Genomic DNA, 96310 nt, shown 5'->3' on the forward strand with positions numbered 1-96310 from the left:
CCAGTCTCTCTTTCGTATTGCCTTATGTGGTATTCTTCCTGTTTCGTTACGAAAGATACAGCTACTCCTTCTTTTCCCGCACGTCCTGTCCTTCCGATCCTGTGAAGGTAGTTCTCGGAGTCCATGGGGACGTCGAAGTTCACCACGAGGTCGATATTGTTGATGTCGAGGCCTCTTGCGGCGACGTCCGTCGCTATGAGGACCTGGAAGCGGTTGTTCCTGAAGCTGCGTATGGTCCTTTCCCTCTTGGCCTGGGGCATATCGCCGTGAAGGGTGCCGACCGTGATTTTATGAGACATATCGTCCGCGAGTGTATCGACCATCCTCTTGGTCTGACAGAAGACTACGGTTTTGGGGGACCCGTTCGTGACTATATGTTCGAGTACCTCTGCCTTGGCCCCTCTGGACATTGGGATCCAGTACTGAGTGACCAGGTCCGATACGGGCTCGTCCCTGGAGACGCTGATCTCCATCGGGTCCTGCATCCTGTTGAAAGCGATGCGCTTTATGCTTTCAGCCATAGTGGCCGAGAACAGCAGCGTGTGCTTTTCCTTTGGAACGGCGTCCATGATGAAGTTGAGCTCATCGGCGAATCCCATGTCTAGCATGCGGTCCGCCTCGTCGAGGACGACCTCGGTTATCTCGGAAAGGTCCAGAGCGCCGCGTGTGATCATGTCTTTGAGCCTTCCGGGGGTCCCTACAACTATGTCGGCCCCCCTCCTGAGCCCATATGTCTGATCGCTTATGCTTGCTCCCCCGTATATGGAGATGCTCCTGTGGCCTGTGTATTTTGACAGCTTATAGATTTCGTTCTCCACCTGAGTGGCGAGCTCTCTCGTCGGGGCCAGAACGAGCGATGTCGGCTTTTTGGACCCGGGTTCGGTGCGCGCCATGATTATGAGCGCGTAAGTTCCCGTTTTCCCCGTTCCGGTCTGCGCCTGGGCGAATATGTCGCGTCCGGCCAGTCCAGCGGGCACCGCCTCGATCTGTATCGGGGTGGGCAGAGTCCAGCCCATGTCCGAAATTGCATTCAAAAGTGTTACGTCCAAACCTAAATCTTCAAAACCTATCATGATCCTTTATCCCTAAATATTAAAAGCCCGCAAAACAAAGGACCCGTATATTTCAGCCGCTCTAGCATGGACTGTTATTTAAAACCTCCCAACTAACGGCGCTTATAAGTATGAAATGTTACCCGACATCCGCATTATCGTACCAATGTTGATGATTTAAGAGGTTTGAAAACCTATTATGTCCAAGTTTTGGGACCGTCGGTACGAGCCTCACATCTTCTTAACGATTTCGTCCAAAGACTTCCTCTTTTTGGGCCTCTGGGGATCTTCGGCCTTGCGGTACCCGAAAGCGACGACCAGCATTATCTTCTTCTTCGCCCCTATGATCTCCTGGACCTTCTTGTTGCTGAAATACCCCATTATGCATGTGTCCAGGCCCTGTTCTGTAGCTTCTGCGGTCAGATATGCGCAGGCTATCCCTACGTCTATCGACCTGTAATCCAGCCCCGTTATCATGGATCCGGCCTTCGCCGTAGCGTTGTAGCTGTCTTCGACAAAAATGACAAAGGCAGGACAATCTTCGACGAACTTGCCCATTCCCGAATTCTTGTGGTCCGAGAGCTCTTTCGATTTGTCACCCGTTACGGCATACATGGTGAATGGCTGTGCGTTGCATGCGGAAGGCGCGAGCCTCGCCGCTTCCAGACATGCATCCAGCTTCTCCTTCTCTACTGCCCTCGCCGGATCGTAAGAACGGCAACTTTGTCTTTTCTCGGTTATCTCGATGAAGTCCATGATCACAGTATGCTTCACGGATATTTTAACAAAGACCGTATGGATTTTGGTGCTTATTCACTATATAATAAGGAACAGCGACGGGATCGATCTCGACAATGACGATATCCGGACGCGTATCGATCGGCGCACGCATGAAGCGGGGTAAACCTGAAACACAGAAACGAATGAACATGATCGGAACGGCCGGTCATGAGACGAACATCGATGTAATCCCGAAACCTCGAAACACCGCTGATCATCGGTTCTGACGATCTCGAACATCTCCCGCGACATTGGTTTTTGTTCACTGATGCCTGTTGATGAACCTTTCCAGCTTGTCATAGGCTTCCTCGAGCGTCTCGAGGGGCGGCAGCAGTATGGTCCTGAAGTGATCGTTGCCGAACTCTTTGCAGAAACCCGATCCGTGAACCAGCACCACGCCCTCTTCCTTTATCAGGTCGAGGACGAAATCCTTGTCGGACTTCCAGCGTCCCCTGAGGTCGATATGCGGGAACATGTACAGCGCACCGTGCGCCCTCCTGGTCTCGATGCCGTCTATCTCGTTAAGCCTCTTGTATGAGAAGTCCGCGCGCGCCCTCAGTTTGCGATTCATATCCTCGATATAGTCCTGAGGTCCCTGCAACGATGCCTTGGCCGCCTCCTGGCACGGGACGTTGGAGCATATGCGGGCACGGAACTGCTTCATCACGCCCTCGCGTATCTCGTCCATAAGGCCGGTGTCGTCCATGATGTAGAAGTAGCCGACCCTCCAGCCGGGCATAAGGTTCACCTTCGAGAACCCGTTCATGATGATCCTCGGCACGTCGCTTTTAAGTCTCGATGCAGAGAAAAAGTCCCCGTCGAACGCCAATTTATCGTAGATCTCGTCGGATATGAGCGGTATCTGGTATTCCGCACAGATGTCGCCTATCTCCCTGATATCCTTCTCCTCGTACTCCGCGCCCGTCGGGTTGTTGGGATTGATCATAACCAGCGCCTTTGTGCGGTTGGTGATCCTCTTGCGGATCATATCCAGGTCCGGGGCCCACTCTTCTTCCTCGATCTGCCTGTAAGGAACGGTGCGGCCTTCATAGAATCCGATGTACTGTGAATATGAAGGATATCCGGGCCCGGGGACGAGGACCTCGTCACCCGGTTCCAGCAACGTGCCCATGAGGGCGTTGATGCCTTCGCTGACTCCCGCGCTGACGTAAACGTCGTCGGAAGTTATTCGGACCCCGTGCTTCTCGAACTCACGCTGTACGATCGCTTCCCTGAAGTCGAGATTCCCCTGGGAGTTCCCATATCCGTTATCGGTCTCGTCCACCGCGCGCCTCAGCTTCTCCTTGAAGTATTCGGGGGTCTGAAAATCCCATTTGTTGGGATCCCCTATGTTCAGGCCGATGATCTTCTTGCCAGCCTTTTGGGCCTCTTCTGCCGGGACGTTGACCTCGCGTATGGCGTAGTCCATGCCCATAGCCCTTCTCGAAGCCCTTATCATCTTCCTCATCGCGGTACCTTCTTCCAGTGCACGACGTTTTTAACTATTAACATTAACGTTCGATGCACCTTCGGCGAGCGTCGCTTTTTTATCGGCCATCCTCAGCAGAAGCACCAACACGAACGCTATCGCGCACGTGACCGCCGCCACTGCGAACGCGGGCGTCATATCGCCGGAGCTGGAAAGTATCTTGGAAAGGAAGGGGAATATCAGCGCGGAAGTTCCGAATCCCAGCGTCACCAGGCCATAGTTCGTGCCCATGTTCTTGGTTCCGAAGTGGTCCGCCGTCACGGCCGCGTATGTGCCTGAGGCGCCTCCGAACGCTAAAGAAATTATGGCGACGCATACGAGGAACATCATTCCGTTCGCGAATATCATCATCAATATTCCCGCCGCAGTCATGAATATTATCAGGAATAAAGCGTAGGTGCGGCCTATCCTGTCAGACAACCAGGATATCAAAAGACGCCCGGTGGCGCTGAAAAGACCGGTTATCATCACTCCCGTGACGGCATAATCTGCGAGACCGCGCTCGGTCGCAAGCGTAATGAGCTGAGGGTTCAGGATGAAGTACGCCGGGAGCACGAAAAACATCGACAGCGAAATGAGATAGAATGTGCGGGTGCCGAGCATCTCCCGTGGGGTGTACTGCTTCTGATTGGTGTTCTTCTTTGCCACAGCGCCGGGCACCGTGTATCCCTCAGGCGGGTTCGCCAGCATCAGGGACGAGGCCACGCATATTGCCAAGAACGCCAACCCGAAGATCATGAACGTCTCCGGCACCCCCACATCTGCGAGCAGACTGTTAGCCAGCGGCGAGAATATTACTAGAGAGAAGCCGAACGACCCTACCATCGCTCCCGTGGCGAAACCGCGCCTGTCGGGGAACCATTTCTGTACGCATGCCACGGTGCAGGAGTAAACGATACCGACCCCGAGTCCGCCGATCATTCCGTACGTCAGGAATATCAGGTCCGCAGAAACGGGGGTTATGAACGACGTCAGAAGTATGCCGCCGGACATCGTGAGGCTGCCCAGGACCGCAATGAATCTGGGCCCGAACCTGTCTTGCAGAATGCCTCCGAAGAGTATCCCTATGACGAATGCCGATAACATCACCGACGAAACAAGGGCTATGTCGGCCGGAGACCTTTCCAGATATTCGGCAACGGGTGCCTTGAAAACCGCCCACATGTATATGACCCCGGCACATAGTTGCACTATCATTCCTGCAATCAGTATCGCGTATCGTTTCCTCAACTGTGGTGCGTTGCTTTCCATAGGTATCCCGCTATTTTTTACAACCTTCAAGTGAGTTGTAGTATAATAAATTGCGTACATTAATGTATTATAATGTACATTGTATTATAATTATAATCATCGTGTGACGCTCAGAAAGTGATTGTCTCCTGTATTGCGTGTCATTAGGGCCGCATATGGACGATGATTGTTTCAGATTTCGCCAAAGTCGATATCGATTGCGGTCTCGGCCTCGGTTCACCGCGAGCTTGCTGGCATCTGAAAGATGTTTGATTGCATTTTGTATGCTATTTCGATGTATGTTGCCCGAGACCGGATCATAGGATCTACCACTTCGTTTTCTTCATCGATCGGACTTTTTCCCGAGAAAGAAAAAGCTCTGCTTCGCGAGTAATGCGCCGACGACCGAAATTGCATACGATGGGCTCATCGAACCTGGAAAATAAAAGCAAATTAATACGTCCGCTGTACTGGGCAGATACATGGCGGCCGTGAGACTTGGTAAAAATCATCTCAGATGGTGCGGGGGATGCAACCTCCCGATAATGGAAAGCAAAAACTGTCCCGTATGCGGTTCTCAGACGGATGAAGTTGTCCTGACCCCGCCTGCAGACTCACGCCCAGCGTTCGACCAAGACATCGAAAAAATACGCGGAATAATCGATGCGACCTACGGAGAAGGTTCGGGAAACGCGGTCATACCTGACGATCATATCGTAATTCTTAACAAAGTACCCGGTCTCGACCGCATGGACGAGGTCGTATGCGACGGTACAGTCATAGCGACCATGAGGTTCGACCTCGGCGCCGGATGGAAATGCATATTGAGGATGCAGGGCGCGATGCGCCTAGAAGGGACCCTCAGCAAAGGGTATGTGATCTGCGACGACGGCGCCGTCAAGTTCGTCCAGGAAAGCAAAAACCTAATGGCCCCCGGCGTTAACTCCGTACATCCGGATGTAAAAACAGGCGACGAGGTCGTCATAATTACTGCGGACGGCAAAGTCATAGCTGCAGGCAGCGCCAAGATGCCGGCCTCGGAGATGGTCGGAGGGAAAGGCGTGGCCGTCAAACCGAGATGGTACAAACCCGAAGAAAAGCTTCAGCGCCCTGCAAGGCATGATTGGAAAGAAGTCGTCGAAGCCAACAGGGAAGTTATAGGCAAAAGGGTCGAAGAAGCTGTCGGATTCATAAAGAACACGATTGAGAAGAACCAGATTCCCGCCATTGTCTCTTTCTCCGGCGGCAAGGACAGCCAGGCCTGTCTGCTCCTGACACTGGACGCGGGGCTTAAACTGCCTGTGCTTTTCGTCGACACCGGACTAGAGTTCGACGAGACCGTTCTGTTTGTTCACGATACCGTAAAAAGACACGACCTGGAACTTATCGAAGAAAAGGCTCCGACCGATGCCTTCTTCGGGAACCTCGTGTATTTCGGACCTCCCGCAAAAGACTACAGATGGTGCTGCAAGACGAACAAGCTCGGGCCTACTGTCGGAGCTATCAACAAGAACTTCCCGAACGGTGTGCTCTCATTCATTGGACAAAGAAAATACGAATCCGAGGCCAGGAACGCCAAGCCCCGCATTTGGAGGAACCCCTGGACACCGGGGCAGCTCGGAGCGTCGCCGATACAGAACTGGTCCGCGATGCACGTATGGCTATACATCTTCAGCAAAGAGGAACCGTTCAACGTCTGGTACACCAGAGGGCTTGACAGGATCGGATGTTTCCTCTGCCCCGCATCGGACCTTGCAGAGTTCGATGCGATAGAGGGAAAAAGCGCAAGATTTACACAATGGGATGAATATTTGGATAAATATGCAGAGGACCACGGCCTACCGCCCGAATGGAAAAAGTTCGGCCTATGGAGATGGAAGTCGGCCCCTGCGTCCATACGCGAGGAGATCGAGAGGGTGACAGGCAAAAAGGTTTCCGAAATCGTAAAACAAAATACGTCGGGAGACGGTGGCCCGCTGAAGATCAAGATCCAAGAAGGATATTCGCCGTGCTCCATGGGATACAGCGTAGAGGCCGCGCTTTCCAGGCCGATAGATCTGAAGAAGGTCAAACCGTTCTGCCACTCGCTCGGCTGGGTGGTCGAGGAGGACCCCGACGGCGAATACCTCTCCGCAAACTACGTTACGATATACCGTGAGGGCGCGATCTCGTCGAAGGCCAATGTGGAGAGTGACGCAAGGAAACGCGTTCACCAGGCCTGGCAAGCGGTAGTCCGCGCAGAACAGTGCGTGGGATGCGGCCTGTGCGCCACGAGATGCAGGCCCGGGGCGATGTATATGGAGAATGGAAAAGTGCAGATAAACGAGGATAACTGCATATTCTGCAGGGAATGCTTCGGCCCCTGCCCGTCGGCCGACTTCTCGGAGGGCGCCGACACGGACTTCGAGCAATGATGTCCGCACAGGAATAATAAATAAACCAAATCCATTCTGGTCAACCATGATTATCGACCCGGAGGACTTGGCCGCCGCAATGGAGCTAGATCCTGCCCTCATTGACGAAGATGACGCCGTAAGATTCCACCACGGCCTGCACGCCGTTTCCATGTACAGAGAGAGTCACAAACTCTGGCTCCAGGGCAAGCTCAAGGATGCCCGTGAGATAAACTACCGGGCCCACCAGCTCACCGGATGCGACATACACCCCGGCGCTACGATAGGCAAGAGGTTCTTCATCGACCACGCCACCGGAGTCGTGATAGGCGAGACCGCGGTGATAGGCGACGATGTCGTGATCTACCAGGGAGTAACTCTGGGAGGAGTCTCTTTCTCCAAAGGCAAAAGGCACCCTACAGTGGGAAACCATGTCGTCATCGGGGCCAATGCCACCGTCCTCGGAGACATAAAGATAGGCGATAGGGTGCGCATAGGCGCCGGGTCGGTCGTCCTTAAAGACGTCCCCAACGGATGCACGGTTGTCGGTGTACCGGGCAAAGTGATCAGAAAGGCAGGCGTTGCCGGATGCGAGGACGAACTGAAGCACAACGAGCTTCCCGATCCCGTCAAGGACCGCTGCAACGACCTGGAGAGGGAACTTGACAGCCTGAAAAAAGAGGTGTCGGAGCTCAAGAAGCTGATCAAGGGCTGATTGGGTCCGATTTATCTATTACCTACGACATAGAGGTCCGATCCGATGTCGATACTGATCAAGAACACGCTTTCTGGAGCAAAAGAAGAATTCGTCCCCCATGAGGACGGAAAGGTGAAAATCTACGTGTGCGGCGTCACCGTGTACGACGACATCCATATGGGACATGCTCGCAGCATGATCGTTTTCGATATGATCGTCAGATATCTGAGGCACTGCGGTTACGAAGTTACGCATGTCACCAACTTTACAGATGTTGACGATAAGATCATCAGAAGGGCCGCCGAAGAGGGCGTCGAAGCATTAGAGCTCTCCGCCCGTTACGTAAAGCACTATTTCGAGGACGCTGCCAAGCTGGGAGTGCACAAGGCCGACATCTACCCAAAGGCAAGCGAGGAGATGGGGCCCATAATAGAAATGGTCAAAGAGATCATCGATAAAGGTTTCGGTTACACCACCGAGGACGGGAGCGTTTACTTTTCGGTGGATAAGGTCAAAAACTACGGAAGGCTCACGAAACAGAAGATCGAGGACATGGAATCCTCGGGAAGGGTCGCCCTGGATGAGCAGAAGAGGAACCCCATGGACTTCGCGATATGGAAGGCAGCTAAGCCGGGAGAGGTGTCCTGGGACTCCCCATGGGGATCGGGCCGCCCTGGCTGGCACATCGAGTGTTCTGCTATGATACGCAAGTATCTCGGCGACGAGATCGATATCCACGGCGGAGGCAACGACCTGATATTCCCGCACCATGAGAATGAGATCCTCCAGACAGAGGCCGTGACGGGGAACCCGCTTTCGAAATATTGGATGCACAACGGGATGTTGCAGGTCCAGGGCGAGAAGATGTCGAAATCCCTGGGCAATTTCTTCAGGGTACGCGACGTATCTCAGAAATTCGACCAGTATGCCATACGTTTTTACTTCCTCAATACGCACTACATGAGCCCGCTCCTCTACAGCGAGGACATGCTGACCGAAGCGAGAACGTCTTTGGACAGGCTTACCAATAACTACACGGACCTTAAAGCGTACGTTAAACAGGGCCCATCGGGCGATGGGGATGTTTGCGACCTGACGGACGAATACAGAAGCAATTTCATGGATTCGATGAACGACGATTTCAACACCAGGGCCGCCATCGAAGTGATGTTCCAGCTTGCGAGGGTCACCAACAAGTCCATGTCGGAAGGCACACTCAGCAAAGAGGGTGCGGCTAAGTTCGTCAAGCTACTGGGAGAATTCAACGGAATCTTGGGGATATTCCCCGAGGACGACGGAGGCGACGACGGAACCCTCGATTCGATAATGCAGATACTCATAGACCTTAGAGCAGAGCTCAGGAAGCGCAAAGCGTACGATCTGTCAGACCTTATCCGCGACAGGCTTGGGGATGCAGGCGTCCGTCTTGAGGACGCCGGGGACGGAGTAAAATGGAAAAAGATCTGATAGTTCGTAAAAAATCAGAGCTGGCACTCGGCGGTCCCGTTAAACTGCCGGAGGGTTATGTGCTGCCTTGGAGGCTTTCTCGCTCTACGGCAGGACCTGGAGCGGGTTCCGCCGGAGCCGTGTTCTCTTTCGAAGGTGTCCGGGTAAAAAAGGCAGTAAAGTACGATTCGGGAGATTTTGAACTCCACGACGACGGAGATACCATGTCGCTGACCCGTGGCGGCAGACCTTTCCTTGAAAGAGTTAAATTAGAGCCTGTGGTCTATCATTGCCCCGAACAGGCATTCTTCAATCTGGACCAGCGTTGCATATATCATTGCGCTTTCTGCGCCTCCCCGAGACTTGGTAACGATGTTACAAAAAACCTGACCGATGATAAGATCGTATCGATGGTCAGGAAGGCCTTGGACGACGGAATGACCATCAATGCCATTTCATTGACAAGCGGTGTGGTTGGAAGCCCCGAAGAGACCGTGGGAAGATTTGTCTCCTGTGTCAAAGCGCTCAGAGCGGAATTCCACGACATACCCATAGGCGTAGAACCTTATGTCTCTTCTAAAGAAGACGTGCTGAAATTAAAAAATGCAGGCGCGACCGAGATAAAACTGAACATTGAATCGCCAAGCCGCGATATATTCGAAAAGGTGTGTCCCGAACTAGGATTCGACGAGATACTGGCACATTTGAGCGACTCGGTTAAGATATTCGGAAAGGGCAACGTTCAATCGAACATGATATACGGAATGGGCGATACGGACGAGGAGGTGCTTTCGATGGTTGAAACCCTATGTTCCATGGGAATAATACCGGTCCTAAGAGCGCTGAGGATCGGAGACCTGAGCCGCAGCAGCTTGGAGTCTGCAATAGGCAAGACTGTGCCAGTGACCGCGGACCGCTCAATATATCTAGTTTCTGAACAGAAGAAGATAATGGAGAAGTACGGGCTGTCATCGGCACGTTGCCTGACCATGTGCAACAGGTGCGGATGCTGCGACCTGGTTCCTTTCAAAGACCTTTGATATTCCGGAACAAGGTACGTATCCGGAGCGATACGCCGTTCGCCGGAAAGACATCTCTCGAACTCATATTCAGCGGAGCTGATGTTGTGCCAGCGGCATCAACGCATCGATCAAATGTCCGATATGCGGCTTTTAAGCATCTTTTCGTACTCACATGCCTTGCATACCTTGCCCACGCAAGGCTCCCCGCATGTACAGGTGTTAAGCTCAACCGATGGGTATTTCTCATAAAGCATCGGTTTTATCTCGTCGTACGAAGCGAGGATGCTGAACTTGATTCCGGGAGTCCTGTATTCCAGATTGTCTATGGTATCGCGGTACTGGTTCCTCAGCGCCTCTGTCCAGTATGGACACTCCCCGTCCCAGAACGGTATCCCGGCCACAATGGCATATAGGAGCGATTCCGATTCCGGAATCGTCCTCAGGGGATGGAACCTCGGTATAAGTCCCGCCCTTATCCTTTCATGAGGGCCGAGCCTTGCAAGGCGTTCCACGTCTCCGCGGGCAAAATCCATCATGATCGATTGTGCCATATCATCGAGGTTGTGTCCCGTAGCTAAAAATCTGGCGCCCATCTTTCTCGCCTCGTCGTTCATCAGCTTGCGTCGGAACACGCCGCAATACGTGCACGGGCTATTCTCTCCCGTTACAGAAGAAACGGAGTCCATTGTCAAACCCAACTCGGAGAACGAACGGATGCTGAGCGGGATGTCGCCCGCGGTGCAGTATTCCTTTACGATCTCGACGCTTGGCGGGCGGTAGCCTTCTATCCCTTCGTCGATTGTTATCACATGAATTTTGACATCGGGACGGCGCCCGAAAACATCGTTCAGAATTTTCAACGTGACCATACTGTCCTTACCGCCGGATACTGCAACGGCGATCGTGTCCCCGGACCTTACATCGATCTGCTTGCGTATCTCCTTCTTAACCCTCTTCTCTACATATTTCATGAAGTGCTCGCCGCAGAGGTGCGAACCGTTGTAGACGATGAACGTCACGGCTTCCGAGGAGCAGAGGTCGCATCTCATTTTATCATATCTCTTCCGCCGATGCCACCGTTCTTCCCTCCAGCAAAGCCTCGAGCTTCTTGGCCAGCACCTTTGAAGGGATATCGGGCAGCGAGATGTAGGTCGAGCGACCCCCTTCCTTCTCGCTTCTTACAACCGTCTCCAGAATGTTCTGCCGGTCCATGTCCTGCACGTAGGTCCAGAACTGCGTGTGCTTTCTAGGCTCGTGGCCATACTCTTCGCACACGACCGCATACGTCTTTTCGGCGACTGTGATGCCGATGTAGAGATTACTCTTCATGGCCCTTGCGATAGCCAGGAGCGCAAGCTTCCTATTGGTGTCCAGCCCTGTGAGTTTGCTTTCTGTGACGACGCTGTTTATGTTGGCCTTCGCTTCTCTGACATCCTCGGTGTCGATAAACCCCTGCGGATGGCCCTCGGCTATGGCGGCCGAGTCTCTGAGAAGTTCGATGGCGAACCTCGCGTCCCCGAATTCGGAGGCCACGTCTGCTATCAGTTCGATCACATCGTCGGAGTATCTTCCGCCGATAAGAGACTCTTCCGCCCTGACCTTGGCTATTGAATACAGCTCGTCCCTGGCGTACTTGTCGAAAGTTATTGCGTTGCCCCTCCCAAACGTAGACATAGACGCTTCATCGAGCATCCCATAAATGGAATGCTGCGATATCAATATCAGGGATATTCCCGCTTTACCTCTGGCCACATCGGAAAAACGTGTAAGCTGATAAACCAGATCGACGTTGTTCTTCTTCAAGAGCACATCGACCTCGTCCAGCACTATGATCACAGGAACGCTTCCGGATTCGATGTGGGCGGTGAACGCCCTCATCATCTCGTCTGACGAGAATCCTCTTTCCGGAAAACCTTTATCGAAATGCCTCAGAAGCTCAAGTATCACTCCGGCCTCGGTATTTCTGTTCCTACAGTTGACGAATATCACATCTATCGGCCTTCCCGACCTGGATAAATGCCTGGCTGTGTTTTCGCAGAAACGTTTCGCGGTCGCCGTTTTACCGGTACCGACGTTGCCTGTCAAAAACGCATAGCTGGCCGTTCCGCTCTCGGCGAGAGGGCGGAAGTACATCTCCAGACGGGACATCTGCCCTTCTCTGTGGACCAGCCTCTCCGGTACGTAATTGAAGGAGAGCTTATCCATATCGCGGATGACCGTAGATGCCTTGTCGAACATTTCAGTTCCTGCTGTGGCGTATCAGGCCCGAGCATCCGAAGACCTCGATTCCTTTCTCCTCCCACACATCGCATATCAGGTTTATACCTATAGAATCGGACGCCATGTGGCCCGATATTACAAGATTGATGCCTGCCTTCCTGGCTTCTTCTATGTGGCTCTCCGGGAAGTGCATCCCCACTACAGTACCGACCCCGGCCTGCGAGAACTTATCGTATATCTCCTTGGGCCCGGAGGTTCCGCCGGTCATCTTGGCAACCGCTCTTCCGCACCTGTTGTCTTTGCTCCCTACTATGATCGTGGGAGGATTGTTATATTTAGCTGCCTGGATCATCTCCGGTTCCTTGAGTAGTCTGTCGACTATGTCCCCCAAATTCCTGGGCTGGAGGTCTTCCAGCAATCTGTCCATATGCTTCTGCACCATATTATCGGCCGGAGAATGGATATTGAACATCGGGATGCCCAGAAGAGTTGCGGCGTCCGAGGACTGATTGAAATTGGAGCCCATTACGTTCCTGAGAACCTCGTCCATCCTCGGCTTCATCAGCGATTCACAGACATTTATCGGCACCCCCTCGGAGGCGTACATATCGGTCTGCATGCGCATGACCTCCGGGAACGGGACCTTGGACATGCCGGTCGGGTGGTGTGCTACGACAGCGGATATGGTCTGTCCTTTCTCCCTGAGCCTGTCGGCCAGGAGCATTTCTCCGGTACCTATGTCGATGCCCCACATGAACCTCTCGGCTTCCAGTTCCTTCGATTCCTCGATAAGCGCTGAAAATCTCGAATCGGCATATGGGTTCCAGAGCCTCTCCTGATCGTACAACTGCTTCTTATCGTCGGAAAGCGAGTCGAATTTGGCCTTCTCCTCTTTTATGGCTATATCCACTTCGGCCTGGGAACGAGGGTCGTTCTTCTTACCTGTCTCGATAGCCAGTTTGTAGGCCTCGTATATCTTCATGAGTTCCCGAATGTAAAACAGACGTATAATCTATTCTTACCTGCGCTATGAAACCTTTTTGTCCGCTCAAGAAAAAAGCAGGGTAAATTTATCATAGAATGAACAGATTGACCATTGATAAAATGAATGAAATCTGGACGGAGAAGTACAGGCCGAAGGTCTTGAAGGATGTTGTAGGTCAGCAGAACGTCACCGAGAGGCTCTCATCATATGTAATGTCCAGGAACATGCCGCATCTGATGTTTACAGGCCCTGCCGGCACAGGAAAGACCACCTGTGCCCTGGCCCTAGCAAGGGAGATGTTCGGAGACCAGTGGAGGGGCAACTTCATAGAGCTAAATGCCTCGGACGAGAGAGGCATCGATGTGGTGAGGGGGAAGATCAAGGAATTCGCCAGGACATCTCCGCTCGGCGGTGCCGACTTTAAAATAATATTCATGGACGAGGCAGATGCGCTCACGAACGACGCCCAATCCGCTCTGAGAAGGACAATGGAAAAATATTCCAAGATCTGCCGTTTCGTACTGTCCTGCAACTACTCATCGAAGATAATCGACCCCATTCAGTCCAGATGTGCCATATTCCGTTTCAGGCCACTGACCAGAGAGGATGTGGAGAAGTACTTGGGAATGATTATCGACAAAGAAGGCATCAAAATCCAAGATGACGCACTTCAGGGACTGGTACATGTGGCCAGAGGAGATATGAGGCGCGCGGTGAACTCGCTCCAGGTCGCCGCATCCCTGGGAAGACAGATCGATATAGATACGATATACCAGACCACCGGAATAGCAAACCCGGACGAGGTCAAGAAAATACTGGAGACCGCACTGGCAGGCAACTTCGTACTGGCCAGGGACATGCTCGACCAGACGATGATAAACTTCGGGCTGTCCGGACAGGACATAGTCCGCCAGATACATTCGATGTTCTTCGAGCTCAGCATCTCCGATGCAGAGAAGGTCCGTCTTGTGGACAAGACCGGAGAGATCGAGTTCCGGATCGTCGAGGGAAGCAACGAGAGGATACAGCTCGAAGCGTTGCTGGCCTACCTCGTAATGATCGGCGGAGCCAAGCGGTGATTTTGACATCTGGAACTTAATTATCAGTACCTATTGTCGAACATCCTGCTGGTCTTCTTCTCGCTGCGGGGGAGATCTCCTACATTGACGGCTTTCGGATTGATAGTCGCACCGACCTTAACCCTGAAACGGTCCTGAACTTCCTTCTCGAGAACCTCGCGTTTAGACTCTGGCACTGCTGTCTCGAAGTACAAGGTGAGGATGTCCTTGCCATCAAGATGGTCTATCATGACCTGATATTCGGATTCAGGGCCTTCCGTCTCGCTTAGGACCTCTTCGAACTGTGCAGGGAACATGTTCACGCCTTTCACTTTGACCATGTCGTCCGTGCGTCCGGTGATGATGTCGATACGAGGGAACCTGGAACCGCAAGGGCAGTTACCCGGAATTATGCGGGTCAGGTCATGCGTCCTGTACCTCACCAGGGGGGCCCCTTCTTTCAGGAGCGTGGTGATAACAAGCTCCCCTACTTCTCCGTCCGGAAGGTTCCTTCCCGTCTTCGGATCGACTATCTCAAAATAGATGTAGTCGTCCCAGAGGTGTATTCCGTTGGCGTAATCGCAACTTATGCCTATTCCAGGGCCGTATATTTCGGTGAGCCCGTAAATATCGTAAAGCTTGACGCCGAGATCGGACGCGATCCTGTTGCGCATCTTCTCTCCCCATCTCTCTGATCCGATTATGCCTTTCTTGAGGGACAGCTTTTCCTTTATCCCGCGCTTCTTTATCTCCTCGGAAAGAAGAAGAGCATAGGAGGATGTGGCACATAGGGCTGTCGAATGGAAGTCAATCATAAATTGTATCTGTTTCTCCGTGTTCCCGGGACCCATTGGCAGCGTCATCGCACCCAATCTTTCGGAACCGTTCTGAAATCCGATACCGGCGGTCCATAGCCCATATCCCGGCGTTATCTGTATGCAGTCCTCTTCTGTCAGCCCTGCCATCCTGTAACAGCGCTCGAACATAATGGCCCAGTCGTCTATGTCGTGCTGGGTGTAAGGTATTATGACAGGGGTACCTGTGGTCCCGGAGGACGAGTGTATCCTGACTATGTCTTTTTCAGGTACGGCGGCAAGCCCGAGAGGATACGCATCGCGCAGATCGGCCTTGTCCGTAAAAGGCAGACCTTCGAAACTTTCCTGGTCGACCACTTTGGATAGGTCGATCCCTGCGAACTTTTTCCCATAGAAAGGACTGTCCGTTTTTATGGTAGAAAGACGGCGTTTTACCGTTTCCAGCTGATACTCGTTCATCATCATGGTAATAAGCGATTAACACTAACTAAGAATATAATAATGATGATTATTTTAGGTAAATGGTGTACATAAATACACAATCAAATTGATTCATATTCTTCTGCTCCGAGCAGCTTTTGGATGTCATTGGGATCGTCCAGCTCGATCTCGGCAAGCCATCCGTCAGAATATGGGGACGAGTTCATGAGTGCGGGTTCGTCCTCCAATGTCCGATTGATAGAAGCGACCGTACCTGTCACAGGTGAAATCACCGGTGAGATCGCTTTGAAGCTCTCTATAGCTCCGATCTCATCGTTCCTCGATATGTGCCTGCCGACAACCGGCGGCTGAACGTAGATGACTTCCCCCAGTTCCTCCTGGGCACGGTCAGATATTCCTATTTTAGCTCTGGAGCCGGAAATCCCGACCCACAATCCTTCTTTGGTGTATAGAAGCCCTTCCTTGACTACGGTCATCATCCCTCAAGGGCATTGGATGATAAAATCGCTTTCGCTTCCTCACTGCCCCTGGCCGCAGCCTTCGAAAACCATCTTTTTGCGTTTCGGACGCTCTTTACCATACCGTCCCCCGACAGTGACATCTTACCAAGCTGGCACATTGCTTCCTCTGATAGAAGTTCCGCCGCTTTGATCAATGTTTTCGCGGCCCCTTCCGGGTCCTTAGCCATGCCCCTTCCCTCGAGTTGCATAAGTCCCAGGCGGTATCCGGCCTTTGAATATTCCTCAGAAAAACAGGCACGGTAAATCTCTGCGGACATTTCATAATCGATATCTGCTCCCCTTCCGAGCTCGTACATAACCCCCAGCCTATAGTAGGCCGGAATAGAACCGTGTGCGGCCGCCTTTTCGTACCAGAAGCGGGCCTGTTCCCAATCCTGTTCCGTACCTCGGCCGTCGGAATAAAGATCGGCAAGATTGAACATCGCCCTGGGATACCCTAGCTGAGCAGATTTCTTGTAAAGTTCAAAACCTTTCTCGAAGTTGCAGGAAAGTCCTTCACCATGGACCCTCATGTAACCAAGGTTGCAGATTGCCTCTGCGTTACCTTGGTCCGCGGCCTCACCGAACCATCTCGCCGCCTCTCTGCGGTCGCGCACGACACCGTTACCTGTAAAGAAAAGATATCCCAGCGCGGTCTGCGCGTTCTGGTCGCCTGCCCGGGCTGCCTCCAGCTGCTCCTTGAAACCCACGGCCTCACCTGTATTTTCCTATGGACCTTCTCACATGAAGCTCCGGGTGCTCCATGAACATCCCCAGGTAATACAATGCGGAAAGATACCCTCCGGCGGCGGCCATGGTGTAATATTTTATGGCATCGACCTCGCTCTCCGCGAGACCTCCGCCCACATCGTATAGGCGGGCAAGCATGAACTGTGCGTCCGCAGATCCTGCGTCCGCAGCCCTTGTGAGCATTCCAAGAGATTTCTGCATATTGCGTCTGACATACATTCCTTCACGATACATCAGAGAGAGAAAGAACATTGCGTCCGGGCTGCCCAGTTCGGCAGCTTTCTCGAAATTTTTAAACGATTTCTCATAATCTCCCTCGTCGAGATATTTATTGGCAAGAACTAACGCGGAATCCCTTGTGTCGCGCTCTATCGCGGAGTCCGTTTCGCTGAGCTTTTTCATCCTGGAAATAAGGGTGTCTTTCTTTCCTCCCTCAAGGCTCAAAAGAACGAGGTTCCAGCATAGTAGGCATCCCTCATGTCCCATATCTGCACCGTACTTGTACCATCTTTTGGCCTCCACTTCATTGTGTATTATACCGTTAATACCGAATTCGTACTGCAAACCTATCTCCATGAACATGTCCGCATTGCCCGTTATGGTAGCGGAGGAGTACCATAGCTCTGCCTCGGTTCGGCTCTTCTCCGTGCCGATGCCGCGGCCGTACATGTACCCCAGATAGAACTGGGCCATTGGAACACCTTGCTTGGCGGATGTTGACATCCATTTGAAAGCTTCCTCATAGTCCAAAGAAACGAGGATCCCTCTGGTGCATTCCATAGACAGTGTAAGCTGGGCCTCCGGGTTGCCCATCTCGGATGCATTGCGCAGATGCCTGAGATATTGATAGATATCCTGGTCGAAGATTATGCCGTCGCGGTACATCTTGGCAATCTCCCACTCGGCCCTCGTGCACCCTGCCTCGGCTGCACGGAGATACCAAGTGATCGCTTTGTCGAGGTCCTGATCGAGACCTTTGCCGTAGTGATACATGTATGCGACACCGAGACAGGCGTAGGGGTCTCCGTCACTTGCATCCCTTAGGATAGGATCTTTCACGCCCCCGTAAGGTACCCATTGATTTATTTAGTTTTCATCTGAGCCTTTAATTCAGAGGAAAACTGTTGGAATCACGCCCGGAGTTGCTCCAATAGGGATGAGGCGTCAGGATCGCCCTGCTTTGCTGCGAGCTTCAAATATTTTTTTGCAAGCGGCATGTTCTTCTTCACGTGCTTGCCTTCCATTAAGAGCCTGCCGAGATAGAACTGTCCGTCCGAGAAACCGGCGTCCGCCACCTCTTTGATCAAAGCCATTCCGGCTTCCGTATCGGTTTCCGTTCCTACGCCGGTCACCATCATCATGCCGTAGAATGCCTTGGCTGCAGGATGCCCCTGTTCCGCTGCGGCGCTGAACCACATCGCAGCCCTCTTTTCGTCCTTCGGCACCCCCCTGCCCTCGTAACAGAAGCAGGCAAGAGCATACTGAGAATTGGGCTCCCCGGCCTCGGCTGCATCGGTGAACAGCTGGACAGCTCTTTCATCATCCTTTTCAAAATATGTGCCGTTGCCGTACATGCATGCGAGACAGTATTCGGCTGTGGCGTTGAACTGTTCGGATGCCTTGCTAAACCATTTCGCCGCTTCCGCGAGGTTCTTTTCCAATGCCTGGCCCTCAAAGCGCATGTTCGCATAATCCAGCATCGCCTGGGAATGACCTTTCTCGCATGCTTCGGTCAGTAGCGCTATGGCCTTGGCAGGATCTCTTGAAACACCCTGCCCGTAAGCGTAAAGCATTCCTAGCTGGTACATGGAGTCCATTTCTCCTTGGTCCGCGGCCTTTGCGAAGAGCGTCGCCGCCTTTTTGAAATCGGGACGTCTGTCTGACAGGTAGAGGACAGCGAGATCGTGCTGTGCCTCCGAATGGCCTGCGGCCGCAGCTGATTCATACCATCTCAGCGCCTCCTTCGGATTCTGTTTCACACCGTTTATACCGCGTTGATATGCATCGGCGATGTGGAACATTGCTTCTGCGTTCCCTGCCTCGGCCGCCGACATAAGCCAGTATTTGGCCCTATCTTTGTCCTTGGGGACGCCTTTACCCATCAGATACATGAATCCGATCTTGTTCTGGGCCGAGGCATCGCCCTTCTCCGCGTTAACCGTATACCAACGAACGGCCTCGGAATGGTCCTTCTTAACGCATTTCTTACCATTGTCATATATGTCGAAAAGCTTAGCACACGCATCTGTGTCGCGCTGTTCGCCTTTGAGCTTGAGCATTATGAGCGCATCTATCTTTTCGTTGCCCCCGTCCCCTATCTCTGCCAGGGTGCGGGCCGCCTGTTCGTTCCCTGATGCTGCAGATACGGACATCAGTTCCATGGCGGCAGACCGGTCCTCAAGAAGTATTGTTCCGGTGTAAAGAAAAAGCGAGAAAAGATAGGAAGCATCGACATCGCCGCCGGAAGACAGGTCCTCCAACATGGAACATGCCTTCCTGAGATCGTATTCTCTGCTCCCAACGTCCATAAAGCGGAGTGATATGCTCTCTGCTGAGAGACGATCTGCGGTAACCTCTGACATATTTCACCAATTATTGACTTTGCCTTTATTCCTTTCGTTTGGGATATTCGACGATCAACTAGGTTTTCTGTTAAGTAAAGAATATATCCGAAACCGCGCTCTACTTCCGTATGGGCGATATCCGGTCTGGTCCTAACGATGACCCAAGAGAATCTCTTGAGTGGGCCAAGGCTGTCCTTAGGGGCAGGTCCGAGAAAGACTATGCGCTCGCTTATTCCGTCGTGGTCGACGCCGCAAAGGAAGGTTCCGAGGATGGAAAGTTCTGCCTCGGCCTCATGTATGCACGCGGCCAGGGTGTTACAAGGGACCTTTCGGCTGCGGCAGAATGGTTCTCTCGCGCTGTAGAAAGCGGCAGCCGCAGCGCAATGTACTATCTGGGCAAGATGTACTTCCGCGGTTACGGCGTAGGAAAGAATATAGCCAGGGCTGCAGAATTATTTGCGGTGCCTGCCAAAGAGGGCGATGCCCGGGCCCAATACTCCTTAGGACTGATCTACTTCGAAGGCGATACCGTGGCAAGGGACCTCGATGAATCTGCCAAATGGGTAACTCTGGCCGCAGAGCATGGACATGCCGATGCGCAGTTCGTGCTGGGCCAATTCTATAAGACCGGTTGCGGCGTAGACCGCGACATTAGCACATCCGTCGATTGGCTCGTCTCTGCCGCAATGAACGGCAACAAGGGCGCACAGATTCTTTTAGGCAACATGTACACAACTGGCGACGGAGTTCAGGTCGACCGCGACGAGGCCGACCGCTGGTACGATATGGCCGACGGCAAGTGATCTCACTTCAGTCCCACTATCTTTCCGTCCGGCATGAGGTCCATGCGCATTGCGGCGGGAACCGACGGCAGGCCAGGCATGAGGGTCATAGAACCGCATACCGGAACGACAAAACCCGCTCCTGCAGAGAGCTGTACTTCCCTCACGTTGAGGTCCCAGCCCCTTGGTGCACCCTTTATCTTCGCATTGTCGGTAACGGATGCCTGGGTCTTTGCTATGCATACAGGTAGTCTCCCAAAACCGCGTTTCTCCAGTTCGGACAACATCTTCTCTGCAGCGGCAGAGTATGAAACCGTTCCGGCGCCGTATATTTTCTTTGCCACGGTCTCTATCTTGGATTTTAGAGTGGCGTCATCTTCGTAAAGGAGGCTAAATTTCTTGGGCTTGGCACATTCTTCGACGACTGTCTCCGCAAGATCTATGGCACCCTCCCCTCCTTTCAAAAATGCCTCCGATTGGACGCAACGGACGCCAAGACTCTTGCACCTGGCACTTATGATATCCATTTGTTCTTCGGTGTCCGAGGAAAACCTGTTGATGCTGACGACCAGTGGGATGCCGTAAAGCCTCATATTCTCCACGTGCCTGTCCAGGTTTATCAGCCCTTCTCTAAGATTATCGAGGGTCATCGTGCCATCGTCCTTCAGGTCTGCACCGCCATGCATCATAAGGGCGCGCACGGACGCAACTATGACCACGCAGTCGGGGGACAGCCCGGACTGTCTGCAGACTATGTCCATGAACTTCTCCCCTCCCAGGTCCGAAGCGAAACCGACCTCGGTCACAACGTAATCTCCGAGCTTCAGCGCCGATCTCGTAGCCAATATGCTGTTCGCACCATGGGCGATGTTCGCGAACGGAAACCCATGAACGAACACGGGCTCGCCTTCCAGAGTCTGGACCAGGTTGGGGCATATAGCGTCCTTGAGAAGAACCATCATACCTCCGACACAACCGAGGTTTCCGGCAGTTACCGGATCGCCTTCCATGTTGTACGCTACTACGACCCTCTCCAGTCTCGCTCGTAGATCTTCATATCCTGTGGAAAGTGCCAGAATGGCAGAAATTTCAGATGCGGACGTTATTAGAAAACCGCTTTCGTGAGGGATGCCCCCGACCGTACGGCCTCCGAGCCCGACAACGATGTCCCTTAGCTCCCTTGCGTTCATATCCATCGTCTTCTTCAGCACGACCCTTGTGGGATCGATGCCGAGATTGTTCCCTTTCACAAGGTGGTTCTCTACGACCGCGGATAATAGATTGTGAGCGGCCGAAACCGCATGGATATCGCCGGTAAAGTGAAGGTCGATGTTCCACATGGGATATACTTGGGACATGCCTCCTCCTGTGGCTCCTCCCTTTATACCGAAAACCGGGCCCAACGAAGGTTCTCTCAGGGCCCCGACAACCTTTTTGCCTATCTTTCCGAGGCCTTGTATAAGCCCTATCGTGGTGACCGTCTTACCTTCCCCGGCCGGAGTGGGCGTTACGGCGGTGACCATGATGAGCTTGCCGTTTTTGTTCTCCTCGAAACGCTTGAGCACATCCAGCGGCACTTTGGCCATGTACTTACCGTAAGGACTGATATCCTCATTGCCGAGTCCGAGTTTAAATGCGATTTCTGAGATCGGTTCTGCTTCCGCCTCATAGGCAATCTCTATGTCGGTTTTCATAATATAAAAAATCGAATCGGGTCTGCCGTTAATAAAAGGTGCGCGGAACGACCATCTGCTGGCACCGGGATTTTAATGCGTACTGTTTGTTCCATATGATAGAATTCAATGGTATTTTCGGGCTCCGCATTAATAAAATTGTACAAATATGTCCTACGATGATGTTAAGTATACCTTTTACTAATGTGGAACCGCAGTTACGGAAAAAGTGATTTCATGGATAATAACAGGCACGAGATTAACAAGGAATTCGCAAGGAAACTGGCCGGCGGCGTGATAATGGACGTCACCACTCCTGAACAGGCAAAGATCGCAGAAAATGCGGGCGCCTGCGCAGTTATGGCCTTGGAGCGGGTACCTGCGGACATCCGAGCCGAGGGCGGGGTATCGAGGATGAGCGACCCGAAAATGATCAGGTCGATACAGGAAGCAGTATCTATACCGGTGATGGCCAAATGCCGCATCGGACACTTCGTCGAGGCCCAGGTCCTTGAAGCGATCGGCATAGACTGCATCGACGAAAGCGAAGTCCTTTCGCCCGCGGACGATATCTACCACATAAACAAGACTGCATTCAATTCACCGTTCGTCTGCGGAGCCAGAGACCTCGGCGAAGCCCTTAGAAGGATATCCGAGGGAGCCGCCATGATCCGGACGAAGGGAGAGGCGGGAACAGGCGACGTCGTCCAGGCCGTAAGCCACATGCGCATGATAAACTCCGAGATACGCTATGTAAAAACCGTGCTGGAAGACGAGCTGTACGAAACCGCAAAAGAGATGCAGGTCCCATTGGACCTGGTGAAGTACGTGCACAAACACGGAAAGCTGCCGGTCGTGAACTTCGCCGCAGGCGGAGTGGCAACTCCTTCGGACGCGGCTCTGATGATGCAGCTCGGCTCAGATGGTGTCTTCGTAGGCTCAGGCATATTCCGGTCCGGAGACCCGGCGAAACGCGCCTCGGCCATCGTGAGGGCGGTGGCCAACTTTGACAAGCCCGAAATAATCGCCGAAGTGTCATACGACATCGGAAAGGCGATGGTCGGAATAAGCATGGAAGAGCTGTCGCTCCGCGGTACAAAGATGGCAGACCGCGGTCAGTGAACGGACACATGTCTGCAGCCGTCGGTGAGCTCGTGTCCCGAGAATGTATAGCGGAGAGCATGTTCGATAGGAAAATCTGAATAATGGCTAAGTCATCTCTATCGAAAATGAAGGGATATTCGCTATACATTTTCGACCTCGACGGTACGCTCGTCGATTCCGCCAACGGACTCGTCGTATCCTACAGGAAAGCCCTTGATAAAATGGGGCTATTGTACGACGAGTCTTGTCTGGCTGAATTCACCCGTGAGCCGCTCTACGCCACGTTCAGCAGGTTCGAACGCCCTGGAATAGACTATAAGACGTTCGAAGAGGTCATGTTCGACGAGTACCGGCTTTCGCTCGACCCGAACAGCTTCCCTTTCCCCGACACCCGTTATGCGCTGCAGAGAATCGCCGACGAGGGCCTCCCGATGTGTGTGGCCACCCGCAGCTCGAGCAAAAGGGCCAGGAACGTCATGACGATCCACAAGATCATACAATACATCGACCACACCGTGGGATATGACAACGTAGCAAGACAGAAACCCGACCCGGAGTGTCTGAAGGTTTGCATGGCGCATTACAGCATACGCAAGGACGGAGTCCTCTTTGTGGGGGACGGGGAGACCGACATGATGGCGGCGGAAGCGTTCGGGATAGACGGAGCGCTGATTGACCGCAACGATTTAGGCGGGGACTGCAGGTGCACATACAGAATAAAGAGCCTGAGGGAACTGTTTTGAAATACGGCACCTACATTTTCGATTTTGACAATACTCTGTTCGACACCCGAGGGGGATATGAAGCATGCTACAGGAAAGCGTTCGGGATATTCGGCATCGCCTATGACCCTTCGAAATATTACCAGTATATCAGAACGCCTCTACATGCGATATTCGAAAAACACTATCCTGGATGTCCGTGCAAGTACCGTGAGTTCGTGGCCGAGTTCATGAAGGAGGCGGAGAACTCCGTAGTCGATACGGCCATTCCTTTTCCGGAAACGATAGAATGCATCGAAAGGCTGGCGGACTCGGGAAAGAAGATGGCGATCGTGTCCGGTTCGTCCGAGTCGTATATCAACGACATTCTGAATAACAACGGCCTTAGGGGCCACTTCGGGACGGTCGTCGGGTACGAGAACAGTTTGCGCCCTAAACCTGACCCGTATCCGATCAACCTCTGCCTTAAAAACCTCAGCACCGGGCCCAACGACTGTGTTTATGTAGGGGACAGCCCGGACGACATCACGGCGGCGAAACGCGCCGGCATCGGCAAGATACTCGTCAACCGCCATGGTGGCGATTGGGAAAGCGAAGCGGACCATATAATTTCGGACCTTATCGAACTATTGGGATGAGATTGACCAGTCAATATAATATAGCACAACTCGGTTTCAAATTTTTATGGGTGAGCCGTCCGTACGTTCCGAAAAGCTTCTGCTTCTGGCTGTTGCCGTAGCGGTGCTGATGGACGGCATGGACGGCAGCATAGTGAACGTGGCCCTTCCGTCGATCGCAATAAGCCTCGGGACGGATACCGCGTCCGCATCGTGGGTGACCGTCGTATATTTCATGATGCTCGCCGGGCTTATCCTTTTCTTTGGAAGGATCGCGGACCGTGGCGCCGTACGTAAGGTCTTCGTATCCGGCTTTGCCATATTCACATTGGCGTCGCTCTTTTGCGGAATCTCGGATTCGCTTAACATGTTGCTGGTTTCCAGAGCCGTACAAGGCGTAGGCGGGGCGATGATGGCCGCTGGGGCACCGATGTTATGCGTCAAATATGTGTCCAGGAGCAAATTGGGCCTCGCTCTGAGCGTGGCGACCCTTGGCAGTGCAATGGGATATGCCGTAGGTCCGGCATTGGGCGGCATCTTGACAGATATGCTTTCATGGCACTGGATATTTCTCATAAACATCCCCATCTGCGCCCTGGCGATACCCCTTGCCATGTACGTCATACCTAAAGACGGCCCTGTGGAGAAAAGGTCCCTGGATTTCCCCGGCACTGCATTTCTTTTCGGCGCTATAATTACAGGAATATATGCCCTGGAAATAAGCGGGAGTCCGGGCTCGGGAGACTTTTTCTTCATTGCGCTTGTGGCATGCCTGATACTGCTTGTGCTTTTCATCATACGGGAGCTGAAGTTTCACAGACCGCTCATCGACGTGCGGATCTTCAAGTCCCGGACATTCGACTTTATGTTTTTGGCTTTCATGCTTTACAACCTTGCCTACATGGGAATATTCTATCTCTTGCCGTTCTACATGGACCTTAGCTTGGGATTCTCGTCCAGCAAGACGGGGCTTTATCTGTTGATACCTTCCGCCATAACTGCCATAATTTGCCTGCCGCTCGGCAGGTGGTCTGACCGCAAGGGCAGAAGATGGTTCGCCGTGGCTGCCTGCCTGTGTCTCGTAGCTTTCAACGTCCTGCTGTGGCTGATGAATGTGACCCATGACCTCTGGACCCTTATTCCCATAGTGGTCCTGATGGGCGTATCGTGGGGATTGGCCGGCGGACCGATGGGGGGGCGCGTCGTCGAGCACGCCCCCAAAGGCAACGATGGAATGGGTTCTTCGGTGATGTCCATGTCCATCTATCTGGGAGGTGGCCTGGGAACGGCTCTCTTCGCGGCCTTCTTCTCGATCACATCCGGGGCCCCGGGCAAGAGCTTCTCGTTGCTAAGCATTCCCGAGTTCACCAGCGGATTCTCCGCAGCTTTGCTGCTTGCCATCGTCATCTCCATGATAACAGTGCTAATGTCCTTCGCCGTAAAGGACTCGGACACCGTTCCTTTGGAAGCCGATACATCCGAAACGGACGACGGGAAAAGAACCGTCTGAACTGCTTCAAACGGCGCTCTCGCATACTAAAAATAAATAAACAGCGAATTCCATGGATGCCCATGAAGTACGAGTGCTTGCTCTGTGGCTATATCTATGACGATAGCAAGGAAGACGTTCCGTTCAGCGAACTTCCCGATGATTGGGTCTGCCCGGACTGCGGTTCCCAGAAATCAGATTTCGAATACTGCGAAGACTGATCAATCCTTACCGTTACCGTCGATGCAGATGAACTGGGTGTTCTGTGCCCTCCGAAGCTCTTCCAGCAGTTGCTTTGCCTCCTCGCTACCTTGCTCGGCGGCCTTGGACATGGACTTTAGTCCCCTGTCGGGGTCGCAGTCCGTTCCTGTGCCCTGGATCTCCATCCTGCCTTTAAGGAACGATGCGTCGGCATCTCCTTCATCGGACGCTTGGGAATAGAGCTCGTAAGCCTTCTCCAGATTCCTCTGGGTGCCTCTGCCCTCGTAGTGCAGGGTCCCCAAACTTACTTTCGCAGTGGTAATACCGGCATCGGCTGCCTTGGAATACCATCTGAAAGCCTCATCTTCACCTCCCGGGATCCTGCCTGAAAACGAGAGTTCCGCCATCTTCATCTGCGCCTCGGGAAGGCCCTCTTCCGCTGAACGTCTGAAAAGCTCGGACGCCTTATCCTGGTCCTTTTCCGTACCGACCCCTTCCTCATACATGTAGCCGGCCTTGAACATCGACACCACGTCATTGGCCTCTGCCGACCTTAGGAACCATCTGAAGGCTGCGCGCATGTCCCTCTCTGTCCCGTAGCCGTTGAACAGATACTCGGCTACATAAGCAAAGGCCTCGAGCATCCCTGCCTCGGCGGCCACCAAAAAATGCTTGTAGGACGCCTCGGGGTCCGCTGGAAGCCCGTAATCGCCCGTGTAGATCATACCCAATCTGAAGCTGGATTCTACGTGCCCCGTTGAAGCCGCCTTTTCATACAGCCCCTTGGCGCGCTCTTGGTCTTGGGTGGCTCCGTAACCTACCATGAGTATCTCGGCTAGACCGAAGATCCCCTGGGAAAATCCCTCATCGGCGACCGCTGAGAAGATACGGGCCGCCTCGTCCGGACGTCTCTCGTATCCTCCTGTTCCCGTCATATACATTACAGCTTCGCGGCAAAGCTCCGCTGCTTCTTCGGAATTCATATCCGCATAATACGTTTTATATTCATCATACTTCGCATGTCGATTTTAAAAATACAGTATTTAAATGTTCTCATTAGTATAATTACTAAAAAATAGAATTATTTGATTTATTATCGAATCAATTATAAAGTTAATCGATATCTTAATAAGGCATGGATGTTGCATGGATATATCTTATCGCAGCCAGTCTGCTTGAGCCCGTTTGGGTGATATGTTTAGAAAAATCTGATAATTTCAAAAACCTTAAGTGGAGCTTTTGGTTCATTGTTTCAATATTCCTCTGTCTTTGGCTACTCGCACTCGCCGTCGAAGATATTGGTCCCGGAATATCTTACACGGTCCTTGCCGGAATCGGTTCCGTTCTTACGGTCGCTGCCGGAATAACGCTCTATAAAGAGACCGCCAGTTTCAAAAGAATAATATTCATCGTCATGATAATAATCGGTATAATTGTCGTCCGCCTCTCCACGGGAGGAGTATTATGAAATTCTCCAACGAGAAGAACAAGGGCTGGACGCTCATCCTGATCTCGGCAGTGTGCGAGATAATCTGGGCAATATGCATCGATTTTACGCAAGGCCTCAGAGTAATGACATGGAACGCGGTCGTTGTGCTGTTCCTGGCGATCAGCGTGGTCCTTCTTTCGATGAGCATAAAGACCGGTATCCATCTTAGCACTGCCTACGCAGTCTGGACGGGCATCGGAATCGTAGGCACGGTCGTAATATCGGCGATCATGGGGCTGGACGTTATCACCGCCATGACGATGGTAGGACTTGTGCTGATAATAGCAGGCTCCGTGGGACTGAAAACTGTGGACTGACGTCTTCGGCAAACCTCTTATCTTTATCTTTTTATAATTGAACATTCATTCAATTGAGCATATATTCAATTGGGTGACCATATGGAAAATTACGATCGAGATATCTGCGATGTGCACGTGACACATCAGGACGTTGTAGAACTTGTAAGAAAAAGCATACCCAAAGAGGAGGATGTTTTCAGGCTTTCCGAGTTCTTCAGCCTGTTCGGCGACAGCACCAGGGTCAAGATATTGATGGCGCTGGAAGTGAGCGAGATGTGTGTTTGCGACATCGGCGCATCTCTGATGATGTCGGATTCTGCAGTCTCCCACCAACTTAAGGCGCTTAAAAGGTCCAGGCTCATCAAATCCCGCAGGGACGGAAAATTCGTATACTACTCGCTTTGCGACGACCACGTCAAATCGATAATCGACTTCGCGTCCGAGCATCTGGGGGAGGAGAAATGAGAGCCGCTTTCGTCATCGAGAACCTTGGGTGCGCGAACTGCGCAGCCAAGATGGAAAGGAAGATCTCCAAAATACAAGGCGTTAGATCCGCGTCCGTAATATTCATGTCCAAAAAGCTGATCATCGATGCCGACGAAACAGATATCAGCCGAATAGAGATGGAGGCCGGAATCATAGTCAAAAGTATAGAGCCGGACTCCAGATTGATAAGGGGTTGAACCCACTTGCGTCGAAGAACAGCAGAAGTTCTGATCTCGGGCTTGCTCTTTGCAATCGGTGCCTTGTTGCATTACACCGGTCAGGAGACGGCCTCGATGGCCGTTCTCATAACAGCTTATGCGATTGCAGGCTATGTTGTGGCCATCTCCGCGGCAAAGAGCCTCCGTTACGGCATGATACTCGACGAGAACTTCCTGACCATCATCGCTTCCGCCGGCGCTTTCATCATCGGTGCAAGCGTCGAAGGTGCGGCGGTAATACTATTCTTCTGCGTCGGGGAGCTGTTCGAAGAGGCCGCTGTACAAAAAACAAGAAAGTCCATCTCCGAACTGGTAGAGATGCAGCCTGTTTCAGTAAGAGTGGTCAGGAACGGTTATGAGCTCGCCGTCAAACCGGAGGACGTCGCTATAGGCGAACATTTCGTAGTGCTTCCCGGGGAACGTATCCCGATAGACGGAACCATACTGTCCGGCTCTTCGTCTCTGGATACTAAAGCGCTCACCGGCGAGTCGATGCCGAGGGACGTCGCTCCCGGGGAATCCGCCCTAAGCGGATGCATAAATATGACTGGCACCCTTGTGATAAGGGCGGACAGAGAATACTCTGATTCAGCGGTCGCACGCGTCCTTGCAATGGTCGAGGAGTCGGGGTCGAGAAAAGCAAAGACAGAGAAGTTCATAACCACTTTTGCAAAGTACTACACGCCCGCTGTCGTCGCTGCCGCAATTATAGTTGCGACCGTTCCGACGCTTTTGTTTGGACTACCTTCCGACATATGGGTCTATCGCGCGCTGGTGTTCCTTGTGGTTTCCTGCCCATGCGCCCTTGTCATATCTGTGCCGCTGACGTTTTTCTGCGGGGTAGGACGTGCCTCAAAATCCGGCATCCTGATCAACGGAGGGGATGTAATGGATAGGCTGGCACTAGTAGATACAGTCGTGGTGGACAAAACCGGCACCGTTACCAAAGGATCGTTCGACTTCAGCGGCATCCATGCTTACGGAGTCACAGAGGACGACCTGCTGGAGTATGCCGCGAAATCGGAGTATCACTCGGACCATCCGATATCCGCGGCGATAATAGGCCGCTACGGACGCGTTATCGACCCTGAGGATATCGGAGAATCGGTGAACATAGCAGGAAAGGGCATAAGGACCGAGGTCAACGGACACACTGTTCACACGGGGAATGCCAGGCTCATGCGGGAAATAGGCATAGAACCGTGCGGCACACACGATGGCGTTACCAATATACACGTCGCGATCGACAGCACGTACGGCGGCCATATTTCCATATCGGACGAGCCGAAGGACGATTCCGCCGAAGCCATCCGCGAGATGAGGGAGCTGGGCGTGAAGGACGTGATAATGCTGACCGGCGACAACAGAACATCGGCCAGCCGGGTGGCGGAAATCGTCGGAATAACGAACGTCCACAGCGAACTGCTTCCGGAGGACAAACTGGACAGGCTTGAAGATTATCTCGGACTCGAAAACAGATCGGGTTCCCTGGCATATGTCGGAGACGGCATCAACGACGCGCCTTCGATAGCAAGGGCCGATGTCGGAGTGGCAATGGGGGGCATAGGTTCCGACAGCGCAGTAGAGGCAGCGGACGTGGTCATAATGAACGATTCCCTCAGGAAGCTGCCGGAGGCCATCAGAATATCAAGGAGGACACGAAAAATCGCATACCAGAACATTGTTTTCTCACTGGGGTTCAAATTTGCCGCACTGGGACTTGCCACTTTCGGCCTGGCCGGGATGTGGTTTGCAATATTCGCCGACGTTGGGGTTGCAGCGATAGCCATCGTAAACGGTACCAGAGCTTACGGGAGATTCCTATGATACTGTCCCCTGCGGAATTCGTAATTTGATTTTTCCGGAAATAAAGTGGGGGCCGGCAATAGCCAGTTTACGGATTTCGTATTGATTTGCCAAGTATTAAATCGGTCGAGCACATACGCGTGACTGGGATGCATGGATGAAGGTAGGTATTGACCTCGGGACAACCTACTCAACGATAGCTTATTACGATAAGGACAGCTGCGAGGCTGTCATAATCCCCGACGCACACGGTAACTTACTTACTCCTTCCGTAATCTGTTTCTGCCCTGATGGAACGATTCACGTCGGTGAGACTGCAAAAAGCTTGCAGTCTCGGGGGGAGGGCATTATTGCAGCCTCGTTCAAACGCGCAATGGGCGACACCCAATATTCTATGACTGCATACGGCGCAAGGTACTCGGCAGAAGACCTTTCCGCCATGTTGCTGAGATATCTTATTGCCGGCGCCGAGGCGAGGACCGGACATAAAATTGATTCTGCAGTTATAACGGTACCCGCATACTTCAATGATTTTCAGAGAACCGCCACCATCAGGGCCGGCGAGAAATGCGGGATTGATGTTCTTAAGATCGTCAACGAGCCTACTGCCGCGGCCGTTTCGTACGGATACAACAACGCAGGCAACAAAACAGTAATGGTATACGACCTCGGAGGAGGCACTTTCGACATAACCGTCGTCCGCATCGAAAACAGGAACATAAACGTACTTGGCACGGAAGGAAACCACATTCTCGGCGGAAAAGACTGGGACCAGGCGATAATGTCGTATTTCTGCGGAAAGTTCAATGACGAGTTTAACATCGATCTCAGGGACTGTGAATCTGCAAAGAACAAACTGATAGTGGTCGCCGAGGACCTTAAGAAGGAACTGTCTGAAGCCGATTGCGTCATAACCCACCTTGAATATGAGGGCGATGCCGCCGATTATACGCTCACCAGGGACCAGTTCAACGATATGACCGAGCCTCTTTTCGATTCGACCCTGGAAGTCTGCGAAAGGGTGCTGGCAGATATTAGGTTAGAATGGAAGGATATTGACGAGATCCTCCTCGTCGGGGGTTCTACAAGACTCCCCGGCATTCCGGGCCGCCTGGCCAGAATATCCGGGAGGAAGGTGATCAAGCACGCTGACACCGACTTGGCGGTTGCCAAGGGCGCCGCGCTGACCGCATATCTTTTCGGAATCGAAGGCAGGAAGCCCATGGGCGTGACCGATGTCACTTCCCACAGCCTCGGGGCCCTTTCTGTAAGGGAAGACGGCAAGAAATTCATCAACGAAATAATGATAAAACGCAACTCCAGCGTCCCATCGTCGGTTAGGAAGCCCTTCAGGATCGAACCGGGGAACCTGACCGACAGCATCGAGCTCTTCACGCTACAGGGCGAATCGCGCAATCCGCTGGACTGTGTGATCCTTGCAAGGATGAAGATATCCGGGATAATGAACAACGGAGAGGGCGTTGTCGTCGAGATAGGGTACAATTACGACGAGAACGGAGTTGTATGCATATCAGCTTTCCAAAACGGGAGCGAGCTGGCAGTGGAATCCGAAACGCTGCCCGGAGATATATCATGGATGGGGGGACGTCCTGAAAACAGACCTTCCAACGCCCCGGTCCAGAAGAACATTGTCATTGCGATGGACATTTCACGCAGTATGAAGGACGAGCCGCTGGGAAAGGCTAAGAAGGCAATGTCCAGATTCATCAGGGAGGTCGCCGATGTAAACACCAAATTCGGATTGATTGTTTTCGGCGACAAGACGATAGTCGTCAGGGATCTCACTCTGGACCGCTACGCTATAGCCCGCTCGATAGAGGGCCTGCAATTAAAAATGGCCGGGAGGGGTACCGATGCCTCTCCGTTCAAAGAAGCGCGGAGGATGCTGATGGGCAAGGCGGGCAACAATATCATAGTGGTCCTTACCGACGGGAAGTGGGGGAACAGAGACATGGCCGTAATTCAGGCCATGGAATGCCGTATGGACGGGATCACGACCGTGGCTGTCGGTTACGGGGAAGCCGACAGGTCGTTCCTCAGGCAGATCGCAACGGCCGACGAGGATGTGCTATTTACAACGATCGATCAGTTGGGAGATACTTTCGGAACTATAGCCACTGCGGTGAGCTCCGGCGGAATAGGGCTGTGCGACATTGAAAAGGGATGACCATGGCTAAGATAGAGAACTACTGCATGCTGCTGGGACTCAACCCTCTGAAAGAATATTCCTATTCGCCCGAGTCTATTTCAGTGGCAATAGACGAAAAAGAGAGGAAATGGACTGAGGAGAGCAGGGACCGTCAGAACGATGTGAGCCGCAGGTTCAGGTCCCAGAGCTACCTAGACATCGTACCTGAGATCCGTCGCGTGATGGATGACCCGAAACTTAGGGAAAACGAGTTCGAAGAGGCCCTCAAACTACTGACCTCGAAGGCATCGAGACTCAGAAGGGAGTCCGTGACGCTTCATGACGGGACCCCTGTGCGTGTTTCCGGTGCTGCTGAATCAATTGTCAAAAAACTTAGATGGGACGGCATAGGTACGGAAGACCTGGTCAAACTGTCCGGAGTTAAGGAGTACGATCCATCTTATGTCGCGTCGGATACCGTCCTGACAGCTTACCAGGCGCTAAAGGTCGTGGATGCGTTCACTCCGTCGGAGATGCTGAACGACCTTATCTCCAACGAAGAGCTCGAGATTGAAACAGATGAGCTGAATGACGGCAGTTCTCCGGAAGATGTCCGGAAAACGTTCGAGCAATGTGAAAAAAGGGTCAACAACGTGCGCCCCGAGACCCTTCCCAAGCAGGACTCGTATATACAGGCCATGAGGGCTGTGAAGCTGGCCCTGAAATCTGACGGGCTGCTGTGCGAACTTACTGAATTCGGCAGGTGCCAAAGGGCCTTGGCCCCTATATTCGAAATTATCGAAGATGAATACACGCATCCGCAGAACCGGGCATATGTCGACGAGCTGATGTCGATCTATCTCTCCGATCCCGGCCTCGATGTCGACCTGGCTGTCCGCGTCATGGAGGATTACTGCATCAAGAAGAAGTTCATCATCAATTTCTCGGAAACGGACAGTCGCATGATCAGATGTCCGGATTGCAAGGCGTTCGTCGAAACAGGGAGCGATGTCATGTGCTGTTCGATCTGCGGCCATGCAATAAAGGCAGTATGTCCCAAATGCAACACTAAACAGTCATCTTCCAACCGCGCATGCGTGAAATGCGGGTTCGACATGAAGGCTAGCTGGGAAAAAGCCATTGAGATGGAGAATGCAGTCTCCGAACTCGCTTCTGCCGGGCTGATTTCCGCCGCGGAGAAGATATTGGACGGGCTCAGAGAGGAATATTCCACATACCCACCGATAGACAGCCTTGAAAAGAAGATCGATATCGCAAGGGGCCATTTACTTTCTGGAAGAAAAAAGATAGAACAATCCTATAAACTAAAAAGATACAGCAAAGCTGTGGACCTCACGCGAGAAATGCTTGTCCATTACAAGCGTTTCATCGAAGAGGACACATCGACAGAAATTCTCTACAAAGAATCGGAAAAACGCCTTTACGAGGCGGACAGGCTGTTGGAGAAAGCAGGAAGGGCCAGCGATGCCAGGGCGCGTATGGACCTTTATATTATGGCAGCCGAAAGGTGTCCGGACCATGAGATGATCAGGTCCGTGCTGGGAAATAATGCCCCGGACCCTCCGGCGGACGCCACGGCAAAGGTCAGCGACGGCAAGGTCCTGATAAGATATGCCATACCGGAAGAAAGAAGCGGCATTACTTTCTGCATCTACAGGGAGGAATTTTCCGTACCGGAGGTCGATGAGGGAATAATACCGCTGGCGGAAGTCAACAACGGTTATTATATGGACGAGGCCGCCGAGCCGGGAGTGGATTATTATTATATCGTAATGTCAAAACGTTGGGGCGTACTCTCAGAGGAGGGTGCCTATTGCGGCCCCGTTTCAGTGTTCGCCGAGGCTCTGAACGTCGGCATCGACCCGCTAGAAGACGGACTGCGTTTATATTTCGAGAAACCGAAGAACTGCACCAGAGTAAGAATATGGAGGAAGAGCGGTTCGGACGGCGAGGAAGTGGAGATCGAAGGTGATGGCCCGGCCATAGAAGACAGAGGACTCTGCGGCGGATGTACATACTATTACCTTTTTGTCGCTGAATACGAATCACCGGACGGACGTGTGAACAGATCTTCCGGGTCCGTTTATTCAGGAACTACGGCTGTCTTCCCTGACCCGGTCAGGGATCTGAAGGTCTATTGGAACAAATCTGACGGAACGTTCACCGCCGAATGGACCGGTGACGAAAACGTTGTGCTCTATTCTTCGCCCAAGAGCATCAGGATGTACGGGCTGCTGATCAAGATAGAAGATATAGATTCCTGGATGACACCGATAGAGCCTATTGAGAAGAAGAGGGGCAAAATGCGCTTTTCGCTACCGGACGGAGCAGTACAGTACATTTACCCGATGATACCGGTCGGCAGATATGCTGTCAGGGGCCTCGAGGTGCTGGTGGCGGACCTGAAACCGTTCAGGGACATGAACAAAGATATCATGGGTGGCGACTGTATTCTCACGATGTCATGGCCGCAAGGCGCCGAATCCGCCATCCTCGTGATCACAGATTCGGGAAACCCTGCCTCCGGACCGAATGATCTGGACGGGGAGAGGATGACCGTCTCTGCCGAAGCGTATTCTAAGGACAGGATGATCAAGGTCTCTGTAGGCAACCGGCCGCGCAGGACCGTCACCATATTTGCAGTCTACGACGCAGATGGGAAGAAGATGACCTCCCGCGGGATGAGCTTCGACATAGTATCAGGAACGTACAGAGCAGTAAGGTACAGCGCAGATGCGGACCCTTCCAAGAATGGCAAAATAAGAGTGGCCATAGAGGCGGACAGCGATGTGGAGTTTCTTCCTCCGATCATCGCGGTATGCACGGGCGAGGGCATACCGCTCAGACGGAACGACGGAGAGGTCATCTGGAGATCGGAGGTGCCGATGAGGCTCAGCAAAGGCCGCAGCGTCTTTAATATCAATACGGAGCAGGGCACGGACATCAGACACATGAGGATATTCTTCGAAAAAGACGAGGACTACAGCAGCTTCAGGTTCGTTCATCCGCTTTACAGGGGGAATTGATTTGCAGAAAAAGAATGAGAACACGTACATTTGCCCTTTCTGCTTCAACACCGTAGACCTTGGAAACATCCACTACCAATGCACGAACCAATCGTGCACAAGGCTGTTCGTCAAGGCGATAGATGCAGGAAAAGTGGAGAACGGAAAAATATACAGGTCAAAATCCGAAGACGAGGAGATCGATGTCGAGAACAGCACTTTCCTGGAAAGAGATCCCGACGGAAAAGATTCTGTTCGGACAAAACAGCACATAATTCGAAACTCCACAGGGATATGCGACATATGCCGCAGGCCGGTCCATAAGAGATTGTGCCCCGTTTGCCACAGCTGCATCCCTCAGGAGGCAGAGGGCGGCAAAAATATCATATTCATTATAATCGGTGCAAGAGGCGCGGGGAAGAGCCACTATATTTCGGTGCTTATCAACCACCTAAAAAATTCGTTCGCCCCTGAATTCAATGCAATAGTGACCCCCGCATCCGACCGCACGACCTTGAAGTACCGCGAATACTATTACAGACGCCTCTACGAGGACGGGAGAAAATTGCCCCCTACCAGAACGTACGAGAACATCAAGGATTTCAAGGAGCCCATGATATATTATATAAGGTTCCCAGACAAAGAGGGATCCAACAGTGCCACGCTTGCATTTTTTGACACTGCGGGAGAGGGACCGGACGATAAGTTGCCGAGCATCGGTTTCAATTCATTTCTCTCCAGCGCCTCCGGGATCGTCTATCTGGTCGACCCTTTGCAGATACCTTACGTAAACGAAAGGATAAGAGCGGAAAACATACCTAAGCCGTCCCATGATGTGAGCAAAGCCATATCGGCCGTGAGTGAAATGATACGGTCCAGCATGGGGATTCCATCCAACAAGAAAATACCCATTCCTTTGGCTGTTGTCTTGACCAAGTGCGATATTCTGCTCAAGGCCCCCGAAAATGAGGAAGAAGAGAAAGTACTGCTTGACATCAGTTCCTCGGTCCGCATGCCAAGGGAGCGCGGAAAGATAGACTACGATAATTTCATGCAGATAGACGCAGAGCTGAACGAGTATCTGCGTCGCGCCATATCAGGCGATTTCATAGACACGGTGGATGGTTTCGAAAAGCATTGCTTCTTCGCGGTGTCGGCATTGGGCTGCAACCCCGAAGGCAGCATCCTGAACAGAGGAATATCGCCTTTGAGGGTCGAAGACCCGCTGATATGGATGCTGGGGTGCTACGAATCCGAAGCCCCGTACTAAAAAAATTCACATACTCAGCAAAGAAAAATTAATACCAATGGACATACAGATATCAACGGAAAGGAAGGGATGAAAAATGAAAGAAGACTATTGCATAGGTATCGACCTAGGTACCACTTACTCATGCCTCGCATACATAGACGGAGAAGGAAACCCGGTCGTTGAAAAGAACTTCGAGCAGGAAGATACTACACCCTCCGTCGTACTTTTCAACGAGAACGGCGAGATAATCGTCGGCTCTCCCGCAAAGGACATGGCCGTCATGTATCCGGCCAACAGGACGATCGCATCTGTGAAAAGACAGATGGGCACAGACTATAAAGTGAACATCGACGGCGACGTGTACACTCCGGTAACTCTTTCGGCGGCCATCCTAAAAAAGATGATCAACGACTTCAACGAAGCTCATGGATGCGATGTGAAGAAGGCCGTCATAACCTGCCCCGCATATTTCGGTCAGAATGAAAGGGACTCCACCAAGTACGCAGGGAAGATCGCAGGGCTTGAGGACGTTACAATAATCAACGAGCCTACCGCCGCCGCCATATCCTTCGGCTACGGAGGGGACGGAAGCAAGAAAAGGGTCATCGTATACGACCTGGGAGGGGGGACGTTCGACGTTACCATACTCGAAATCGAGGGCAACTCCTTCACTGCCGTCGCAACGGACGGAGAGCGCCTGCTGGGAGGCAAGGACTGGGACAAGGCGCTGGCCTCATTGATAAAAAACAAAGTGTCACAGTCTTCCGGAATTTCCATAGAGGAAATCGAAGAGGACAAAGATGCGGCAGTGATGCTGGACCTCGACGCCGAATCCATCAAGAAGAGATTGACCACCGCCGAGTCGACAAGGGGAACACTTATAATAGGGGGCATAAAGACAGTATATTCCGTCACAAGAGGGGAATTCGAAAGCATCACCGCCCCGCTCCTGAACAGGACGCTTGAAATTATTGACAGTGTGCTCGCATCCAAAGCGTTCACGTTGGACGATATAGATGACATAATCCTTGTAGGCGGTTCTTCCAGGATGCCCCAGATAAAGAACGGCATCTCGGCGAAATATCCGAGTGCCAAGGTCAGGCTGTTCGACCCCGACAGGTCCATAGCCAAGGGCGCGGCTATTTTCGCAAGGTCCAAGGAGCTTAACTACTCGGACAAGGTCGATGCTCAGAAACTCACGGTGAAGAATGTTTTGAGCAAAACGTTCGGCATCAGAGTCGACTTCAACGGCAAAGAAATGATTTCGAACATCATCTACAGGAACGAGACCCTGCCGATAGAGAGTATAAAACTTTACTATCCGATCGAAGACGGGCAACCTTCCGTGCTGGTAGAGATATTCGAAAATTCCACGCTGCGCTCTGACAATGTTCTCAGGACCGAGCTTATCGACGGCAATTCCGTCGGAGAGTTCGAAATGGCTCTGCCTGATGGCATAACTATCAACACGCCTATCAAGGTCACCTTCAGGGCTGCCGACGATGGTACGATAACAGCTGAGGTAGAATGCATGAGCCAGGTCAAAAAATATAACTTGAAGAGCGACCTGAGCATCACCGAAAGCGAAGTGGAAACGTCACAGGGGCTAATTGAAAGGGTCACAAAGGTATGATCACACGCACCTGGAGATGAAACCGGAGGCCCAGTCTCCGGTGGACAGTGCATGCTGATGCATGTAGGTTCCCAATGTGCTTTTGCGGACGAGCCCGTCCATTCCATCCGCTATGCCTGCTCCGCGTGATAGGCTGTAACCGAGCTTCGCCTCATGCTCCAAGAAAACGTCAGAATAATGATACTCGTGGGCCCGCACTTCTGATGTGAAGAGAGGATTCGCCGGCGTCGCCTTGGCCATTACGTACGTAGGGCCGTGCCTGATTCCGGTCATTTCTGCCCTGGCATCGAATATGCCTGCCATCTTGTGCAGGCGACCATTGGAATCCTTGAGGGTCCGGCACATCGAGAGCAATCCTCCGCATTCCCCCAAGATGGGCTTCCCTTCTTCGGAAGCGTTCCTGATCCCTTCCAAGAAATCGGTGTTGGAGGAGATGTCTTCGGCATGAAGCTCGGGATATCCCCCTCCCATATAGTAGATATCCGCATCCGGAAGGGATTCCCCCTCGGTGGGCGCGAACTCCTTTATCCTGACGCCGGAGGCCTCAAGGCATTCTATGTTCTCCCTATAATAAAAACAGAACGAATCATCAATAGGAATTGCTGCGCTCAGCCCTGTCTCCCTGCGGACATAGGGGCATTCCTGCGGAAGCTCTGTATCGGAAGATTCGGCGATTTCCATCAATCTGTCCAGGTCCACGCCCTCGGCCATCTCATAAAAGGGGGCGATATCGGGCCTCTCCTTCGAATTCGGAGTTACAAGGCCCAAATATCTTTCTTTCGTGGGCCTCTCGGACATTTTGCGCACCTTTCCAATGACCTCTTGTTCGCAATATCTGCCCATGACCTCGTCGAGCTTCGTCTCGTGCTGCGAACCGGAAATGTTGTTGAGTATCAGGCCCTTGATATTAACTTCCGGGTCGAAGGCCGCAAAACCATTTACAATTGCGGCAACGCTCCTGTTCAGAGATCTGACATCGATAGTCAAGACCACGGGAAACCCCAGGGCCTTGGCCAGCCTGGCCGTGGAGCCTACGTCCGATTCTGCCGAAAAACCCTCGTACAATCCCCTGACCCCTTCGACGATGCAGATATCCGCATCCTTGGAAGCATATCCGACTATGTTCCGGATCGTGTCATCGTCCATCATAAAAGAGTCGAGATTTCTGGATCTTCTGCCGGAAGCCAATGTGTGGTACATCGGATCGATAAAGTCCGGACCGGCCTTGAAGGCCTGAACTCTATAGTCCTTCGAAAGCCTGGATAAAATACCAGTGGTTATCGAAGTCTTTCCGACACCACTTCCTGTACCGGCTATCACCACGCCTTTCATTTACTCCCCCCTTATGAGCTCCCTCAATGTCTCGGCGGTCTCCATCGTTATTATCCTGTCGACCCCCATCACCATGGAATGCGATGATATCTCTCCGACAGAATTGTGAAATCCGGCATTTATGTAATTGGAGAGTTGCCTGGGCTGATCTGTGATCAGTATATCGTCCTCTCCGATACCAGGATATGCATGGCATATTCCTACGATGACCGTAAGGTCGGGGCCGAACCCGTTCACTTCCTCTTTCATAAGTCCGCCGATGACCGCATATTCATCGAGCCCGCCCACCACAGAATCTATAGAAACATTATTTTCTTTAAGCTGGGACATTATATCCTCAGAGTATTTGCGAACCCTCGGCAGACCTTTTTCGACATCTGTGTTGGACACAAAGAATGTACTGCCCCCCAGCGTCCTGCGTGCTTCATCCATGGCAAGAAAAATGTCTGAAAAACGGTATGCCAGCTCCTTCTTGGCATTCATTACGACCGCTACCTTTCCCCCGGAAGAAAGAACCTCACATATCTTCCTGCATACGCTGAGCTTGGTGGCACCGGAGGAGGGCTTCAGATAGACCTTACTGGCGAGACCTCTGTTCCTCTCCATCTCGGTCGCCGCTTTCATAAGTCCTATCTGACGCTGGGTTTCCTCAGCAGATATTATTCCGGCATCGTGACCGGCCTCCAATGCCTTGATCGCTCCTGCGGTATTGTCCATCATGCATCCGTGTGATTCCACCGGAAAAACAATACTTTCGATCCCGGCCCTTTTAATCGAAGATGCCATATCTTCTCCGATTATCATACTGGCACATGTGCCAACGACTGCGATGTAATGTGGATGGAACATCTCATACGCGGCCCTCAGCGTATCTACCAGCTGCTCCGAACCTCCAAAAATAAGGTCTGTTTCCGATAATGCGGAGGTAATCACTCTGACGCCGGCCTGCTCCAGTGACCCTGAAGCCATAAATCCACAACCTGACGGCCCATGAAGCAGGATAACATCGACGTCCATGTCCCTGAGAGTGTACATTGCCGCAACTATCGGATTGGGACGCGGGTGTATTATCTTCAAGTGTAACCTTCCTTTACAAAAATAATCACAGGTCCGGTTGATTCGGGAATTGCCGGCATTGTTCCAGATCCGTCGGTTATGAACATAATGACGTTGTACTCAGCAGCTACTTTTTTTATTGCGTCTACGTCTATCTTGCAACATACTTTTTTGTTTACCGGATTTAAAACGGCAACGGCACAATTCAGCGAATTCATCTCTTTCAACGTTGAAAAAGTACGTTCCACGGAATCTGCGGATATACCGGGATTACGTTCAGTTACGGTCCACCTTCCATCAGACAAGGATATTTCTCCTCTACCCGGCACGCCGATAAAGGATGACAGCCCGTCTTTTACATATGATTCTGGAATTCCCATCCTCTCACATACCTCAAGCGCCATTTCCATGGCATCGATGTATTCGAGTGCCAGATAACTTTTTTTTAAATGAACTTCAAATCCTTTACCGTAATCGACCTGTACCTTGACGATCTCTCCGAGCTTCGGTTTCCCAAGGACCTTGACTCTTCCGCCGTATCCGATAACTCTCCCGATCCCATAACCTCTCCAGAATTCGATCTCATCTTTCGGAACGATATTTGTTTCCTTGTTCAATATCGACATCTTGCCTTCGGACGCATTCCTCGTTCCGGCCGCTATCGGATAATCTTCTATCAGGTTTGTGATACAGGATATGTCGGCCTTCCCGGACCCGCCTAAAGAAACTTCGCATATTACGATATCATAATCGCCGTCCGGCAAAGTTAGCATCGACGGCGGAGCTATACTGATCTTTTCTTCTACCTCGAGTATGCCATCGGCCCATCTGCCTCTGCCCCTCGATGTCTGAACAAGAACCTTTCTTCCGGCCGCCGTGAGGACGTGAGCCAGAAGACAACAGGAGCTTGTCTTTCCTTTAACACCTGTGACCTCTATCCTAAACCTATGGTCATCGATCAGTTCGCCGACAGACTGACTGAAAAATATTCTTTTCCTGAATGTCACTCCTTTGAGGAAACTGTCGGAACAGTGTATCGGCATCAGTACCGTATCATACTCTCCCTCGGGGACTTCCGTGGATACGATATAGCCTTTCCTCATCAGGCGGTTTATCTCGTCTGTCGTAGTAACCCTATAGACATCGACGCATGTCACGTCGTCTCCCTTTTTTGGGTATTTATCGGCGATGATGCCACCGCCGTGAACCGTATCCAATATCAATATCTTCATATTCCGTATTTTTCCAGTTTCTTTACGAGCACTTCTACAAGGCGGGGGTCATCCCCAACAGGCATGGCATAATAGATGTTGACCTCTCGGCCGTACAGGTCGCTGACGCCGCCGTAGCTGTTCATCGGGATTCCCAATTTTTCAGGTATTTCCTCGGCAAGATGCGCCCCCGAGGCTATAAAAAGCGGAAGTACCGCAATATCCTGTGCTCCAGACCCTACTGCGACGGACATCGCTGCTTCGATAGACGGGTCGTTGAATTCGTTGAATCCATAATATACATTTTCGTAGCCTCTTTCGGTCAGTCTCTCGGCATTGGCTTTAACCACCTCCCTGTTGTACTGAAGCCTGGAGCCGTGACCGATCACGACGATGGAACATTCTTTTTCCCGGCAAAGGTCACTGATTCTCTCTTCTAAAATATCTGTCAGATTAGGGTCGTCGCCGAACGGCTGTTCTAAGTGAACTGTCACTTTCTTGCCTGCGATAATCGTTTTTCCGCCGGACGAACCCTCCGGTATATTCAGCTTCCTGGGTATGTCCCTTGTTATGTGTAGTCCGGAGGCTATGAAAAAAGGGATCGCGATGATCTCCTCTATCCCGGAGCCTACCATTTCTTCGGCTACCGCATCTACCAATGGTGCAGTGGTTTCGTTATAAGCGGTCCATACAGGTATGCCTGTTCGTTCCTTCAGCGCGTTGGCCTGGGCTTCGATCGCCTCCCTGTTGTGGTTCAGCCTCGATCCGTGACCTATGAACAATATCCCTTTTTTCATCAATACCCCTCATTTCTTTTTTTCTAATTTCAATCCGCCCTCAGAATCGTCCGAACGGCGAAATATCTCATTTGCAAGTCTTCTGTAATTTTCAGCCATATCGGAGTCCGGGGCATTCCTTATGACCGTGCGTCCGACGGCCTCGCCTTTCTGTACTTCCCGGTCCCTCGGCAGACGGTATATGACATCTGTACCCATCTCATGGGCGGCCTTGTCGATTATTTCGTTTTCACGCTCGATTCCGCGCGAATTTTGTATGAGACCAGAGAATTCGGCATACCCGTCATCGGCAAATCCGTTCACCGCCTGACGTATATTGTCTGCCGCGTAGAGCGACATCATCTCTCCCGAGGTCACTACGAATACGTTTCTTGAGTATCCATTGCGGATGGGCATTGCGAATCCCCCGCAAACAACATCCCCCAAAACATCATAGACTACTATGTCAGGCCTGTAATTCCCAATCATATCCAGAAGTTCCAGCTGGTTGAACGCTGCAATGATCCCTCGTCCGGCGCACCCCATTCCTGGCCTGGGACCTCCGCATTCAACGCAGAATACACCGCGCCCGGTGTCATGTACCGAGTCGGAAAGTTTCATGTTCCCGTCCCTTATCTGATCCAATACTGTTGCGGGCGAATGTCCGCCCATCAGTAATTTGGTGGAATCCGCCTTCGGATCGCAACCGATCTGAATGACCCTATGCCCCATCTCGGCAAAGGCCTCGCTGACGTTGGAAGACACGGTAGACTTGCCTATTCCGCCCTTTCCGTATATAGCAATTCTGCGCAATAAAACACAGATAGTGTTGACGTTAATAATACTTTCAATTAGATTCGTGCTAAATGGATGTATAATCCATCATATAGATATCAAAGACCCAGCCGCCTGTAGAGCTCGGCACGCTCGGCTTTTGTCAGGTCCCTGTAACGGCCGACCTTCATATTCCCGATCTCTATATTCATTATCCTGATGCGTCTTACGCCTGTCGCAGTATAATCCAGCTGTTCACACATCCTACGTATCTGACGGTTGAGCCCCTGTTTCAGTATTATGCGGAACTCCCTCTTGCCGGTGAGTTCCACGAAGCATTTCCTGGTTACGTGGCTACCTCCCATGATGGGTACTCCCGATGCCATGTTCCTGAGGAATTTATCTGTGATATCCTTGTCTACGGTAACAATATATTCTTTCTCATGACCGCTGCTGGAATGCATTATACTGTCTGCCAGTTCGCCGTTGTTGGTCATAAGGATCAAACCCTCTGAATCCTTATCGAGACGTCCGACCGAATATATGCGCTTTGGATATCCGATAAAATCGATTACATTGTCTGGATCTTCCGGATTTGATGTGCAGGTTATACCGACAGGCTTGTTGAAGGCAAGAATGATATCATCTGTTTCGGGCGATATCTTCTCGCCGTCCACTCTTACATCTGCCCCGGAGGGAACACGGTCTCCGAGCACGGCCATCCGACCATCGATGGTAACGCGTCCTTCTTCGATCATGCGGTCTGCAGCACGTCTCGAAGCAACTCCCGAGTCGCTGATATATTTGTTCAGGCGCGCGCCCCTGTCTTCGTCTTCGGGAGAAACCATGGGAATTGCATAGCCGGGCATCGTTTAAGATTATTTCTGAACGAAGTAAGGTCTTTTTAACCGGCCCGCATATCAACCAACATGGGCCTGTTCAGAAAAAAGGCATCCGGGGCCGTTCTCAGGTACGTAGACTTCGACTCGCACTGGGACACAGAAGATCCGTTCATATTCGCTTCCCATCACCGGGACAGCTATCCTAAGGGCAACTTGCAACAAGCCCCGCCGTTAGATATGATCGGCTGGAGAGATCTGGGCCACGATTACAAAAAACATGGCGGATTCCGCATGTACCACGGCAAAGTGGTTCCCGGGTTTCCCATGCATGCACACTGGGGGTTTGAAACGTTCACTGTCGCCGAAATCGGTTACATCGATACTTTCGATACCGAAGGCAACCAATCAAGGTTCGGTTTCGGAGATGCGCAATGGGTTACTGCCTCGAGCAAATATCAACACTGTGAAATGTATCCCTTGGCTTTCCAAGACCGCCCCAACCCAAATGACATTACCCAGATTATGATAAACCTTCCACTGGAAATGAAGGGGTCTATAAATAGGGTCGATATGATTTGGTCCAATAGTATTAATACCCTGGATCATGAGGACGATCAAGGTAGGAAAACAAAGACAATTGTATATGCTGGCACATATGGGGGAGCCACCACTCCGGTGCCTAACCCCGACTCATGGGCTGCAGACCCGGAGCACGGAGTTAAAATCATACAGTTCTATATGAGCCCGGGGGCGGAAATCATCATTCCTCCATCCTCCGATAGGGTCTCCCGCAACTTGTACTTTATCTCGGGCAGCAACGCAGACGTCGGCGGATTTACAGCGGATGCCGGTTACCGCATTAAATTGCGGCCCGATATCGAAATTCCGGTTAAAAACGGTGAAGTTGAATCACGCATGTGGCTTCTCGAGGGAGTCCCGATCAAACAAAAAATGTCTTCCTATGGACCGGCCGTTCTCAAGAACGACAAGGCTGTACGCGAGGCTTTGAAAGACATCCGGAAGGATGAGTATGAGACTTGGCCTTGGAACATTATCGATAAAACCCAGCCGCTGGGCGCCCCAAGATTCATCATGTATGCGGACGGTCGCGGAGAGTACCCCGATGGGAAGCCTGAAGGATTCGAGCCTTCGGAAAAAAGATCGGTTCATAGCAAAGAATAAGGTATATCTGTCCCAAATTTGGATATGCGACTTATCTTTGATATTAGAAGATCGGTCAGCACCTTGTCGCAGCATATCAGCGTATCGTTGCCATGCATTGACTCCAGTATACATCCCTCATCGGCCCCGAAAAAATAATCTATCGGTAATTTCGACATTTGCACTGACTTTCTTGCCTTTGTACCATAAACGCCTGTTGCAGAACTGCCGGTACTGGATATCAGAGAAGAGAACCCGTCCGGGTCCACATTCCCATCCACAGGAAATATGTGCACGGTTCCCGGATTCTCGGATGGCATTGCCTTTGCAACCAGTTGCGGCAGTGTTTTGGGATAGGGTTCCGCGGGGTCTCCGATAAGTTCGGACATATTAATGTTCATATCGTACATAGCCGGCTCGACAAGCCCCGAAAGATAAACGTCCGAAGTATTATCATAGAAACCTTCCGAGTCCCCTGAATAGATGTTGCGTCCGCCTCTGAGCACATGTATCTCATCTGCCCAGGAATATGAAAGGTCGACATCGTGAGTGGAAAATATCACAGTGGTTCCGACATGATGGAGCTCGTCCGCGAGCTCGATAAGTTCTTTGGACATCTGAGGATCTAGACCTGCAGTGGGCTCGTCCATTATCAATACCTTGGGGTGCATGGCCAGCGCCCCTGCGAGGACGACCCTCTTCTTCTGGCCATAGGATAGTTGCATCACGCTACGGTTCCTAAGGGACTCGATGCCCGTCAAATAGAGGGCCTCCTTGACCCTTTCGTCCACCATCTGAGCGTCCAGGCCCAAGTTTTTCGGGCCGAACGCTATGTCGTCAGATACTTTTGGAGCGAAAAGCTGGTCGTTGGGGTCCTGCAACATAACTGCAACCTCAGAACGCAGATTCCTGAGCGCCTTTCCGCGGTGAGGCATCTTTTCGCCGCGGTAGTAAATTTTTCCCTTGGTTGGCTTAAGGACTCCGTTCAAATGATAGAAAAATGTAGATTTCCCCGCGCCGTTCGCACCCATTAAAACCGTCCTTACACCGTCTCTGATCGTGATGTTAACATCTGCCAGAGCATTTCCGTGCCCTCCCTCGTATTTGAAAAACAGCCCCTCGGTACAGAACAACGGCACGCTCAGAGTACCAGCTCCTTGATCTTTATCTCTGTTCCATACTCTCTGAGCGCATCAAAGGCCTCCAAAACAGAGCTTTTCAGGCCGCTGTCGAAGATTATCAAAGAATCGTGGTTGACCATAGCTTCCCTGATACACCCCTCTATCCCATTGAAATAGAAATCGACCCTGAGCTTCGATTCGGAAACCGATCTGCGAGCCAACGACCCATAGACCGCAGTAGGGATCCCCTCCCTGCCGATGGCTTCCTCAAGGGCGGCCTGGTCGATCCTGCCTCCTTCTGTCCGATACATATAGACCGTTCCTGTGAAAGATCCAACAGGGAACAATTTACTTACCACTTGGCTCATTGTCTTGGGATACGGCTTAGGCATCCTTCCTCTAAGCGATTCTATATTATGGTTGATACCGAAGATCGACGGTTGTTCCAGCCCAGAAAGATAGACGGACGAACGGTCGGAGAAGAACTCGTCCGGGCCTCCACAGAATACAATGCGACCGTTGCGCATTACATAAAGATCGTCCACCCACGGATATATCAGATTCACATCGTGTGTCGATACCACGACCGTTATTCCTTCCCTGTTGAGGGAAGCGGTTATCTCCATAACTTCCCTGGACATCTGAGGGTCGAGACCTGCCGTCGGCTCGTCGAGGATCAATATCTTTGGATGCAATGCCAGCGCGCCCGCCAGAGAAACTCTTTTTTTCTGACCGTAAGAAAGGCGCTGAACAGGCACTTCCGCGAACCCCAGCATCCCGACACGATCCAGGGACCACTCTATCCTTTCTCCCACTTCTTCATGCGAAAGACCTAAATTTAGAGGGCCGAAAGCCACATCCTCTTCGACGGTTGAAGAAAATATTTGATCGTCGGGATTCTGGAGAACGACTGAAACATCGGAACGGAGTTCGGAAAGGAACGCCTTGTCGTAAGATATCGGTTCATCCCCATAAAGCACTGTGCCAGATAGAGGCTTGTATACTCCGTTGAGCTGATAGATCAGCGTTGACTTCCCGCACCCGTTTTCTCCCAAAATCGCAGTTCTCCTGCCATTGGCGGTCTTGAAATCCACTGAATCTATGGCGTTGTACTTTGCATTGCTGTATCTGTAACTGACCTTTTCGGCACGCAGGTCCCTGGCCATCAAACCGCCCCCAGGACGATCGTCGCCATGTTGGGAGAGGGTGCAAAATATCCGAAAACATAGATCGTGGTACATACCATCACGGTGAGTATGACCCAGTAAAGTCCTATCTTGTTCGGCATCCTGTAAATCGGAAAACTGCCGCTGTAGTTCCTGCTCTCCAAAGCAGGCTGGGAACGTTCAGCAATCTCCAAAGATGTGATGAAGACGTTAACAAGTATTCCCGCGGTCGTGGACATAGAGCGCCTTGCCCCATTGAATCCCAGGCGGCACTTCGCCGCGTTCCACATTACTTCGGCCCTCTCCAGAAGAAGGAACGCATATCTGTAGACAAGAACGACTATCTCAATGACCTCTTTCGGGACCTTCATTTGCTTTAGTGCGTGCGCAATATGGGGGATGGGCGTAGAGGATGCGAAAGAAAGCATCAGCGTGACGCCGGCTATAGCGCGAAACATGATGAGCCAGGCATGGTTGAAACTGTTGGCGGTGATATGGATGTCGATCCACAGTAACTCCCCGGTACCATTGAGCAATACTGCCGGTTCGGAGGAATCTCCGAGTATCGAGACCATGCCGCATCCGATGACCATTATCAGAATTGCCTCGAGTATTGCAAGCCCGATGATCGGTGGCAATCTGAAGTTGGTAGAATAGGCCATAAGGCCCAGGCCTATGCAGAATGTGATGATTGGGACGAATATGTTGTCGGATACAAGTGCCAATATCAATAATGAAAAGGTAAAAAGAAGTTTACCGAGGGGTGCCCAGCGGATCATCCTCGAACCATATGCCAGGACGTCCATCTGAACTTGCTCCGACATAATAATCAAGCCTCATTGCTTTTTCAGCAGTTTTCCTTTCTTGGCCTTGTCGACGGCACGGAAATACCCTACAACATAGCCGATTATTAACGCACCTATGGCGGCCTGGAGTGCAAAAAGCATGCTTTCGGTCTCGCCCGGCAACTCATAGCTTCCCCATATGCCGTCCCACCACGGTTCGTAGCTTGGATCTATCTCGGTAATGGCATCCCCGCCCTGGTCATCGGCACCTGAGAACTCGAACCCGTTTGCTGCGCCATAAGCAAGAATTACAATGAGTATTGCAGCGATGATCGCAAAACCGAGAAGATAAAAAGCCTTGTTGGTTATCTTCATGCGGATGCGACCTCCTCATATTTGGGCTCCAGCCCGAATATCTGCGGCCTGGTGTCTGCGAGGTACTTGGCAAACATGGAGAAGATTATTCCCTCGATGAACGCCAAGGGTATCTGCGTTATAGCAAATATCGTCATAAAGTCGATAAACGCCGTTCCGTAACCTGCTGCGCTCCCGAAGGCCAATGTAAGCTGCAACGCCGTAACTATGTATGTTACAAGATCGGCCACCAAGGCCGCAAAGAACATCGAAACGGGCACGCCGACTTTCGCACGCCTGAGGGTATGCCATATAAGAAAAGCCACCGCAGGCCCTGCTATTCCCATAGAAAATATATTCGCGCCCAGCGTAGTTATTCCCCCGTGTGCCAGAAGCAATGCCTGGAACACCAAAACGATGGTCGCAAGGAAAGCAGTGCACGAAACGCCGTAGAGCACTGCGGAGAGCCCTGTTCCGGTAGGATGCGAACTTGAACCGGTCACAGACGGCAACTTAAGCGATGACAGCAGAAAGATGAATGCGCCCGAAAGAGCTATTATCATCTTCTGTTCCGGGTTCTCTCTTATGACCTGGGTTATTTTCTTTATTCCAAAAAATACGATCGGCAACGATATTATGAACCATACCAGACACCATTGCCATGGCAGGTAACCTTCCATTATATGCATTTCATCTCACCTTTTCCTAGAGCGAAAACTCTCCCGAACCCCACGGATGTACCGCTACCAAATCGTAATGGATGATATATCCAGCTACATTTATAATACGTTGGATTGGTAATCCAACCTATATCGTTCAGACCTCGCCTTTGTAGTATATCATGGCGTTGCATATCGCCGCGGCGATGTTGCTTCCGCCTTTCCTGCCCCTGGCAACGATGAATGGAATTCCCGCTTCGGTGATTAGCTCCTTAGCCTCGACGACATTGACAAACCCGACAGGTACGCCGATTATCAGCACCGGCTTCACTTTGCCTTTCTTAATCATTTCATCAAGTTGGATCAGAGCTGTGGGAGCGTTTCCCACCACGAATATGGTGTCGCCGCTCAGTGCCGCTCCGCGTTCCATGGAAACGGCCGCTCTGGTGCATCCTCTGGCCTTCGCCTCGGCTAACACCGATTCGTCGCTTATGAAGCAATATGCGTTTCCTCCATAGGATGTAAGACGGCTCTTGTTTATTCCCGAATATGCCATCTTTGTATCGGTTACGATGTTTGCTCCCGCCCTAATGGCCATAATACCAATTTTAGCCGCTTCCTCTGAGAAGGTGAGATTTTCGGCATAATCGAAATCCGCCGACGTATGGATACACCTCTTGACGATGGAAAACTCCGGCTCGGGCCATGTACGGCCACCGAGCTCAGATTCGATGATCTCCATGCTCCTCTTCTCGATATCTTCCGGTTTTACAATTTCAAATGCCGTAAGATCACCTCAGATGCTGTATCCCCTGGGTGTGATGATCCACCCATTCGAAGTATATGTCTGTGAGTTGCCGACGGTAACTATGGAGAACATATCCACCTTCTCGTACTGGATGTCTCCCAGCGTGGTGATCGTCTTCTCCTGCCCTTCGCGCCCAGCATTGCGAACGATACCTACAGGAGTCTCGGGCGACCTGTATTTCATGAGAATCCCCGCGGCCCGAGAGAGATAGTCTTTACGCGTTTTGCTGCGCGGATTGTAAAGGCACACTATCATATCTGCCTGCCCAGCACAGTCAACGCGCTTCATTATGAGGTCCAACGGAGTCATCAGGTCAGATAGGCTTATTATCGCCATATCGTGCATGAGGGGCGCTCCAAGGACCGAAGCTGCGGAGGAGGCCGCCGTAACTCCCGGGACCACTTCGATATCGATATCGGCTTTCATCTCCTCGATGAGCTGATAGACTATTCCCGCCATGCCGTATATCCCTGAATCTCCGCTACTGACCATGGTCACGTTCTTGCCGGACAAAGCATCTTCTATTGCCGATCTGCATCTGTCGACCTCCTTCATCATCCCAGTCGCTTTGAACTGTTTTTCCGGAAAATATTCTCTGAGAATATCCACATATGTCGTATATCCTGTGACTATATCGGCGGCCTCTATCGACTTCGCGGCCCTGAATGTCATGTCGTCCTTCGAACCTGGGCCGAACCCGACCACCGTGAGTTTTCCTTTCATCTCATTCCTCCGTTCCTTTGCGGTATTCTGTGGTGAAGCTCTTATCATAAAGCTTGGAAAGACTGTATTCATCACCGAGGAAGTCCCCCACTACCGTGAGGGCCGTCTTCTTTATTCCGGCATCTTTGACCTTCTTAGCTATATCTTTTAATGTGCCAGTAACTATCTTTTGCTCTGGCCAGCTTGCTTTATAGACAACGGCTACGGGAGTTTTATCGGTGTATCCGCCGGCGATAAGCTGCTGGGACATTTCCTCGAGGAAGCCCACGCTCAAGAATATCACCATGGTAGCGCGGTGTTTCGCCAGGTCCTGAAGCCTTTCTCCCGGGGGCATCGGCGTACGGCCCTCCATTCTTGTGAAAATAACCGTCTGACTGATATCGGGAAGGGTGTATTCCTTTTTCAGTGCGGCCGCAGTAGCAAAGGCCGAACTTACTCCCGGAACGACCGTGCTTTCAATGCCTAAGTGGTCCAGACGATCTATCTGCTCCCTTATAGCGCCGTATATTGCGGGGTCGCCCGTGTGGACGCGGGCGGTGCTCAGGCCTTTGGACTCTGCATCCTTCATTACCTCGATGACCTCGTCCAGATTCATCTCCGCACTGTTGTAGATCCTGGCACCATTTTTTGCCCCGTCTAGGACGGCGGGATTTACCAAGGAGCCTGCATATATTATCACGTCGGCCGAATCGATTACTTTCTTTCCTCTGATGGTCAGCAGTTCGGGGTCGCCGGGACCCGCTCCGATGAATGTTATCATTCTTCCTCACCATTCCTTTTCTTTACGATTACCGTGGTGAAGTAACCATATTTCCGCCCGAGATCGATCGGGCCGATATACTCTCCTTCCATCCCTATGTTGCTTATCACCGTGGCATTATCTTCACTTAGACCGTGTTTCTTCATGACTTCTAAAAGGATATCCATGGAATTCCAAGCCTTCATGACCACTATGTTCTCGAATCCCGAGATTGCGGACTCCAGCGAGGTGTTGTTGTTTTTTGCCAATGACACCACAGCAAGACCTTCGTTGCCGATCATGAGCGGTATCCGGGCCTTTGCCGCACCGCTGCAGAACGAAGGTATCCCCGGGACGACTTCTGTTTCGTATCCCAAATTCTTGATCTCTTCGTCGACATACATGTAAGTGCTGTATACCCCTACGTCGCCCAGCGTGACCATGGCTACGTCCGAGCCCTCTTCCAGGATTCCGGCGAGCTCCCTTACGGCATCGGACCTGCATTTCCTGCGGACACGGTCGTCAGGGTCCATATTGAACAATAACTCTATAATGCGCTTTCCCGAAACATCTACCGCGCCCCTGACTATCTCGAGCGCCGTGCTGTCCTCTCCTCTCCTGTTGACCGGATAGGCTATGGCTGCGGCTTTCTCCAGCATGCACTTCGCTTTAACCGTTAATAATTCCGGGTCGCCGGGACCGACGCCTATGCCGAATAATTTTCCTGCCATTCGAATTCTCCCGTAAATATCCTACGACACAGGCAAGAGTTGCGGATATTTAAGTTGGATGGTACACCCAACTCAAAAAAAATGTCATTGATAAAACTCGAACACTTTTATTATATCCAACATACGTTTTACCAAGGCAATCGTTATAATTTGGATATGACATCCAACCCTATCTGGTGAATTATGGCGCATAATGTGATCGATAACAGAATGTACATCGATGTCGGAGGGAAAATGCTCCGCAGGGGATATACCACCGGAACCTGTGCGACCGCCGCTTCGAAGGCCGCGGCGGAAATGCTGATCGCCGGAGGGGACGTTCTTTCTGTGACGGTCATTACACCTAAAGGGATTGTTCTGGACCTCCCTATTGAAGACATAACCCGTGGCGACGGGTGGGTGCGGTGCGCTGTCAGGAAAGACGGCGGGGACGATATCGACGTCACGGATGGTTCGCTCGTCTACTCGGAAGTACATCTGGCAAGGTCCGGAATAAACATCGACGGTGGACAGGGAGTGGGAAGGGTCACTAAGAAGGGGCTCGACCAGCCCGTCGGCGCCGCAGCAATAAACCGAGTGCCCAGAAGTATGATATCCGAGGCCTTGGAAGGCATTCGCATGACGCTCGGATATAACTATGGATTCTACGTAGTAATATCTATACCTAATGGTCAAGAACTTGCGAAAAGGACGTTTAATCCGCGTCTCGGAATCGAAGGAGGGATATCGATACTAGGTACCTCCGGAATAGTAGAGCCTATGAGCGAGAGAGCTGTGGTCGAAACTATAAAGGCTGAAATGAACGTCAGAAAAAATGAAGGATGCAGATATCTGTTGGTTGTCCCGGGGAACTACGGCGCAGGATATATCGGATCTATAGGCGGCCTTGATCCGGAATCCGCAGTGAAATGCAGTAACTTCGTCGGTGAAACATTGGATCATGCCTGTGAACTGGGTTTCGAGGGATTGCTTTTAGTGGGAAACCTAGGAAAACTGGTGAAACTGGCAGGGGGCGTAATGAACACACATTCGCGCGAGGCGGACGCCAGAATGGAGATCCTTGCCGCAAACGCGGCACTGTCCGGAGCATCCGTCGATACGGTCCGTAAAATAATGGAATGCATCTCGACCGATGATGCGCTCGACGTTTTGGACAGGGATGGGGCGATCCCATTGACGATGGACCTCATATCGAAAAAAATTGAATTTTATATGAACCACCGCACAGGCGGAAGAATAAAATGCGGAGCGTTCGTATTTTCATCGAAATATGGCCTGATAGGCGGTACCCCTGGGGCCGCCGACCTGCTGAAGGCAATGGGTGGGACGCTATGATCTATATCGTGGCTTTCTCGGCCAAAGGATGTTCGACAGCAGCGAATATATCCCGGACACTTGAAGAAAAAGAGTTCCGCTTATTCTCCAAGACCTCGGGAGACTCGCGTTGCGAGAAGATCGATGTTCCAATATCCGAATGGACCGGGGCCGCTTTCCAAGAGGCGGAGGGCATTGTCTTTGTAGGGGCCGCGGGCATAGCCGTAAGGGCGATAGCTCCCCATCTCAAAAGTAAGATGACGGATCCGGCCGTTGTGTGTGTCGACGAGCTGGGCAGATACTGCATCCCGCTTTTATCGGGACACATTGGCGGCGCCAATATTCTGGCGCACAGCATTGCTTCCGCCATAGGCGCAGAGCCCGTGATCACTACCGCGACCGACATCAACGGCAAGTTCTCGGTGGATTCGTTTGCTGTCTCCCTGGGAATGAACATCGAGAACATGACGCTCGCCAAGGATGTCTCCGCCGCCGTATTGGACGGCAGGTCCGTAGGACTGAAAAGCGACTATCCTATCCATGGCGACATCCCGCATTGCCTCACTCCATCGGAAGGCGGGGACATTGGAATTTACATCACATCCAGCTTTGAAAAAGAACCATATATGAGGACTTTGCGCCTTTTCCCGAAAAACCACATACTGGGGATAGGATGCAGAAAGGGAACCCGCAGGGAAGACATAGAGAAACTGGTATTGTCCGTGCTGGATTCCGCGGACGTATCGATCAATAGCGTAAGGATGGTCGCGAGCATCGATATTAAAGAAGACGAAGAGGGGCTCGTCAAGTTTGCCGCAGAAAATAAGATCCGTACTGTATTCTACTCGTCATCGGAACTTAACATGCTCCCGGACATCGGATATTCAAAATCTGATTTTGTCAAAGGTACGACCGGAGTGGACTGTGTATGCGAGAGGGCAGCGATGGCGGCCTCGCACGGAGGCGAACTAATCATAAAGAAGACCAGCGATGGCGGCGTGACCGTGGCGGTCGTAAAGGAACCTTTCTCGGCGGATTTTGGAGATGAATGATATGATTGGTAGAGCATTGGTGTTTGCCGGTACCACGGAGGGGCGCGAGATAACGGAATTTCTTGCCCGTAACGGAATAAAAGTCACGGTCAGCATGGCGACAGAATACGGAATGACGGTCATAGAGGAAAGCGAGAACGTCAGAGTCGACAGCATACGCGGAGTTATGGAAATGGCAGAGGAGATGAAAGAATACGACGTGGTCGTCGATGCCACACACCCGTACGCCGTCCGCAAATCCGCCCATATAATGGAGGCCTGTGACATCAGCGGTTGTCCCCTCATACGCATAACAAGGCCTGAAAGCATCAGTAATAAACAGTTTGTCACCGTGCCGGACACCAGATCCGCTGCCGAATTTTTGATCGGTAAAGAGGGCAACATTCTAGTGGCCACAGGAAGCAACGAACTGGCAGAATTTACATTGATTCCCGAATACAGGAAAAGAGTTTTCGCAAGGGTCCTTTCCATCCCTTCCGTCGCAGAAAAATGCTCCCGTCTAGGCTTCGAAGGAAAGAACCTGATATGTATGGAGGGTCCCTTCTCTGAAGAACTGAACTATGCTATGCTGAAACATGTCGATGCCGAGTATCTCGTCACCAAGGATTCCGGCAGCGCGGGGGGGTTCGATGAAAAGATCGCGGCCGCCGCAAGAGCAGGAGTCAAAGTAATAGTTATCGGGCGTCCGTCAGAGGAAGATGGTGTTGCTCTGGAGGAAGCGGAAGAGATACTTTTGAAGGTATTCTCGATCCGAGAACCGAAAATCGGCAAACGCCTCGTAACCATCGTAGGGATAGGCGTCGGAAACACAGACGGCATTACGTTCGAAGTGCTCAACGCGATTGCGGATGCAGACCTGGCGATAGGCGCCTCCAGGATGCTGGAGTCCGTAGATACAGGCAATGCAGACACATATGTAGAATATCGTTCCGATAAAATTGCCGACTACATAGACAGTAACGTTCATTACCGTAAAATCATAGTACTGATGTCTGGAGACACGGGATATTACAGCGGGACCAAGGGACTTATCGACAGACTGGACCATAATAAGCTCGAAGTCAGAGTACTGCCCGGAATATCGTCGGTTTCGTACTTCTTTTCAAAGATCGGGACTTCGTGGGACGATGCTTTTTTGACCAGTGCCCACGGCAGGGACTGCAATCTCGTTGGACTTGCGAAACGCCACAAAAAGGTCTTCACCCTGCTCAGCGGAGAAGATTCGGTCCGGAGAATGTGTTCCGAACTCGTCGACTACAATATGGGCAACGTAAACTTGACCATAGGTCAGGATTTCGGGACTCGGGAAGAGAAGGTCACAGTTGGAAAACCGCATGACCTCCTCGACGAGGAATTCGGGGTGCTTTGCGTAGCTCTCATAGAGAACCCCGAGGCTTCGGATAAAAATCCCATAAGTATGCCGGATGACGATTTCATAAGAGGCGATGCTCCTATGACCAAGAGCGAGGTCCGTTCCCTGTCGGTGGCCAAGCTTAAACTGTGCAGTGATTCCGTGGTCTATGATGTCGGGGCCGGGACGGGCTCCGTTTCAGTGGAAATGGCATCTGTTGCCGTATCCGGGCATGTTTATGCCGTTGAGAAGGATGATGCGGCCTCTGCGCTAATATCGCTCAACTGCAGGAAGTTTGGAACACCCAACGTCACCGTTGTCAGAGGAGAGGCGCCCGAAGCGCTTGCGGGCCTTCCTGCACCCACACATGCATTCATAGGCGGGTCGACGGGTAAACTGAAAGACGTGATGAACACATTGCTTGAAAAGAATCCAAAAATACGTATTGCGATCACTTCGGTCACCTTGGAGACCATGGCTGAAACCGCGCGTTGCATGAAGGATCTGAACGTCATAGAAGAAGAGACTCTTTGCGTCAACATATCTAAAGCCAGGATCGCCGGCAGCTATCATCTGATGACGGCCCATAACCCCGTGTATATAACATTGTGCAGGGGGAGCTCTGCTTGAGCCTTCCCCGGTTTATGATAGCCGCTCCGGCCAGCGGAAGCGGTAAAACGTTGATCACATGCGGAATCCTCCAAGCGCTGGTGGATCGCGGGATGAAGGTCGCTTCGTTCAAATGCGGCCCCGATTACATCGACCCGATGTTTCACAGTCGCGTGATAGGTACCAGGTCGAAGAACCTCGATGCTTTCTTTTGCAACGACGATATGCTCAGGTATCTGTTCGCAAGGTCTGCCGATGGCATGGACATCTCGGTAATCGAGGGAGTTATGGGATTTTATGACGGGATCGCAGCAGCTTCCACAGAAGCGAGCTCATACGACGTGTCCGAAAAAATAGGGGCGCCCGTGATATTGATGATAGATTGCAAAGGTACCAGCGTATCCTGTATTCCTGTAATAAACGGTTTTTTGAAATTCCGCAAAAACGGCATACGCGGGGTAATACTGAACCAGATGTCCGAGCGGATATACAAGGAGCTTAAACCTGCAATCGAACGCGAGACCGGGACGGAGGTTTTAGGATACGTTCCCAAGGTGACCGATCTGTTACTGGAAAGCAGGCATTTAGGACTTGTTCTACCGAATGAGATCGAAGGGCTGAAAGCCAAACTTTCAGGGCTGGCTAAATTACTTGAAAATACTGTCGATATTGACCGGATAATCGAAATCGCCGGCCATGCGCCTGATATCGAAGTTAATGTCCCGGTAATAAAAAAACTAAGAGAGAAGATCAGGATCGCTGTGGCCCAAGATGATGCTTTCTGTTTTACATATGAAGATAATTTGGAACTGCTGGCACAATGCGGTGCCGAGATCGTGGGATTCTCCCCTTTGACCGACAGCAAACTTCCGGAGGGAATCAAAGGACTTGTCTTATCAGGGGGATATCCAGAAATGCATGCCGAAGCTTTGAGCAAAAACAGTTCGATGCTTGAGGACATCCGTTCAAAACTTGACGGAGGAATGCCTTGCATGGCTGAATGCGGAGGATTCATGTATCTCCACGAAGAACTTGAAGATCATGAACACAAATTCTGGCCGATGGTCGGATATATCAAAGGAAAGACCTTCAACACGCGCAGACTTACAAGATTCGGCTACGTCACCCTGGTCCCCAGCAATGGCCAGATGCTTCCTGAAAATAGCTCCATCAAAGGCCATGAATTTCACTACTGGGACAGTGAAAGCTGCGGTCAGGATTGGACAGCAGAGAAGACCTCTGGAAAAAAGTACACATGCATCCACGGTTCCGACAGAGTCATTGCAGGATTTCCCCACATATACTATTACTCGAACCCGGAGCTCCCATATTCATTCCTGAGGGCCTGCGAAAAATACAACGGATGATTAGATCCCCGTTTCCGACGCGATTGCTTCGAGTAAATCGCGGAATGTGGAATTTTTAGGTACAATATCGGGCTCTCTGCCGAGCATGCGCAGGGCTTCAGATGTCGGCCTGCCTATTGCAGCGACTTTGATATCTCCCATGATCTCGACAGCTCTCGAATCTCCGACCTGATCTCTAATTTGGGAGTAGAATATTTTAGCTGATAACGGACTTGTAAATGCCATAACGTCTACCTTTCCACCTTTTATCGCCGTTATAAGGTGAAGCAACGCGCTGTTAATTCCGAACTCTTCAAGCTTGTAGGTTGCAACGCTTACCGTTTCCGCGCCTGCTGCCCCGAGACCGTTGTAAAGTACGTCGGAACCGCTGTCGGACCTCATCAGCAGTACGGTCTTTCCTTTGACCGAATCCTTAAGGAGATCTACGATCCCGGCAGAGGAGAACTCTTCGGGCAATGCGTCGGTGCTGATGCCCGCCGATTTCAGAGCGTTCCCGGTGCTGGGACCTATGGATATTATCTTGATCTTGCTGAACAGCCGAACGAAGTCCTCGCCGTACGCTTTAACACATTCTTCGACAGCCGTCACGGAACCGAACACCGCAAAGGAGGCCGTGCCTGATAAAATCATATGCCTGGCTCTTTCGAATTCATCCCTGTCTCCCGAAATTATCTTCATTGAAGGGGCGGCAATTACATCGAACCCCATCTCCTCGGCCTCTTTGATGGAATCTTTCAGCCTTTCGATAGGCCTTGTAAATCCGATCATGGTCATTGCATGTCCCCCAGCTTCTCGCGTAACGATGCGACGCTGCCTATTACCATTATACCGGGGGGCACCATATTTTTCTCGGCGATGGTGCCTGCCAGCTTTGAAACGACTGTCAATTCGACACGCTGTTCCGGAGTGGACCCGCTGGTTATTACGGCGGCCGGAGTATCCGGTGACATTCCGCCATCGATCAGACCTTTCGATATCGCGCCCGCGTTCCCGAGTCCCATAAGGACGACGATCGTACCGTGACTGTCTGCCAGCGCCTTCCAGTCTACCCTGTCTCCCTTGCGGTCCTCCTTCTCGTGACCGGTGACGAATGTTACCATTGATGCATGGTCTCTGTGAGTTACGGGAATGCCCGCAAGCTCAGGAACGGATATTGAAGAAGACACGCCTGGCACTACGTGTACCTCTGCGCCCGCTTCCCTAAGTTCCTCGGCCTCTTCGGCACCTCGCCCAAAAAGGAACGGGTCTCCTCCTTTAAGCCTGACGACCGTCTTTCCTTCGTTTGCGTATTTTACCAGAAGCTCGTTGGTCTCCCACTGCCTGAGATGATGGTCCCCGCCCCGCTTACCTGCATCTATGAGGTCTGCACCTTCCTTGCAAAGTGCCAGCAGTCCCGGGTTGGAAAGCGCGTCGTACATCACTACGTCCGCCTCCATAAGAATCTCTCTTCCCCTGACCGTTATGAGCCCCAGATCTCCCGGCCCTGCACCGACCAGATATACTTTTCCTTTCATAATTTCAGCCTCGGCCTCTTCCCAGTAAGATAGTCCGCGATATCCAGAAGTTCGTCCATGATGTAAGCTTCCGGTATAGTTGTGTCCACGTAGACCGGTTCGGGCGTATATGTGAAAGATATCGCCCTGACTCTGATCTCGTCCCCTTGGTATTTTGCATTTATTCCTACAGGCGAAGAACAACCTGCTCCCATGAACTTCATGATACCTCTCTCGGCTCCTGTCTCGAGGCGAGATATATAATCATTGACTTTGAGCAGCTTGGATTTCGTTTCCTCGTCATCGTCCCTGCACTCTATCGCTATGGTCCCCTGAGCAGGCGCAGGGATAAAGATATCCGGGTCCAGGATGAATGCCGGACGGTCGATGCCCATCCTTTCGAGGCCGGCCTTTGCAAGCACTATAGCGTCATATTCGCCACTGTCCAGCTTGTAAAGTCTCGTGTGTATGTTACCCCTCAGTTGATTGATCTTTAGGTCCGGCCTTATGTGCCTCAGGAGATGCTCTCTCCTTACCGAAGCTGTACCTATCACGGCCCCTTCCGGAAGTTCTTCCAATGGACAGGGGAGAATAACATCCTCGGGGCTGTCCCTTTCCAGAACCGCACCTATCTTCAGCCCCTGCCTCAATGTCGTAGGAATATCTTTGAAAGAATTCACGGAAACATCTATGTCCTTCCTCAGCAGGGCATCGTCCAGCTCCCTGACGAACGCGCCGACGGCGCTCATTCCGTTCAGAGGTGATTTTAAGTCTTTGTCCCCTAGGGATTTTATGGCTACGATTTCACACTGGGTACCGACGCAACTCCCCTGCAGCCTTTTGATGAATATCTCTGTCTGCCTCATCGCGAGTTTACTTTCTCTCGTTCCTACGATCATCTTACCGCTCCTTTCAGGAAAGAACCGAACGCCTCGACCGTTGCCGCTATGTCCTCGGAGTTGTGCGCCGCAGATACGAACCAGTCCTCCAACGCGGAGGGTGCCAGATATATTCCCTTACCTAGCATGTGTTTGAACATTCTGTTAAACATATCGCGGTCTGTCTTGGAAGCATCGGATCCATTGGTTACCGATTCGATACCGAAATATACGGTCATCATGGAGCCGACCCCGTTGACACAACCCTTTACCTTGCTGTCCTCCAACAGATCCGACAGCGATTTCCTCAGAGTATCCGAACGTTCGTTCAGCTCGGTGTATCTGATGCCTTTGCTCATGTAGTTTATCTGTGCCATTCCCGCAACTGCGGAAATCGGGTTCCCTGCATATGTGCCAGCGGCGTAAACTTTACCGGAGGGAGCGATTTTTTCCATTATCTCGCGCCTGCCCATCAAAGCCGATCCGGACAGCCCGCCTCCCATGACCTTTGCGCATGTGGTCATGTCTGGGGTGACACCATATAGCTCCTGTGCACCTCCGCTCGTCAGTCTGAATCCTGTGATCACTTCGTCGAATATGAGGACCGTTCCGGCCTCCTTGGTTATCTTTCTGACCTCTTGAAGATATCCTTTTTCAGGCGGGACCACCCCTATGTTGCCCATGACCGGCTCCATTATTACGCATGCGGGTTTTTCCGCATCGATGACCTCCGCCAGCCCCTCGATGTCATTGTATTCCGCTATGAAAGTATTTTTTACAGCGTCTTTCGGCACACCTTCGGAGCTGGGTCGGCTGCGGTATCCTTCATCGCGTTCGGCCAGAACGGAGTCGTGCGCGCCGTGATATCCGCCGTTCATCTTGACTATGCCGTCCCTTCCCGTGAATCCGCGAGCGGCGCGGATAGCATGCATCGTGGCCTCGGCACCGGAACAGGCGAGCCGGACCATCTCGGCCGAAGGGATCCTGGAAGATATCAGTTCGATCAACTGGAGCTCCGGCTCCGAAGGCGCACCGAAAAGCGTGCCTCTGTCCAGATAGCTTTTGACTGCATTGATGACTTCCTCGCAGGCATGTCCTGCCACCATCGGCCCATATGCCATGCAGTAGTCGATATATTCATTTCCGTCGGCGTCTTTTATTTTGCTGCCCTTTGCACTTTCTATAAAGAGCGGATTGGGCATGAACGCCCTGACGGGACTGGACACTCCTCCGGGCGTGACCTTGAGGGCACGTTCGAATAATTCTGAAGAGCGGTCTTTCATATCAAATCAATTTCCTCGCTGCTTCCTCTGCAAAATATGTGATGATTATATCTGCACCTGCCCGCTTTATTCCGAGAAGGGATTCCATCATCACACGGTCCTCATCTATCCAGCCATTCCTTGCGGCCGCTTTTATCATGGCATACTCGCCCGATACCTGGTAAGCGGCCAGCGGGAGATCGAACATTTCGGCCGCGTCGCGTACGATGTCGAGATACGGCCCGGCCGGCTTTACCATTATGATGTCTGCGCCTTCCTCGATATCGAGCTCTATCTCCCTGATCGCTTCCTTCCTGTTACCGCAGGGCATCTGGTATCCGGCGCGGTCCCCGTGGCCGGGCGCGCTGCATGCCACGTCTCTGAAGGGGCCGTAATACGCACTGTAGAATTTTGCGCTGTACGCCATTATCGGAATTTCTTTGAACCCGGCATCGTCAAGTGCTGTACGGATAGCGGATATCTGGCCGTCCATCATTCCGCTGGGGGCTATGATGTCCGCACCGGCGGCGGCCTGCGAAACTGCGGTTTTGGCATAAAGTTCCAAAGTCTCGTCGTTCTTCACCCAGCCGCTTTTATCCAAAATGCCGCAGTGACCGTGGTCTGTGTACTCGCATAAGCAAAGGTCTGCTATCACGAGAATGTCCGAATTCTCCTTGATCCCGCATATGGCTTTCTGGACCACGCCATCCACGGCGTAAGCGCCCGAACCTTGGGGGTCTTTCTCGGCAGGGACTCCGAAAACCAGAACAGAGTTGACACCTGAACTCTGTATTCCGGACGCAATTCCGTCATATCCGCCAAGCGGGAACGTCCTGACACCGGGCATCGAGTCGTTGATCTTCACTTTGGATAGTTTCTCGTCAAAGAATATCGGCAGCACGAACTCGTCCTGGTGCAGCCTTGTCTCTGCTGTGAGGTCTCTTACTCTCTTGTTCTTCCTCATCCTTCTCATGCGCACATTTGGATACATTTTCATTTACTCCGAACAGTTCAGCAACGGTGTCGCAGATATCCCCGCGGCCGTTCCTCGACGCTTTCCTGAGGTTGCGATACACCTCAGCGGTTATTTTGTTTACCAGCGCCCTAGACATATCGTCAAGGACCTTGCGGGTATCGATACATTTAGACCTGGATATTGCGGTTTCGAGCTCCCCGTCACGGATACCGGAAAGCTTGAGGCTTATCATGCGGATAACTTCATCGGCATCGTGCTCCCTCTGCTCCGCATCGATCTTTGCAAGCTCTTGCCCTAAGATCTTCTCGGCTTCGTTAACCTCGTTCCTGCGCCTGTTGGCGTTCTCCATTGCTATGCGTTCCAGGGAATCCATGGTGTCCAGTTCGACATTTGCCACTTCGGCCACGTCCTCCGACACGTTCCTTGGGAGCGATACGTCGATGATCAACAGCCTTTTATCGGAACGGCGCGACATTACCTCCTCTACGTGCTCGCGTCTCAACACCGCATGCGGTGCAGAGGTTGCGACTAGCACGAGGTCGCTGAACTCCATCGCTTCTATCCTGCGGCTCATGGGTATGGCCACGCCGTTGAGTGCCGCGGCCAGTTCGTTGGCGCGCTCGAATGTCCTGTTTGAAACGAATATTGTATTGGGGTTCTTCCCGATTAGATTTTTTGCTATCACCGTCGCCGTATCCCCGGCCCCCAGGATAGTTATGTTTTTTCCGTCCAGAGTGCCCAATTTTCTTGTGGCGAGCTCCACCGCCGCCGAACCGACAGATACGGCGCCCTTGTTCAGGGCCGTCTCTGACCTTACGCGCTTGCCGACCGCGAGGGTGCGGTCGAAAAGATGAGACATTATTTTTCCAACGTGGCCTTCCTCTCTCGCCTTAGCATAGGCCATCTTGATCTGGTGCTGTATCTCGTTCTCGCCCACAATGAGCGAGTCGAGTCCGCAGACGACCCTGAACAGATGGCCGATACTGTCCGCGTCCTCCAATATATATGTCATTTTCCTGGTGTCGTAGGGGAAGATCTTCCGTATCATCCCGAGAAATTCTTCGACCGCGTCCTCGTTATCATCCGTCGCTGCGTATAATTCGAATCGGTTGCATGTACTGATTATTACATACTCCTGCACTGACGATATGTTCGAAATCATAGAGCTGATCCCGTTTCCGAGTTTCGGGACTATGTCGTGCAGGCATTCTGTGCCGTCCGCAGATTCGTGGGTGGCATGAAGGCTCACAATCATTTCAGGCCTCCTTCTTTCTTGGCAGCATAAAATGCTCCTTCCTCATCGCCCGAACGCAACAGATTCCATATGTCCGAGTCGTTGATAATTCGTTCCAACGCTTCGGCCCTTTCCGGCTGTGATTTTATCTGCTCCATGACCGAGGGCCTCAGTTTTACAAGCAGTACGAGCATCTTTTCATATGAATTGTCAAGAAAATTATCAATCTGGGTCATTACATAGGGTGGAAATGAGGGGGCGCGTCCCTCTGACGACACGGCAACGGTGAAACCTCCCCTGCGCAGTGTAGAAGGTATAAGGACATCTCCTCCGCCGTGGGCGGAGTTCACCGGAATGCCTTTTTCCATGGCAATGTCCCGTATCGTCCCGTTAAGGGCCTTTGAACTTGTTGCGGCGATCACCATTTCTGCGCCGTCCATGAATGACCCTGCATTTTCCGCTGTAACGGTGGACCTGACGAAAGTCTCCGCAACCGCGGCTATCTCAGGGAGCATCTCCTCGGCTATGACCTTTATCCTGAACCCGTCGAAATGCCTGCATTTCCTCAGCGATACGTTGCCTCCGCCGAACACCACTATCTTCCGTCCGGCCGGGACCAGGAACACAGGGACCATCCTGCCGCCTTCTGACATCGATGGAGTTAGAACGTTACTGATATTCAATAGTTGGGTCATATATCCAACCGCATTTTTCCCTACGTCTGCTTCATATTTTCATGAACAGCGGTTCATGCCTTGTTCAGAGCCTGATCCAGGTCGGCTATTATGTCATCTATGTGCTCGCATCCTATCGAAAGACGGATGGTCGACGGTGTTATTCCTTGCTCCACCAGCTCCTTTTCTGAAAGCTGGGAGTGGGTGGTGCTTGCCGGGTGTATCACCAGCGACTTGACGTCCGCCACGTTAGCAAGAAGGGAAAACAGCTCCATGCTGTCCGCGAACCTTTTCGCCTCGGTCTTTCCGCCCTCGATCTCGAACGTGAATATCGATCCTGCCCCGTTTGGGAAATACGTCTTATAGAGGGCGTGGTCAGGATGGTTTTTGAGCATCGGGTGATTAATCTTTCTGACCTTCGGGTGCTTTGACAGAAATTCTATGACCTTCTCTGTATTCTCGACCTGTCTTTCGACCCTGAGCGAAAGGGTCTCGAGCCCTTGCAGCAAAAGAAAAGCGTTCATCGGCGAAATGCATGCGCCCATATCCCTGAGTATTATCGCCCTCATCCTAGTGCAGAACGGTGCCTCGGGACTGTCCCTTGCAAAGCTCATGCCGTGGTAGCTTGGATTGGGATCGGCGAGCCCCGGAAACCTTCCCTGCGTATAGTCGAACTTCCCCGATTCAATCACGACCCCGCCGAGGGCCGTACCGTGGCCTCCGATGAACTTGGTCGCACTTTCGACTACGATATCGGCCCCGTGCTCCAGGGGTCTGAACAGGAACGGGGTGGCGAACGTGTTGTCGATGACCAGCGGGACGCCGTGCTTATGGGCAACGGCCGCCAGCGCTTCGATGTCTAGCAGATTCGCGTTCGGATTTCCTATCGTTTCGGCGAATACGCATTTGGTCCTGGAGTCTATGGCCTTGTCGAATCTCTCGATGGCACCCTTACCGAACGGATCTATGAATTTGGTCGTTATTCCAAAGTCTGGCAACGTATGCGCCAGGAAATTATATGTGCCGCCATAGAGGGTGGTGGCCGATACCACGTTGTCGCCGACCGAGGCCAGGTTCTGCACCGTGTATGTTATTGCCGCCGCCCCCGAAGCAACCAGCAGTGCCGCGCTGCCCCCTTCGAGCGCGGCAATGCGTTTTTCGAACGCCGCCTGAGTATCGTTTGTCAGCCTTCCATAAATGTTTCCCGGCTTCCTCAGCATGAATACGTCGGCCGCATGGTCGCAGCTATCAAAAACATAGGACGTCGTCATGTAGATCGGTACCGCTCTCGCCCCGGTCGCGGGGTCGGGCTCTTCCTGTCCTGCATGGAGCTGTATGGTCTCGAACTTCATTCCCTTTCTGTTTCCGGGGCCACCGGGAACGTTTCTGTCGTCCTTGAATGTCATAATTTCCCTCTGCGTAATATCGCGGATGATGCTAGCAAAACTGAATACTTAAATCCAGCCATCAAAGGCGCTTATCGCCCAAAGGCATGGCTATCCCGATAGATCTTAGATAAAAGGAATCGTTGTGATAACGTCCCCGGACCCTTTTTCCGTCGAAGATGATCGCGCTTTGGGGACACATGTCCAGGCAGCCCATGCAGAGACTGCATGAATCCTTCTCCCAGGATGCTGTCCTACCATAAACTCTGATCACGCGCTCCGGACATAGCCGCTCGCAGAACTTACACCCGATGCACTCCTCTGTGGACTTGAACAGCTTTGTACTACAGACCTCTTCATACGCTTTCCTGTTTTTCTCCGCATCGGCCGGATTGTAATTTCCGCGAATCGTGCGTATGGCTCCGCTCCGGCGATCCTCGATGTCCTCGATTATCGCTTCCAGCTCCTCTTCGGCCCTGGATAGTTTCTCTGCCACGGTATAATCGTCCTCGGGGTCCATGAACACCAGCGCGTTGTTGGGCATTATAAGTGTATAGTGTGCATCCAGAATGTACCCTACATCCTCCAGCACTTCATCGAGGTCCTCGGGAGCGGACCCGCATCCGGAACCGCAGGTCATGACCGCATAGATGTAATGATCCCCGTTGCTGGATATTTTCATCTTCGAAACATATTCTCTCACCGCCTTAGGTATCGTCCCGAAATATACCGGAAAGATGATTCCCAGGGTTTCGTTGAGTTCTAATGCCAGATTAAAATTATTATTGTGCAGTCTGCGCGCTATGTCGACAATAGTCCCTCCGACTGCCTCCTGTATCGTCTTGCTGGCAGAATACGAGTTACCTGTTCCCGAATAACATATCAGCATAGCTTGGAATTGCCTGCAGAAGATAAAAGCATACGGATGCAGAAAGGTTGTAGTATGCGCATGTTACTTTCACAATATGGATACCGGGTACAATGCTGTCTTATCATCGCTCAACGGCCTCGGGATAAGTATCATAGGATCTTGCAGCGCAGATGACTGGGACACCGATCCACTGGTATCGTCCACGGTGCCGCCGGAAGGAAGGCCCAGATCTTTGATGCCGGGATGTATGTCGGCACTGGTGATTGGAATTCCGGTCCAAAAATGCATAATTGATACGTCGCCATCGATCTGGTACAGAGAGCATTACAAGGTTCTGAACGCATACTTGGACATGGCGGCGGAACGGGCGGTCCTGGAATTCGAACGCAACGGCATATCCGCCGTGGCCATTCCCCGCGACGGATATATGGGCATAAAGGGGCTCCAGAAAAGTCCTTCGTCCTTCTTTTCCCATAGACACTCCGCATACCTGTGCGGCCTCGGGACGTTCGGAATGAACGGTATGATCCTGACCGAGGAATATGGCCCCAGGATCAGGCTTGTTACAGTGCTCACCGAAGCAGTGCTACCGGAAGGACACGTGAGGGTCGGGCATATATGCAACAGATGCGGCAAATGTATCAGATCGTGTCCTGCCCACGCTATCACCGATTCGATTTACCCTGACGGGAAATTCGACGTCGGCGCCTGCGTGGACCGGCATGTCAGCCTCGCCTCCGATGGCACTTCGCCTTGCGGCATATGCATTGGTGTGTGCCCGATAGGTTCCGACGCCCGCCGGCAGGGGCCGGCGGGGGCGGCTCTTAAAAATATAAGAAGCTACAGACTATGATCATTTGATAAGTGCCAGACCTTTCTTTGTAACCTTATAGCGCTGGTTCCTGCTGGTGGGCTTGTCGCATGTCCTCTCGATGAAACCGTCCTCTATGGCCGGCTCCATGTAGTTCGACATGAAGGTGGGCCTGTGCTTGAATTCCAGACGGCCCATCAGCTCTTTTGCGGAAACCTCTTCTCCACCTACAGCGGCAAGAAGGCTGGCTATGCGGAACTCCCTGGTCCTGGTGTCGCGGTCTTTGACCTCTCCTGCAACTATCACGGGCTCATTAGAGAGGACAGGCTCCGGCTGCTCTGCCTCCGGATGCTCGGCATCGACATCTGGCGCCCGGGGCTCCAGCGTGAAAGTGACGGCGAAATCGTCTTTCGAAGCATCTATCGTGACACCGGGTATACCTGTCCTCAGACAAGCGGCGTTCATGTTAGGAATTCCCGTGCCCATGAGCCTCATCAGACCGGCCCTGGCAAACACATCTGAAACTCCGGGATTTGCGGGTTTGGAACTTCCCTCTATTTCGGCGGCCATGTCCTTCCTGCTGAGGCCTCCGGCATTGGATATCGTCAGACGGTTATTGTAGACCTTGATTCTTATCGGATCGCCTGCAGAATAGTCTTTGTGCGCCACCGCATTTATTATCGCTTCTTCGACGGCGTCCATCGGATACTCGCCGTTGGGTATGTACTTGGAAGACAACAGCTCCATCGCTTTTCGGGGTTGAAGGAACGCGGGACCGGATATCACTTCCATGTCGTCCATGAGGCCCGAAGCAGAGAACCTCCCGATCCTTATGTCGGGCGCTACCATGTAATGCGAGGGTTCGGGATGGAAGAGTATCACCGCAGAGCCTTTCAGCATATCTTTCTGCATGAGATTGAGAGACTGCAGCATCTTTGTATCGTCGATTTTCTTTGATATTTTAATCATGGAACGGAAGGTTTCCAACGCTTCCCTGTCGAGCTCCTTGACGGAGGCCCCGGGCATCAGCAGATCGAGCCTTGCCCTCCTGTCCCTCAGCAAGATAAATTTTTCCAGGTCGTCCCCGACCAGAATGCGGTCCTCATTTCCAACGCGCCTGAAATATTGTCCGTCCAGGCATATGGGCTCCGGGCTTGGCCTTATGTCCATGACTATGCAGGCTTTTCCATCGTTCTCTACAGGACGAACGTGGGGATGGATATCCAGCTCCTTGGATATCTCGTTGTAAATATTTCTGGCTTCATCCTGTGCCTCCTCGGACGAAAAGGAGTCTGCGTTCCCTACTATGAGACGTCCTCCGTACGAGTTGGCGAACGCACACACCGTGCGCAGGTGCTTCGTCTTCCATTGCCTCTTCTGGTCCGAGGTTTGATCTGCCATGTTCGGTGGACCGTAATGCATGATGATTAATCTTTTCGAACAAGATTAATCTACACAATATATTGATAGTATATAGTTAAACACATAATCAATATTTTACCGCAATGAAACATACCCAATTCTTTTCAGGGACTTCCTTTAATTCCGCCCTCAGCCCGTATTTACCGAGAATCGACACCATCTCTTCGTTCTTCACTAATTTCATCCCGGTCCTCTTGGCATACTCGGCGTTCCTTTTATCGAAATTGGGGTCTGGATACTGTTCAGATACGACGATCAACCTCCCACCGGGAGAAAGCACGCGTCTGATCTCCTTGAAGGCCACGTCAAGGTCCTTCCAGAAGAAGTAGGTCTCGAAAGCGGAGATCAGATCGAAAGACCCATTGGGATAAGGAAGGTCCTCTACGGGTGACATGTCGATCCTGCATCTGCCGCTATCGATGTTCAAGGTGTTGGTCTCGGAAGCCAGCTTGACCGCCTCGTTAGAGGGGTCCGCCCCATGGAGATGGGCCTTTGGATACATCTTTCCGAGCATATGCAATTGCATACCGCCTCCGCAGCCTATGTCGAGGATATTGCGGGGATTTAGATCGGACGGGAGCAGAGACAGCGCCCACTCGCTCAGCTCTCGGTGATGTTCGTTCATGGATTCGAGGGATTCGCGTCCCTCGGCACCTTTCGGGTCGCCAAAGCGGAAGAAGTCTAAAGGTCTCTGATCCATGTCACCCGATTGGCCCGCATCTATATCATTTTCATGCTGAACTCTGTTCGGTCCGCCTTCCGGATTTTAATTTGGGAACAGTCATGAATTTAAATGAGTTCGTTTATCAGGTGCCGAGGTTATCAAAATGGTATCCATAATAGAAGCAGAATGCGTCGCCTGCGGCGCGTGTGTGGACGCTTGCCCCGAGGCAGCGATCACCGTTGACGACATAGCCATGATCGACGCTGACAAATGCGTTGAATGCGGGGCCTGCGTCGATGAGTGCCCCAGCTCGGCAATCACCGAGTGAAATGCAAACCAAACCGCTTACATTTTTTAATAAGTAAGAAGGAGGGTCGCCCCTCCTGTTTTTGTTTATTCCCCCTGGACCTTTCTCTGCATCCACTTGGGGCCTACCCAGTTCCATCTGCCAAGGATGTGCATCACCGCCGGAACTATGTATGTACGGACCAACAGGGCGTCCACCAAAATGGCAAAGCATAGTGCGAATCCGAACTCCTGCATCATAGGCATAGACGATAGCATCAATGTTCCAAAGGCCCCGCCCATGATGAGGCCGCAGATCGTTATCACCGATCCGGTATGAGTGACCGCTTCGTATATCGCCTTGTCATTGTCCATTCCGAGGTGCATCACGTTCTCCTTTATACGGGTGGTAAGCAGAATATCGTAGTCCATTCCTAAACCCAGGCATATAACGAACAATATTATGGGTATGAGCCAGACCACCCCTATGTCGAGGATGTTCGTAAATATCAGGTGGGTCAGCGCCAGGGTCCACACTATGCTCATCACGACCGTCAGAACCGAGCGTATGGGTATTAGATAGGACTTCATGACGAAGAATAGCAGAAGGATTATCATTATCACTACAAACAGCTCGATGTAACTGAACTCTTCACCGACCGAGTTGGAAAGGTCGTACGTTACAGCGGGGGAACCGGTCACCCATGAGTCGGCTACCTCCGGATTCTCTGCCTTGAACGTATCTACCATTCCGCCGATGGTAGCGATAGTGCCCATGGATTCATTTGATGTGGCCGACGATATGGTGATCGCTGTTATCTTGGCGAACGTCAGCTGTCCTCCGACGCCGGCCGCGATATCTCCTCCCAGCGCCCCTCCCATATAGTTTATCATCGCGTCCATCACCGGCACCGCATACGGGGATTCCATCACCGCCAAGGACAGAGAAGGCATGACCGTGTGCGCATCCATGTAGTTCTGAACAGCCTCGAAGGATCCGGACGACAACAGAGTGCGCATACTCTCCAACAAAGCCGCGTCCATGCCCATGTTGGTGAGCGCCACAGTGGCGTAGGGCGATGCCTCGGTGGGCATATTCATGAGTGCGACTCCTGCGACGGCGTGAGCGAGAAGAGCTTCCCTTATATCATCTGGGTATGTCGATATCATGCTTGTCAGCATTGTGATCTCCCCAGACTGTAATGCTTCCTCCAGAAGGCTGTCGTTAGCCAAGGAAGGATCGTACCATTTCGCCACGCTTGTGGACATCCGTATGTTGTCGGTCTCCGCTATCTGACCTGTCAGTGTGGCCATCTTGCCGTAACTGTCGTTATCGTTCCAAGTCAGCAACGGCGTCGGTTGCGATCCGCTCGTATCGTATGAAAGTGTGGCGACGGCATAGCTGTCATCGAACTCGATCACCACGTAGTTCGGCATGAGGAAGCCCCCGCCAACATAGCCTTCGATCTCCTGCAGGCCATCGTACGACTCGCCGGTGCTCAGTGTGCTCGTGAAGTCGTACGAGGTTTCAGCCGTTGTGACGATATATGCAGCAGGCACCGTCACAAGTATGGCCGCCGCAACGATCGTCTTTGCATGCTTATGTGAGAATTTAGCTGACTTGCGGAAATATTTGGAGCCGAATCCGGAAACCTTACCGTACCATCCGTTCATCGCTTTGCTGCCTTCGCGGAACGTTTCGGCCTTAGACGGCCAGAACATCTTGTCTCCCACGAGGGAAAGCATGGATGTGATCAGCGTAAGGGCTGCGATGAGCGCAATCAATATTCCGACTGCGAGTATTATGCCCATCGTGCTGACCATCGGCACCGAACAGAGCGATAGCGCTCCGAAGCCTATGATCACAGACGCACCGGACGTTGTTATTGATTCTCCTGCCCATACCACCGAATTGTGGAGCGATTCTTCGTGCGATTTTCCGTAACGGCGCTCCTCGCGGTACCTGGCCAGTATAAAGATGCAGTAGTCGCATCCGGCACCCATCATCGTGACAAGAATCAGCATCTCCGTGATGAAGTATATGTTCATAACCTGGCCTAGCGCGAACACCAACGAGAGGGTTATTCCGAACGCGAACCCTATTGTCATCGGCGGAGTGGCCGCAGATATTATGGACCTGAAGAACAGGCCTACCAGGACAAGTATCAGAAGTATGGTGAAGGGGTCAATCTTGGCAAGATCTTCCATGGTCGCGACCTCTGCGTCGTATCCGATCGCAGCGGAACCCGTGACATAAGTGGTGATGGCTATCACTTGGTTCTCGGGCGCGGCGGACTTGTCCGATTCGTATTCGGACACGGCCTTGGATACGTAGTTCCTGAGCTCTGGCGTGTCATCATATACATTTGTGAATTCTGTCGAATATATTACGAACAGGATCGCCAGGGATTTGCTGGACTCGCTTTCGCTCACTCCGTTGTAGATGAAATTGACGATCTTCGGGTTTCCGTAGGCGTCCTTGAATTCCGCGAGCCTGTCGGGATCGTTCAGATATTCATCGGAAAGTTCCTGGAAGTATGTCCCGGCCAGGTTCCTGGCAACATCGCTTTCCAGAACGAGTATCGGACTTGCCGACATCGAGACCTCGGACTGGTAGAAATTATCTTCTATTATGCTTAGGCCCTGCATGGACTCGGAATCGTCCAGGGCGACCTCCGCCGTATCGTATTTGAGCACTCCTCCTGCACCGATAGCGAACGGCGCGGCACAGAGCAGAATGACGACCCAGGCTAAAATTATCTGTTTAGGATATTTGATTATGCTACTTGCCAGTCTCTCAAAAAATTTTGCCATCGAACATCTTGATTGCAGATTCTCTTATTAATATTGCTTTTTATGCATATGCTTGTCCGAAGCATCTGAGCGAGTGCCGCTACCGGCTTATCGAATGGTATAAATAGTAAGTTGAAATATTGAGATATAACGCTGTTTATGTTGCCGTCAACGACGTTAAGCTGTTGACACACAGACGGTGCACACTGATTTGGAGAAGTAAATGAGCAGGAGCGACAAAACAAAATCTGCAGTCGTAGCGATCGCTGTACTTTCGGCGATCGGCTTCGTTGCTCTTTTCGAATTTCCCGATGATGCATATGCCGCAGCTACAGGCAACATCACCTTCGACCTGAACGGCGGATCGATTGACGGTCAGAGCTCTTTCGTAAAGACCATGGGCGAGCTGAATGCGACCGGCCTCCCCGGTGTGTCGGGTTCCACCATCCCCTCCGGAAAAAATGCGTTCGTCGTGTGGAGCGAAAGTCCTACCGTTTACTCCAAGTTGTACAATCCAGGGGACCCCGCACCTCCTAACGTGACCAAATTATACGCTGTGTGGGGCAGTTACACTGCGACTTCCGGAAGCATAAATGTTACGGGCACGGGATGCTATATCATAAACGGGGCAACGAACCTTTCTGTTTCGGTCTCCGCATCAAGCGCCCCGCTACTTGTACTCAACAATTCGACCCTTAGCAGTCTGACTCCAAAAAATTCCACCAACGTCACAATCTTGTTGCACAACGAAAATCAGATTGCCAGCATGAATATCCAAGGATCCAATCAAACAATACGCTTATCCTCGGCGAGTACAGGGGATGTCAACATTGTTTCCAACTCTATTTGGGGCATCAGTAGTTTTATCATTGACGGCGGAAATCTGCAAATAGGGCAGATTTCCACCGGCGGATCCGTTATTCTTAACGGTGGCACCGTGAATACCGGCGGAAAAGTCAAAGGGTCCTCTGTGGAAGTCAACGAAGGAGCAGTCCTGCACTGTAAAGAAATCGATATTGAGGGTACGCTGATAATTAAAGGAACCGTATATTCCCAAGGAAAGATACAGGGGAAACCCATCACAATCAACGAAGGAGCGGTTCTGCACTGTGAATATATCTATACCGCGGGTACGCTGATAATTGAAGGAACCGTAGATTCCCAAGGACAGGTACAGGGGAGTTCCATCACAATCAGCGAAAGAGCTGTTCTGGAATGTGGAAATATCTATACTGCGGGTACGCTGATAATTGAAGGAACCGTATATTCCGAAGGAATGGTACAGGGGAGTTCCATTACAATCAACGGAACTCTGGAATCTGGAATCATATACACGGGAGGCGAACTTACCATTGACGGCAACGTTACGGTCGCCGGAAATATTCAAGGCAGCACAATATATATAGAAGGAGGGACCGTAGTGGCTGGGTCTGCCACACCTTCTCCCACCATAGATGGCAACGCAGTGGTCGTGATAGGCGGCGTGGATATCGTCAAGCCGCCCGAGTCCGGATGGAAATACATTAAAATTGTTCCAAGCCCAAGCTTTACCACAGGCGGGATTTCTGGTATAAGTGTTACTTTTAAGGTTACTGTGGGTTCCGAAACACAGTACACAACTACAACTCTTTCGTTGACCAAATTAAATGACAGAATTAACCTGAGCCCGGGTTCCGTTTTATTAACGGATTGTATTGAAGTCCGGTATTTCCTGGACGGCGTGGAATATATATCTGTCGGGACCGCGGTTTTTACACCCACTACAGGCGGCTCGGGATATTACACAGTCACCATAGGAGAGGGTGTTCCAGCTAATTTGCAGTACTCCACAATACAGTGTTCGAAGGTTGAAGTAAAGGTTTCAAACTGATCGATTTAACAATTTTACTGGATATTTCTTGGCGTTTATTGCATACGCTTTATGCGAAAAGAATTCTCGCGCCTCGTCAGCTCGATGAGTGATGGAGCATTCCCTATACGCATAGTACGATATGGGAATAATAAAGGAAATGCTGGAATGCATAAAATTATCAACATCCAGATTGCGATTCGTCGATCCGATATTTCTATCGTAAAGAGAGGGCGATGTGGACAAAGAAAGCTCACATACGGCGTCAAGGGATATGCTGGCAGCGACATCCTCTGCACTTCGGGACAGAGTCGCCATAGTATGAATTCTACGAACTCATTGAATCCTGATATCTACATTGTTGTGAGAAGATAAGAGTCTAGGAACAAACTGTAATTCTTCTTTGCGGATATCGCCGCCTATTTAAATTACAGATCTGTTCAAACGTCCAAGCCTTAAAGATCATACTGAGGATCCTGCTCCTGAGGAAATTGAGATGTTCTAAACACAACGATGAGTCTTCGATGTGTGGGCCTATCAACGCGAGCTGCAAACTAACATACCTTAAAACGAAAAAGTCGCAGCACTTTCAATAAAAATAAAAGAGTAGCTGGGCGAACTCTGCGCCTGTTTATATGATTTAAGGTCCTTCTTCCCCTGGCGTAATGATTATGGTGATGGCGTAAGTCAACCCATCGGGCTTCTCACTCAGACCTATGGCATCGAAGCTCGCATACAGTTCGATCTCGTATTCTTCTCCGTTTTTGTCCACCGAAGCCGTACTAAAGGGTGTCCCGCTGTAAACTTCCCTGAGCTCGTGAGTAATCGTCAATCCGAACGGATTCTCTGTCTTAACACCATTCACGCTGAATTCAACAACATATGAAATGTTTACGGACGTGACGCGGTCGGACCTCAAAAACAATGTGCCACCCCCGATTTTTACATTTGTCATACCTGTCAGAGTGTATGTATTAGCCTCTTCATCGAAGTAATACGCTAATTGCACACCGTTGTTGAATCCCGCTCCCGTTAGAAGATTTCCCTCTTCATCCAAAAGCCTGGCCTCGAGTCCTTCGAAGCTGACAACGTTCCCGGTGTTCACGACCGTGCTCGCATTCGTGGCACCGTATGCTAGCCCGCCTATGGCCAATGAGCAAAGCAATAACGCTATGACAGGTACCATGAGCACCTTATAGTTCCTCCCGTTATTGTTCGAATCATCCATTTGGCTCACCTTTATCAAATAATCGTCAGCACAACATAGGAAGGTATTGTTATCACGCCTTCCTTGTCATCGGCCCCATCATGGTGCTTTGATTAATGTAACATTGTGTTATAGATAAATAATATATTAACGCTGTTGCCCTACTGCATTGTCCTACGGATCGGGGAACGGCAAAGCTTAGTGACTGCGGCCGGGCATCCATCGTTACTGGACCGGGCGTTCGATCTAAAACCCGTTATGAACTTCATCTTCCTGGACTCGGACATCTACAGCTCTTTTCCAACGAACACGCCCCGTCTGCGTACACCGCGTAGAAGAGATGGCCGCGTTACAAGGCCGTCTCCGCAAGAACTATAAGCATATGGGAATAGCCGACCGAACCGTCGGTAAGCGCGTATGCGATGATCTCTCCCGAATCGATGTCGCTGAGCGTGTGGATCTTCGGCCAGCCCCGATCCCTCAGACTGCCAGTCGGATATGCGGTCCTTTCTCGTAAGCCCAAATACGATGAAACGGCGACACCTGCCGCGGACAGGATGCCTGTGCTCGGATCTATCGCTCCAGATTTATTCAACAATGTACCGCTATCGGAAAATACTTTATCGTCGGTCAATATAGGCAAACGATCACAATGGTTGACGAAAAAGCAATTCAAAGCGCCCAGGAAAACTACGGTAAGCTTCTGAGGAGGCAGCTCGAGAGGATCGAGACTCTGAAGAAAGAGGGAGACTGGGTGGATTATTCCAAGCTGGACAAAATGGTCATAGGCGTATGCGGAGGGGACGGGATCGGACCGTATATCTGCTCTTCCGCACAGAAGGTCATGGAGTTTCTCCTTGCCGACAAAATAAAGTCGGGAAAAGTAGAGGTCCGCCAGATAGAAGGGCTGACCATCGAGAAACGCGTCGAGGTCATGAAGGCTATACCTGACGACACGCTTGCAGAACTAAAAAAATGTCACGTTATCCTGAAGGGGCCGACCACCACGCCGAAGAAGGGGGATCCGTGGCCCAACATAGAGAGCGCAAACGTGGCAATGAGGAAAGAGCTCGATCTTTTCGCCAACGTGAGGCCTGTATCGGTTCCGGAGCTTGATATAGATTGGATATTCTTCAGGGAGAACACTGAAGGCAGCTACGCCCTCGGAAGCGACGGGATCAACGTAACGGAGGACCTTGCAATGGATTTCTGCGTCGCCACTACCCAAGGGACCGAAAGGATCGTCCGCGCCGGATTCGATTACGCCAAGAAGAACGGAATCGATTACGTTTCGCTCGTCACCAAGGCCAACATCATAAAGACCACTGACGGAAAATTCCTGAGCATCGCCGAAGATGTGGCCAAAGAATACCCCGGTATCAGATGGGACGATTGGTTCATCGACATCATGACCGCGAAGCTCATCGACCCCGCAAGGAGAAGCAGTTTCCGCGTATTCATACTTCCGAACCTTTACGGAGACATAATCACCGACGAGGCCGCGCAGATCCAGGGAGGGGTCGGTACGGCGGGCAGCGCCAACCTCGGAAAGAGGTACGCCATGTTCGAAGCCATCCACGGTTCTGCGCCCAGGATGGTCAACGAAGGCCGCGGCCAGTACGCTGACCCTAGCAGTATGATCAAGGCTGTCGCGCTTATGATGAACCACATCGGCGAGGCTGAAAAAGGCGAGAGGCTCACCATGGCCCTCGACATCTGCTGCCAGTTCGAAAAGAAACTAGTCATGACCGGAAGGGGAACCGGAGCGACCGGGGACGAGTTCGCCGAATATATTATGGAAACTGTCCAGAGACCTGACCTAAAGAAGATTTGGCAGGCCTATGTCGACGAGGCCAAGACGGACCGAACTCACATATAAACCATTTATTCCGTCAATTGACGAAGTTCGACACCGTCGATTATTTAATATCGACGTGATTTTAGAGCAACGATCAAATGACGGAATCAAATTTCGCCAATGTCGGTGCCCTGGGCCTTTGCGCCTTTGGTATGACCACTCTGCTAGCTATGTTCTTGGACTTCACCGGGAGGCCTATCGACAGCCTTGCCTGGGGCATGATGATCTTCTACGGAGGGCTGTTGCAACTGATCGTGGGTTTCATCGAATCCAAGAAGGGCAATACCTTCGGAACCGTGGCCTTCGCTTCGTATGGTTCGTTCTGGATGTCTTTTGCTTTCATGAATATCGCCGTGGCCCTGGGGCTGGCGGCACCGGACCACGTGTTCAAGGCGGTCTTCTTCTTCGGATGGGGCTTCCTGACATTCATGCTGTTCTTCGGAACGTTGAAGACCAACAGGGCGCTGCAATCGGTTTTCGGACTTCTGACCATCGTGTTCGTCGGGCTCGGAGCAGGAACGCTCCTTCAGAGCAACGATGTAATAGTCGTATCCGCAGCCATCGGAATAGTGCTAGGTCTGGTCGCGATGTATACGGGCCTTGCGGAAGTGATAAACGAGGTCAATAAAAAGGAAGTCCTCCCCTTGTTCCCCGTATCAAAGTAACTTCCGTTTAAACCTCTTACATTTTTATATGGTGTGTATAAATAACAGCGATGTAACCAATGGGAGCAATGCCATTGTTCTCACATTCGAATGAACAATTATAATCCGTCCGAAGACGGTCCCGTTGTAGATTATTCACCTACTGTGGCTGTCTTCCCAACCCTGCCTACGAATTTGAATACACGGGCGCCAGCACGGGAAACGACGATTACAGTGCCGGGGTCGAAGGAGTGTTCTGTTTTACTTTCGGTGTTAACGAGGCTGTACATACCACGGTGGACGAAATAAAATTTAACTTCCGAACGGAAATAAGAAAATATTACTCGATGGTCAACGGAATACTTGTCCTATACGGGATGAAGAAGGCCGATAGGAAGGCCGACCGGGAGCATCCATTCGGCTATGGAAAAGAACTCTATTTTTGGACCCTTGTCGTCTCCATATTGATATTCGCAATAGGTGGCGGGATGTCCGTCTCGCATGGATACGAGGCCCTTGTTGAATCCGCCGCCGGCAATCACCCATTCAGGGACCTGACCTTGAACTATGTTATTTTGATCTTAGCGATGGCGATAGAGGGCTCGTCGCTTGCGATCGCGACCAAACAGTTCAACGCCGCCAGGCGTGAAAAGAACATGGGCCCGATGGAATACATCAGAGAAAGCAAGGACCCCAGCCTCTTCACCGTTGTACTTGAAGATACAGCAGCAGAAGCAGGACTTGCGATAGCCTTTATCGGAATGGTTCTCTGGCAGCTGACGGGGATATCTTATTTCGACGGAATTTCTTCAGTTATAATAGGAATTATCCTGATATCGGTCGCTGCGATTCTTATGAAAGAGAGCAAAGGCCTCCTCGTCGGGGAGGGAATATCTGCCAGAGAGATCCGCAGGATAGAGTCCATTGTCGAAGAGGATCCGGCTGTCGTCGAATGCGGAAGTGTGCTTACCAACTATTTTGGACCGAACTCGTTGCTGATAGTCATCGACGCGACGTTCGCCGAGGAGTGCGATATATGCGAAGCCATGGAAGCCACCGCCAGGATCGAGGCCGCGATCAAAGACGAGTTCCCGCAGACGGCACGCATATTCATCGAGGCAGAATCCCTGGCGTGCGTCATGGTGCAGCAGAAGGTCAGGGACGAGATGCTTTCGAAAGAAGAACACTGAAAGTCCAAGACTGAGAATTTATCAGGTACATCATAATTCAATTGCGTATATGGGACGTAGATACAGCTCGATCGGGTCAATAACAACGTTAATAAATATCAAAAAGATAATTCCCCTCTAGTTTTTAGCTAGTGGGGACTAACAAGATGTTGCATGACCAAAACAAAAGCAAAATATTTGCTGGACTGATAATTGCAGTCATTATTGTTTTGGTAGGGGCTGGAGCGTATGCCCTATACAACATCAACGATGATTCCTTCGATCTAAGAGATCGAGAGGTTCGCCTTATTGTGTCCGGTTCCATGGACGGAGAGCCAACAGATTATCCGATATCCACCATCGAGATAAACAGCCTGATAATGATACACCACCTGGATCAGGATGAACTTGACACCATAGCTGTCGGCGACGTCATTGCCTACGACAGAGGCGGCGTGATGATCGTGCACCGCGTGGTGGATATACGCGACGACGGCAGTTTCATAACCAAGGGAGATGCGAACAACAGCGTTGATCCAATAGTTTACCCGGGAAAGGTCATAGGAAAGGTCGTTGGCGTATCCCATATGTCAGGAGAGCTTGTGACTTTGGCCCAGGACAAGATGATATGGATCTTCGCCTTCGTTGCATGTGCTTTGATCGTAATTTACTGTATTCGCGAAATCGTGCGCGCATACTCGCAAGTGGAGGATAACGAAGACGATGACGTCGTACGATGAGGAAGATAACCGCCGAAAGAGAAGGGCCCTGATTCCAATAATGACCATTATCTTCTGCTTTTTCGCCATGATCGGGGTCGGATATTCTGCGCTTATAAGTGACGTTACGAACGAAGCGAACCTTATAGCGGCCGAGGGGCTGGACGCCAAGTTCCTGAACGAGAACGGAGAGATTATGAATGAAGGGGATTTCAGCCGGAATGCCAACGGGGGCAACGGCGCCAGCAAGATCGGCTACGGCTATAACAGGGTCGATAGCAATCCTCCGACGTTCTTCGTAAACAGTCAAACGCTGGAGCTCGGCAGGGCATTCATAAGTATCGACCCTTCGCTAAAATCGGATATAAAATCCGTCATTTTGTGGTACGATGTTGTCTGGACGGGGGCCGATCCAGAATCTCTCTACGGAATGAAAACGTTCCTTATGATAGGGGAGGGTGAAACAGCGTTTTTACTGGAAGAAGGAAAGAAGACGGCGCCCGTAAACATAAGCATAAACAATAGCCGTCTGTTTACCCTTAACGGGGAAATTCCTGAAGATGTAAGCGACTTGGTCTACGAGCCGGGCAGCATCTATTACGCCATTACCATATATGTGGAGCCCTGCCTATTCTGAACAAAGTGCCCAGACGGACTAGGGGGGCGACTTTTTATCGAAGACGCCATGTAATGCATAGCATCGAACTAAAGTGATGCCGCGTTCGACTACGAAATCGGCTTACACGACATGAAAATTATGTAAATGAAACTGATATCACAAAATAATGGAGAAAAGAAAAGCCAGAACTCATTATCCCTGTTGTCGCGCTTATGCCATGATGGTGATCTATCGGGTGAACTTTCCGCTTTGCGCCGAGGTTTATGTGCCTTTAGAAAAATATGTCGTTGTGTAAGTCCGACCATAAATCTATAATGGAGGTCGAATTTTATACTTTTTAATATATGAAATTGTTGATAATTTTATCTTGAATACCTATGCGACCGCTTAAATTTCCTTATGATAACAATGTTAATATAATAAAAATAAACTTGGAGGCTCCAACAGAATAATCTGTCGGATTCACATCTGTATCCAGGAATCGGTCGACTCGGGTTGCAATAAGCTTTGACGACATTTACCGCCGATGTGTCTTTGAAACACGCAAAATCCTGCTAAAAGGAGAGATAAATATGACAACATACAAAAATGAAAGGGGCCACAAGAAGCTCCTGGTCCCGGTTGTCGCGCTGGTGCTTTGCGCCGCGGCAATGATCGGGCTCGGATACGCCGCTCTAGTGAGCGATGTCACTAACACTGCAAACGTAGTTGCGGCAGACGGTCTTAAGGCCAGCCTGTTGGACGGCGAGGGCAATGTCCTCACAGGTTCCGATTTCGCCTCGGATGAAGACGTCATCCATTACGCCACAAGTGAGGTAAATGGCACTGTAACGTATAAGGTTTCGACCGATGCTGGAATAAAGCTCGGATCCGCGATATTGGAAGTTGAGGCTTTGACCACCTACGGCACAGCAAATGTCACACAGGTGAACGTATGGTACGAGATAACATGGTCCACCGGTGCCGCTCCATATGGCATGACCACCAGTCTGAATATCGATGGACAGACCATAAATCCTGGATCGGCCAACGTAACCACGACGCCTCTGACCCTCGCGGGAGCGACCCAATTCGCGGTAGTTCTCAACGGTGCCATAGCCTCTGAATCCATAGAGTCCGCGGCACCTGATATTCCAACATACAGCATCACGTTCCACGTGGTGCCCGCCTAAGAACAGTAAATAATTTAAAAGGGTGGACAGGAGCGATCGCCCCTGTCCGCCCGTCCCATTCTTTTTATAACAGGCCCATCGAGCCATATGCTCATCATAATAAACTCTGATGATTATTTGACCGGAGTTACATATTTGCAAAAATTGAAGCGTATTCCGCTAGGGATTCCGCCTAATATCAAGTCAGATCGATCTTTCTATGAACAAAAAGATTCGCCATTAAAGAATTGAACATTTATTTATGATAACAACGTTAATATACTAAATACAGAATCGAACTTCATCAGAATATTCTGTCGGATCCATATCCTTATCTCGGGATTGGTCGACTCGAGCTGAAATCAGCTTTGAGAGAACTTCCCGAAGATTAATCTTTGGAACGGCAAAATCCTGCGAAAAGGGAGAAATAAATATGACGACATACAAAAATGAAAAGAGCCACAAGAAGCTCCTGGTCCCGGTTGTCGCGCTGGTGCTTTGCGCCGCGGCCATGATCGGGCTCGGATACGCCGCTCTCGTGAGCGACGTCACTAACACTGATAACGTGGTTGCCGCAGAAGGTCTGACCGCTACACTCACTGATGGGTCCGGAGGCAGCCTCTTGGCTGCCGGCGGTTTCGATGCAACTGCAGAAGATATAGTATACAACAATTCACAGAACAACGGCACCAACTACTACAAGGTAGCTGCTCAGGACCTGGTCCTCGGGGGAGCGACGCTGAACATCCACGTTACTGACCCGACCGTTACAAGTGTAAGCATGTATTACGTGATCACGTGGACAGATGCCGCTGCACCCGCTACTTACGGAATAACCACCGACCTTGATGTTGGCACCCAGAACGTCCTGGGAACTGCCACCTCATCCGCACCGACAACCGTAACTCTGACCGCTGACGCAGCAGGTGCCACTGGACAGGATTTCACCCTTGTGCTCAACGGTACTGTTGCAGGCAGTGACACTTTGACGACCAAGCCTATCGACCTCACGTACACAATCACCATCTACGTGAGCCCGATAACCGTCTGAACAGAGAATTAAACTATTAAGGAAAGCGCCACCGGTCCTTCGATCGGTCGGCCTTTCAAATCTTTTCTGACCCTGTCGCGTGATGTGGGTCACCGTTCATTTTTAAAAATCAATATCTGCCTTCTTATTTTATCAACGTTGAACATTAATATTCTATGCATAAACTCACAAATATACAAACTATTTTTTTACATGAGTAACAACGTTAATATATCCAATGCTTATGCAACATCTTAACAGAGTTATCCATTGGAGCCGTGTCTATGTCAGGTACAGAAATTAAGGTCGCGATAATGTTGAATCTTTCAGCGACGCTTTCTACTTTACCTTCAATAGTCTGCTTCACCGATGCCGGGAACAGTATAATATGAGGGCATCTAATGTTAAAATAAAGGTCTGCACAGAGATGCTCGCCGCTGTGTTCCTCTTCCTTGCATTCATTTCATTGTTCACCATAGGGCCAGGATATTCTGCAAGCTCCAGCAGCATGACCAACACCGACAATGTTGTCGGTGCAACGGGCACCGAGCTCAAATTAACTAACACTGCAGGAAATCTGCTGTCAGATGGGTCTTTCGATGATACTGTGGGCGCCGGAGGCCATTTGATAGATTATCACAAAGTCGTTAACGGCAGCACTACCACCTATGTTATTGACAGCGTAGACCGGCATATAGGGAATGCGAAGATCGCCACGTCTTCTACGAACGGCATCACTGACGTTACCTTGTTGTGCAGCGCTGAGTTCAAGGTGAGTTCTTCAGGCGCAACCTTCACCGGCCTCACATATCATTTCTCTCTTGCGGACAGCGCCGGAACAGAGACCACTATCCCTTCTGCAGGCATTGATACGACCATTGCAAACCTTAACGGCAAGACCTTAAGCTTAATAATCGACGGCCTGACCCAGGAACTGCCAGGAAATGACTATCTCGTATTCTCGATCACTGCATCCTATGCGGGCGAACAGAACATAGCTATCAACTCCGGCAACCACCTGTTGTTCGCCAATTATCTGGTAGATGTGCCTCCGGTCAATGGTACGGAAATCGCCACCATTCAGCCTACAACCGTGACATCGGGAGGTGTGAGCTATCCGGCTTATGCTGTCGATTACACCGGCCCTGAGCAAAACACCAGCATTCAAACAACTATCAACGGAACTTTCTGCCTAAAGTTCGTAGTACAGAAGAAAGTCGACATACAGATCGGAAGCAATTACTACACTATACAGGCAGGAACTACTTACTGCTCGTTCGTCAATGGAACTCAATACACATCGGCTACGCTCGGGGGATTGACGATGTGGATGACCGCCCAGACGCCGATAACGGTAAGCATCCATCATTTTGATGCTGCCGCGGGCGTGTTCATGACAGTGATATATCCGCCGAACTGATTACATCTGGCACCGTTTGTCGTATCGGACAATAAGCATTTTTATGCTTGTTGCCCATTACGTGGCATGGACCACATCCGGAAGCAGTTCGACCGATATCCATCTCAGGGAAGGGTTGCCGACGTTATGCTCAAGTACGGCATATGTGAAAAGAGCGGCAAGGCCTTCTGCGGAGACGTGGAGATCGCAGATTCAGCGCTGGCCCGTTCCGCAGGTGTCGACCGCCGTGTCGTCAGGTCCACATTGGAGAGGATGCACTCGACCCCTGAACTCGACGCTGTGTTCTCGAAACTAAGACCTATCCTCATGCTGGACCGCATAGCTTCCGAGATCGACTGCTCCGTCATCGAGATTGTTCCCGAGGACGCCACTATGCCCGGCATACTGGCGGACGTCGCCTCTGTCATTTACAGGGCAGGCCTGTCGGTAAGGCAGGCCGTGGTCGACGACAACGGCGAAAGAAAGGACTCTCAGCTCATAGTGGTGGTAGACGGCCAGATACCGGCCGAGCTGATCCCACTGCTGCGCAGATGCCGCGGAGTATCCGGAATTAACATCCGCTGATCTTCTTTTGGAGGAATTACAGAGGTCGGTCCGCCTTTTGACGACGGTCGCTCAGCCTCAGCCCCTTATAGTTGAGAACATTCTCCGGACATTCGCGCTCGCACCTGCTGCATGCGTATCCTCCGCAGAGGTCCGTGCGTATGTTTGCATAGTTCCCGTCGCTTTCCTTTGTGATCTTCATCGCATGCTCGGGGCAGATACGCTCGCACTTACGACATGCGATGCATCCTTCGACCTTTCCTCTCAAAAGAGTTCCGGGATTCTCGAGCACATGTATTGGCGAATTCTCTGTATCGGGCAGGTCCCTCTCTGCATAGCGCTTGACATCCGGGTCCTGTATAGGGTCCTTGATCGGGGGAAGGTCATAGACGTCCAGCATATTGTTGTACTCATTCATGGGCATTCCCTGGGCCCATATGGCATATTCGATAGAGTAGATGTCTTTGAAGACCTGGGCCGTGGCGAACATACAGTGGTCCGCTCTCAATTTATTGGCGAACTCCTTCAGATCGTCCATCGATATCTCGTCCATGGCGACCTTGCGCGCGAGGCCTATGGAAGTATTACCGAACTGAACGATCCTTTCTGCTCCGGGAACCACCATTCCGATAGCGAGCGCCTTCTTCGCATCGACGTAAAGGCCGGAAGCTCCAGACATATACGCCTTCTTGACATCGTCCGCCCAAAGACCAGCTTCATGAAGCAATGTCAGGAAACCTGCCCTCAGGGCCCCGATGGCCTTTCCGGCCTCTTCCACATCTTTTGAAGAGATATCTATGCCGTCCTGAAGATGGAGCTTGCAGTCGCGCGTCGTGATATTGGGCGGAACGATTATTCCGGACGTTAACCCGCAGTAGAGCGCAGCTACTACACCTGTGCCTGTGATTCCTGTCGCCTTGCCGGACATGGGTCCTTTCTTTACGACCTCTCCGGACAGAGGATCGATCGTATCGCCTTCTTTTGTGGCCATTGTTTCATCCAGAACGTAACATTTCCATCCTTTCGGCGTTATTTCAACGTCGCATATTGCGCCGGGGGAGGCGAGCATGCCCCTCTCGATCTCCTGTCCTTCCATCGCCGGTCCCGCCGCGGCAGACCCTGTTATTATCTTGCCTTCATATATCAGCGCCATTTCCGCGTTGGTTCCGTAATCTACTACCAGGCACGGCTCTTCCTCGTCGAGGACGTCTGTCATCATGAGCATGGCCATTGCATCCGCCCCTATCTCGTGCCTTACCGCAGGAGGAATTATCACCCTGGCGTTCGGCATCCCCTCGAGACCTGCGTCCGTGGCGCTTAGCACCGCACCGTCTCTCTTGGGCGGGACTACTCCCAGGTCTTCGAGCATGTTCTTGCCTGCGTATGCCAGGTCCCTTATCTCAATGCCCTGGAACAGCGAAAGTTGGAAAGGGTTCCCGCACACACCTACTGATTCGACCTTGCTCAGGTCGATTTTAAGGGTCTTGAAAAGTGCGTTTATCGCTCCCCTCAGGAGGCCTGTCGCGGCATCTTCCCCGGATCTTATGGCGAAGTTTACGTGATCTATGACGTTCATTCCCGGTATCGGATGGCGCTGTGTTATGGAGGTCGCTACCGTCTCCTTTGTATCCATGTCGATCGCCTGGCAGCGGAGGCCGCTTGTCCCGATGTCTAATGCTATGCAGTATCTGGTCATATTCTCTACCTTCATTTCCTAGAAGTCACGCACTCGGCCGCCATTACGGCGGTACCGATATCCAAAGGATCGTGTATTATCGTGTCAGCTTTATCAACGCCTTCGGCGTCGAAGCTGAACGGGACCCCGGGCGACGATATCACCGCACCTTCGATGACCAGGCGCCCCGGTATCAGTCCGGGCGATGCGTTCAAAATATATTTATGGGACGAAATCGCCTTCTCGATGCTGGCTATTGCTGTTGCACCATATTCTGATGCCAGCTTTTCTGCCTTTCCGATAAGTACGTCGGTTATGCTGACCGTCGCGCCTTTGGACGTCAGTATCCTCACCGCATCCGTTCCGACAAGACCGGCGCCGACTACCAGAACATTCTTGCCCTTCAGTCCGCCCGCCGCGCCGTCCAGCGCTTCTGCGTATCCGGCCGCGGTCGCGAACGAGTTGTCTGAATACACTCCCGTCCTCCGGTTGTATGCTATATATCTGACATCATCGGCCGTAAACAGGATGTCCGCCTCCTTCTCGAGGGCCTCGTATATGCCGTCGATGTCCGTCCTGGATGTCACAAAGCTCCTGAATCCCATGGACTCCAATATCGCGCTTACGCTCTGCGAGAATCCGCCGATGACCCCGAGCCCCGCCGTGATAGGGACCGATGCCGTGACATATTTTGAAAGGTCGTACTTTTCCGGGTCTTCGCCGATCGCTCTGAAAGCCAGTGTCTTGAGGTCCATTCCGACCGCCTGACGGAGGTCCTCGCTGCGTTTCCTGGCCGTCCTCGGTATTTCGTCGATCATATCCTCGGTGAGCCTTGTCATCAGACCAGCTCCGGGCTTCCGTCGTCGAATGCCTTCGCTTCTGATTCGCATATCATGCGATCGCGTACCGCCATGCGTTTTCTGTCGGCGTCTGCCTCGTCGCGCCCCTCCGTTATGACCGTAGCATGCCATTCCGCCTTTCCCGGCTCATAGTCGGTTATCATGCGGTCGGACCCGAACAACCCTGCGCATATCCGGGGGTTCCTTATGTGTCCGAACTCCTTTTCGCCGCTGGTGCTCAAGATGCCGTTTCTGAAGACGTAATGTTCATAGACGCCGGCCCTGCGGGTATTTTTTCCCGATGGAACTTTGCCCATCGCGCAGTCCGCAAGCTCCTTCAGCAGGTTGATTCCTGAACCGGCGTCTATCGCTGCGGGAGTCTGGCTGGGGATCCTTGCATCGATCTCGAGGACCCTCAGCCCTCTGGGGGTGTCGATGGCCTCCATATCCATCAAAGCTTTCAGATGCATCAGTTCGGCTGTCTTTCTGCAAACGTCCCTGAACATCTCGTCCTCCTCATGAGAGATGATATCAGGGTTGCATCTTACCATCTTGCAGTCATATTTCCTGTCCAAGACAACTTCGGTCGTAACATATGCGCGTGCCTTCTCGCCGTTACCGATGGCCTCGATCGAAATACTCCTTCCCGATACAAATTCCTGAACGATAGGGACATCGTTGAGTTCGCTGACCTTTCTCAATCCGGCCTGACGTTCCTCTTCGTTTCTTGCCGCGGTTACGCCGACGCTCCCGCTCTGGCACGATGGTTTGACTATAACTGGGAAACCGCATTCGGGCCAAGGTCTCGGAAGAGGCACGCCCGCCTTGTCCATAAGTATATTTGAACGCTCTTTCGAGCAGGATATTTCATACGACTTCATGTCGAAAAGCAACGGTATCCCTGTGCCTTTGAGTTTCAGGTCCAATAGCTTGAGCAGGTCCAGCTCCTCGCATGCCGGGATCACTGCATCGCAGTCGGAGAATATCTTCATTGCCGAATCCGGGTCCTTGATAGGGTCCATGACGTGAGCCTCGTCGGCAAGTGAAAGTGCCGGTGCATACGTTTTTCTGTCTATTACGACGGTCTCGTATCCCGCCCTCTTAGACAGATAGACCGCTTCCATGCCCTGGAGGGCACCGCCTACTATCGCAAGTCTCATCCTAGTGCCTCCTCAGCTCCGCCTTCTTGCCGTCCATGAACGACTGGAACTCGGCGTTGGTCGCAGGGCGCTTGCCGATGTCGTCAAGAATTTTGAACACATTGTCGACGGAACGGTTTCCGTTCTCTATGTCCAGTTCATGCTGTGCCACGCCGGCGAGTTTTCTGTTCGGGGGGACGATGGATGTTATCAGATTTGCGCCCGCATTTAGCCTGTCGACCATGCCCGATATACCTTCGACATCCAATGTTGCCGGAATTATACGGTCAGGATACATTATCCTCATTATCGCAATGGACAGGAGCTCGTTCGTCGAGTCGGTCGCGTTAAGCGTTTTCATGGGAGTGCCCTCCTGGGGAACAAATGTCATAGCCCTTATCTGCTCGCAACCCTGCGGCCCCATCCTCATAACGAAATCGGCACGGTCATCGACAGATTCTCCAAGCCCTACCATCATTCCGTCCTCGGTCAGCATACCTGATTCTTTGGCCCATCTCCTGACATCGATACGTGTCTGATAGTCCTGCTCCAATCTGAGCTTCTTGAAGAGTTCCAGATTGTATGTTTCTTGATAGCATGCATACCAGTCGGCCCCTGCCTCCTTCATCTTAGGGAACGTTGCCTTGGGCACCGCGCCCGGCGATACCATTATCCCGATATCTACCGCATCTCTTACGGATTGAATGACATTTATCAATCTGGCACATTCGTCCTTGTACATCACGGGGTCCTCGCCCATCGTGAGATCGGCCAGATTTATGCCTGCATCCCTCAGATTTTCAGAGAGCTCGACTATCTCCTCCGTGGACTTTCTGTACCTCTCCAGTCCGCTGGTCCTCCTGAAATAGCAGAACGAGCAGTTGTTTTTGCAATATGTGGAAAAGTAAACGAAACCGTAAGTGAATATCTTCTTACCGTATTCCCTGTCTCTTATGTTTCGGGCGGTCTCGAAGAGGATTTCTTGTTCTTTCGCATCCGCGTTAAAAAGCCTTACAACATCGTCGTAAGTAAGCCCCTCCCCGGCCGCTGACCTGTCTAATATTTCCTGTACATCCGTAAAATCACCTCAGTCTATTTTGCGTCCGTTCATATATGTCAGGCTGCGCCCGGTCTTACGTACGCTGTTCTTTCCGTTTTTCATGGCCAAGAGACGTTCGAGGCCGAAGCCTATCCCGCACCATGGCTCGTGAATATCGTGTGCCGCATCCAAGATGTGCGGCCCGACGGCGCCCGATGCCACCTCTACGCCATCGACCTCTACGTCAAGCGTTTCCACGTAGACGTCCGATTCCTCGCGTGCCGTCTCGTACTTCATCCCTACAGTGTCCATCACAATATCGATGAACTCTCTGAGATCGGCCACCGGATCTTCTATCTGCCCCTGCTCGACGAGATTCAGCATCGTGAATTCTTCCAGGTGCCTTCCGCTGTGGGATTCTTTTCTGAAGCACGATCCTATCTCGAAGAACCTTATCGTATCGTCGGTGTGGTCTCGAAGCTTCCTCATGTAATAGTAAAGATTGGGTGCCAGCATCGGCCTGAGGCACCTCTTGCTGTCTATGAAGAAAACTTGCCTGTAGAGCGGGTGGTCTTCTGTTATAGTCATCTTGGCCAGCGCTGCCTTGGATATTATCGTGGGAGTCCTCACTTCGACGAATCCGGCATCCATCAGCGCCTTGCTGAGCTCCCTCTCCAACTGGACGAGGTCGTGCCCGCGCGGATTTGAAACCATATCCTTGATAGCGGCATCGTTGGCAGACATCTCGGCCGCCATAAGTTTGGTGAAGGAGATGTCCCTCTCGGCTGCGTCAGAAAATTCTGAAAGGTCAACAGGGCCGTCGCCGTACTCTCTGAGCTTTTGTATTTGCGATTCTGTGTAGCGAACGACCATTTGATCACTTTATTCCGTTGATGGCGAGAGACCGGGGTGTCGATCCCCGCTAGCGAGGCTCTAGAGGCCAGCTGGTCGCCGGACCGTCCCCCACGCGCAAGTAGTTTACCTGTAAACATATAATAACTATCTAAACTATTGCATTTGTCCATCTAATTGTATTTGAACTTATGCATTCCAATATTAATAAAATGCGATGTGCCAGCTACAAAGAATGAAATCTTTTGCGGCTTCAATATATGCTCATATCCAGGCCGCAACGGCCCATAGTGCGGACTGCCCTGTTGTATACGTTGATGTAATCATCGGTAGGGAGTATCGTGTTAACATCATAGCATTCCTGAAACCGCTTTCCCGCCGGCGCATGGGAAAAGTCCCGTTCATAGAGGCCGACCAGTTTTTTTAGAACTTCATTCACTTCGGCCACGTCCATACCTGCCGTGGAACCGGCGACCTCCCCCATCATCCTGGCCTCCATTCCGGTAGTCCTGTCCTGAGTGACCCCTTTTGATGAAGCCACACCGGAGATCAATTCCCTGCCCGACGCAGTATCGGTCATTGACTGTGCGGCCGTTTCCAGCAGGCACATCTCTGTACAGGGCCCTGCCAAGGTGTAGTACTGGTTACCAAGCAGTAGATTGGTGTTTTTGTCCAATGCCGCGCAAGCGTGGGCCGCGATCTGCAGAGTCTCCCTGGTCGTAGTGGTCCCCCATCTGATATGAATCGGACCGTCCAGATGTATATCGCAGTTGAACAGCGCAAAAGAAGCTATCATTGTTGCCACATCGCATATGGCCGTCTCCTCCTTACCGCCGGAATAACCGCCGAAGATCGGCATCTGCTCCATCATTATCACATCACCGTTGGCGACCCAGCCGGCTATCATGTTCAGACCGGACATGTCTATTTTAAGCTCGTTGAGCTGGGATACCTCATGTGCGTCGTGGGGTTTGAGCCCGAACTTTGTTAGGTCCGAACAAAGTCGTCCCGCGGTGGACAAGGGAGTCTCCGGGCCCTATATGCCGAGCCCGGGCCTGCCCGCCATATTGGCAGCCTCTCTTACGAATCCTATCTCTGCCAATGTGGCACGTATCTCCCAGGGAGTGTTTGTGATCGAAGGATGTTTTTTGATGGTGTTCAAGACGCCGCTCACCAGCACATCGACCGTTGCTTCCTGTGCATAGGACTGCATCATAGGTACGAAAATATCTTCCGATACAGGAGCGCCCGTCGGACCTCCTTCGATGATCGGAGGTGTACTAGGATTGCCGCGCCTGGGTACGCAGGAGACCTCTTCTTTGCCGGATCCCAGCTTGATACTTTTTGGCGACCGTCTTATTCCCTCGTATACCTCTTCTTCGGATATCTGCAGTGCCCTTCCGATATCGGTATTATAGAATCCGGTCGTGCAAAGCATCTCCACTCCGGCCTGGAATAGTCTGTCGCAGAGATCGTCATCATCGGGAATTATATCGTCAGAGAAATTGATATCGTATTTTTCTCTCATTGCCATGGCGTTCGTCGGCACTATAACGTAGTCCCAGCTGTCCTCTCGCACCCTTTTGCCATTATGGAAACGGTCATAGGAGTCGTAGACGTCCAAGTATTTTTTTGCAACCATGAATATGCGCCCTTATATCCTGCCGATTACTTTAACATACTGTTAAGGGGGCCCGCCCGAAGCGGAGGAAAAACAACTTAGCAGCCCGGGCAGGCATATGTGCCAGATTTGGCAATTATATAAAAATGTTTCCAGGCACGGGGCCTGTAAGATGTTTAGGTTCGAAATCAGTGCTTTATATCGAGTCCGAAGTCCCTGAGTGCCTTGACGGCGCCGTCGTACACCTGGAGGTACTCGGCGGTCGGTCTGACCGTAAGTACGTCGTAGCACTCCTGGAAGGTCTTTCCGGCGGGTGCACTGGTGTATTTGGCCTCGTATGTGGGCACGATCTTGGCGAGGATCTCATTGAGGTCCGAGACCTTCATGCCGGCGGCCGCTCTCGCTGCCTCTCCCATGATCCTGGCTTCCATTCCGGTGGTCTTGTCCTGGACGACACCTTTTGCGGCGGCGGATCCGGACAGGAGCTCCCTACCGGAGCCGGTATCGGAGATCGCCTGTGCGGCGGTCTCGATCAGGCACATCTCCGTGCATGGTCCGGCCATAGGATAGTACTGGTTAGCCAGGAGCAGGTCGGTGTTGGCATCGATTGCTGCTGCTGCGTGGGCTGCGATCTGCAGGGTCTCTTTCGAGGTCGTGGTTCCCCATCTGATATGGATGGGTCCGTCCAGGTGGAAGTTTCCGCTGAACAGTGCGAACGATGCAAGTGTGGTCGCAACGTCGCATATCGCGGTCTCTTCGATCCCGCCGCAGTATCCGCCGAAGATCGGCATCTGCTCGACCATTATGGTGTCGCCTTCGGTGGTCCATCCGGCCAGCATGTTTAGGCCGCACATGTCCATCTTAAGCTCGTTGAGTTGCGAGCACTCGTGCGCGTCGGTTATCCTGTGGCCGGCATTGGTCATGTCGGCTGCGAGGCGTCCTGCCTCGGACAACGGGGTCTCGGGTCCCTAGACACCTAGTCCGGGCCTTCCGGCCCTGATGCGTGCCTCTTTCGTGGCACGGAGCTCCGCCATGGTTGCACGAATTTCATACGGGGTGTTGGTCTTGGCCTTCTTGCCCTCGATGGATGTGTATACACCATTGACGAGATTGTCGATGATTCCTTCCTGGGCGTATGACTGCATGACCTGTACGAACACTTCCTCCGATATGGGGGATCCGGTGGGACCTCCCTGGATGATGGGCTTTACAGGGCTGTTGCCGTGCCTGGGGTAGAACCTTGCGATGTCCCTCCCCTCTCCGAGGATCAGTTTGGTGGGAGTCTTCTTAATGCCTTCCCAGACTTCCTCTTCGGTAACTTTCATGACACGTCCGAGGTCCTGGCAATAGTAGCCTGTGTCCACGAGCATCTCGAGTCCCGCGTAGAACAGATTGTTCATCGTCTCCTTGTCCTCAGGGATGGTCTCCTTGCCGAAGTTGAGCTTGTACTTGTTCTTCAGCTTGGTCGCATTCTGAGGGATGACGGTGTAGTCCCACTCGGATTCGGGCACCTTCTTGCCTTTGATGAACCTGTCGTAAACGTCGCAGACTGTCAGAGGTCTTGTCGCTGCCATTCAAATCACTCCACGAGGGAGGCGACAAGGCCTATGATCTCGTTTGCGGTCTCGGAATATCCATCGGCGTGTATCTCTTGGGCCCACTCCCTGCTGCAGGGAGCGCCTCCGACCACGCACTTGTAGGGACCTTCGACCTCTTTGATCGCGTCGACGAGCTCCTTCTGGATCTCGAGGGTCGTGGTCATGAGCGCCGAAGCGCCGATGACCTGCGCCTCGTTCTCATCGGCCGCGTCCAGGAAAGCCTGGGGAGATACATCGCATCCGGCATCGATTACATTGTATCCCGCTCCCTGGAGCATTGCGACACAAACGTTCTTTCCGATCTCATGGATGTCTCCTTCAACGGTTCCCATGACGACTGTGCCTTTGAGCGATCCCTCGCCCTTGGAAATCAAGGGGAGGAGTATCTCGAGTGCGGCGGTCATCGTCTTGGATGCCGCGACGACCTGAGGCAGGTATATTTCTGCCTTGTCGAAGCGTGCACCGATCTGCTCCATGCCCTTTCCGAGCCCGTCGCCGATTATCTCGGCGATCGTCAGTCCGGCAGCAAGGGCCTCTTTCGTGGCGTCCTTTGCCTTCTGGGGGTTCCAGGTTTCAACCGATTTCTTCAAATCTTCCAATATTATTTTTTTGTCCGCCATTATTAAGCACCTTTTGCGAATGCCGCGTCTGCCTTCTTAACTACCTTTTCCATCTCTTTGAGCTTGTCTTCGGGTATCTGGATGACGACGTGGTTCTTCAGGACGTCCTCGACGACCTCGTGAGCGACGGTAGCGAGGTCTTTCTTGCCCGCCTTCTCCCAGTCGCCGAGCATGTCACGGTTGATGACCATGGGGTCGGAGGGGAGATCGATGTTTTCCATGGTGGAGGGGTGACCTATGAAGTCGTTGCCTACACCGATAAATTTGATCGCTTCCACTGCGAGGGTCTCCTCGTTGACGGGGACACCTTCCATTGCCTTCTTGACCATTGTGATGATGTCATTGTCGATGACGAGCTGTTCGAACGAGAACGTCATTCCCAGCTCGAGCATTCCCGATCCGTAGAGCGTGTTGGCGCCCGCGAGTGCCGGAAGGAGAGCCGTCATGGTCTTCTCGTGTCCAGCCTGGTCGTCGGGGATCTTGGCATCGGACTAAACACCGGCAACGAACACGGGCAGTCCGTAGAACTGACCGAGCTTTGCGACAGATGCGCTTATGAGTCCGAGCTCAGGGGATCCGACAGGTGCGGTTCCGCGCTTCAGGTCGAAGGTCGTGGTGGAGCTTCCATACCAGACCGGGGCTCCGGGAGCTACGATCTGGGACAGTACTATTCCGGCAAGGACCTCTGCATTGTGAGTAACGAGGGTTCCTGCGAGGTAGACCGATGAGGATCCGCCTGCCATCGCCATGCTGAGAACGTTAACCGGCACTCCGTACCTGGCACCCTGCATGATTACCTGAGCGGCGTTGTGGCTCAGCTCCAGCGGGCTGGTGGGGCATACGAGCATGGAGAAGATGGGCTTGTCTTTGGCCATTTTTGCATCTCCGCCGTAGTATGCGACGGCCAGGTCCCAGTAGAACTTCACGTTTTCTGCGACTGGGTCTATGTGGTGGAAGTGTTTGGATGTGCTCTTCAGAGAAGTGAGCATCTCGTGGACGTCCTGAGCTCCCTTTCCGGCCCAGTTCCTAGCGGAAACAGGCAGAGAGAAGTAGTCGATGTTCTCGGCCCAGTCAACGAGCTTTGCGCAGTTGGCGAGGTCGGTCTCGTCGGAGTCGGTCGTCTTGTATTTTCCAGGGCCCTCATACCTGCAGACCTGGATACCAGTTCCGAAGCAGGTGAAGTGCACACGTCCCTTGTGCTCCTGCTCAAGGGTGTTCTTCTCGTCCCTTCCGTACAGGTAGAACTTGGACGGGGCGGTTGCGAGAGATTTGCGTACGAGCCACTCCGGGATTTTGACCATCTTGGTTTCCATGTCAACGTCGCATCCGGCCTTTTTGAAGACCTCAAGGCCCTCTTTGTCGGATACCTGTACACCATAGGTAGACAGGACGTCCATGGTTGCATGGTCGATCTTCATAATGTCGTCCTCTGTAAAGAGTTCGAGAGTAACTCCCTGATGGGATTTTTTTCCAGGGTAGTGAGTAATTGTTGTCATTTTATTCCTCCTTGTATGTCGGGCGGGGCCCGACGGTTTGTTCAGCCTTTCACCTTTGCGACCATCTTGTTGACGCAGTCGGTGGCGTTCTCCGAATAGACGTCCGCCCCGATCTCCTCGCACCACTGCTGGGTGACCGGCGCTCCGCCGACGTT

85 protein-coding genes and 4 pseudogenes (1 of these 89 running past the window's edge) are annotated in these 96310 nt (G+C 51.8%); 37 read left to right on the top strand and 52 right to left on the bottom strand.

The window, feature by feature from the left end; genetic code table 11:
• From VB016_05475 to VB016_05490, 4 genes are all read right to left on the bottom strand, one after another.
• On the bottom strand, positions 1–1073 hold the 5' portion of the coding sequence (locus tag VB016_05475; GenBank protein MEA4977980.1) for a DEAD/DEAH box helicase. 454 nt of this gene lie to the left of the window's left edge; 1073 of the gene's 1527 nt are visible here — the first part of the coding sequence; the start codon lies at positions 1071–1073; the stop codon falls past the left edge of the window.
• Between the two features lie 210 nt (positions 1074–1283).
• The gene (locus VB016_05480) at positions 1284–1808 is read right to left on the bottom strand and encodes a nitroreductase family protein (GenBank protein ID MEA4977981.1); all 525 of its coding nucleotides are present in this window, start codon (positions 1806–1808) and stop codon (positions 1284–1286) included.
• Positions 1809–2094: 286 nt separating this feature from the next.
• On the bottom strand, positions 2095–3300 hold the full coding sequence (locus VB016_05485; GenBank protein ID MEA4977982.1) for an aminotransferase class I/II-fold pyridoxal phosphate-dependent enzyme: 1206 nt from the start codon (positions 3298–3300) through the stop codon (positions 2095–2097).
• Between the two features lie 30 nt (positions 3301–3330).
• On the bottom strand, positions 3331–4572 hold the full coding sequence (locus tag VB016_05490) for an OFA family MFS transporter (GenBank protein MEA4977983.1): 1242 nt from the start codon (positions 4570–4572) through the stop codon (positions 3331–3333).
• Between the two features lie 461 nt (positions 4573–5033).
• On the opposite strand from VB016_05490, the gene VB016_05495 reads away from it, so the two are divergent.
• From VB016_05495 to VB016_05510, 4 genes are read left to right on the top strand one after another with little or no spacing between them, the layout of a single operon-like run.
• Positions 5034–6965: a phosphoadenosine phosphosulfate reductase family protein gene (locus tag VB016_05495; protein ID MEA4977984.1), complete on the top strand. Its 1932-nt coding sequence runs from the start codon at positions 5034–5036 to the stop codon at positions 6963–6965.
• Between the two features lie 46 nt (positions 6966–7011).
• Positions 7012–7659, top strand: coding sequence for a serine O-acetyltransferase EpsC (epsC, locus tag VB016_05500; protein ID MEA4977985.1), 648 nt, complete (start codon positions 7012–7014; stop codon positions 7657–7659).
• Between the two features lie 45 nt (positions 7660–7704).
• The gene (cysS, locus tag VB016_05505) at positions 7705–9108 is read left to right on the top strand and encodes a cysteine--tRNA ligase (protein ID MEA4977986.1); all 1404 of its coding nucleotides are present in this window, start codon (positions 7705–7707) and stop codon (positions 9106–9108) included.
• A complete protein-coding gene (locus tag VB016_05510) occupies positions 9093–10127 on the top strand; it encodes a radical SAM protein (GenBank protein ID MEA4977987.1) in 1035 nt (344 codons plus the stop codon). The genes cysS and VB016_05510 overlap by 16 nt, the downstream gene beginning before the upstream one ends.
• 110 nt (positions 10128–10237) lie before the next feature.
• Here the strand turns inward: VB016_05510 and VB016_05515 are convergent, their stop codons facing one another.
• From VB016_05515 to VB016_05525, 3 genes are read right to left on the bottom strand one after another with little or no spacing between them, the layout of a single operon-like run.
• Positions 10238–11158 (bottom strand): TIGR00269 family protein, encoded by a 921-nt coding sequence (locus VB016_05515; protein ID MEA4977988.1) that lies wholly within the window; start codon positions 11156–11158, stop codon positions 10238–10240.
• A gap of 4 nt (positions 11159–11162) precedes the next feature.
• Complete coding sequence (locus tag VB016_05520; GenBank protein MEA4977989.1) at positions 11163–12347, bottom strand: AAA family ATPase; 1185 nt, start codon at positions 12345–12347, stop codon at positions 11163–11165.
• 1 nt (position 12348) lies between these two features.
• Positions 12349–13311, bottom strand: a complete 963-nt coding sequence (locus VB016_05525) for a hypothetical protein (GenBank protein MEA4977990.1) — start codon at positions 13309–13311, stop codon at positions 12349–12351.
• A gap of 122 nt (positions 13312–13433) precedes the next feature.
• Between VB016_05525 and VB016_05530 the strand changes: the two genes are divergently transcribed.
• Complete coding sequence (locus VB016_05530; GenBank protein MEA4977991.1) at positions 13434–14393, top strand: replication factor C small subunit; 960 nt, start codon at positions 13434–13436, stop codon at positions 14391–14393.
• Positions 14394–14416: 23 nt separating this feature from the next.
• On the opposite strand, the gene VB016_05535 is transcribed toward VB016_05530, so the two are convergent.
• From VB016_05535 to VB016_05555, 5 genes are all read right to left on the bottom strand, one after another.
• Complete coding sequence (locus tag VB016_05535; protein ID MEA4977992.1) at positions 14417–15652, bottom strand: phenylacetate--CoA ligase; 1236 nt, start codon at positions 15650–15652, stop codon at positions 14417–14419.
• A 77-nt stretch (positions 15653–15729) separates the two neighbouring features.
• On the bottom strand, positions 15730–16104 hold the full coding sequence (gene gcvH / locus VB016_05540; protein MEA4977993.1) for a glycine cleavage system protein GcvH: 375 nt from the start codon (positions 16102–16104) through the stop codon (positions 15730–15732).
• Positions 16104–16838, bottom strand: coding sequence for a tetratricopeptide repeat protein (locus VB016_05545; GenBank protein MEA4977994.1), 735 nt, complete (start codon positions 16836–16838; stop codon positions 16104–16106). Before VB016_05545 ends, gcvH begins: the two co-directional genes overlap by 1 nt.
• A gap of 4 nt (positions 16839–16842) precedes the next feature.
• Positions 16843–17937 (bottom strand): SEL1-like repeat protein, encoded by a 1095-nt coding sequence (locus VB016_05550; GenBank protein ID MEA4977995.1) that lies wholly within the window; start codon positions 17935–17937, stop codon positions 16843–16845.
• A 71-nt stretch (positions 17938–18008) separates the two neighbouring features.
• A complete protein-coding gene (locus tag VB016_05555; GenBank protein ID MEA4977996.1) occupies positions 18009–19406 on the bottom strand; it encodes a tetratricopeptide repeat protein in 1398 nt (465 codons plus the stop codon).
• A gap of 164 nt (positions 19407–19570) precedes the next feature.
• Between VB016_05555 and VB016_05560 the strand changes: the two genes are divergently transcribed.
• On the top strand, positions 19571–20245 hold the full coding sequence (locus tag VB016_05560) for a tetratricopeptide repeat protein (GenBank protein MEA4977997.1): 675 nt from the start codon (positions 19571–19573) through the stop codon (positions 20243–20245).
• Positions 20246–20247: 2 nt separating this feature from the next.
• Here the strand turns inward: VB016_05560 and VB016_05565 are convergent, their stop codons facing one another.
• Positions 20248–21918, bottom strand: a complete 1671-nt coding sequence (locus tag VB016_05565; protein MEA4977998.1) for a formate--tetrahydrofolate ligase — start codon at positions 21916–21918, stop codon at positions 20248–20250.
• Positions 21919–22134: 216 nt separating this feature from the next.
• Between VB016_05565 and pdxS the strand changes: the two genes are divergently transcribed.
• From pdxS to VB016_05590, 5 genes are all read left to right on the top strand, one after another.
• On the top strand, positions 22135–23019 hold the full coding sequence (gene pdxS / locus VB016_05570; protein ID MEA4977999.1) for a pyridoxal 5'-phosphate synthase lyase subunit PdxS: 885 nt from the start codon (positions 22135–22137) through the stop codon (positions 23017–23019).
• 107 nt (positions 23020–23126) lie between these two features.
• Entirely contained in the window at positions 23127–23744 is a 618-nt protein-coding gene (locus tag VB016_05575) for an HAD-IA family hydrolase (GenBank protein MEA4978000.1), read from the top strand.
• Complete coding sequence (locus VB016_05580) at positions 23705–24361, top strand: HAD family hydrolase (protein MEA4978001.1); 657 nt, start codon at positions 23705–23707, stop codon at positions 24359–24361. The genes VB016_05575 and VB016_05580 overlap by 40 nt, the downstream gene beginning before the upstream one ends.
• A gap of 46 nt (positions 24362–24407) precedes the next feature.
• Positions 24408–25850 (top strand): MFS transporter, encoded by a 1443-nt coding sequence (locus VB016_05585; protein ID MEA4978002.1) that lies wholly within the window; start codon positions 24408–24410, stop codon positions 25848–25850.
• 62 nt (positions 25851–25912) lie between these two features.
• Complete coding sequence (locus tag VB016_05590; protein ID MEA4978003.1) at positions 25913–26050, top strand: rubredoxin; 138 nt, start codon at positions 25913–25915, stop codon at positions 26048–26050.
• On the opposite strand, the gene VB016_05595 is transcribed toward VB016_05590, so the two are convergent.
• Entirely contained in the window at positions 26051–27013 is a 963-nt protein-coding gene (locus tag VB016_05595; protein ID MEA4978004.1) for a tetratricopeptide repeat protein, read from the bottom strand.
• Positions 27014–27165: 152 nt separating this feature from the next.
• On the opposite strand from VB016_05595, the gene VB016_05600 reads away from it, so the two are divergent.
• The 9 genes from VB016_05600 (at position 27166) to VB016_05640 (ending at position 38388) form a co-directional block, all read left to right on the top strand.
• The gene (locus tag VB016_05600; protein ID MEA4978005.1) at positions 27166–27498 is read left to right on the top strand and encodes an SMR family transporter; all 333 of its coding nucleotides are present in this window, start codon (positions 27166–27168) and stop codon (positions 27496–27498) included.
• Entirely contained in the window at positions 27495–27836 is a 342-nt protein-coding gene (locus VB016_05605) for an SMR family transporter (protein ID MEA4978006.1), read from the top strand. Before VB016_05600 ends, VB016_05605 begins: the two co-directional genes overlap by 4 nt.
• A gap of 81 nt (positions 27837–27917) precedes the next feature.
• A complete protein-coding gene (locus tag VB016_05610) occupies positions 27918–28283 on the top strand; it encodes a metalloregulator ArsR/SmtB family transcription factor (protein ID MEA4978007.1) in 366 nt (121 codons plus the stop codon).
• Positions 28280–28501, top strand: a complete 222-nt coding sequence (locus tag VB016_05615; GenBank protein ID MEA4978008.1) for a cation transporter — start codon at positions 28280–28282, stop codon at positions 28499–28501. The genes VB016_05610 and VB016_05615 overlap by 4 nt, the downstream gene beginning before the upstream one ends.
• A gap of 96 nt (positions 28502–28597) precedes the next feature.
• Positions 28598–30349, top strand: a complete 1752-nt coding sequence (locus tag VB016_05620) for a heavy metal translocating P-type ATPase (protein ID MEA4978009.1) — start codon at positions 28598–28600, stop codon at positions 30347–30349.
• 136 nt (positions 30350–30485) lie between these two features.
• A complete protein-coding gene (locus tag VB016_05625) occupies positions 30486–32516 on the top strand; it encodes an Hsp70 family protein (protein MEA4978010.1) in 2031 nt (676 codons plus the stop codon).
• A 2-nt stretch (positions 32517–32518) separates the two neighbouring features.
• Positions 32519–35524: a hypothetical protein gene (locus tag VB016_05630; protein ID MEA4978011.1), complete on the top strand. Its 3006-nt coding sequence runs from the start codon at positions 32519–32521 to the stop codon at positions 35522–35524.
• A gap of 1 nt (position 35525) precedes the next feature.
• Positions 35526–36773 (top strand): hypothetical protein, encoded by a 1248-nt coding sequence (locus VB016_05635; GenBank protein ID MEA4978012.1) that lies wholly within the window; start codon positions 35526–35528, stop codon positions 36771–36773.
• Between the two features lie 76 nt (positions 36774–36849).
• Positions 36850–38388: an Hsp70 family protein gene (locus VB016_05640; GenBank protein ID MEA4978013.1), complete on the top strand. Its 1539-nt coding sequence runs from the start codon at positions 36850–36852 to the stop codon at positions 38386–38388.
• Here the strand turns inward: VB016_05640 and VB016_05645 are convergent, their stop codons facing one another.
• From VB016_05645 to VB016_05670, 6 genes are all read right to left on the bottom strand, one after another.
• Positions 38389–39720 (bottom strand): cobyrinate a,c-diamide synthase, encoded by a 1332-nt coding sequence (locus tag VB016_05645; protein ID MEA4978014.1) that lies wholly within the window; start codon positions 39718–39720, stop codon positions 38389–38391.
• Positions 39721–40797, bottom strand: a complete 1077-nt coding sequence (cfbD, locus tag VB016_05650) for a Ni-sirohydrochlorin a,c-diamide reductive cyclase catalytic subunit (GenBank protein ID MEA4978015.1) — start codon at positions 40795–40797, stop codon at positions 39721–39723.
• On the bottom strand, positions 40794–42008 hold the full coding sequence (gene cfbE / locus VB016_05655) for a coenzyme F430 synthase (protein ID MEA4978016.1): 1215 nt from the start codon (positions 42006–42008) through the stop codon (positions 40794–40796). The genes cfbD and cfbE overlap by 4 nt, the downstream gene beginning before the upstream one ends.
• Positions 42005–42784 (bottom strand): CbiX/SirB N-terminal domain-containing protein, encoded by a 780-nt coding sequence (locus tag VB016_05660; protein MEA4978017.1) that lies wholly within the window; start codon positions 42782–42784, stop codon positions 42005–42007. The genes cfbE and VB016_05660 overlap by 4 nt, the downstream gene beginning before the upstream one ends.
• A 9-nt stretch (positions 42785–42793) precedes the next feature.
• Complete coding sequence (locus VB016_05665; protein ID MEA4978018.1) at positions 42794–43576, bottom strand: nitrogenase iron protein NifH; 783 nt, start codon at positions 43574–43576, stop codon at positions 42794–42796.
• A gap of 80 nt (positions 43577–43656) precedes the next feature.
• Positions 43657–44385 carry a pseudouridine synthase gene (locus tag VB016_05670; GenBank protein MEA4978019.1) on the bottom strand — a complete coding sequence of 243 codons (729 nt, stop codon included), beginning with the start codon at positions 44383–44385 and terminating at the stop codon, positions 43657–43659.
• A gap of 81 nt (positions 44386–44466) precedes the next feature.
• Between VB016_05670 and VB016_05675 the strand changes: the two genes are divergently transcribed.
• Entirely contained in the window at positions 44467–45561 is a 1095-nt protein-coding gene (locus tag VB016_05675; GenBank protein MEA4978020.1) for a pirin family protein, read from the top strand.
• Here VB016_05675 and VB016_05680 read toward each other — a convergent pair.
• The 9 genes from VB016_05680 to cobI form a co-directional block, all read right to left on the bottom strand.
• Positions 45546–46679 carry an ABC transporter ATP-binding protein gene (locus VB016_05680; protein ID MEA4978021.1) on the bottom strand — a complete coding sequence of 378 codons (1134 nt, stop codon included), beginning with the start codon at positions 46677–46679 and terminating at the stop codon, positions 45546–45548. The genes VB016_05675 and VB016_05680 overlap by 16 nt on opposite strands.
• Positions 46680–46681: 2 nt before the next feature.
• Positions 46682–47827 carry an ATP-binding cassette domain-containing protein gene (locus tag VB016_05685; protein ID MEA4978022.1) on the bottom strand — a complete coding sequence of 382 codons (1146 nt, stop codon included), beginning with the start codon at positions 47825–47827 and terminating at the stop codon, positions 46682–46684.
• Positions 47827–48651 (bottom strand): cobalt ECF transporter T component CbiQ, encoded by an 825-nt coding sequence (gene cbiQ / locus VB016_05690; protein MEA4978023.1) that lies wholly within the window; start codon positions 48649–48651, stop codon positions 47827–47829. The genes VB016_05685 and cbiQ overlap by 1 nt, the downstream gene beginning before the upstream one ends.
• 12 nt (positions 48652–48663) lie before the next feature.
• Positions 48664–48987: an energy-coupling factor ABC transporter substrate-binding protein gene (locus VB016_05695; GenBank protein ID MEA4978024.1), complete on the bottom strand. Its 324-nt coding sequence runs from the start codon at positions 48985–48987 to the stop codon at positions 48664–48666.
• Positions 48984–49655: an energy-coupling factor ABC transporter permease gene (locus tag VB016_05700; GenBank protein MEA4978025.1), complete on the bottom strand. Its 672-nt coding sequence runs from the start codon at positions 49653–49655 to the stop codon at positions 48984–48986. The genes VB016_05695 and VB016_05700 overlap by 4 nt, the downstream gene beginning before the upstream one ends.
• A gap of 127 nt (positions 49656–49782) precedes the next feature.
• Positions 49783–50400: a precorrin-8X methylmutase gene (locus tag VB016_05705; GenBank protein MEA4978026.1), complete on the bottom strand. Its 618-nt coding sequence runs from the start codon at positions 50398–50400 to the stop codon at positions 49783–49785.
• A gap of 21 nt (positions 50401–50421) precedes the next feature.
• Positions 50422–51156, bottom strand: coding sequence for a precorrin-3B C(17)-methyltransferase (gene cobJ / locus VB016_05710; GenBank protein ID MEA4978027.1), 735 nt, complete (start codon positions 51154–51156; stop codon positions 50422–50424).
• A gap of 1 nt (position 51157) precedes the next feature.
• Positions 51158–51916, bottom strand: a complete 759-nt coding sequence (gene cobM / locus VB016_05715) for a precorrin-4 C(11)-methyltransferase (GenBank protein MEA4978028.1) — start codon at positions 51914–51916, stop codon at positions 51158–51160.
• Positions 51913–52626, bottom strand: coding sequence for a precorrin-2 C(20)-methyltransferase (cobI, locus tag VB016_05720; protein ID MEA4978029.1), 714 nt, complete (start codon positions 52624–52626; stop codon positions 51913–51915). Before cobI ends, cobM begins: the two co-directional genes overlap by 4 nt.
• Positions 52627–52821: 195 nt before the next feature.
• Between cobI and cbiD the strand changes: the two genes are divergently transcribed.
• From cbiD to VB016_05740, 4 genes are read left to right on the top strand one after another with little or no spacing between them, the layout of a single operon-like run.
• Entirely contained in the window at positions 52822–53961 is a 1140-nt protein-coding gene (cbiD, locus tag VB016_05725; protein ID MEA4978030.1) for a cobalt-precorrin-5B (C(1))-methyltransferase CbiD, read from the top strand.
• Complete coding sequence (locus VB016_05730; protein ID MEA4978031.1) at positions 53958–54992, top strand: cobalamin biosynthesis protein; 1035 nt, start codon at positions 53958–53960, stop codon at positions 54990–54992. Before cbiD ends, VB016_05730 begins: the two co-directional genes overlap by 4 nt.
• A gap of 1 nt (position 54993) precedes the next feature.
• Positions 54994–56973, top strand: a complete 1980-nt coding sequence (cobK, locus tag VB016_05735; GenBank protein MEA4978032.1) for a precorrin-6A reductase — start codon at positions 54994–54996, stop codon at positions 56971–56973.
• Entirely contained in the window at positions 56970–58319 is a 1350-nt protein-coding gene (locus VB016_05740; protein MEA4978033.1) for a cobyrinate a,c-diamide synthase, read from the top strand. The genes cobK and VB016_05740 overlap by 4 nt, the downstream gene beginning before the upstream one ends.
• Here VB016_05740 and VB016_05745 read toward each other — a convergent pair whose 3' ends face one another.
• The 9 genes from VB016_05745 to VB016_05785 all read right to left on the bottom strand — a co-directional run bounded on the left by VB016_05745 (position 58320) and on the right by VB016_05785 (position 67110).
• Positions 58320–59093, bottom strand: coding sequence for a uroporphyrinogen-III synthase (locus VB016_05745; GenBank protein ID MEA4978034.1), 774 nt, complete (start codon positions 59091–59093; stop codon positions 58320–58322). It abuts the gene before it with no gap.
• The gene (gene cobA / locus VB016_05750; GenBank protein MEA4978035.1) at positions 59090–59833 is read right to left on the bottom strand and encodes a uroporphyrinogen-III C-methyltransferase; all 744 of its coding nucleotides are present in this window, start codon (positions 59831–59833) and stop codon (positions 59090–59092) included. Before cobA ends, VB016_05745 begins: the two co-directional genes overlap by 4 nt.
• Positions 59830–60711, bottom strand: coding sequence for a hydroxymethylbilane synthase (gene hemC / locus VB016_05755; protein ID MEA4978036.1), 882 nt, complete (start codon positions 60709–60711; stop codon positions 59830–59832). The genes cobA and hemC overlap by 4 nt, the downstream gene beginning before the upstream one ends.
• Entirely contained in the window at positions 60708–61973 is a 1266-nt protein-coding gene (locus tag VB016_05760; protein MEA4978037.1) for a glutamate-1-semialdehyde 2,1-aminomutase, read from the bottom strand. Before VB016_05760 ends, hemC begins: the two co-directional genes overlap by 4 nt.
• A gap of 1 nt (position 61974) precedes the next feature.
• A complete protein-coding gene (gene hemB, locus VB016_05765; GenBank protein MEA4978038.1) occupies positions 61975–62916 on the bottom strand; it encodes a porphobilinogen synthase in 942 nt (313 codons plus the stop codon).
• Positions 62834–64183 carry a glutamyl-tRNA reductase gene (hemA, locus tag VB016_05770; GenBank protein MEA4978039.1) on the bottom strand — a complete coding sequence of 450 codons (1350 nt, stop codon included), beginning with the start codon at positions 64181–64183 and terminating at the stop codon, positions 62834–62836. Before hemA ends, hemB begins: the two co-directional genes overlap by 83 nt.
• Positions 64180–64815: a bifunctional precorrin-2 dehydrogenase/sirohydrochlorin ferrochelatase gene (locus VB016_05775; GenBank protein MEA4978040.1), complete on the bottom strand. Its 636-nt coding sequence runs from the start codon at positions 64813–64815 to the stop codon at positions 64180–64182. Before VB016_05775 ends, hemA begins: the two co-directional genes overlap by 4 nt.
• Before the next feature lie 95 nt (positions 64816–64910).
• A complete protein-coding gene (locus VB016_05780; protein MEA4978041.1) occupies positions 64911–66242 on the bottom strand; it encodes an O-acetylhomoserine aminocarboxypropyltransferase/cysteine synthase family protein in 1332 nt (443 codons plus the stop codon).
• A gap of 61 nt (positions 66243–66303) precedes the next feature.
• Positions 66304–67110, bottom strand: a complete 807-nt coding sequence (locus VB016_05785; protein ID MEA4978042.1) for an EFR1 family ferrodoxin — start codon at positions 67108–67110, stop codon at positions 66304–66306.
• Positions 67111–67186: 76 nt separating this feature from the next.
• Between VB016_05785 and VB016_05790 the strand changes: the two genes are divergently transcribed.
• A complete protein-coding gene (locus VB016_05790; GenBank protein MEA4978043.1) occupies positions 67187–67945 on the top strand; it encodes an epoxyqueuosine reductase in 759 nt (252 codons plus the stop codon).
• Here the strand turns inward: VB016_05790 and VB016_05795 are convergent, their stop codons facing one another.
• Both VB016_05795 and VB016_05800 read right to left on the bottom strand, forming a co-directional pair.
• Positions 67946–69304, bottom strand: a complete 1359-nt coding sequence (locus tag VB016_05795; protein ID MEA4978044.1) for an ATP-binding protein — start codon at positions 69302–69304, stop codon at positions 67946–67948.
• A gap of 88 nt (positions 69305–69392) precedes the next feature.
• Entirely contained in the window at positions 69393–70025 is a 633-nt protein-coding gene (locus tag VB016_05800; GenBank protein ID MEA4978045.1) for a class I SAM-dependent methyltransferase, read from the bottom strand.
• A 127-nt stretch (positions 70026–70152) separates the two neighbouring features.
• Between VB016_05800 and VB016_05805 the strand changes: the two genes are divergently transcribed.
• Positions 70153–70317, top strand: a complete 165-nt coding sequence (locus VB016_05805; GenBank protein MEA4978046.1) for a 4Fe-4S binding protein — start codon at positions 70153–70155, stop codon at positions 70315–70317.
• 65 nt (positions 70318–70382) lie between these two features.
• Here VB016_05805 and VB016_05810 read toward each other — a convergent pair whose 3' ends face one another.
• A complete protein-coding gene (locus VB016_05810; GenBank protein MEA4978047.1) occupies positions 70383–73088 on the bottom strand; it encodes an MMPL family transporter in 2706 nt (901 codons plus the stop codon).
• 202 nt (positions 73089–73290) lie between these two features.
• On the opposite strand from VB016_05810, the gene VB016_05815 reads away from it, so the two are divergent.
• Complete coding sequence (locus VB016_05815) at positions 73291–74937, top strand: polymer-forming cytoskeletal protein (protein MEA4978048.1); 1647 nt, start codon at positions 73291–73293, stop codon at positions 74935–74937.
• Positions 74938–75556: 619 nt separating this feature from the next.
• Here VB016_05815 and VB016_05820 read toward each other — a convergent pair.
• Both VB016_05820 and VB016_05825 read right to left on the bottom strand, forming a co-directional pair.
• A complete protein-coding gene (locus VB016_05820; GenBank protein MEA4978049.1) occupies positions 75557–76144 on the bottom strand; it encodes a hypothetical protein in 588 nt (195 codons plus the stop codon).
• A 328-nt stretch (positions 76145–76472) separates the two neighbouring features.
• Positions 76473–76718, bottom strand: a complete 246-nt coding sequence (locus VB016_05825; GenBank protein ID MEA4978050.1) for a hypothetical protein — start codon at positions 76716–76718, stop codon at positions 76473–76475.
• Positions 76719–76775: 57 nt separating this feature from the next.
• Here VB016_05825 and VB016_05830 point away from each other — a divergent pair, with 57 nt between their 5' ends.
• From VB016_05830 to VB016_05870, 9 genes are all read left to right on the top strand, one after another.
• Positions 76776–78002 (top strand): isocitrate/isopropylmalate family dehydrogenase, encoded by a 1227-nt coding sequence (locus VB016_05830; protein ID MEA4978051.1) that lies wholly within the window; start codon positions 76776–76778, stop codon positions 78000–78002.
• A gap of 77 nt (positions 78003–78079) precedes the next feature.
• Entirely contained in the window at positions 78080–78646 is a 567-nt protein-coding gene (locus VB016_05835; protein ID MEA4978052.1) for an acetate uptake transporter, read from the top strand.
• A 326-nt stretch (positions 78647–78972) separates the two neighbouring features.
• On the top strand, positions 78973–79815 hold the full coding sequence (locus tag VB016_05840; GenBank protein ID MEA4978053.1) for a cation diffusion facilitator family transporter: 843 nt from the start codon (positions 78973–78975) through the stop codon (positions 79813–79815).
• Positions 79816–79961: 146 nt separating this feature from the next.
• The gene (locus tag VB016_05845; protein ID MEA4978054.1) at positions 79962–80534 is read left to right on the top strand and encodes a S26 family signal peptidase; all 573 of its coding nucleotides are present in this window, start codon (positions 79962–79964) and stop codon (positions 80532–80534) included.
• Complete coding sequence (locus VB016_05850; protein ID MEA4978055.1) at positions 80518–81150, top strand: hypothetical protein; 633 nt, start codon at positions 80518–80520, stop codon at positions 81148–81150. Before VB016_05845 ends, VB016_05850 begins: the two co-directional genes overlap by 17 nt.
• A 554-nt stretch (positions 81151–81704) precedes the next feature.
• Complete coding sequence (locus tag VB016_05855; protein ID MEA4978056.1) at positions 81705–82304, top strand: hypothetical protein; 600 nt, start codon at positions 81705–81707, stop codon at positions 82302–82304.
• 412 nt (positions 82305–82716) lie between these two features.
• Complete coding sequence (locus VB016_05860) at positions 82717–83334, top strand: hypothetical protein (protein ID MEA4978057.1); 618 nt, start codon at positions 82717–82719, stop codon at positions 83332–83334.
• A 367-nt stretch (positions 83335–83701) separates the two neighbouring features.
• Positions 83702–84733 carry a hypothetical protein gene (locus VB016_05865; protein MEA4978058.1) on the top strand — a complete coding sequence of 344 codons (1032 nt, stop codon included), beginning with the start codon at positions 83702–83704 and terminating at the stop codon, positions 84731–84733.
• A gap of 66 nt (positions 84734–84799) precedes the next feature.
• Positions 84800–85297 (top strand): regulator of amino acid metabolism, contains ACT domain protein, encoded by a 498-nt coding sequence (locus tag VB016_05870; GenBank protein MEA4978059.1) that lies wholly within the window; start codon positions 84800–84802, stop codon positions 85295–85297.
• A gap of 16 nt (positions 85298–85313) precedes the next feature.
• Here VB016_05870 and VB016_05875 read toward each other — a convergent pair whose 3' ends face one another.
• From VB016_05875 to mttB, 9 genes and pseudogenes are all read right to left on the bottom strand, one after another.
• Positions 85314–86972: a methylamine methyltransferase corrinoid protein reductive activase gene (locus tag VB016_05875; GenBank protein ID MEA4978060.1), complete on the bottom strand. Its 1659-nt coding sequence runs from the start codon at positions 86970–86972 to the stop codon at positions 85314–85316.
• Between the two features lie 11 nt (positions 86973–86983).
• On the bottom strand, positions 86984–87790 hold the full coding sequence (gene pylD / locus VB016_05880) for a 3-methylornithyl-N6-L-lysine dehydrogenase PylD (protein MEA4978061.1): 807 nt from the start codon (positions 87788–87790) through the stop codon (positions 86984–86986).
• Positions 87790–88950 carry a 3-methylornithine--L-lysine ligase PylC gene (pylC, locus tag VB016_05885; GenBank protein ID MEA4978062.1) on the bottom strand — a complete coding sequence of 387 codons (1161 nt, stop codon included), beginning with the start codon at positions 88948–88950 and terminating at the stop codon, positions 87790–87792. The genes pylD and pylC overlap by 1 nt, the downstream gene beginning before the upstream one ends.
• A gap of 1 nt (position 88951) precedes the next feature.
• Positions 88952–89995: pseudogene (gene pylB, locus VB016_05890) on the bottom strand (methylornithine synthase PylB).
• 21 nt (positions 89996–90016) lie between these two features.
• Positions 90017–90841, bottom strand: a complete 825-nt coding sequence (pylSc, locus tag VB016_05895; GenBank protein ID MEA4978063.1) for a pyrrolysine--tRNA(Pyl) ligase large subunit — start codon at positions 90839–90841, stop codon at positions 90017–90019.
• A 232-nt stretch (positions 90842–91073) separates the two neighbouring features.
• Positions 91074–92462: pseudogene (locus VB016_05900) on the bottom strand (monomethylamine:corrinoid methyltransferase).
• Positions 92463–92629: 167 nt separating this feature from the next.
• A pseudogene (locus tag VB016_05905) lies at positions 92630–94015 on the bottom strand (monomethylamine:corrinoid methyltransferase).
• Between the two features lie 5 nt (positions 94016–94020).
• Positions 94021–94659, bottom strand: a complete 639-nt coding sequence (locus VB016_05910; GenBank protein MEA4978064.1) for a cobalamin-dependent protein — start codon at positions 94657–94659, stop codon at positions 94021–94023.
• A 2-nt stretch (positions 94660–94661) separates the two neighbouring features.
• Positions 94662–96155: pseudogene (mttB, locus tag VB016_05915) on the bottom strand ([trimethylamine--corrinoid protein] Co-methyltransferase).
• Positions 96156–96310: the final 155 nt, after the last annotated feature.

It is taken from the genome of Methanomassiliicoccaceae archaeon (genome assembly GCA_034928305.1).
Taxonomy (GTDB): Archaea; Thermoplasmatota; Thermoplasmata; order Methanomassiliicoccales; family Methanomethylophilaceae; genus VadinCA11.

Bases quoted from the DNA above. Each gene is read 5' to 3' on its own strand.
- VB016_05480 (MEA4977981.1), bottom strand. From the start codon at position 1,808: ATGGACTTCATCGAGATAACCGAGAAAAGACAAAGTTGCCGTTCTTAC.
- VB016_05485 (MEA4977982.1), bottom strand. From the start codon at position 3,300: ATGAGGAAGATGATAAGGGCTTCGAGAAGGGCTATGGGCATGGACTAC.
- VB016_05490 (MEA4977983.1), bottom strand. From the start codon at position 4,572: ATGGAAAGCAACGCACCACAGTTGAGGAAACGATACGCGATACTGATT.
- VB016_05495 (MEA4977984.1), top strand. From the start codon at position 5,034: ATGGCGGCCGTGAGACTTGGTAAAAATCATCTCAGATGGTGCGGGGGA.
- epsC (MEA4977985.1), top strand. From the start codon at position 7,012: ATGATTATCGACCCGGAGGACTTGGCCGCCGCAATGGAGCTAGATCCT.
- cysS (MEA4977986.1), top strand. From the start codon at position 7,705: ATGTCGATACTGATCAAGAACACGCTTTCTGGAGCAAAAGAAGAATTC.
- VB016_05510 (MEA4977987.1), top strand. From the start codon at position 9,093: ATGGAAAAAGATCTGATAGTTCGTAAAAAATCAGAGCTGGCACTCGGC.
- VB016_05515 (MEA4977988.1), bottom strand. From the start codon at position 11,158: ATGAGATGCGACCTCTGCTCCTCGGAAGCCGTGACGTTCATCGTCTAC.
- VB016_05520 (MEA4977989.1), bottom strand. From the start codon at position 12,347: ATGTTCGACAAGGCATCTACGGTCATCCGCGATATGGATAAGCTCTCC.
- VB016_05525 (MEA4977990.1), bottom strand. From the start codon at position 13,311: ATGAAGATATACGAGGCCTACAAACTGGCTATCGAGACAGGTAAGAAG.
- VB016_05530 (MEA4977991.1), top strand. From the start codon at position 13,434: ATGAATGAAATCTGGACGGAGAAGTACAGGCCGAAGGTCTTGAAGGAT.
- VB016_05535 (MEA4977992.1), bottom strand. From the start codon at position 15,652: ATGATGATGAACGAGTATCAGCTGGAAACGGTAAAACGCCGTCTTTCT.
- gcvH (MEA4977993.1), bottom strand. From the start codon at position 16,104: ATGACCGTAGTCAAGGAAGGGCTTCTATACACCAAAGAAGGATTGTGG.
- VB016_05555 (MEA4977996.1), bottom strand. From the start codon at position 19,406: ATGGACGTTGGGAGCAGAGAATACGATCTCAGGAAGGCATGTTCCATG.
- VB016_05560 (MEA4977997.1), top strand. From the start codon at position 19,571: ATGGGCGATATCCGGTCTGGTCCTAACGATGACCCAAGAGAATCTCTT.
- VB016_05565 (MEA4977998.1), bottom strand. From the start codon at position 21,918: ATGAAAACCGACATAGAGATTGCCTATGAGGCGGAAGCAGAACCGATC.
- pdxS (MEA4977999.1), top strand. From the start codon at position 22,135: ATGGATAATAACAGGCACGAGATTAACAAGGAATTCGCAAGGAAACTG.
- VB016_05575 (MEA4978000.1), top strand. From the start codon at position 23,127: ATGAAGGGATATTCGCTATACATTTTCGACCTCGACGGTACGCTCGTC.
- VB016_05585 (MEA4978002.1), top strand. From the start codon at position 24,408: ATGGGTGAGCCGTCCGTACGTTCCGAAAAGCTTCTGCTTCTGGCTGTT.
- VB016_05590 (MEA4978003.1), top strand. From the start codon at position 25,913: ATGAAGTACGAGTGCTTGCTCTGTGGCTATATCTATGACGATAGCAAG.
- VB016_05595 (MEA4978004.1), bottom strand. From the start codon at position 27,013: ATGAATTCCGAAGAAGCAGCGGAGCTTTGCCGCGAAGCTGTAATGTAT.
- VB016_05600 (MEA4978005.1), top strand. From the start codon at position 27,166: ATGGATGTTGCATGGATATATCTTATCGCAGCCAGTCTGCTTGAGCCC.
- VB016_05605 (MEA4978006.1), top strand. From the start codon at position 27,495: ATGAAATTCTCCAACGAGAAGAACAAGGGCTGGACGCTCATCCTGATC.
- VB016_05610 (MEA4978007.1), top strand. From the start codon at position 27,918: ATGGAAAATTACGATCGAGATATCTGCGATGTGCACGTGACACATCAG.
- VB016_05615 (MEA4978008.1), top strand. From the start codon at position 28,280: ATGAGAGCCGCTTTCGTCATCGAGAACCTTGGGTGCGCGAACTGCGCA.
- VB016_05620 (MEA4978009.1), top strand. From the start codon at position 28,598: ATGGCCGTTCTCATAACAGCTTATGCGATTGCAGGCTATGTTGTGGCC.
- VB016_05625 (MEA4978010.1), top strand. From the start codon at position 30,486: ATGAAGGTAGGTATTGACCTCGGGACAACCTACTCAACGATAGCTTAT.
- VB016_05630 (MEA4978011.1), top strand. From the start codon at position 32,519: ATGGCTAAGATAGAGAACTACTGCATGCTGCTGGGACTCAACCCTCTG.
- VB016_05640 (MEA4978013.1), top strand. From the start codon at position 36,850: ATGAAAGAAGACTATTGCATAGGTATCGACCTAGGTACCACTTACTCA.
- VB016_05645 (MEA4978014.1), bottom strand. From the start codon at position 39,720: ATGAAAGGCGTGGTGATAGCCGGTACAGGAAGTGGTGTCGGAAAGACT.
- cfbE (MEA4978016.1), bottom strand. From the start codon at position 42,008: ATGAAGATATTGATATTGGATACGGTTCACGGCGGTGGCATCATCGCC.
- VB016_05660 (MEA4978017.1), bottom strand. From the start codon at position 42,784: ATGAAAAAAGGGATATTGTTCATAGGTCACGGATCGAGGCTGAACCAC.
- VB016_05670 (MEA4978019.1), bottom strand. From the start codon at position 44,385: ATGGTTTCTCCCGAAGACGAAGACAGGGGCGCGCGCCTGAACAAATAT.
- VB016_05675 (MEA4978020.1), top strand. From the start codon at position 44,467: ATGGGCCTGTTCAGAAAAAAGGCATCCGGGGCCGTTCTCAGGTACGTA.
- VB016_05685 (MEA4978022.1), bottom strand. From the start codon at position 47,827: ATGGCCAGGGACCTGCGTGCCGAAAAGGTCAGTTACAGATACAGCAAT.
- cbiQ (MEA4978023.1), bottom strand. From the start codon at position 48,651: ATGTCGGAGCAAGTTCAGATGGACGTCCTGGCATATGGTTCGAGGATG.
- VB016_05695 (MEA4978024.1), bottom strand. From the start codon at position 48,987: ATGAAGATAACCAACAAGGCTTTTTATCTTCTCGGTTTTGCGATCATC.
- VB016_05700 (MEA4978025.1), bottom strand. From the start codon at position 49,655: ATGCATATAATGGAAGGTTACCTGCCATGGCAATGGTGTCTGGTATGG.
- cobJ (MEA4978027.1), bottom strand. From the start codon at position 51,156: ATGAAAGGAAAACTCACGGTGGTCGGGTTCGGCCCAGGTTCGAAGGAC.
- cobM (MEA4978028.1), bottom strand. From the start codon at position 51,916: ATGATAACATTCATCGGAGCGGGTCCCGGCGACCCCGAACTGCTGACC.
- cobI (MEA4978029.1), bottom strand. From the start codon at position 52,626: ATGGCAGGAAAATTATTCGGCATAGGCGTCGGTCCCGGCGACCCGGAA.
- VB016_05730 (MEA4978031.1), top strand. From the start codon at position 53,958: ATGATCTATATCGTGGCTTTCTCGGCCAAAGGATGTTCGACAGCAGCG.
- cobK (MEA4978032.1), top strand. From the start codon at position 54,994: ATGATTGGTAGAGCATTGGTGTTTGCCGGTACCACGGAGGGGCGCGAG.
- VB016_05745 (MEA4978034.1), bottom strand. From the start codon at position 59,093: ATGACCATGATCGGATTTACAAGGCCTATCGAAAGGCTGAAAGATTCC.
- cobA (MEA4978035.1), bottom strand. From the start codon at position 59,833: ATGAAAGGAAAAGTATATCTGGTCGGTGCAGGGCCGGGAGATCTGGGG.
- hemC (MEA4978036.1), bottom strand. From the start codon at position 60,711: ATGATCGTAGGAACGAGAGAAAGTAAACTCGCGATGAGGCAGACAGAG.
- VB016_05760 (MEA4978037.1), bottom strand. From the start codon at position 61,973: ATGAAAGACCGCTCTTCAGAATTATTCGAACGTGCCCTCAAGGTCACG.
- hemB (MEA4978038.1), bottom strand. From the start codon at position 62,916: ATGAGGAAGAACAAGAGAGTAAGAGACCTCACAGCAGAGACAAGGCTG.
- hemA (MEA4978039.1), bottom strand. From the start codon at position 64,183: ATGATTGTGAGCCTTCATGCCACCCACGAATCTGCGGACGGCACAGAA.
- VB016_05775 (MEA4978040.1), bottom strand. From the start codon at position 64,815: ATGTCAGAAGGCGGCAGGATGGTCCCTGTGTTCCTGGTCCCGGCCGGA.
- VB016_05780 (MEA4978041.1), bottom strand. From the start codon at position 66,242: ATGACATTCAAGGACGACAGAAACGTTCCCGGTGGCCCCGGAAACAGA.
- VB016_05785 (MEA4978042.1), bottom strand. From the start codon at position 67,110: ATGCTGATATGTTATTCGGGAACAGGTAACTCGTATTCTGCCAGCAAG.
- VB016_05790 (MEA4978043.1), top strand. From the start codon at position 67,187: ATGGATACCGGGTACAATGCTGTCTTATCATCGCTCAACGGCCTCGGG.
- VB016_05795 (MEA4978044.1), bottom strand. From the start codon at position 69,304: ATGGCAGATCAAACCTCGGACCAGAAGAGGCAATGGAAGACGAAGCAC.
- VB016_05800 (MEA4978045.1), bottom strand. From the start codon at position 70,025: ATGGATCAGAGACCTTTAGACTTCTTCCGCTTTGGCGACCCGAAAGGT.
- VB016_05805 (MEA4978046.1), top strand. From the start codon at position 70,153: ATGGTATCCATAATAGAAGCAGAATGCGTCGCCTGCGGCGCGTGTGTG.
- VB016_05810 (MEA4978047.1), bottom strand. From the start codon at position 73,088: ATGGCAAAATTTTTTGAGAGACTGGCAAGTAGCATAATCAAATATCCT.
- VB016_05815 (MEA4978048.1), top strand. From the start codon at position 73,291: ATGAGCAGGAGCGACAAAACAAAATCTGCAGTCGTAGCGATCGCTGTA.
- VB016_05820 (MEA4978049.1), bottom strand. From the start codon at position 76,144: ATGGATGATTCGAACAATAACGGGAGGAACTATAAGGTGCTCATGGTA.
- VB016_05830 (MEA4978051.1), top strand. From the start codon at position 76,776: ATGGTTGACGAAAAAGCAATTCAAAGCGCCCAGGAAAACTACGGTAAG.
- VB016_05835 (MEA4978052.1), top strand. From the start codon at position 78,080: ATGACGGAATCAAATTTCGCCAATGTCGGTGCCCTGGGCCTTTGCGCC.
- VB016_05840 (MEA4978053.1), top strand. From the start codon at position 78,973: ATGGTCAACGGAATACTTGTCCTATACGGGATGAAGAAGGCCGATAGG.
- VB016_05845 (MEA4978054.1), top strand. From the start codon at position 79,962: ATGTTGCATGACCAAAACAAAAGCAAAATATTTGCTGGACTGATAATT.
- VB016_05850 (MEA4978055.1), top strand. From the start codon at position 80,518: ATGACGTCGTACGATGAGGAAGATAACCGCCGAAAGAGAAGGGCCCTG.
- VB016_05855 (MEA4978056.1), top strand. From the start codon at position 81,705: ATGACAACATACAAAAATGAAAGGGGCCACAAGAAGCTCCTGGTCCCG.
- VB016_05860 (MEA4978057.1), top strand. From the start codon at position 82,717: ATGACGACATACAAAAATGAAAAGAGCCACAAGAAGCTCCTGGTCCCG.
- VB016_05865 (MEA4978058.1), top strand. From the start codon at position 83,702: ATGAGGGCATCTAATGTTAAAATAAAGGTCTGCACAGAGATGCTCGCC.
- VB016_05870 (MEA4978059.1), top strand. From the start codon at position 84,800: ATGGACCACATCCGGAAGCAGTTCGACCGATATCCATCTCAGGGAAGG.
- VB016_05875 (MEA4978060.1), bottom strand. From the start codon at position 86,972: ATGACCAGATACTGCATAGCATTAGACATCGGGACAAGCGGCCTCCGC.
- pylD (MEA4978061.1), bottom strand. From the start codon at position 87,790: ATGACAAGGCTCACCGAGGATATGATCGACGAAATACCGAGGACGGCC.
- pylC (MEA4978062.1), bottom strand. From the start codon at position 88,950: ATGAGACTTGCGATAGTAGGCGGTGCCCTCCAGGGCATGGAAGCGGTC.
- pylSc (MEA4978063.1), bottom strand. From the start codon at position 90,841: ATGGTCGTTCGCTACACAGAATCGCAAATACAAAAGCTCAGAGAGTAC.
- VB016_05910 (MEA4978064.1), bottom strand. From the start codon at position 94,659: ATGGCGGACAAAAAAATAATATTGGAAGATTTGAAGAAATCGGTTGAA.